The sequence below is a fragment of the Flavobacterium limi genome (assembly GCF_010645075.1).
Lineage (GTDB): Bacteria > Bacteroidota > Bacteroidia > Flavobacteriales > Flavobacteriaceae > Flavobacterium > Flavobacterium limi.
Genome location: NZ_JAADZV010000001.1, coordinates 922,743 through 1,038,085 on the forward strand (window position 1 = coordinate 922,743; position 115,343 = coordinate 1,038,085).

Consider the following 115,343-nt stretch of genomic DNA (forward strand, 5'->3'; position numbering starts at 1 on the left):
GTTTTGTACCGGAACGTAAAGATGATTTTGCATGGGAAAATGATAAAATAGCTTTTCGTACTTATGGTAAAGCCATAGAAAATACCAATGAAGATGCCTACGGATTTGATGTTTGGGTAAAAAGAACCAATAAAATGGTCGTTAACGAACGCTATAAGTTAGGAAATTACCATAAAGATAATGGCAACGGAATGGATTATTACCATGTCGGGCATACGTTAGGTGCCGGAAATATGGCACCATATATTAAAGATACAATACGATATTCTGCCAATTACCACCAGTGGAAAGTATTAGATAATGGTCCGCTACGTACAACTTTTCAGCTTGGATACGACGAATGGAATGCAGGTGGTGTAAAAGTTAAAGCTGTAAAAACCATTTCCCTCGATGCAGGATCGCAGCTAAATAGAGTAGAAAACGTATATACTTTTGAAGATAATAAACCTATGCCGGTTGTGGTAGGAATTATCAAAAGACCGGAACAAGGAGTTGTTTCATTAAACGAGCAAAATGGTATTTTAGGTTATTGGGAGCCAACATTCAAAGAAGACGGTACTACTGGTGTTGGTGCTATTTTGACAACTCCTGTCAAAAATATGCTGGTGAATAAAGAGCAGCTATTAGCAGTCATAGAAGTAAAAAATAATGAAGCAATTGTTTATTATACAGGAGCTTCATGGGATAAAGCAGGTAAAATTACAAATTCAGGACAATGGTTTGAGTATCTGGATCGATTTTCACAAGAGTTGAAAAATCCAATGTTGGTAAATGTGAAATAATTGGAGTTTATAAAATAATAAAAAAGCCTGAGAAATATAATTTTCTCAGGCTTCAAATATTTTTAGTAGCGGGAAGCAATCAAATATCTAACCTATTGTTAAATGATTTTTATGTCGTTCGCAGGTATTAATTAGGAATATGTGTTCTTTTTTTTGCAAAATAAGATGTTGTGATATAATGCAAATGAACAGACTTAATAGTTTATTTGTATTTTTTTCTCATAAAATTTATGTCTTTTTTATATTTTAATTGTAGCTTTCTTAACAAGTGCTAGAAAATAAAGGAATAGTTTTATAAATTTAACAACTAACACATTATGATAAGAAAACTACATTGGGGATTCTATTTTTCTAATTACAAAAAAGGTTTAAAAATATCTATTTTAAATCTTATTATTTCAATCCTATCTGTTATTAATGTCGTGGCGCAAAATAAATCCACAGAATTAGACAACTTAATGAAGCATTGCTATGCAAATGGTATTTTTAATGGAACAATTTTAGTTTCTGAAAACGGAAAAGTAATTTATAGAAAAGCTTTAGGCAATTTAAACAATGAAACGAAACAAAAATTAACTCCAGAATCTACATTCGGACTAGCTTCTATTTCTAAGCAATTTACAGCAATGGGAATTATGATTTTAAAAGAACGAAAAAAGCTTTCTTATGATGATAAGCTCATAAAATATTACCCTGATTTTTCTACTTATGCAAATACTATTACAATAAAAAGTTTATTAAACCACACATCAGGTTTGCCACAATATTATGGGTATACGGATAAAGATATTGTATCAAATGCTGAAGTACTGAAAATACTAACAGATCAGAAACAATTGGATTTTAAAACAGGAGAAAAATATAGCTATAACAACGGAGGTTACATAATGTTGGCATTAATTATAGAAAAAATTTCTGGTCAACCTTTGTCAACATTTTTGAAGGAGAATATTTTTGAGCCTTTAAAGATGAAAAACACTATGGTTTGTAGCGATTCGCCAATTATAATAAAAAATAGAGCAATTGGCTATTCAAGAATTGGTGGAATAAACGATTTAATGATTTCTCATACAGGTTCTACAGGTATGATATCAAATGTAGATGATCTGTTTTTATGGGAACAATCCTTGTACAGCCAAAAACTTGTGTCAAATAAAATAATGGATGAAGCTTTTACCAATACAATTTTGAATAATGGCTCTCTGTCAAATTATGGATTTGGCTGGAGAATAAATGATAATGAGCAACAAAAAAGAGTAGAACACTCAGGAAGTGATTTTGGATATAGGACTTTTATAAAAAGAAATTTAAGAAAAAAAAATTCGTATATTTTACTTACTAATAATGGTAACGCGGTTGCACTTAATGAGATAAATGAATCTGTCGACAATATTTTAGATGGCAATCCTTACAAGCTTCCTAAACGTCCTGTTTTTTCTAAATTGAAAGAATCTTTAAAAAATAATTCTACAGATGTCGCTATAAGAATTACAAGAGAAGCAATAAAAGAATCACCTGATCAATTTGTTTTTGATGACGACGCTATCAATGAATTGGGATATAGTTTTTTAACTGAAAAGAAAATAAATGATGCATTGTCTTTATTCAAATTCAATGCTGAATTAAATCCAAAATCTTCAAATGTTTATGATAGTTTGGGCGAAGTTTATCTAGTTCTTAACGATACTGTAAATGCTACCGAAAATTATAAAAAATCAGTAAAACTTGATCCAAATAACGCCAATGGAATTAAAGTTCTTTCTAAATTAGGAATTTCTTCTGCCGACGTTGTAGGAGAAGTAACAGTTACATCAGAAATCCTTAAATCATATGAGGGCAAGTATCAGTTGAATAAAAATTATTTTTTCACAGTAACTTCAGAAAATAAGCAGTTGTTTATTCAGGGAACTGGTGAAGAAATAACAACAGTATTTCCGATATCACAAAATAGGTTTTACAGTAAAATAGTAACCGCTCAATTTACTTTCAATATCGGTGAAAACGGAAAAATTACAAGCCTTACTTTAAATATGGGAAGTGATGTGATTGCAAAGAAAGTTGAATAAAAAAAAGAATTTTGGAGTATAAAAAAGCCTGAGAAATCTATATTTCTCAGGCTTTACATTTTTTATAGTAGCGGGAACAGGACTCGAACCTGTGACCTTCGGGTTATGAGCCCGACGAGCTGCCTACTGCTCTATCCCGCGATGTTTCGGGTGCAAAGATACGCCCATTTTTTAGATTTCCAACGAAAACTTAAAAAAATGTTTTATTTTCTGTATTGAGTTGATATGACTACCTTTGCAGCTTAAAATAATACACAAATGTCACATAAAGCAGGATTCGTAAACATTATCGGAAATCCAAATGTTGGAAAATCAACCCTGATGAACGCCTTCGTTGGAGAACGATTATCGATCATTACCTCAAAAGCACAAACTACACGTCATAGAATTTTAGGAATCGTAAACGGAGAAGACTTTCAATTGGTTTTGTCTGACACGCCAGGAATCATCAAACCCGCTTACGAAATGCAGGAATCGATGATGAACTTCGTAAAATCGGCTTTTGAAGATGCTGACATTTTAGTTTATATGGTCGAAATAGGAGAGCAGGATTTAAAAGACGAAGACTTCTTTAAGAAAATTATCCACGCTAAAATTCCGGTTTTACTGCTTTTAAATAAAATTGACAATTCGAACCAGGAACAATTAGAACAACAAGTTGCTTTCTGGAAAGAAAAAGTGCCAAATGCAGAAATTTTCCCAATCTCGGCCTTACAGAATTTTAATGTACCGGAAGTTTTTGGAAGAATTATAGAATTATTGCCAGAATCTCCGGCTTATTATCCTAAAGACCAGTTAACAGACAAACCAGAACGTTTCTTCGTAAACGAAACGATTCGCGAGAAAATCTTGTTGAATTACAGCAAAGAGATTCCGTATGCGGTTGAAATCGTAACAGAAGAATTCCACGAAGACGAAAAAATTATCAGAATCCGTTCAGTAATTATGGTGGAGCGCGATACGCAAAAAGGAATCATCATTGGTCATAAAGGCGCAGCCTTGAAGAAAGTGGGCACTGATGCCCGTGCCGATTTAGAGAAATTCTTCGGAAAACAAATTCACATTGAGCTTTACGTAAAAGTGAATAAAAACTGGAGAAGCAATGCTAATATGCTGAAACGATTCGGGTATAATCAGTAAAATGATTTGGGCGTGTCCCTGCGGGTCGGGCTTTCAGCTATATCTTTTGTTACGTTTCACTTCACAAAAGGATACCGCCTCAATCCCTCACGCAAATAAAACTCAGAAGAACATTCGTTTTTAAAAGAAATAAATGAAAATTAAAAAGATTACGCTCCTGATCATTTCAGTTTTAGTTTTGGGTTACGCAGGAATTAGATTCGTTAAAAAAATAAATCTAAACAGGAATTATAAAATCGGACAGTCACTCGATAGTTTAAACGGAGTGAAGGTTTATTACAACGGCGGAGTTGATAACGTTGTCGAGAGAAACGTTACAAAAGATAACTATAATTTAGGTCTTAAATACCAATGTGTAGAATTCGTAAAACGATATTATTACGAACATTACAATCATAAAATGCCGGATGCATATGGGCATGCAAAAGATTTTTTCGATCCGAAAGTAAAGGATGGCGAATTGAATCTGAAACGAGATTTAATTCAATATACAAATCTTAGCAAAGCAAAACCTGAAATCGGAGATTTGGTGATTTTTTCAGGATCGGTTTTAAACAGGTTTGGACATGTAGCCATAATTTCTAAAATTTCTGAAACTGAAGTGGAGATTATTCAGCAGAATCCGGGACCATTTAGTAGTTCAAGAGAAGTTTTTGTTCTGAAAAAGCAGGAAGGCAAATATAAAATTGAAAATAGCAGATTGCTTGGCTGGTTAAGAAAAGAATAAAAAATTTAATGAAAAACATTCTATAAACCATAATGCCCTAGCCCTGATAGCAGTGGAAATCCTTTTGTGACGCTTCTTTAGCGGAACAAAAGATTGAAACGGATAGAAGGAAACAGCTCCTAAAATAATATAAAAAATCTTAGGTACTTAGAAACTTAGCATCTTAGCAACTTTTTTAACTACCTTTGCAAAAAATTTAAATAAAGCATTTTAGATTTATAATTTACTGTGATTTAGTCAAAAACAAAATCTGAAATTGTGAGTCTGGAATCTAAAATTCAAAAAAATGAATAACATTGTTGCGATAGTAGGAAGACCTAATGTAGGGAAATCAACCCTGTTTAATAGGCTGATACAAAGAAGAGAAGCTATTGTAGATTCAGTTTCCGGGGTTACCCGTGATAGAAACTATGGTAAAAGCGAGTGGAATGGAAAAGAGTTTTCTGTCATTGATACAGGTGGATACGTTCGGGGGTCTGATGACGTTTTTGAAGGTGAAATCCGTAAACAGGTAGAACTTGCTATCGACGAAGCTGATGTTATTATTTTTGTGGTAGATGTTGAAGAAGGTATTACGCCAATGGATGAGACCGTTGCAAAATTGTTACGTAAAGTAACGAAACCGGTTTTGTTGGCTGTAAACAAGGTTGATAATGCTATGCGTGAGAAAGATGCTGTAGAGTTTTATAACCTTGGATTAGGAGAATATTACACATTTGCCAGTATTTCAGGAAGTGGAACTGGGGATTTATTGGATGCTTTAATTGAGGCATTTCCTGAGAAACCAGTAGTTGAGGTTAAGGAAGATTTGCCTCGTTTTGCTGTTGTAGGACGCCCGAATGCCGGTAAATCCAGTTTTATCAACGCTTTGATTGGTCAGGATCGTTATATTGTAACGGATATTGCAGGTACAACCCGTGATGCAATTGATACCAAATTTGACCGTTTTGGTTTTGAATTCAATTTAGTTGATACTGCGGGAATCCGTCGTAAAGCAAAAGTGAAGGAAGATTTAGAATTTTATTCTGTAATGCGTTCTGTAAGAGCAATTGAGCATGCAGATATTTGTATATTGGTTATCGATGCAACACGTGGATTTGAAGGTCAGGACCAGAGTATTTTCTGGCTGGCTGAGAAAAACCGTAAGGGCGTTGTAATCCTGGTAAACAAATGGGATTTGGTAGAAAAAGATACGATGTCTTCCAGAGATTACGAAGCAAAAATCCGTAAAGAGTTAATGCCATTTACTGATGTGCCCATTTTATTCGTTTCAGCTTTAACCAAACAGCGTTTATTGAAAGCATTAGAAACTACAGTTCAGGTTTTCGAAAACAGAAAGCAAAGAATTTCTACTTCAAAATTTAATGAATATATGCTGAAGGTAATTGAATCATACCCGCCGCCGGCGATGAAAGGAAAATATGTAAAAATTAAGTATTGTATGCAATTGCCAACGCCAACGCCTCAATTCGTATTCTTTGCCAATCTTCCACAATATGTTAAAGAACCGTATAAACGTTATTTAGAAAACAAGATTAGAGAAAATTGGGATTTTGCAGGAGTGCCGATTGATATTTATATCAGAGAGAAATAAAAATTGAGAGTCCCATTTTTGGGACTTTTTTTATGGTCGTTTTCCAATTAAAATGAATTTAGTTTAGCGAAATGACATCATATTTGGTTAAATGTGGAATTTACAATTAAATCTATTCTATTAATTAAACCTTTTGATTCTTTCGGTGTCTTATCGTTCTAACTAACCATTTTTATGTCCAGATTATATTATTTTTTATTATTTTTTCTTTTTGCCTATTCTGTTAATGCTCAGAATGATATTGTTCTTAAAGGTACTGTAGTTGATATTAATTCCCAATTGCCAGTCGAGTTGGCGACAGTTTATTTTACAACCATTAAAGATTCTACGGTTATCGATTACACTACAACAGATAAAAATGGCTTTTTTAGGTTAAATACAAAAAAACTTGATCAGCCGGTTTTTCTTAAAATTAATTATTTAGGATATCAAACTTACACCGAAGAGCAAAAGGGACTTTTGGAAAGCAAGGATTTCGGTAAATTATATTTGCTTGAAAGTGTAAATACTTTAAATGAGGTTGTGGTTAAAAGCGAAGCCCCACCAATCCGTATGAAGCAGGACACCTTAGAGTACAACGCTGCTTCTTATAAAGTTCGTCCGGATGCTAATGTAGAAACGTTACTGAAACAGCTGCCAGGTTTTGATATAGATGAAGCCGGAAAAATGACTGTTAACGGAAGAGAAGTAAATCAGCTGCTGGTTAACGGAAAACCTTTTTTTGACAGGGATGGTGCTATAGCATTGAAAAATTTACCTGCCGAGATTATTCAAAAAGTTCAGGTTTCTGATTTTAAAACCAAAAAAGAAGAATTATCTAAACAAGAATCTACATCAGATTATTCGAGTATTAATCTGACTATTGATGAAAAAAAGAACAAAGGTTATTTTGGTAAAATTTTAGGGGGATATGGTTCTGATGACCGTTATGAAAGCAGTCTGATTATGAATTTCTTCAACAATAAACAAAAGATCAGTATCCTGGGTTCTTCTAATAATATCAATTCAACGGGTTTTGCACAGGATGAGGTATTTGATAATATGGGCGGGGGCAGAAACAGTCAGGGAGGAGGTAATAGTGGCGGAAAAGGAATTACACAGTCTAATTTACTGGGAATTAACTATTCTGATGACTGGAGTAAATATTTAAGTGCAACAGGCAGTTATAATTTTGATAATAAAATAAATAAAAACGAGAGTACAGTTAATGAAGTCAGCATTTTGCCAGACGGAAATAATTATACTAATTCAGAATCGAAAACGAGAAATGAAAGTACAGGAAATAAAGCCAATTTCGAATTAGAATATAAAATTGACCCAACAACCCGACTTGTTGTTACTCCAAATGTAAGTCAGACACGGTCTAATGCAAAATCAGATTCTTTCAGTGAGACTAGAAGAGAGGATGAAAATGGAGAGCTTTTAAATACAAGTGAATCACATCCATATAAAGAAAACACGTCAACTAATTTCTCCAATACAATCAATTTTAACAAAGCTTTCGAAAAAAAAGCCCGAAACGTCAGTTTAGTTTTTACTAATAACAATTCAGGTACAAATTCTGATGGGATAGTAGACTCAGAAACAGTTTTGTATAAGGATGAAGGTGAATTTTTAGATAAGAGAAAACAAAAAACAAAAGGTCGAAATATCTCAGACTCATATTCTCTGGATATTGAATATACAGAGCCTATTACAGATTCCTTGCGAATAAGATTCGGTACTGACTTTGACTGGCAAAATTCTTCAAACGATTTGAAAACTTATAATAATGATGACGAATCTGAATTTTATGAATCATTGGTTGATTCTGTAAGTAATTATTTAAGTTCAAAACGAAACACGATAAGTCCAAAAGTAGGCCTTACTTTGAAAAAAAATAAATTTACATTCAACCTGAATACTAGAACTGCAATTGTTGATTTTGATAATCATTCCTTATATAGAAACAATTCAACCGATTTAGAAAAAAGGTATGCCCTGCCTTTTGGAAATATGCAGCTGCGATATAAATTCAGCAGATCCAAGTTTTTTACTTTCAAATATGATTATTCAAATGCACTTCCGTCCACAACTCAATTAATGCCTGTAGTAGATTTGAATAACTCATTAAACACTGTTACCGGAAATCCGAATTTGGATCCGATTGAAAAAAATAGCTTAAACTTTGATTTTAAGAATTTTGATTTCCGTACGCGTTCCGGGTATAGTTTATATATTAGAGGTGACTATTTCAATAATGATGTTGTGTCGACTTCTATTTTTGATGATGAGACTGGAAAAAGATTTACAACTTTTATCAATATTTCCGGAACTTTCAGTGCAACGGCTGGTGGAAACTGGACTCAGTCTATAAAAAAAGATGCCCATACACTAAGATATGGTTTAGGTTTAAACGGGAAATATTCTTTTGATAAAGGATTTACAAATGCAATTTTATATAATGCTAAATCTACAGCGATTTCTCCAAAAGCATATTTTACATATGAGTATGGAGAATTTCTAACGATTTCTCCTTCTTATGGATTTTCGTATAATCAAACAAAATATGAAAATACATCAAGAGATGCGACTTCAAATGTGGTACATAGAGCCAATTTGCAAACAACAATGTACTGGCCGGAAAATTTAATTTTTGGAAATGATTTTGGATATACTTACAATTCTAATATTTCAGATGATTTCAAAAAAGATTTTTACTTGTGGAATACCAGTTTATCCTATGGTTTTTTAAACAAAACATTATATGCCAAAATAAAAGTTTACGATGTCCTCAATCAGAACCAGAGTGCTGTCAGAACTATTTCCGCGACCTCGGTACGTGATGAAGAAAGTACAGTTTTAAAACGTTATGTGATGTTCTCCGTAGCTTATAAAATTGGAAATTTTGCTGCTGAAAAAGGTTCGAAAAGAAGAGGGGGAGAACGTGGCGGTGGTGACAGAGGAGACCGTGGAGGGAGAGAGAGGGAAGATTAATAATTTTGAATTTTAATCTTAATCAAAATCTAAAACAAAAACATAAACTCCGGCTAAGCTGGAGTTTTTTATTACGTAGTCGTAAGTGAACTACAATATTGGAATTTAGTTTGTTTTATTTGCGGTTAATTCTGTGATAAACGGTAAAACGAATAATATTACGATCGTAGAAATCGACACCGCTGGACCGCCTCTGAAAGTTTTTTAAATACCCTAATTCCAAACCAATATTTGGGTTGAAATGATAGCGAAGGGCTGCATAAAAACGGTTTTGGTCAAACGTGTTTTTCTTATTGTCTTTTCCGTGATTGAATAAAATTTCATCAGAGATGGTTCCTTTTAAGTTTCGTTTTTCTTTCTCCCAAAGTGTAAAAGTCGATTGCAGACGATATCTGAAACGGAAAGAAAAAGAGAAATCGTTTAATAATTCGGTTTTAGTAGCTTTTTGTATAAATCGTTCTTCAAGCTGAAAACGATTATGAAAAGTAATTTTTGCAAGGTCATGAATAAGTGTAACATCCTGCTGAATACGATATTCGGGAATTGAAAATTCAGGATCAGAAAGAGGAGTTTGCGTATTTACGCTAAAATAAGCAAATCCACCGCCTATGTCAACGTGCTGACTGGCACGATATCTTCCCTGAGTTCTGAATACAAATACGTTTTCGTGTATGGGATCTATAAAGCTCCGGTTATCAATTTCAGAATGCAGTGACCATTTTTCAGATATTGGAAAAATATTGTAATATCGAATCCATGTCAAAGTTTGGTGTTCAATATTTTTTTTGCTTTGCGCTAAAGAAAATTGACACGATAAGATTAGAAATAAGAGGAACCTGAAAAATTTCATCTACGCTGTATAAATTCAAGCTGCGAATATATACAAATGAGTGATGATTTTAAGTAGAATAAAAATTGTTTTAACTTCTATTTTGTGAATTTAAAAGTAAAAAAAACGAGACGCACTTATAAAAATGCATCTCGTTTTAACCAAACTAACTGTACTTGATCTTTACTATAGTGAATATTTTAGAGTAATTCCATATGTTCTTTGATCTCCTAAGACTGCAGCATAGTGTCCGGCATTTCCACCTGCAGGAAGTAATTGCTCGTAATAATCTTTGTTCAAGATATTACGCCCCCAGAATTGAACAGATAATCCCTGAGATGCACGGAAACCTAAACGGGCATTAAAGATAGCATAACCCGGTACTACTAAATATTTTGAAGCCGATGGGCTTGAAGAAAATTCAGAACGAGCATAAGAATCTATTCCAAGGAAAATCTTCCCTGTGTTTCCAAAGAATCTGGCATTATCAGAAAGCTCGCCGCCTAAAGATCCTGCCCATTTTGATACGCCTGGCAAATCAGAACCAGAAACATCCTTGTAGGCTACCTGAACGCCGTTTTCAGTTTTTCCGGTTTCTTCTAATGGAAGAGGGGCATTAGTAAATTTTACATATTTTCCATCAGTATAGGTTGCAGCTGCATTTATAGTTAAGTGCTGGCTAAAAACAAAACTTGCATCCAGTTCTCCACCTCTTACACGTACTTTATCAGCATTGGCAAGGTATCCGCGATTTACACCTAATTCAGCAGCCTGAACGTTTGTCTGGAAGTCTTTAATGTCTGTATTAAAGAATGTCAGGTTGAATATCGAATTTCTGAAAGGTGAAGTTTTCACACCAAATTCGTAATGATTTACATCTTCCGGCTTAATTACTGCAAGATCACCTAACGTTTTGCCTGCCGGCGGGGTAGGAAGTCCTGCAACATTTACACCAACCGGTTTATAGCTTTTTGCATAAGTGGCGTAGGCATTTATTTTATCACTAAATTTATATGTCAGGGTTAAATTTCCTGAAAAATCGGTATCATCTGTGCTTGAATCAAAAGACTGATCAGAATAAACTAATTTTTTCAGGGCGATTAATGCCGGATCATTAGTTTGAAGACCTCCATATGTTGTACGGCTGTAATTTGCTTCTTTTTTATCGAAATTATATCTTACACCTGGCAATACATGTAAACGATCTGTAATTGCCCAGTCAATCTGCCCAAATACTGCGGCACTGGATGCTCTGATTCTGGCATCTGTATGTATTCCGTAGCCTTCAAAAAGCCCTGGTGTTTTCCATAAGTTGCTTGTAGTACTTTGAGAAAATCTCCATTGCGCGCTTCCTGATTCTTCTGTACCATCTGTTTGTGATGTCTGATCAATAAAGAATACACCCGCAACACCACTAATTTTAGACGTAAGCTGTCCTGCATAACGAACTTCCTGTGTTATTTGAGTTTGTCTCGTTGGGTTTTGTGATTTTGCCAAAACCTGTAATCCTGTAAAATCCCTGTCATTCGATGGGTCCCAGTTCCAGAAACGCCATGCAGTTGTTGATGTCAAAGTTCCGCCACCAATTTTAGTATCAATATTTAATGATATACCTCCCATATCTTGTCCTGATCTCCATGGAGTATCCTGATCAATTTTACGGTCAAATGCATTTCTGCTCGGTAATTGATAATTCAGGTCTGCAATAATAGCATCAAACTGTCGATAAGCTGCTCTGTTAGTTGGAGCAACACCTGCAATTACCTGAGCGTATCCGTCAGGGCGCTGTGTTGTGATATCGGCTGCCAGTATAATATTTGTATTTTCAGATGGGGTGTAAAGCAACTGTCCTCTGATTCCCTGATTGTTTAAAGTGTTTGTAGCTCTTCCTGTAGCAACATTATCAATCAGACCATCACGTTGTGTTCCTGAAAAAGATAAACGTCCTGCTACTTTTTTGCCTAATGCACCAGTAACTGATGCTTTGGCCTGAAGGAAAGCGTAATTTCCGTAGCTTATTTCAAAGTCGGCACCCGAAGTAAAACTTGGTTTGCGTGTTGTAATATTGAATGCTCCTGAAGTCGTATTTTTTCCAAACAATGATCCTTGTGGTCCACGTAATACTTCAATTTGCTCAACGTCAATAAAGTCTAATGTAGTTGCTGCCGGACGAGCGTAATAAACACCATCAACATAGAAACCAACTCCCGGATCGATACCATCATTGGTAAGACCATATGGAGAACCCAGACCGCGAATATTTATCCCTGTATTTCTTGGATTAGATGAATATAATTGTACAGACGGAACCAATTCTTTTATACGGTTTACATTAAAAGCTCCTGCTTGTTCAGCTTGTTTTCCTGTTACCACCGAAACTGCAATTGGAATATCCTGAACTTTTTCTATTCTTCGTCTGGAAGACACTACAACTTCAATAAGTTCGTTTTCTTCTTTTAAAGACACTTCTAAAACAGGTATTGGTAAAGTTGTAACTTCTATCTCAGTAGTTTTATAACCTACATATTGTACTAAGAGTGTAAAAGGAAGTTTTTTACTATTTGTGTCAAGGCTGAATTTACCACTTTCATCTGTAATAGTGTTTATTGTAGTTCCTTTGATAACTATGTTGGCTGCTCCTAAAGGATTTTTTTGGGAATCTGTGATTGTACCTTCGATATTTTGTGCAAATGATACTGAAAAGGCTAAAACTGATAGTATTGTAAATATATTTTTAATAGATGTTTTCATTTTTTATATTATATATATGTAATTAGTAGAATTTAAATTAAAATTTTTTTTACCAACACATACACATCATAGAAGAATTGTTTTTCACAGCTGTGAAATTTGTATTATTGCTTTTTTTCAAAAGATTTTTCAGGACGTAAGACTCACTAAATTTTACTTTCATCGGTCAAAAATTTGTAAATGATTTGTTAATTATTTTTGGCAAATATATATAAAATCTATCAATTTGGTAGGGTTTTAAAAATATTTTTTTATTTTTTTATAAGTGAAGCAATTGTGATGTTTTGCATAGCCTTTAAAGTTTCATCACGAATAATCATCAAACCGTGGCGCAGACTGCATTCTTCCTCAGTTTTACAATCTAAACAGCGCTCATAAAAATTTAAAGAAGCACAAGGCAAAAGAGCAATTGCACCGTCAAATAAACGATGAATTTCTGCCAAAGTGATGTCGTTTTTGGATTTTATCAGATAATAACCGCCAAATTTTCCCTGCTTGCTGCTCACAAAACGTCCTCGCTTTAGATCCAATAAAATTTGTTCTAAAAACTTTTTAGGAATATTAGCACCATCAGCAATTTCTATAGTTTTAGAAATGTGACCTTCCTCTTGTTCTGCTAAATAGAGTAAGGCTTTAAGGGCATATTTTGCTTTGTGTGATAACATCTATATGAGTTAAATTATAAATTGTTAATTATGAATGACAAATTTAAGCTAATTAAGCGTAAAAATAAACCTGAGATCAAAACTTGAAACCTGAAACAAAAAAACTTTAAAACAAAATTAATTTACCAGCCTCCGCTTGAACCTCCCCCAGAGAATCCGCCGCCGCCAAATCCTCCGCCGAAGCCTCCTCCTCCGCCAAAACCACCTCCTGATGATCCTCCGCCGAAACCTCCAAATCCTCCTCCGCTGCTTCTTCCAAGACTGCTCAAAAGAATGACGTCCATCAGGCTAGGGCCGCCACCGCTGTTATTGCCTGAGTTTCCTCCTCCGCCTCTTTTATTTCTTGAAAGTAAAATTAATACAATTACAACAATAATAATAAAGGGAAGTATCGGAAAATCTTTTCCTTTGCTCTGTTTGCGTTCACCTTTGAATTTTCCTTTAAAAACATCGATTATAGCGTCGGTACCTTTATCAAGGCCATTATAAAAACTGCCGGCTTTAAATTCAGGAATAATAATATTTCGAATTATGGTTCCGCCAATTCCGGCTGTCAGACGATCTTCAAGACCATATCCGGGATTAATAGCAATTTTCTTTTCGTTTTTGGCTAATAAAATGATAACACCATTGTCATCTTGCTTTGTTCCGCCAATTCCCCAGGTTTGTCCCCATTTAGTAGCTAACTGGCTTACGTCTTCGCCTTTTAAACTTTCGATAGTAATTACTACAATTTGTGTTGTGGTTGAATCTGAATAACGAATTAGTTTTTCTTCAAGTTGTGTTTTTTCAGATGCACTTAAAATATTAGCATAGTCATAAACAGAAGTTTGTTTTTCAGGTATTTTAGGTATTTCAAACTGTGCAAAAATACTATTGCAGATAAATAAAGCTATTAACAAGAAGGTAAACTGAAAAATTCCGTTGGAATTTGATATTTTATTTTTGGAAATTGTCATTATTTATCCTTTTGATATTTCGTTAGATAATTCATTTGAATCGCCTTCAGACCATGGGAAATATTTTTTTAATTGTTCACCGGCATTTAAAATACCGTCAACAATACCCTGTTTGAATTTACCGGCTTTGAATTGTTCTGTCATTTTGTCTTTGGTACAATCCCAGAAATCATCAGCCACCAAATCATTAATCCCTTTGTCACCGCAAATCACAAAGTTCTGATCTTCAACTGCAAAATAAAACAGGACACCATTCTGTAATGTAGTTTCATCCATTCGCAATTCATGAAAAACTTCTAAAGCCCTGTCAAAAGGAACTTTAGAAGTTGTTTTTTCTATATGAACTCTAATTTCGCCAGAAGTATTTTCTTCAGCCATACGAATAGCCTCAACTATTTCCTGCTCTTCTTCTTTGGTTAAAAAATCTTCTACTTTTGACATGGGAAAAATTTTAGAGTTACTTATTTGAGATTTAGAATTTCACTTCAACCGGTTTGTCCGCTCCTGTAGAGGCTTCAAAGTATGGTTTTTCTTTGTATTCGCTCAGGAACCAGCTGTTTGGAATTTTTAATATATAACCGTTGTAAACCTGTACAGCTTCATTAAAACGGGTTCTTGCAGTCAAAATCTGGTTTTCGGTACTTGCCAATTCATCCTGTAATTTTAGAAAGTTTTCGTTTGCCTTCAATGTTGGATATTGTTCAACTGATACCAATAATCTTGATAAAGATGAACTTACACCACTTTGTGCCTGATTAAATTGTGCCAATTGTTCAGGAGTTACATTACTTGGGTCAACAGTTACAGAAGTCGCTTTTGCTCTTGCTTCAATTACTGCTGTTAATGTTTCTTTTTCAAAATTAGCAGCACCTTTTACAGTGTTTACTAAATTCCCGATAAGATCATTACGTCTTTGGTAAGCCGTTTGTACATTTCCCCAGTCCTTATTTACAGCCTGACTGTGCTGTAAGGCCGTGTTTTTAATTCCAATTGACCAAAACGCGATAATTGCAATAAGCGCAACAATAATTCCTACGGGGATTAACCACTTTTTCATATTTTTTTAATTTAAGTTTATTTCAATTTTTAATTACAATTCGTTTTTTATATCTGTTAATTGTGTTTTTATGGTCTCTAATTTACGTATTATTTCGAATTTATCTAACGTTTTCTTCTGTCCTTCTTTCAAATGTGTCTTGGCGCCTTCAAGGGTAAAACCTCTTTCTTTGACCAAATGATAAATCAACTGCAGGTTCGTAATGTCTTCCGGAGTAAACATCCTGTTACCCTTGGCGTTCTTTTTTGGTTTAAGGATGTCAAATTCACTGTCCCAAAAACGTATCAATGATGCATTGACATTAAAAGCTTTGGCAACTTCGCCAATGCTGAAATATCTTTTATCTTTTGAAAGCTCAATATGCATGTTTTCTATCTAATTTATTTCAAAAATAATACTTTTTACAGTATTAATCTAATGACTGGTTTTCCTGATTTGCCATTTGCGAAATTGCCACATATTCTGCTGCCGAAATATTTCCGTAATAAAAATTAAGCGGATTTACCACTTTTCCATCTTTGTGAACTTCGTAATGGCAATGCGGGCCTTCTGATCTACCTGTACTTCCTACGTAACCAATAACGTCACCACGTTTTACTTTTTGTCCGGGTCTGCAATTGTATTTGCTTAAATGCGCATACAAACTTTCATATCCAAAACCATGCCTGATGACTACATGGTTTCCATAACCGGATGCAGAATTGTCTGCTCTTGCTACAATGCCATCGCCGGTAGCATAAATAGGTGCTCCTGTATTAGCGGTGAAATCCATTCCGTTATGCATTTTCCGCACTTTCGTGAAAGGATCAATTCTGTATCCAAAGCCCGATGCAACGCGTTTCAGGTTTTCATTTCTTACTGGCTGAATGGCAGGTATTGCTAATAATAAATTTCCTTTTCTGCTCGCCAGTTTCAATATTTCGTCTAATGATTTCGACTGGATAGCAAGTTCTTTCGAAAGTCTGTCGATACGCTTTGTAGTATTTAAAACTAATTCTGAATTGTTGTAACCTTCTAAATCTTTATACCGCTTTGGATCTCTGAATCCTGCTTTTCGAATTGAATCCGGAATTTCAGTTTTGTTAAAGTAAGTCCTGTAAATATTATTGTCTCTCTCTTCCAGGGCCTCCGTCACAGCATCAATCTGATCCATTTTTTTATTTAAAATAGCATATTGCAGTTTCAGGTTTTCGATTTCCCGTGCCTGTAAACGATCTTTTGGCGTTTCGAAATAGGGAGTGTTAATTAAAAGAACAAAAATTAAAAAGCCAAATAATGCCGAAGCCAGCAAAAACAGCATAGCATAGCCAAATTTTATTCTTTTTTTGGTTTTTATTTTCGTATACGCCAGATTTTCTGAGTCGTAATAATATTTTACTTTCGCCATATTTTAAAATACGCTATTTTTGCACCTTGTAAAATAAGTTAGACACACAAAACCAAAAAATGTTTCAGCTGTAGACTGCATTTTACAAAAACAAAATCAATTAGATAATTGGGGCAAATTAGATAATTAGATAATGCGCAAAATAAGGAATTTATTGTTCTAAACGATAAGTTTTTAAAATCGATTTTAAAATTAACGCATGATCAAATTCACTGTTTTCTAATTCTCTAATTATCAAATTGACACATTAAATTGACACATTTTCTAATTTAAATATGAAATCACAAGACGTACGTAAACAATTTCTGGACTTTTTTAAAAGCAATGGACACTTAATTGTCCCATCTGCCCCAATCGTGCTTAAAGACGATCCAACCCTAATGTTCAATAACTCGGGAATGGCCCAGTTTAAAGAATTTTTCTTAGGAAATGGAACTCCAAAAAGTCCAAGAATAGCCGATACACAAAAATGTCTTCGTGTTTCAGGAAAACATAACGATCTTGAAGATGTTGGTTTTGATACCTATCATCATACTATGTTTGAGATGCTAGGTAACTGGTCTTTTGGTGATTATTTCAAAAAAGAAGCAATTAACTGGGCATGGCAATTATTGACAGAAGTTTATAAAATCCCTAAAGAAAATCTTTACGTTTCTGTTTTTGAAGGAAGCAAAGAAGATAACGTTCCGTTTGATCAGGAAGCCTGGGATATTTGGAAGACATTAATTGATGAAGACCGAATTATTCTTGGAAACAAAAAAGATAATTTCTGGGAAATGGGAGATCAGGGACCATGCGGACCTTGTTCTGAAATTCACGTTGATTTACGTCCTGAGTCTGAAAAAGCTTTGGTTACAGGGAAAAGTTTGGTAAACAACGATCATCCGCAGGTAGTTGAAATCTGGAATAATGTATTCATGGAATTCAACCGTAAAGCAGACGGATCTCTTGAAAAACTTCCTGCACAGCACGTTGATACCGGAATGGGATTTGAGCGTTTGTGTATGGCATTGCAGGGAAAAACTTCTAATTATGATACAGACGTTTTTACTCCGCTTATTGAGAAGGTAGAGCAGATTACAGGTTTAAAATATACGTCTGATGAAGTTAAAGACATCAGCGAAGAGCAAAATAAAACCAATATTGCCATTCGTGTTGTAGTAGATCACGTTCGTGCCGTTGCTTTTGCAATTGCAGACGGACAGTTACCATCTAATACAGGAGCGGGTTATGTAATTCGTAGAATTTTGCGTCGTGCAATTCGTTATGGATTTACATTTTTAGGAACAAAAGAGCCTTTTATCAATAAATTGGTAGAAGTTCTGGCAAACCAAATGGGAGAATTTTTCCCGGAAATCAAATCGCAGCAGCAATTGGTTACCAATGTAATTCGTGAAGAAGAAGCTTCTTTCTTAAGAACTTTAGATCAGGGATTACAATTGCTGGATAATGTAATTGCAGAAACTAAAGGACAAGAAGTTTTGGGCGCTAAGGTTTTTGAATTATACGATACTTTTGGATTCCCAAAAGATTTGACAGCTTTGATTTTAAAAGAAAAAGGATTCTCTTATAATGAAGAAGAATTCGAAGTTGAATTACAAAAGCAAAAAGCGCGTTCCCGTGCTGCTTCTGAAGTTTCTACAGAAGACTGGAATGTTTTGATTCCTGGAAACGTTGAAACGTTTGTTGGTTACGATAAAACAGAAAACGAAGTAAAAATTACGCGTATCAGAAAAGTAGATTCTAAAAAAGATGGTGTTTTATACCAAATCGTTTTAGATAATACACCATTTTATCCAGAAGGAGGTGGGCAAGTAGGAGATAAAGGAACGCTTGTTTCTGCAAATGAAACAATCGAAATTATCGATACGAAAAAAGAAAACAACTTAATCCTGCATTTTGCAAAACAGCTTCCGGAAAATGTACAAGCAGGTTTTGTGGCGAAAGTAAATACAGATTTAAGAACATCAACTTCAAAAAATCACTCGGCTACGCATTTGATGCATTTGGCTTTGAGAAACATTTTGGGAACTCATGTTGAACAAAAAGGTTCATTGGTAAATCCAAATTACTTGCGTTTTGACTTCTCTCATTTCAGCAAAGTTTCTGACGAAGAAATTAAACAAGTTGAAGCTTCTGTAAACGCTCAGATTGAAGCGCAATTACAGTTAGTCGAACATAGAAATATTCCGATTAAAGAAGCATTAGATAAAGGCGCAATGGCTTTATTTGGGGAAAAATACGGTGATACTGTTCGTATGATCGAGTTTGGAGACAGTAAAGAATTATGCGGTGGTATTCACGTAAAAAACACAGCAGATATCTGGCATTTCAAAATTATTTCTGAGGGTGCTGTTGCAGCTGGGATTCGCCGTATTGAAGCGATTACTGGTGATGCAGTAAAGAATTTCTATGTAAATCAGGAAAATACTTTAGCAGAGATAAAAGAAACACTTAAAAATCCACAGGATATTTTAAAATCTGTTACTTCTCTTCAGGATGATAATGCAAAACTGAAAAAACAAGTTGAACAATTGCTTAAGGAAAAAGTTGGCGCATTAAAATCTGAATTAGAAAAATATTTTACAGAAGTAAACGGTGTAAATTTCCTTGCGAAACAAGTAGATTTAAGCATGGCTTCTACGAAAGATTTAGCTTCTGTTTTAGGAAGTTCTAAACCGGATTCGTTTGTGTTTCTGGTTTCTATAGAAGAGGGACAGCCAAATATTCACTGTTACATTTCTAAAGAATTAGTTGCGAGCAAAAGCTTAAATGCAAATGCTGTAATTAAAGAATTAGGAAAATATATTGAAGGAAATGGAGGAGGTCAGCCTTTCTTCGCTTCAGGAAAAGGTAAAAATACTTCTGGTATTGCTGAGGCTTTGGCACACGCAATTGATTTTGTGAAGTAATTTTAAGCTAGTAAGTTACTGAGATACCAAATTTCTAAGTTTTCTCTAGCTTATTATAAATAATTAAACGCGACAGGTTTTAAAACCTCTGTCGCGTTTTTTGTTTAACAGCCACAAATTAAAGGATTAAAATGATTTTCACCTCACATCTGTCATTTCGACGAAGGAGAAATCCCCGTAAGTAGCTCCGTTACAAAGGAATTAGTTTGTCGAGTTTCTCGCGAAGATTTCTCCTTTGGCGAAATGACAAATATTGCGTTTAATCTTTTTTAATAAAGAAAAAACTTAAATAAAAAAAAGCAGAGTCGCAAAGGATTAAAAAGCTTTGCGACTCTGCGTCTTTGAGAGGTTCTTTCTTTCAAAAAAACTTAGAAGCTTAGCTCCTGAGCATCTCAGGGCCTTAAAAATTACTTACGCTCACCAATTTGCTGGCGCCACATTGCGTAATAAAGCCCTCTTTCTACAATTAGATCCTCATGTTTTCCTTGCTCAATGATTTTCCCTTGTTCAAGCACAAAAATTCGATCAGCATGCATAACAGTAGACAAGCGGTGTGCGATTAAAACCGTGATTCTGTTTTGATCTGAAATATTTCTGATTGTAGCATTGATTTCTTCTTCAGTAATAGAATCCAGGGCAGATGTAGCTTCATCAAAAATCAATAAATTCGGATTTCTTAAGATGGCCCTTGCGATTGACAGACGCTGTTTTTCTCCACCAGAAACTTTAATTCCGCCTTCGCCAATTGTGGTGTTTAAACCGTCCTCGGCACGAATTAGTAATTTTTCACAACTGGCTCTTTTCAGGGCATCATACAAATCTTCATCGGTTGCATTTGGTTTTACGAATAACAGGTTTTCACGGATTGTTCCTGAGAATAATTGTGCATCCTGAGTTACAAATCCGAGTTGTTTCCTTAAATCGAGCAGGTCAATTTCTGTCGAATCAATATCATTATAAAAAACCTTGCCTTCTGCAGGAGTGTATAATCCGACTAATAATTTTACCAAAGTTGTTTTTCCGGAACCAGACGGGCCAACAAAGGCTACGGTCTGTCCTTGTTTAATCTCAAAATTAATATTTTCGACGGCTTTAAATTTGGCTGTTTTGTGCTGGAAACTTACATTCGAAAATAATAAAGACTGAATTGCTCCAACATGTTTTGGGGTTTTCGGGCGAAATTCTTTAGGAGCATTTAAAAGAATCCTGAAATTTTCCATAGAAACTTTAGTTTCGTTAAGCACGATTATAAAGTTCCCCAATTCCTGTAAAGGACCAAAAATAAAAAAGGTAAAAAATACCATGGTAAGTAAATCGCCTACAATAATTTTTCCTCCAAAAAGGAAATAATATAATGTAAAAACGACACAGGTTCTTAAAAAGTGGACGGTCGTTCCCTGAATAAAGCTTAAACTTCTGATAAAACGAACCTTTTCTAATTCAAGATGCAGGATTTTAAAGGTGTTTAAGTTCAGACGCTTTTCTTCCTGATAGGTTAAGCCAAGACTTTTTACCAATTCTATATTTCTCAAACTTTCTGTTGTAGAACCAGCCAATGCGTTAGTTTGATTTACAATTTTTTTGGAAACAATTTTTATTTTTTTGCCCAGATAAGAACTTACTAAAGCAATAATTGGAGCTGTAACTAAAAAGATAAGTGAAATACGATAATCAATTCGGGCAATGTAAATAATGACAAAAACAAATCCAATAATTGTTTGGAAAATAAGCGAAATGGAAAGCGTAATCAGTTTTTCGGAATCAGAACGCACTTTAGTTAATTTACTTAAGGTTTCCCCGCTTCGCTGATCTTCAAATTCGGCATAAGGTAAATCAAGTGATTTTTTAATTCCGTCAGTATACATCTGAGCACCTGTTCGCTGAATCACAATGTTGGTAAAGTAATCCTGAAAATTTTTGGTAATTCTCGAAATCATCGCAGCACCAAGAGAAAGCCCAAGCCAGAAAGATAATGATTTGATAAAACCCATTTCATTTCCATCGTATTTATGCAGGCCAACGCCACAATCCTGCATTAATTTACCTGTAATAATAGAGTCTGATAAACTGAAACAAATGTTAATAGTAGCCATAATCAAAGCAAAAAATAAAAGCATTTTATGTTTGATTATATAAGAATATAGTAATTTCATAGATATTTAAAAAAATGGAAGATGCAAAAGTAAGCAAATGTTTTAGTTTCTGAATTTGATTTTAGTTATTAAATATCTAAATTATTTGCTAATAGTAGTTTTCCGAAGGTTAATTTATGTTTTATAAATATAAAGGGGTTAAGGACAAATTGTCTACTTTTACCTTATAAACACTTAGAAAATACACTAAATAATTTTAAAAAAAAATGATAAAAAAGATTTTTTTGCTTATTGTTATATTATTTTCATCCTATTCATTTGGACAGAAAATAAAGAATGGAACATCATCAAATGAAGCAAAAGTTTTGTTAAAGAAAGCAGTGTGTACAGATAGCAGAGGAATTACAACTACTTTTTATAATTATATTGGAAATAAGATTGTTAGTATTACGAATGACAGAAAAGATAAAAATATGTTTTTTACGTATACGGGTGATTTAATTACTAAAATTGAAACTAAATTTCCCGATAGCGAAAAAACTAATTTTAATACTATTTTGGAGTATGATAATAAAAATAGATTAAAAAGTGCTAAAAGACTATTTTTACATAGGAATGAAGGAGAGCTTTCTGAATATACATATAAATTAGATGGTTCTATAATAGAAACTGAATATACTGGTGATTTGAAAATACAAAAAATTAAATCAGAAGATACAAATATATATTATTTGAAAAATAAAGAAATAGTTAAAAATGAAGTAGGACAATTTCGCAGTAATGTAAATTCTTATTCATTTGATGATAAGAACAGTCCTCATAAAAATATCTTAGGATTTGACAAAATTAAGATAATATTACCAACTTTTGAAGGTGTAGAACACAACTGTTTAAATTATGAGTCATCCTATGGAGGTGAAATAATTACACTTAAAAGTAAAATCACTTATAATTCAGATAATTACCCTTCTATAAGAGAGATAACAAAAAAAGTATCCTACAGAGGAGCTTCAGACAGTAAAATTCCTGAAAAATTTTTTAATTCTATAGAATTTTTTTATTGAAAATATTGATTGTGAAAGATGAAAATTTATCTTTTTAACTCACAAATTTATTTTTGTTGTATATGCAATTCAGAACCCAAATCCCAATTTTAAAAAGCAGCGCTCCCATCGATTATAATTCGAAGTTATTTTCTGTTGGTTCCTGTTTTGCAGAAAATATGTCGGCTAAATTTGATTATTATAAATTGCAAAATGAAACAAATCCGTTTGGGATTATTTTTAATCCGGTTTCAATTGAAAAAATATTCAGGAGGGTTTCTGAACAAAAATTATTTGAAGAAAAAGATATTTTCTTTCACAATGAGCGCTGGCATTGTTTTGATGTGCATTCAGATTTAAGTAACTCTGATAGGAAAGAATTACTCGAAACATTAAATAAAGCCATTACCGAAACTCATAAATGGTTAAAAGAAACAACTCACATTATCATTACCTACGGAACTTCCTGGGTTTACAGAAATACAGAAAGCGATCAAATTGTTGCCAATTGCCATAAAGTTCCTCAAAAACAATTTACAAAAGAATTATTAAGTGTTAATGTAATCCAAGAAAGCATCCAAAATACAATTGAACTAATCCGGAATTTAAATCCGAATATACATTTTATTTTTACCGTCTCGCCTGTGCGACACATCAAAGACGGTTTTGTAGAAAATCAGTTGAGCAAATCACATTTATTTTCCGCTCTTCATAAAACCATCAGCCATCAGCCATCAGCCATCAACTATTTCCCTTCTTACGAAATCATGATGGACGAACTTCGTGATTATCGCTTTTATGCCGAAGATATGCTGCATCCTAACCAGATTGCGATTGATTATATCTGGAAGCTTTTCAGTGAAAATTACATTTCAGAAACCAGTTTTTTTGAGATGAAAGAAGTTGATGAAATTCAAAAAAGTCTTCGTCACAGAAGTTTCAGTCCTGAATCAGAACAACACAAGAAATTCCTAACGAAACTTCAACAGAAAATAGATTCATTACGCGAAAAAAATCCTCAAATACACTTTTGATTAATTAACAAAACGCTGTTTTTTATGTTATTGCTAAAATAGAATTAACTATTTGACAGTGGAATTTTAGAATAAATGCATAGAATTATGTAAATTGTTAAAGTAAAATTTTACAATTTTTGTAATTGGGTAATTCTGCTATTATCTCAAGTACTATTTAATTTTTAGTGTGTTTATGAATAAGAAACCGAAACATTTTCTAAAAAAAACACTTCGTATACTTTTATGGTGCGTAGCTTCTGTTATTACACTATTATTATTACTTACCATTTTAATCCAGATTCCGTCAATACAGAATTTTGCTAAGGAAAAAGCAATTTCATACCTGCATAAAAAAATTAAAACTACAGTAAAACTGGATCGTATATTAATTAAATTTCCAAAAGATGTAGTGCTGGAAGGTTTTTATTTTGAAGACCAGAAAAAAGATACTTTATTAGCTGGGAAGTATCTGGAAGTTGACGTTGATCTTTTTAAACTGATCAGCAGTGAACTCGAAATCAATTCGGTTTCGCTTGAAAATGTAAAAGCGAATATTTCCAGAAATAAAGATGGCGTTTTTAACTTCGATTATATCATTAAAGCATTTGAATCAAAAGAACCAAAAGTAGAAGACCCGGATGCTAAACCCTTTAAAATATCGGTAGTAAAAGTCAATCTCGATAAGGTGAAATTCAACTTTAAAGATGATTATTCTAAAAATGATATTCGTGTAAACCTGAACCATTTTGATACCAAATTCAACAGATTCGATTTGGATAAAATGGATTTTGATATTCCGAATATTGATCTGCATGGATTGAAATTAGTATTGAATCAGGATGTTGTTGAGGAAATTGCAGAAGTTTCTGTTAAGACTGTTGATACCATTTCGAAACGAAAAGATTTTAAATTAAAACTGGACAAAATTACCTTGTCTAAAATTGATATAATGTATGATAATAAAGATTCAGGATTAGATTCCGGAATCCGATTAGGAACCTTAAATTTAACGGTTAATGAAATCGATCTTAATAAACAGCTTTTGGATTTTGATGCTTTTGAAGTTAAAAATCTTAAAGGAAATTTACGACTGGGTGCAAAAGATAAGCAGATTCAGGCACCAAGCCTCGACACAACCGCAATAAAGCAAGCTGGCTGGAAAGTTAAGCTGGCAGATGTTGACATTCAAAATATAGATTTCAAATTTGATGATATGCAGTCAAAACCAGTTCAAAAAGGAATTGATTACAGTCATTTGGATCTGGATAAATTCAATCTAAAAGCTGACAAATTATATTATGCAAACGATACGATTTCGGGAAATATAAAAGCCTTGGCGGTTACAGAAAAAAGCGGATTAAATATTCAGTCCTTAAAAACAGACTTTTTCTACGGTCCAAAAAATGCATCCCTGAATAATTTATATCTAAGAACTCCACAGACGCTTGTAAAAGACAAAATTAAAGTGGAGTACAAATCGATTGCCTCGCTGAAAAAAGATCTTGGAAATCTTTCAGTTGATGCAAATTTAAATCAGTCCAAAATTGGATTTAAGGATATTCTGCTTTTTGTTCCGGATCTTCAAAAGCAAAATCCGTTTAAAAGTAATCCAAATGCGATATTGTATCTGAATACGCGTGTAAACGGAAAAGTAAAAGACCTGAACATTCCGAAGTTCGAATTGAGCGGAATCGGAAGTACAAAAGTTTCCCTTTCCGGGAAAATAAAAGGCCTGCCTGATGCTCAGAAATCCTATTATGATTTAGATATTAGAAATCTTTCCAGTACATCAAAAGACATCAATTCGTTTGTACCTGCAGGAACAATTCCGAAGAATATTCAGTTGCCTTCACAAATCAATCTGAAGGGGAAATTTAAAGGTTCGGTTCAGAATTTCAAAACCAATCTGGCTCTAAACAGCAGTTTCGGAAATGCAAAAGTTGATGGTATGTTTGATCAGCGTGTAAAAAACCGTGAAAGATACGATGCTTCTGTAAATCTGACGGAATTTGATTTGGGAAAATTAATCAAAAATGATTCGATTGGAAAAATTTCGCTTAAAGCGAAAGTAAAAGGAACTGGTTTAGATCCAAAAACGGCAAATGCGGCAATTGATGGTTTGGTACAGAAAGCCGTTTTTAACAGATATACTTATAGGGATTTAGCTTTAAAAGGAAACATAGAAAATGGTTCGTTTGCAGTAAAATCAGGAATGAAAGACCCAAACCTGAATTTTGATTTAACCGCAAGCGGAGATACTAAAGATAAATACCCAACAGTAAAATTAAAGCTCAATCTCGATATTGCCGATCTTGAAAAACTGAATCTTCATGCCGGTCCAATGAAACTACGCGGAAATGTTGATGCAGACATCACCAACAGTAACCCCGATTATTTAAACGGAAAAGTGTTTCTTTCGAATATTCAGATTTTACAGAAAGAGGAACCAATTGTTCTGGATTCCATTAGAGTTTTGGCTTTCGCCGATAAAGACAGCATTTCGATAAAAATTTCATCACAGTTTTTAAAAGCTGAAGTTGTCGGGAAATATAAATTGACAACCTTGACTACAGCCATTAAAAAGTCAATTTCTAAGTATATTGATCTTAAAAATCCAAGAGTAAATGCGGAATCAGATGAACAGCGACTGGCTTTTACTCTAAAAGTAGACAATGATCCTGTGTTGTTTAAATTAATTCCGAAACTTACAGGTCTGGAGCCTTTAACTATTACTGGAAATTACAATAACCAAACAGATTCGCTACAGGTTAAAGGAATAATTCCGAGAATTGTTTATGCGGATAATACCATTTCTGACGGAAAAATCAATATTGAAGCCAAAGAAAATGCTTTAGAATATTCAATTTCTGTGGCTACTATTGAAAGCGGCTCGCTAAAAATTCCGTATACAAGTTTATCTGGTCAGGTAGAAAATAATATTTTGACTTACGCACTTGAAGTTCAGGATGTAAAAGAAAAACAACAATATTTTATTGCAGGAGAATTTAAGGCAGAAGATTCTAAAAACATCTTTAAAATCGATGCTGAAACCTTTGTTCTTAATTACGAAAAATGGAATATTGATCCTGAAAATGCTGTTGAATTAGGTGATAAAAGACTTTACATCAATAAATTTTATTTGTCTAATGCAGGGAATGAATTAAAAATTCAGTCACAGGGAACTCAGAACAATGCGCCTTTACAGGTTGATTTTGTGAATTTCAAAATTGAGACCATTCTGAATATGGTCAAAAAAGACAAATTGTTGATGCAGGGATTGATAAACGGTTCGGCAGTGGTAGAAAACGTCATGACTAATCCAACTTTCACATCCGATTTAAAAATTGATGACTTTACTTTTAAAGGAGATAAAGTGGGAGATCTTGAAGTAAAAGTAGACAACAAAACCAATAATACGCTTGCAGCAAATGTACAATTAACCGATGAAGGGAACGACTTAAAACTTGATGGAGATTACAAAATAGATACGGGAACTTTTGATTTGAATGTTGATATCAACAAATTAAACATCAAAAGCGTTCAGGGTTTCAGTATGGATAATATTTCAGAGGGAAGCGGTTATTTGTCAGGAAATTTTAAAGTTACCGGAACGACTAAAGCACCACAAATTAACGGTGAATTGAATTTTAATGATGCAGCTTTCAGGGTTACACAGCTTAATTCTTATTTTAAAATTGGAAAAGAAAAAATCACGTTTAATAATGAAACTATTTCGTTTGACAAATTTTCTCTTTTAGACGAAAACGACAATGAATTGTTTGTAGACGGAACAATCAGATCGGCAGATTTTACCAAATTTGATTTTGATCTTTTAGTTCAGGCAAACGATTTCAGAGCTATAAATTCTAAGGCAAAAGACAATGATCTGTTTTATGGTGATTTGTTTCTGGATACCAAATTAAACATTAAGGGAAATCTGGACAGCCCGGTTGTTGACGGCACAATCAAAATCAATAAAGAAACAGAATTTTCAGTGGTATTGCCACAATCAGATCCTTCAATTGCAGATAGAGAAGGAATTGTAGAGTTTGTGAACGAAGATAATATGTACCTCAAACAAACGATTGATTTACAAAATGAGCTTAATCAGTCGGAGTTGAAAGGGATGAATGTAAACGTTGCTATTACGATTGATAAGGAAGCTGAACTGAATTTGATTATCGACAAAGGAAATGGTGATTATTTGAAATTAAAGGGAGAAGCCGAACTCGTTGGAGGAATTGATCAGTCCGGAAAAACAACCTTAGTTGGAAAATATGAATTCTCAGATGGTGCGTATGAAATGAATTTCAACGGAATAAAAAGAAAATTTAATATTCAGAAAGGAAGTTATATTACCTGGAACGGCGAGCCGACCATGGCAAATGTTAATATTACAGCGGTATATAAAGTAAACACAGCACCAATTGATTTATTAGGAACTCAGCTTTCAGGCGAAAGTTCGACTATCAGAAACACTTACAAGCAAAAACTTCCGTTTCAGGCCTTGTTAAAAATGAAAGGCGAATTGATGAAGCCTGAAATTTCTTTTGGAATTGAGCTTCCTGAAGGAAATTACGATGTTTCTACTGATGTTGTAACGCTTACCCAAACGAAACTGAAACAATTGGAGCAGGATCCGGCCGAACTTAACAAGCAGGTTTTTGCCCTTATTTTATTAAACCGATTTGTAGGCGAAAATCCGTTTGCGAGCGAAAGCGGTGGGGCCAGTGCAGAATCAATTGCCAGACAAAGTGTTAGCAAGATTCTTTCGCAACAGTTGAATAATCTGGCGAGCGAATTGGTTACAGGTTTTGAAGTGAATTTTGATTTAGAATCCACAGAAGATTATACTTCCGGAACCATGGAAAACAGAACCGATCTGAATGTAGAAGTTTCTAAAAAATTACTCGACGACCGATTGAAAGTAACCGTTGGAAGCAGTTTTGGAGTCGAAGGTCAGGAACGCGCCAATGAAGAAAGTACTAATATCGCCGGAGATGTCGCCCTGGATTACCAACTTACCAAAGACGGGCGTTATATGGTTCGTGCGTATCGAAAAAACCAGTATCAGGTTGCTGTAGAAGGTCAGGTTGTAGAAACCGGAGTGGCTTTTATTATTACGATGAGTTATAATAAATTCAGAGAGCTTTTTCATCGTACGGAGAAAGAAAAGGAGCTGATAAGAGAAGAAAAACTTCGTAAGGAAAAAGAGAAGCAAAAAAAGAAAGAAAAGAAGGAAAAAGAGGAAATACAACCCGAAAATCAAATTGAAGGAAATGAGCAAAAAACGTAATCATATAGAGAAACAATATGTAAAGTATTTTGTGCTGCTGTCTTTATTTTTTGCTTTGGGATGCAGCAATACCAAATACTTACCTGAAGGAGAATTATTATACACAGGAGGTTCTGTAACCGTAAAAGATTCTGTAATAAAAAGAAAAGACAGAAAAGCACTGGAAACAGAAATGAAGGGTTTACTGCGTCCTAAACCCAACAAACAAATTTTAGGATTACGCCCTAAATTATGGATTTATAATATTGCCGGAGAGCCTAAAAAAGAAAAAGGACTTCGGTACTGGCTTCGAAATAAAGTAGGTGAGCCGCCGGTTCTCTTCAGTCAGGTTGATTTAGATTATAACAGTTCAATACTGCGAAATTTCTCTGAAAACAGAGGATATTTTAAAACACGTGTAAGTGCAGATTCTACCGTTTCCAACAAAAGAGTTACTGCAGAATATACCGTTTTACCTAAAAAACAATACATCATCAAAAGTGTCACGTTTCCGGATGATTCTTTAAAGATGTCAAAAATAATTGCAAGATCAAGCCGAAGAAGCCTTTTAAAAGTCGGAAAACCGTATGATTTAGATATTATCAAAGCCGAAAGAGAGCGAATCGATGCAAGACTAAAAGAAAGAGGATATTACTATTTTAATCCGGATTATATTCTCGCCAAAGTGGACAGTAGTAAAGGCGATCATGAAGTAAACATTAGGTTAGTAATAAAAGACGATGCTCCGGTAAAAGCGTTAACAGCTTATAAAATTGACAAAATTTTTGTTTATCCAAATTATTCATTAACAAATGATAGTGTGGTTTACAGAAAAAAAGACATTAAGCAATACAAAGATTTTACCATAATAGATACGGCAGATACTTTTGAACCCCGAATTTTTGACAGGACGATTTATTTTAAAAAAGGAGATTTATACAACAGAAAAGATCATAACCTGACTTTAAACCGATTTGTTAATCTGGGGACTTTCAGCTTTGTAAAAAATGAATTTAAAGTTTCGGACAGTATCCCAAAAACATTGGATTCCTATTATTATCTGACCTTGTTGCCTAAAAAGTTTATTCGTGTTGAGATTTTGGGGAAAACCAATTCGGCAAGTTACACTGGTTCAGAAATCAATGTGAACTGGAATAACAGGAATTTTTTCCGTGGGGCAGAATTATTTACTTTTTCAATATTTGGAGGAGCCGATTTTCAGCTTGGCGGACCGAATAAAGGAAGGAATATTTATAAACTCGGAGCCGAGACCAGTTTGACATGGCCAAGATTTATATCGCCTTTTAGTATTCAGGGCAACAGTGAATTTGTTCCGAGAACCAAAGCAACTTTACGTTATGAATATCAAAAACGAACCCAGTTATATGCCTTAAACTCGTTTAATGGTTCATTTGGTTATCTGTGGAAGGAAAACATTCGCAAAGAACATCAGTTAAATGTGATAGATATTACCTACGTAAGTCCTAACCATGTTACAGCTGAATATTTGGAAGATATTAAGAAAGATGAAGCGTTAGGAAGGGTAATTGAAAAGCAGTTGATTTTTGGCCCAACCTACAATTACACATACACGAACACTATGCAGAAGCGTAGAAAAAATACAATTTATTTTAATGGAGAACTGGATTTGGCCGGAAATATAACAGAGTTAGTTACCGGTGCAAATGTTAAGGAAGATAATCAAAAAACAATATTTGATGTTCCTTTTAGTCAATACGTAAAGGTAAAAACAGATTTTAGACATTATCTAAAACTCGGAAAAGATAGTGAACTTGCCAGCAGAGTGATTTTGGGTGCCGGGTTTGCATACGGAAACTCTACTATAATGCCAACATCAAAACAATTCGTAATAGGCGGGACTAATAGTATCAGGGCATTCAGAGCAAGGACTTTAGGGCCGGGAAGTTATGTAGTTCCTGAAACCACAGCCAATTATGTTCCGGATCAGACAGCCGATTTGAAATTGGAATTCAACACAGAATACAGGGCAAAGCTTTTTAGTATAGTAAAAGGAGCAGTCTTTTTCGATGCAGGAAATATTTGGCTTTTAAATGCAGATCCTAATAAACCCGGAGCCGAAATTTCAAAAGATTTCATGAAACAAATTGCTGTTGGAGCAGGAGTAGGGTTACGTTTTGATGTGTCTTTTTTTGTTTTAAGAACCGATCTGGCAATTCCGCTTAGAAACCCTTCATTACCGGACGGACAAAGATGGGTAATTGACGATATCAATTTTGGAAGCGGTTCATGGAGAAAAGATAATTTAATTTTGAATATAGCAATCGGATATCCATTCTAAGTTATTTCTCTAATAAACTTTTGTTCTATTTTAATTTACTAAAGTTTTAAATTTGTACAATTCAAAAATTGCTTTAATAACTTAGCAATTTCAAATTTTAAAATTTTATCAAATTGACTTTTACTGCTATAGATTTTGAAACTGCGACAGCTTACCACCCATGTTCTGTTGGAATTGTTACCGTAGAAAACGGGATTATTACAGACGAGTTTGTTACTTTAATCAAACCTCCCAATAATGAATACAATCCATTTACCATTCAGGTTCACGGAATTTATCCTCGTGATACTATAAATGCAAAATCTTTTTTACAGATATACCCTGAAATCGAGAAACGTTTGAAAAATAGGGTAGTTGTAGCTCATAACGAAAGTTTTGATCGAAATGTTTTAATCAAATCAATGGCCTTACATGGATTGCATTACGAAGATTTGAATATTGCAAGCCGTTGGGAATGTACAGTGAAAATCTATAAAGCAAAAGGATTAAAACCAACTAGACTTAGCGATTGCTGTCGTGAAATGAAAATTCAGCTGAATCATCATGAGGCATTATCTGATGCAAGGGCATGTGCAAAATTATATTTAATGAAATAATTTCATTTAATGAGCCTTGAAATTGTAATATTAATACTATTTTTCGTATTTTAGAGTATTATAAAACAATATTAAAGTTTAAAAAATGAAAGAAGATTTTCTTCATTATCTCTGGAGGTTTAAAAAATTTGATACCCTGAATTTAAAAACAGTAAACGAGGAAGAAGTTACAATTATCAATACAGGAAATTATTTAGAACTTGCAGGACCAGATTTTTTTAATGCACAAATTAAAATAGGAGATCAAAAATGGGCTGGAAATGTTGAAATACATTTAAAAGCTTCTGACTGGTATTTGCATCTTCATGAAAAAGACACAGCTTATGAAAATGTGATATTACATGTTGTATGGGAATATGATGCTGATATTTACAGAAGAAATAATGCTGAAATTCCCGTATTGGTTTTAAAGGATTATGTATCTCCTGAAACCATTTTAAATTACAACACACTAAAATCACCAAAGTCATGGATTTATTGTGAGAAACAAATTGCCAATATTCCGGGATTTGTATTTAAAAATTGGCAGGAACGCTTATTTTTTGAACGTTTAGAAAGAAAATCGCAAGCTATTTATGATCTGCTTAAGGAAACCAATCAGGATTGGGAAGCGGTTTTATTTTGCTTATTGTCTAAGAATTTTGGCTTGAATACAAATGGGAATGCATTTCTGCAATTAGCTAAAGCAATTCCGTTTTCCATTATTCGTAAAGAAAGTTTTGAGCTGGAAAATCTTGAAGCTTTATTTTTTGGAACTACTGGTTTATTAGATGGGGATAAGGAAGATGTTTATTTTAAGGATTTAAAATTTAGATATTTCTATCTTTTGCATAAATACCAAATAGAAAAAGTATATATAGAGCCAGTTCAGTTTTTTAAACACAGACCGGATAATTTCCCTACAATTCGTCTTTCGCAGTTAGCCGCTTTATATCATAAGCATCAAAACCTGTTCTCTAAAATAATTGACTTGAAATCCATTAATGGTATTTATAAAGTATTTGATGTTTCAACAGGTTTGTATTGGAAAAATCATTATCAATTTGATAAAGAGAGCCCAAAGAAAACTAAATCATTATCTAATTCATTTATAGATTTATTGGTCATAAATACGATTGTTCCCTTGCAGTTTGCCTATGCTAAAATGGTAAATGAATCAATTGCAGAGGATTTAATTTCTATTTTAGATGGTATATCTCCGGAGAAGAATTCTATTATTGAAAAATTTAATTCATTTGGGATCTCTTCTCAAAATGCGTTTGAAACACAATCTTTATTACAGCTTAAAAGTCAATATTGCGATAGTAACGGTTGTATGAAATGTGCTGTTGGTATGGAGTTGTTAAAAAGCAATTAGCTAAAAAAATAGGTCAATTGAAAATTTTGTATTTTTGCGCTAAACTTATAACTTCAAAACATGTCGCTGATTTTAAAACTGAAATTCTTTTTCGAAAAATACGGTTTCCATGTATCTTCCAGATTAGCTGATAAACTCGGAATGCGTGTTACTAATGTCCGGCTGTTTTTTATTTATATTTCGTTTGTTACGGCAGGATTATGGTTTGGAGTATATCTTACTTTAGCTTTCTGGATTAAACTAAAAGATTTAATTAGGGCTAAAAGAACTTCTGTTTTTGATTTGTAAAATTATCTCAGGTATAAAAAAAGGATTATAAAATTAACTTTATAATCCTTTTTTTATTTTCTATAACTGAATCCTTATCCAGGATTGTTCAATTTACTGTTTTTCTTGCCATATACAAAGTAGATAAGGACTCCTAATGCCATCCAGATTACAAGTCTCGCCCAGCTTTCGTTTGGTAAAGAATACATTAAAGCAAAACAGATAATAATACCCGCGATAGGCACAAATGGAACCCATGGAGTTCTGAATGCTCTTGGTGCTTCCGGCATTTTCTTACGCATAACCATAACGCCTATACAAACCAATACGAATGCTAATAAAGTTCCGATACTTACCATATGCCCTAAATCACTAACAGGAACAAGTCCGGCAAATAAACTAACAAATATTAAAAAGAAAAGATTTGTTTTCCATGGAGTACGAAATTTTGCATGGATTTCGCTAAAGAAAGGAGGTAGTAAACCATCTTTGCTCATAGTGTAAAACACACGGCTTTGGCCCATTAACATCACTAACATTACTGAAGTGTAACCTGCTAAAATAGCTACAATTAGACCAGTTTGTAAAAAGTCATATCCTGTTACAGCAAAAGCAGTTGCAGCAGGTTTTGCATCTCCAGCAAATTTATAGTAAGGTACAAGTCCAGTCATAACATGAGAGAACAATACATATAATAAGGTACATATTATCAAAGAACCTAAAATACCAACAGGCATTCCCTTTTGGGGATCTTTAGCTTCTTGTGCTGCAGTCGAAACTGCATCAAAGCCAATAAAAGCAAAAAAGACAGTGCCTGCACCTGCTGCAATTCCTGACCATCCAAATTTTCCGAATACGCCAGTGTTTTCTGGAATGTATGGAGTGTAATTAGTTGTATCAATAAATTTCCATCCTAAAACTATAAAAATGATAACTACTGCAACTTTTACAACAACAAGAATATTGTTTATTGTAGCAGATTCTTTAGTTCCTTTAATCAACAATAAAGAAAGTAACGAAACAATAAAAATTGCCGGTAAATTAACAATACCGCCTTCTATTACTGTGCCATTACTCAAAGTTAATTTTTCCCAGGGAGAACAAATTAAATCAGGAGGAAGATGAATGTTAAATTTGGCCAATAGTTCAAGAAGATATCGTGACCAGCTTACACCTACAGTTGCTGCTCCCAGAGCATATTCTAAAACTAAATCCCAACCGATTATCCAGGCCATAAATTCTCCCATCGTTGCGTAAGAATAAGTATAGGCACTACCTGCAACCGGAATCATCGAAGCAAATTCTGCATAACATAAGCCAGCAAATGCACATCCTATAGCAGCTAAAACGAATGATAATGTTACCGCTGGTCCTGCATGATCTGCAGCTGCAATTCCTGTTAGGGAAAATAGCCCTGCTCCAATAATTGCTCCAACTCCAAGTGCAACAAGCGAACGTGAAGATAAGGTTCTTTTTAATCCTTTTTCAGATTCGGATGCTTCACCAAGCAATACCGAAAGAGGTTTAGTTTTCCAAATTGACATATTATAAATATTGGTTTATTGTTATTAAGCTTCAAATGTATTGTTTTTTATAAAAAATAAAAACAATTATAAACTTTTAAGTTATAAAATATATAATTTTTGTTTAGAAATGATTAAAAAAGTTTTATTTAATCTTAATTGCTTTACGTTGTTAACAAATTTATTTTTTGATGTTTATTTATTTTTAAAATAAAAAATAATGGTAATTTTCTTATAAATTTACAAAATATATTTACTATTAAACTAAAAAATGAATTTTAAAGATATTGCACAGCATTTAAGATACACAAGCAAGCAGCGTAAAGGGATTTTTTTTCTTTTAATTTTGATTATTGCTTTGCAGTTGTTTTATTTTTTCTCTGATTTCAGTCAGCCAGAAATGATAAATGGTGAAGAACAGGATTGGCTGGCTTTACAATCTGAAGTTGATTCTTTAAAAGCACTCAACCAGGGTTATGAACGTAAAATTTATCCTTTCAATCCCAATTTTATTTCAGATTATAAAGGATATAAGCTGGGAATGTCAATGGAAGAAATTGACAGGCTTCTTGCTTTTAGAAAAGAAAATAAATATGTTGGTTCTGCTGCAGAATTTCAGAAAGTCACCAAAATTTCGGATTCTTTATTAGATGCTATTTCGCCTTATTTTAAATTTCCTGCGTGGGTTCAGAATAAAAAAAACTTCAAAAATTATAGTAAAGAATATACATTACAATCATTTTCTAAAAAAGAAAAAATAGTTGTTTCAGATATCAATCAGGCAAGTAAGGAAGATTTGATGAAAGTTAAAGGGGTTGGAGAAGCATTATCAGTGCGGATTTTAAGCCAAAAGGAAAGTTTAGAGGCTTTTGTTTCAATGGAACAAATAAATGATGTCTGGGGATTATCTACGGAAGTTATAGTTGAATTGAAAAAACATTTTAAGGTTTCGTCTTTCCCAAAAATTAAAAAAATCCCCGTAAACGATGCCTCTTTAAAAGAATTAGCTCAGTTTCCGTATTTTAGATATGCATTGGCAAAACAAATTGTAACCTATAGAAGTATGAACGGCAATATTAAAAATATTGACGATTTATCAAATATTAAAGGTTTTCCTGTTGAAAAAGCAAATATAATTGGCTTATATTTGGAGTTCTAAAAACAGATTATAATGAATTTTGATTACAATGAAACGCAATCTATGATTGCCCAATCGATAAAAGACTTTTCTGAAAAAAATATAAGACCTTATGTAATGGAGTGGGATGAAGCGCAAATTTTTCCAATTCCATTATTTAAGAAATTAGGAGAAATGGGATTTATGGGTGTTTTGGTTCCTGAAGAATACGGAGGGTCTGGCTTAGGGTATCATGAATATGTAACAGTAGTCGAAGAAATTTCAAAAGTTGATCCTTCCATTGGACTGTCGGTTGCTGCTCATAATTCATTATGTACAAATCATATTTTGACTTTTGGAAATGAAGAACAAAAGAAAAAATGGCTGCCCAAACTTGCAACAGCAGAACATATTGGGGCTTGGGGCTTGACCGAACACAATACGGGTTCTGATGCAGGTGGAATGAATACAACAGCTGTTAAAGATGGTGATTTTTGGATTGTAAACGGAGCTAAGAATTTCATTACTCATGCCATTTCAGGAGATATTGCTGTTGTAGTTGTTCGTACCGGAGAAAAAGGCGATTCAAAAGGAATGACAGCTTTTGTGTTTGAAAAAGGAATGCCGGGATTTACATCAGGAAAAAAAGAAAATAAATTAGGTATGCGTGCAAGTGAAACTGCTGAACTGGTTTTTGATAATTGCCGCGTACATGATACAAATAGATTAGGAGAGGTTGGCCAAGGGTTTGTTCAGGCGATGAAAATACTTGACGGAGGAAGAATTTCTATTGGTGCTTTATCACTTGGAATTGCAAAAGGTGCTTATGAGGCAGCTTTAAAATATTCCAAAGAAAGACATCAGTTTGGGCAGCCAATTAGCAATTTTCAGGGGATTTCCTTTAAATTGGCTGATATGGCAACTGAAATTGAAGCTTCGGAGTTATTATTGCATAAAGCTGCATTCTTAAAACAACAACATAAACCTGTTACTACTTTGGGGGCAATGGCAAAAATGTACGCTTCCGAAGCTTGTGTTAAAATTGCTAATGAAGCTATTCAGATTCATGGTGGTTATGGTTATACAAAAGACTTTCCGGTTGAGAAATTCTACAGAGATGCTAAACTATGTACAATTGGAGAAGGAACAACCGAAATTCAAAAATTAGTTATTTCGAGAAATTTGTTAAAAGGATAAATTTTGTGAATTGTTAAATATATTGGTCAGATGTAAACTGATTATCGCCTTCTATTATTTTACACTAAAAATAATTCGCAATTTATAACTCATAATTCATAATTAATATTTACTTTTGCAGCCTTAACGAAAGGAGGTGTCTATATTATGTTAATTATACCAATTAAAGACGGAGAAAATATCGATAGAGCATTAAAGCGCTATAAAAGAAAATTTGATAAAACAGGAACTGTTCGTCAACTAAGAGCGCGTACTGCTTTTATTAAGCCTTCTGTTATCAAAAGAGCTCAAATTCAAAAAGCGGCTTACATTCAAGGCTTGAAAGATAGTTTAGAGAGTTAATATCAGCTTTTTTAAAATAATTACCGTTAGTCATCAAAATAAATTAACTTTGATGCTAACGGTTTTTTCATGCTTAATTTTTAAGCAGTGATAATGTAAAAAAAAAGATATTCTGTTTGTTATGAAGTCAAATAAAGATGCATTTCGTGATTATCTTGAGCTGGAGAAAAAATATTCGGTACATACTGTTAATGCTTATTTGAATGATGTTTTATTTTTTGAGGCGTTTAATAAAACTCATTTTGATCAGGATGGTATTGAAGGCGTGAATTACAGCCAGATTAGGAGCTGGATTGTTTTGTTGGTAGATGAAGGTGTTTCCAATGTGTCTGTTAATAGAAAAATGGCCTCTTTAAAGTCTTTTTATAAGTTTCTCTTAAAAACAAAACAAATAGAGGTTAGTCCAATGCTAAAGCATAAAGCGCTAAAGACTCCTAAAATTGTTCAGGTTCCATTTTCTGAAAAAGAATTAACTGATTTAATTAAGGAAGTTGGAATTCCGGTTGGTTTTGAAGAGGTAAGAGATAAGTTAATCATAGATCTTTTCTATACAACAGGAATGCGAAGGGCTGAATTGATACATTTAATGATGGTTAATGTGGATTTGTCTTCAAATGTGGTTAAGGTTTTAGGTAAAAGAAATAAAGAGCGTATTATTCCTGTTTTGCCAATCGTTGCCGAGCAGTTTGAAGTGTATTTGAATGAGCGTTCGGCTATTGAGGGAATAGTGGATAAGGATTATTTTTTTATTTCTAAAAAAGGGTTAAAATTAAGCGAATCTTTTGTGTATCGTTTAATAAATTCATACTTTAGTAGGGTCTCTGAAAAGGTAAAAAAGAGTCCTCATGTGCTTCGGCATACATTTGCGACTCATTTATTAAATAACGGAGCAGATTTAAATTCAGTTAAAGAATTATTAGGACATTCTAGTTTGGCGTCTACGCAGGTTTATACTCATAATAGTTTAGCGGAACTTAAAAAGGTATATGCTGGTGCACATCCGAGAAGTAAATAATGGTTCTGAAATGTTTAACCCTAAAATTAGTATTATGAAGGTAGATGTTCATGCCGTTAACTTTACTGTTGACAGAAAGTTGGTTGATTTTATTCAGGAAAGAATGGATAAATTAGAAAAATATTACGATCGGGTTGTCTCGGCAGACGTTTTTTTAAAAGTTGAAAGAACAAGTGATAAAGAGAATAAAGTTGTCGAGATTAAGATCAACGTTCCTGGAGATGAATTTTTAGTAAAAAAACAATGTAAGACTTTTGAAGAAGCAGTTGAACTTTCGGCGGAATCATTAGAGCGTTTACTGGTAAAAAGGAAAGAAAAGATAAGAGCTCATATATAAATGAAATTTTTTTAAAAAAATGTTTTGATACAAAGATAAAATAGCTACATTTGCAGTCCGTTAGAAATAGCGGACTTTTTTATTGCATTCGCCGATGTAGCTCAGCTGGCTAGAGCAGCTGATTTGTAATCAGCAGGTCGTGGGTTCGAGTCCCTCTATCGGCTCAATAAATTTCAAATGCGATTTGAAATTAGTTCTTTAAAATGATGAGATTTTAAAAATCAGGGGAGATACTCAAGCGGCCAACGAGGGCAGACTGTAAATCTGCTGTGTGAACTTCGCAGGTTCGAATCCTGCTCTCCCCACAAATGAATTTTAGATGGTTTTTCAGGTTTTGGTTTAATGAAAGCAAAACGCTGATTGAAACTTTTAAATCAAGGATACTGCCGGTGTAGCTCAGGGGTAGAGTGCTTCCTTGGTAAGGAAGAGGTCTCGGGTTCAAATCCCGACATTGGCTCAAGTAAGTAGGAAATTGAAAATTAATATATAACTAAGATTAAAAATTAAGTAAAATGGCAAAGGAGAATTTTAATCGTTCCAAACCGCACTTAAACATAGGTACAATTGGACACGTGGATCACGGAAAAACTACATTAACTGCTGCAATTACAAAAGTATTGTCAGATGCTGGTTACTGTCAAGCAAAATCGTTTGATCAAATCGATAACGCTCCAGAGGAGAAAGAAAGAGGTATTACTATTAATACATCACACGTAGAGTACGAAACAGCTAACCGTCACTACGCTCACGTTGACTGTCCTGGTCACGCGGATTACGTAAAGAACATGGTTACTGGTGCTGCTCAGATGGATGGTGCTATCTTAGTAGTTGCTGCTACAGATGGTCCAATGCCACAAACTCGTGAGCACATCCTTTTAGGACGTCAGGTAGGTATTCCAAGAATCGTTGTTTTCATGAACAAAGTGGATATGGTTGATGATGCTGAGTTATTAGAGCTTGTTGAAATGGAAATCAGAGATTTATTATCTTTCTACGAATATGATGGAGATAATGGTCCTGTAGTTCAGGGTTCTGCTTTAGGTGGATTGAATAATGATCCAAACTGGGTTCCTAAAATTATCGAATTAATGGAAGCTGTTGATGCTTGGATTGAAGAGCCAGTACGTGACGTTGCTAAACCATTCTTGATGCCAGTTGAGGACGTATTTACAATTACAGGTCGTGGAACTGTTGCTACAGGTCGTATCGAAACTGGAGTTGCTAACACTGGAGATCCTGTTGAAATCATTGGTATGGGAGCTGAAAAATTAACTTCTACTATTACAGGAGTTGAGATGTTCCGTAAAATCCTTGATAGAGGAGAAGCTGGAGATAACGTAGGTTTATTGTTAAGAGGTATTGATAAAGCTGATATCAAAAGAGGTATGGTTATTATTAAGCCAGGTTCAGTAAAACCACACGCTAAATTCAAAGCTGAGGTTTATATCTTGAAAAAAGAAGAGGGTGGTCGTCACACGCCATTCCACAATAACTACCGTCCACAGTTCTACGTACGTACAACTGACGTAACAGGAGTTATTTCTTTACCAGCAGGTGTAGAGATGGTAATGCCAGGTGACAACTTGACAATTGAGGTTGCTTTATTAAGCCCAATCGCAATGAACGTAGGTTTGCGTTTTGCTATCCGTGAAGGTGGTAGAACAGTAGGTGCTGGTCAGGTTACTGAAATTGTAGAATAATTTCTATAAATATTAAAAACAAAGCCAGTTGGTTTTCTTAATTGAAAAAAACAACTGGCTTTAATTACGGGCGTAGTTCAAGGGTAGAATAGCGGTCTCCAAAACCGTTGATGGGGGTTCGAATCCCTCCGCCCGTGCAATAAAAAAATATATCAAATGACAAAAGTTACGAATTATTTATCAGAGGCTTTCGAAGAGTTAAAGTCAAATGTTACTTGGCCTGCTTGGGCTGAGGTTCAAAAATTGACAATTGTTGTGGCTGTATTTTCGATTCTGTTCGCTTTGGCAACTTGGGGAGTAGACGAATTTTTTGCAAAAGCTTTGGCTGGATTTTTTAACTGGTTAAAAGGATAATTTTTTTGTGATGGCAGATAATAATGTGAAAAAATGGTATGTGGTGAGAGCTGTAAGTGGCCAGGAAAATAAGGTAAAAGCTTACATTGAAACTGAGATTGCCAGATTAGGGATGGAAGATTATGTTTCCCAGGTTTTAGTGCCTACAGAAAAAGTGGTTACTGTGAAAGAGGGGAAAAAGATGTCTAAGGATAAGGTATATTTTCCTGGATATGTTATGATTGAAGCTAACTTAGTTGGTGAAATACCTCATATTATTAAGTCTATTACTAGTGTTATTGGTTTCTTAGGAGAGATTAAAGGAGGGGAACCTGTTCCTTTGAGATTGTCTGAAGTAAATCGTATGTTAGGTAAAGTGGATGAACTTGCTGTAAATACAGATACAAGATCAATTCCATATACCCTTGGAGAAACTGTGAAAGTGATCGATGGTCCATTTAATGGTTTTAACGGTACGGTAGAAAAAATCAATGAAGAGAAGCGTAAACTTGAAGTTATGGTTAAGATTTTCGGAAGAAAAACACCACTAGAACTAAGTTTTATGCAAGTTGAAAAAGTATAATTTTTTGTTACATCTATAATATCCACTGTAATCGCTTCCAAATGATTATGGTGTTAAATTTTTTAAAAAATGGCTAAAGAAATTAGTAAGGTAGTTAAACTACAAGTTAAGGGAGGTGCTGCGAACCCGTCGCCACCGGTTGGACCTGCTTTAGGAGCTGCTGGGGTTAATATCATGGAGTTTTGTAAGCAATTTAATGCTAGAACTCAGGATAAACCTGGCAAAATTTGTCCAGTGCAAATCACTGTGTACAAAGACAAATCATTTGATTTTGTTGTTAAGACTCCTCCAGCTGCAGTACAGTTAATGGAAGCGGCAAAGCTAAAGTCTGGATCAGGTGAACCAAATCGTAAAAAAGTAGCTAGTGTTACTTGGGATGTTATCAAAGCAATTGCTGAAGATAAAATGGTAGATTTAAATGCATTCACAATCGAATCAGCAATGAGTATGATTGCGGGAACTGCTAGATCTATGGGTATAACTGTATCAGGAGAAGCTCCTTTTTAATTAAGAGAAAGAAATGGCAAAATTGACAAAAAAGCAAAAAGAGGCTGCTTCAAAAATTGAAAAGAACAAATTATACTCTTTAAAAGATGCTGCGGCATTAATTAAAGTTGTTGCTTCTGCAAAATTTGATGAGTCTGTTGATATCGCAGTTCGTTTGGGTGTAGATCCAAGAAAAGCGAATCAAATGGTAAGAGGTGTAGTTACTTTACCTCACGGAACAGGAAAGGACGTTAAAGTATTAGCATTGGTTACTCCGGATAAAGAGGCAGAAGCTAGAGAAGCTGGGGCAGATCATGTTGGTCTTGATGATTACTTACAAAAAATTAAAGACGGTTGGACAGATGTTGATGTTATTATCACTATGCCAGCTGTTATGGGTAAATTAGGTCCATTAGGTCGTATTTTAGGACCTAGAGGTTTAATGCCAAACCCTAAAACAGGTACTGTAACTATGGATGTTGCAAAAGCTGTTCAAGAGGTAAAAGCTGGTAAAATTGACTTTAAAGTTGATAAAACTGGTATCGTTCACGCAGGAATTGGTAAAGTTTCTTTTGGAGCTGAACAAATTGTTGACAACGCACACGAAATTATTCAAACATTAATAAAACTTAAACCAACTGCTGCTAAAGGTACATACATTAAAGGTATTCACCTTACAAGCACTATGAGTCCTGCAATTGCATTAGACCCAAAAGCAGTATAATTGGTAGTTAAAAATTTTTAGTATGACTAGAGAAGAAAAATCAATCGCGATTGAAAATTTAACTGCGCAGTTAGCTGGTACAAATATCATTTATGTATCTGATATTTCTGGTTTAAACGCAGAAACAACTTCAAACTTACGTAGAGCTTGTTTTAAAGCAGGTATCAAATTAGAAGTTGTTAAGAACACTTTGCTTGCAAAAGCAATGGAAGCTTCTGCTAATGATTATGGTGATTTACCTACAGTTTTAACTGGTAACAGTGCTATATTCATTTCTGATGTTGCAAATGCGCCTGGAAAAATTATCAAAGATTTCCGCAAGAAATCTGATAAGCCACTTTTAAAAGGAGCTTACATTAATTCTGAAGTGTATATTGGAGATAACCAATTAGATGCGTTAGCTACAATTAAATCTAAAGAAGAGTTACTTGGAGAACTTATTGGATTATTACAATCTCCAGCTCAAAGAATTATTTCTGCTTTACAAAACAAATTCGCTGGTAGCGAAGAAGAAACTGAAGCATAATAAATCAAAACAGGGAATTAGTCCTTGTTGCTTAATTAGCGCACAATAAACAAAATATAATTTTACAAATCATTTTAAACGATAGAAAAAATGGCAGATTTGAAACAATTCGCAGAACAATTAGTTAACCTAACAGTTAAAGAAGTTAACGAATTAGCAACAATATTAAAAGATGAGTATGGTATCGAGCCTGCTGCTGCAGCTGTAGTAGTTGCTGCTGGTGGTGGAGAAGGTGCCGCTGAAGAAGCACAAACTGAATTTACAGTTGTATTAAAAGAAGCTGGTGCTTCTAAATTAGCTGTAGTAAAATTAGTTAAAGAGCTTACAGGTTTAGGTCTTAAAGAAGCTAAAGATGTAGTTGATGGTGCTCCAAGTACTGTTAAAGAAGGTGTTTCTAAAGAAGAGGCTGAAGGTCTTAAAAAATCATTAGAAGAAGCTGGAGCTGTAGTTGAATTAAAATAATTCAACTCGGTTTTAAGAACTAGGTTTAGGTCCTGAGTTAACACTCAAAGACCTAAACCATTTTTCGTATAATAAAATACATTAAATTTTATTATCAAATAGTTTAATATACGAAAGAGTTTTTGATCAATACGAAGAAAAAAAATGAAACTGTTTTTTAGTTTATTTTTAAAGATGTATTGGTTTTAAAAAGAAAGTATAAACTAAGCAGTGTGTTTTACACAAAAAAAATTACTTTTTTTTAATCAAAATTTTGTCCATTGATGATAACAAATCAGACTGAAAGATTGAATTTTGCCTCTACTAAAAACATTCCTCAATATCCGGATTTTCTAGATGTTCAGGTAAAATCGTTTAAAGATTTCTTCCAATTGGAAACCAAATCTGACGAAAGAGGCGACGAAGGGTTATACAATACCTTCATGGAAAATTTCCCAATTACAGATACTAGAAATAACTTTGTATTGGAGTTTCTTGATTATTTTGTAGATCCGCCGCGTTATACCATTCAAGAATGTATAGAGAGAGGTCTTACTTATAGTGTGCCTTTAAAAGCCAGGTTAAAACTATATTGTACAGATCCTGAACACGAAGATTTTGAAACAATTGTACAAGATGTTTATCTTGGAACAATTCCTTACATGACTCCAAGTGGTACTTTTGTAATCAATGGTGCCGAACGTGTTGTAGTATCTCAATTACACCGTTCTCCAGGGGTTTTCTTTGGACAGTCATTCCATGCAAACGGAACTAAACTTTATTCTGCAAGAGTAATTCCTTTTAAAGGTTCTTGGATAGAATTTTCTACAGATATCAATAGCGTTATGTACGCGTATATCGATAGAAAGAAAAAATTACCTGTAACAACTTTATTCCGTGCTATCGGTTTCGAAAGAGATAAAGATATCTTAGAGATTTTCGACTTAGCGGAAGAAATTAAAGTTTCTAAAACAGGAATTAAAAAATATATTGGAAGAAGACTTGCTGCACGTGTATTGAACACTTGGCACGAGGATTTCGTTGATGAGGACACTGGTGAGGTAGTTTCTATCGAGCGTAACGAAATCATCCTTGATCGTGACACTATTATCGACAAAGATAATGTTGAAGAAATCATCGATTCTAACGTTAAATCTATTTTGTTGCACAAAGAGGATAATAACCAGGCAGATTATGCTATTATCCACAACACGTTACAAAAAGATCCAACAAACTCTGAAAAAGAAGCTGTAGAGCACATTTACCGTCAGTTGCGTAACGCTGAACCGCCTGATGAGGAAACTGCTCGTGGTATTATAGATAAATTGTTCTTCTCTGACCAACGTTACAACTTAGGTGAAGTAGGTCGTTACAGAATGAACAAAAAATTAGATTTAGATATTCCTATGGATAAGCAAGTGCTTACTAAAGAGGATATTATTACAATCGTTAAATATTTGATCGAGTTGATCAACTCTAAAGCAGAGATTGATGATATCGACCACTTATCAAACCGTCGTGTTAGAACAGTTGGTGAACAATTGTCTCAACAATTCGGTGTTGGTTTAGCACGTATGGCCAGAACTATTCGTGAGAGAATGAACGTTAGAGATAACGAGGTGTTTACACCAATCGATTTGATCAATGCTAAAACATTATCTTCGGTTATCAACTCTTTCTTTGGTACTAACCAGTTATCTCAATTTATGGATCAAACGAATCCACTTGCTGAGATTACACACAAAAGAAGATTATCTGCACTTGGACCAGGTGGACTTTCGAGAGAAAGAGCTGGTTTCGAGGTTCGTGACGTTCACTACACTCACTACGGACGTTTATGTCCAATTGAAACGCCTGAGGGACCAAACATTGGTTTGATTTCTTCTCTAGGTGTTTACGCGAAAGTAAACGGAATGGGATTCATCGAAACTCCATACCGTAAAGTTACTAACGGTGTAGTTGATTTAGAAAGTACTCCAGTTTATTTAAGTGCTGAAGAAGAAGAAGGAAAAATGATTGCTCAGGCAAACATTGAAATGGACGAAACTGGTAAAATTACAGCTAGCAATGTTATTGCTCGTGAGGAAGGTGACTTCCCGGTTGTTGAGCCAACAGTAGTTCATTATACTGACGTTGCACCTAATCAGATCGCTTCGATTTCGGCTTCATTGATTCCATTCTTAGAGCATGATGATGCGAACCGTGCGTTGATGGGATCGAACATGATGCGTCAGGCGGTTCCTTTGATTCGTCCTGAAGCTCCGATTGTTGGTACAGGTTTAGAGCGTCAAGTTGCTTCTGACTCAAGAGTATTGATTAATGCTGAGGGTCATGGTACTGTAGAATACGTTGATGCTAATATCATTACGATTAAATACGACCGTACTGAAGATGAAAGAATGGTTAGTTTTGATGCTGATGAGAAAACATACAACTTAATTAAATTTAGAAAAACCAATCAGGGTACTAGTATTAACTTGAAACCTATCGTAAGAAAAGGTGACAGAGTTATTCCTGGTCAGGTATTATCAGAAGGATATGCTACTCAAAATGGTGAATTAGCTTTAGGTAGAAACCTAAAAGTTGCGTTCATGCCATGGAAAGGGTACAACTTCGAGGATGCGATTGTAATTTCTGAAAAAGTAGTTCGTGATGATATTTTTACTTCTATCCACGTTGATGATTATTCATTAGAGGTTAGAGATACTAAGTTAGGAAATGAAGAGTTAACAAACGACATTCCTAACGTTTCTGAAGAAGCTACTAAAGATTTAGATGAAAACGGTATGATTAGAATTGGAGCAGAGGTTAAACCTGGCGACATTTTGATCGGAAAAATTACACCAAAAGGAGAATCAGATCCAACTCCTGAGGAGAAATTGCTACGTGCAATCTTCGGGGATAAGGCTGGTGATGTAAAAGATGCTTCATTAAAAGCGTCTCCATCTTTACATGGTGTAGTTCTTGACAAAAAATTATTTGCAAGAGCCGTAAAAGATAAACGTAAACGTACTCAGGATAAAGATGCTTTAGGAGCTCTTGAAATGGAATTCGAAACTAAATTTGTTGAGTTAAAAGACAGATTGGTTGAAAAATTATTCCTGATCGTTAACGGAAAAACATCTCAAGGTGTAATGAATGATTTGGGTGAAGAAGTTTTGCCAAAAGGTAAAAAATATACTCAAAAAATGCTTTACGCAGTTGAAGATTTCGCTCACTTAAGCAAAGGTCAATGGGTTGCTGATGACGCTACTAATAAAATGGTTAATGATTTGATTCATAACTATAAAATTAAGCTAAACGACTTACAAGGATCTTTAAGAAGAGAGAAATTCACTATTACAGTTGGGGATGAATTACCATCTGGAATCTTGAAATTGGCTAAGATTTATATTGCTAAGAAACGTAAGTTGAAAGTAGGGGATAAAATGGCGGGTCGTCACGGTAACAAAGGTATTGTTGCTAGAATCGTTCGTCATGAAGATATGCCTTTCTTGGAAGACGGAACGCCAGTTGATATCGTGTTGAACCCACTTGGGGTACCTTCACGTATGAACATTGGTCAGATTTATGAGACTGTTCTTGGATGGGCTGGTATGAATCTGGGTAGAAAATTTGCTACTCCAATTTTTGACGGTGCTTCTCTAGACGAGATCAACGCTTTGACTGATGAGGCTAACGTACCACGTTTCGGACATACTTACCTATTTGATGGTGGAACTGGAGAGCGTTTTGCACAAAAAGCAACTGTGGGTGTAATTTATATGCTTAAATTAGGACACATGGTTGATGATAAGATGCACGCACGTTCTATCGGACCATACTCATTGATTACGCAGCAGCCATTAGGAGGTAAAGCTCAATTTGGAGGTCAGCGTTTTGGAGAGATGGAGGTTTGGGCACTTGAGGCTTATGGAGCTTCTAGTACACTACGTGAAATCTTAACTGTTAAGTCTGATGACGTTATTGGTAGAGCTAAAACTTACGAGGCTATCGTTAAGGGTGAAACTATGCCAGAACCAGGTTTACCAGAATCATTCAATGTATTAATGCACGAATTGAAAGGTCTAGGATTAGATCTTCGTTTGGAAGAATAAATAAAAGTTTTGTAATCGGTCCCGTTTTTTAATGGGACTGATTACTCATTTATAATAAGTTTTTAAAGATTTATACCCGTAACCCGTTCCGATTTTTTATAACAATGCAAGGCATTTTATAACTAGCGCTTTAAACAAGAGTTTGAAGTTTAGAGAAGTAACCCGAGGTAGTAGCTGAATGATTAACTCTTTAATTTTTAAAGAGTAGATTATAAATCTAAAATCAATTTTTTAATTGCAAATAAATCAATAGTAAAAACTATGATGAATAACAGAAACAATAAAGATAAAAATCCAGTAAAAAGATTTAACAAAATCTCTATTGGATTGGCTTCGCCAGAATCTATCCTTAAAGAATCAAGAGGAGAGGTTTTAAAGCCGGAAACAATTAACTATAGAACTCACAAACCAGAGCGTGACGGACTTTTCTGCGAAAGAATCTTCGGACCAGTAAAAGATTTCGAATGTGCTTGTGGTAAGTATAAAAGAATTCGTTACAAAGGTATCATCTGTGACCGTTGTGGTGTTGAAGTTACTGAGAAAAAAGTACGTCGTGACAGAGTAGGACACATCAACCTTGTTGTGCCAATCGCTCACATCTGGTATTTCCGTTCTCTTCCAAACAAAATTGGTTATATCCTTGGTCTTCCATCTAAGAAATTAGATATGATTATTTACTACGAAAGATACGTAGTAATCCAGGCTGGTATCGCTAAAAATGCAGATGGAGAATCATTACAGAGATTAGATTTCTTAACTGAAGAAGAATACTTAAACATTTTAGATACTCTTCCACAGGAAAATCAATATTTAGATGATCTAGATCCAAATAAATTCGTTGCCAAAATGGGAGCAGAGTGTATTATGGATTTATTAGCTCGTATTGATCTAGATGCTTTATCTTATGAATTAAGACACAGCGCTAACAACGAGACTTCTAAACAAAGAAAAACTGAGGCTTTAAAAAGATTACAAGTTGTGGAATCTTTCCGTGAGTCTAACGAAAACCGCGAAAACCGTCCAGAATGGATGATTATGAAAGTGGTTCCAGTTATCCCACCAGAATTACGTCCGCTTGTACCACTTGATGGAGGTCGTTTTGCAACTTCAGATTTGAACGATTTATATCGTCGTGTAATTATCCGTAACAACCGTTTGAAAAGATTAATGGAGATTAAAGCTCCAGAAGTTATCTTAAGAAATGAGAAACGTATGTTACAAGAATCTGTAGATTCATTATTTGATAATACTCGTAAAGCTTCTGCTGTTAAAACAGAATCAAACAGACCATTAAAATCATTATCTGACTCGTTAAAAGGTAAGCAAGGACGTTTCCGTCAAAACCTTTTAGGAAAACGTGTGGATTATTCTGCTCGTTCGGTAATTGTCGTTGGTCCAGAGTTGAAATTATATGAGTGCGGATTGCCAAAAGATATGGCATCTGAGTTATACAAACCGTTCGTTATCCGTAAGTTGATCGAAAGAGGTATTGTTAAAACAGTAAAATCTGCTAAGAAAATCATTGACAAAAAAGAGCCTGTAGTTTGGGATATCCTTGAAAACGTAATTAAAGGACACCCAGTATTACTTAACCGTGCTCCTACTTTGCACAGACTTGGTATTCAGGCATTCCAACCTAAATTAATTGAAGGAAAAGCGATCCAGTTACACCCATTAGTATGTACGGCATTCAACGCCGATTTCGATGGTGACCAGATGGCGGTTCACTTACCATTAGGACCAGAGGCTATTTTAGAGGCACAATTATTAATGTTGGCTTCTCACAACATCCTGAATCCTGCAAATGGTGCTCCAATTACTGTACCTTCTCAGGACATGGTCTTGGGTCTATATTATATGACCAAAGAGCGCATTTCTACAGAAGATCACAAAATTATTGGTCAGGATTTGACTTTCTACTCTGCTGAAGAAGTAAATATTGCATTAAACGAAGGAAGATTAGAATTGAATGCTCGTGTGAAAATTAGAGCAAAAGATTTTAATGAGAACGGAGAATTAGTGTACAAAATCATCCAGACAACTGCAGGACGTGTATTATTTAACGAAGTAGTACCAGAAGCAGCTGGATATATCAATGACGTATTGACTAAGAAAAACCTTAGAGATATTATCGGACACATCTTAAGTGTGACTGATGTACCTACAACGGCAGCTTTCTTGGATAATATGAAAGATATGGGTTATAAATTCGCATTTAGAGGAGGTTTGTCATTCTCTTTAGGTGATATTAGAATTCCAGAACAAAAAACTAAATTGATTGCAGATGCCAGAGAACAAGTTGAAGGTATCTCAACCAACTATAACATGGGTCTTATCACTAATAACGAGCGTTACAACCAAGTTATTGACGTATGGACTTCTGCGAATGCTCAGTTAACAGAATTAGCAATGAAAAATATTAGAGAAGACCAACAAGGTTTCAACTCTGTATATATGATGCTTGACTCTGGGGCAAGGGGTTCTAAGGAGCAGATTCGTCAGTTGACAGGTATGCGTGGTTTGATGGCTAAGCCTAAAAAATCTACTGCCGGTGGTGGTGAGATTATTGAAAACCCGATTCTTTCTAACTTTAAGGAAGGTCTTTCGATCCTTGAGTATTTCATTTCTACTCACGGTGCTCGTAAAGGTCTTGCGGATACAGCTCTTAAAACAGCTGATGCTGGTTACTTGACAAGAAGGCTTCATGACGTTTCTCAGGACGTTATTGTAAACATCGAAGATTGTGGAACTCTTAGAGGTGTTGAAGTTTCTGCCTTGAAGAAAAATGAGGAAATCGTTGAATCTTTAGGAGAAAGAATTTTAGGACGTGTTGCATTGCAAGATGTTATAAATCCACTTACTAACGAAGTAATGGTTGAATCTGGACAACAGATTACCGAATCAATTATGAGAACCATCGAAGCTTCTCCAGTTGAAAAAGTAGAGGTTAGATCTCCATTAACTTGTGAAGCTACAAAAGGTATTTGTGCGAAATGTTATGGTAGAAATTTAGCTACCGGTAAGATGACACAAAGAGGTGAAGCTGTCGGAGTTATTGCAGCGCAGTCTATTGGTGAACCAGGTACACAGTTAACACTTCGTACATTCCACGTTGGAGGGGTTGCAGGAGGTATTTCTGAAGAATCTAGTATTGTTACAAGATTTAATGGTAGATTAGAAATTGAAGATTTAAAAACAGTAAAAGGAGAAGACAGTGAAGGGAATTCTGTTGATATCGTGGTTTCACGTTCAACTGAATTGAAATTAGTTGACGAGAAAACTGGAATTGTTTTAAATACACACAACATTCCTTACGGTTCCAGTATTTTTGTTAATGACGGAGAAACTGTTGCTAAAGGAACTGTTATCTGTAAATGGGATCCATATAATGGTGTAATTGTTTCTGAATTTACCGGTAAGATTGCTTACGAAGATTTAGAGCAAGGACAAACATTCATGGTTGAAATTGATGAGCAGACAGGTTTCCAGGAAAAAGTAATTTCTGAAGCCAGAAATAAAAAATTAATTCCAACATTATTGGTTTACGGTAAAGAAGGTGAATTGATTCGTTCATACAACTTGCCAGTAGGGGCACACCTTATGGTTGAGAATGGTGAGAAAATTAAAGCAGGTAAAGTATTAGTGAAAATCCCACGTCGTTCTTCTAAATCTGGGGATATTACAGGAGGTTTACCAAGAATTACGGAGTTGTTAGAAGCTCGTAATCCTTCTAATCCAGCAGTAGTTTCTGAAATTGACGGCGTTGTTTCTTTCGGTAAAATCAAAAGAGGTAACCGTGAAATCGTTATTGAATCTAAATTTGGCGACGTTAGAAAATACTTGGTGAAATTATCAAGTCAGATTTTAGTTCAGGAAAATGACTTCGTAAGAGCGGGTGTTCCATTGTCTGATGGTGCTATTACTCCAGATGATATCTTAAGAATTCAGGGACCAGCAGCTGTTCAACAGTACTTGGTGAATGAAATTCAGGAAGTTTACCGTCTACAAGGGGTGAAAATTAATGACAAGCACTTTGAAGTAGTTATTCGTCAAATGATGCGCAAAGTTAGAGTTCAGGATCCCGGAGATACTTTGTTCTTAGAAGATCAATTAATTCACACTAAAGATTTCATTGTTCAAAACGATAAATTATATGGTATGAAAGTAGTTGAAGATGCTGGAGATTCTTCTGTATTAAAACCAGGTCAGATTATTACACCTCGTGAATTACGTGATGAAAATTCATTATTGAAACGAAATGATAAAAATCTTGTTGTAGCAAGAGATATAATTACTGCAACTGCAACGCCAGTTCTTCAGGGTATTACAAGAGCTTCGTTACAAACTAAATCATTCATTTCTGCGGCTTCATTCCAGGAGACAACGAAAGTACTTAATGAAGCTGCTGTAGCTGGTAAAGTAGATGATTTAGAAGGATTAAAAGAAAATGTAATTGTTGGACACAGAATTCCTGCAGGAACTGGTATGAGAGAATATGATAATACTATCGTAGGATCTAAAGATGATTACAATGAAATGATGGCAAATAAAGAAGAGTATATTTATTAATTCTTATCAATTCCCTCTTTTTCGAAAGAGGGAAATTGAAAAAATATTCAAATTATGAGTAATCCGAAACAGCAAGAACAAATTAATATTGAGTTAGACGAAACTATTGCAGAAGGAATTTATTCCAACCTTGCAATCATCAATCACTCATCATCTGAATTTGTTTTAGATTTTGTAAATATTATGCCGGGTACTCCAAAAGCCAAGGTAAAGTCAAGGATTGTCCTGACTCCACAACATGCTAAAAGATTATTGAGAGCAATTGGAGAAAATATTCATCGTTTTGAGGCTGCCCATGGTGAAATCAAAGAAACTGAACAATCACCAATTCCTCTTAATTTTGGTCCGGCAGGACAAGCATAAAATTTTTGAAAGCTCCAGAAATGGAGCTTTTTTTATAAAATAAGTTCACAAAAAGTGTATTTTGTCTGATTTAATTTACTTTCAACGAGTATGTTTTAATAGTTTACTGTTTAATCATATTTTTGACTTAACATAAAATAAAGAAAATTAATTTTTCCACAAAAAGGTTAATTTAATTCTTAAAAAAAGCGCCAACTTTCAGAGTTGGCGCTTTTTGATTTGATTTATTGCGTAATGTATATTTATTCGAATTCTGATGTGAAAAATAATTTTACATTTGGATATTTGCTTTGTGTCATCTGAATTGTAAAATCAGAATCTGCCAAAAATACTAATTGTCCATATTTATCATGAGCCAGAAATTTTTGCTTGATTCTTTTAAATTCTTTGAATTCTTCACTTTTAGGGTCATTAGGCTTTACCCAGCATGCTTTGTGAACCGGGAAGTTTTCGTAAGTACACTTTGCCCCGTATTCGTGCTCAAGACGATATTGAATTACTTCGTATTGCAGTGCTCCAACTGTTCCGATAATTTTACGGTTATTCATTTCTAATGTGAATAACTGCGCCACACCTTCATCCATTAACTGATCAATTCCTTTATCCAATTGTTTTGCTTTCATTGGATCAGCATTGTTGATGTATCTAAAGTGTTCAGGCGAGAAGCTTGGGATTCCTTTAAAACTCATTAATTCACCTTCAGTTAATGTGTCTCCAATTTTGAAATTTCCAGTGTCATGAAGACCAACGATATCTCCTGGATAAGAAATGTCAACAATTTCTTTTTTCTCTGCGAAAAAGGCATTTGGACTGGAAAATTTTAGGTTTTTCTTTTGTCTAACATGGTAATAAGGTTTGTTTCTTTCGAAAGTTCCCGAAACAATTTTAATAAACGCCAAACGGTCACGGTGTTTCGGATCCATATTAGCGTGGATTTTGAAAACAAAACCAGACATTTTTTCTTCGGCAGGATCGACCAAACGGGTTTCTGAATCCTTTGGTCTTGGTGATGGCGCAATCGTAACGAAACAGTCTAATAGCTCACGAACACCAAAATTGTTTAAGGCTGAACCAAAAAACACAGGCTGAATTTTTCCGTCTAAATATTCCTGACGATCAAATTTGGGATATACTTCATCAATTAATTCCAACTCTTCACGAAGTTTGTCAGCTGCTTTTTGTCCTACTATTTTATCTAATTCCGGATTGTTCTGAACATCAGAAAAAGCAATAGTTTCTTCAATGTTTTTACGGCTGTCTCCGCTAAAAAGATTAATGTTTTCTTCCCATAAATTATAAATTCCCTGAAAGTCATACCCCATTCCGATTGGAAAACTTAAAGGCGTAACTTTTAAACCTAATTTTTGTTCTACTTCATCCATTAGATCGAAAGCGTCTTTACCTTCACGATCTAATTTATTGATAAAAACAATCATAGGAATATTACGCATTCTACAAACGGCAACCAGTTTTTCAGTTTGTTCCTCGACTCCTTTCGCAACGTCAATAACAACAATTACACTATCAACTGCGGTTAAAGTTCGAAAAGTATCTTCAGCAAAATCCTTGTGCCCCGGAGTATCCAGAATGTTGATTTTTTTGTCTTTATAATTAAAAGCAAGTACGGATGTAGAAACCGAAATACCTCTCTGACGCTCTATTTCCATGAAATCACTCGTTGCTCCTTTTTTTATTTTATTATTTTTTACGGCGCCTGCTTCCTGAATTGCACCTCCAAAAAGCAGCAATTTTTCTGTTAATGTTGTTTTACCGGCATCGGGATGCGAGATAATCCCGAAAGTCCTCCTGCGTTGAATTTCTTTTAAAAAGCTCATATTTTTGTATAAATAGATTGCAAAAGTACTATTAATTAATACGATTTGAAAATAAATGCAATCCTGTTTTGATTTAGATGATTTTGTTTTTCTGTGATTTATGCTAATGAAAATGATTAATTTGTTCTTCTACATAGCTAACTTTCTGCATTGTGTATAATTTTTTGTTAATAGTATAGCTGATAGTTGGATTATGTAATTGAATTGTTATTTTTGCTCGTTATAAGTTGTAAAAAAGCAAATCTATTTTTTTGTGTTTTCTCAAGTTTGAAAATATTGATTAATTGATTTCAGTTTAAATAATGACTAAAACAGGACCTTACATTCAAATTAAATTTAAAATAATGTTATTAAAAAAAATACAGCTAAAAACTATTGATTACAGGCTAATACTGACAATATGTTTTTTACTTTTTTTCAGCTCGATTATTTCTGCTCAGGAAGTTATTAAGGATGTTGTAGCTGAGAAACCGGCTGATAAAGCTTCAATCAACAAACAAAAGGTGGATGGTATTATTGCCACGGTTGGGGATTATATTGTTTTAGACTCAGATATTGATAAAGGGTATCTTGAAATCACTTCTCAGGGAGGATCAGTAAAGGATATTTCAAGATGTCAGATGTTGGGGAAGCTTTTAGAAGATAAATTATATGCTCATCAGGCCATTCAGGATAGTATTATTGTAAGTGATGCTGAAGTTAAAAGCATGATGGATGAAAGGCTTGCTTACATGATGAGACAGACTGGCGGAGATATTAATAAAATTGTAGAATTTTATAAAAAGAGTTCAGTTGAGGAATTTAAAACATATTTTGCAGATATCTTAAAAGAGCAGAAATTATCTTCTGAAATGCAGAAAAAGATTGTTGATGCCGTTGAAATAACTCCGGAAGAGGTTCGTAATTTCTTTAAAAAGATACCAAAAGACGAATTGCCAACTTTTGGTGCAGAGATGGAAGTGGCTCAAATTGTTGTGGAACCTAAAGTTTCGGATGCTGATAAACAGAAAGTTAAAGATAGACTGAATTCTATTAAAAAAGATGTTTTAGAAGGCTCAAGTTTTGCTACAAAAGCAGTTTTGTATTCTCAGGATCCTGGTTCTTCTCCTGCTGGCGGATATTATAAAATGACCAGAAAAACTCCTTTTGTGAAAGAGTTTAAGGATGTTGCTTTTAGTTTGGCAGAAGGAGAAATTTCAGACCCTTTTGAAACACAATACGGATACCATATTATAATGGTTGATAAAATAAAAGGACAAGAGGTAGAATTACGTCATATTTTAATTTCGCCAACAGTTTCTGAAACTGCTTTGAAAGATGCGAAAGAAAGAATTACAAATATTAGAAATAAAATTGTAAACAAAGAAATTTCTTTTGCAGACGCAGCCAGAAATGAGTCTGATCAAAAAGAAACAAGAGCTAATGGCGGTACTTTGGTTAATCCAAATACGCAGGATACGCGTTTTGAACTGACTAAAATGGATGCCGCTTTATACAGTCAGGTTTCGAATTTGAAAGATGATGAAGTTTCTCAGCCAATTTTGGATACGGATGATAAAGGTAAAAAAACCTATAAATTGATTACTGTAACAAACAGAATTGATGAACACGTAGCTGATTATGCTAAAGATTATACTAAAATTAAAGAATTAGCATTAAAAGAAAAACAAATCAATGCAATTGCAAAATGGTTTGATTCTAAAATTAAAGATACTTACATTAAAATTATTGGAGAATACAGAGATTGTACTTTTACTAATAACTGGTTGAAAAAATAATTTTTATTAAATAAAGAAAAGAGTTAGTTTTATGAATTCATAGAGCTAACTCTTTTTAATTTAAAATATATTCATAAATGTCTGACGTAGCAGCAATTCATAATCTAGTTCAAAAAAGAAACGAATTAAAAACTGAGATAGCAAAAATCATTGTAGGGCAGGACGCCGTCGTAGATCAAATTTTACTTTGTATATTTTCAGGAGGCCATGCCCTTTTAATTGGTGTTCCGGGTTTGGCAAAAACTTTAATGATTAATACTTTGTCTCAGGCTTTGGGACTGGATTTTAAAAGAATTCAGTTTACCCCTGACTTAATGCCTTCGGATATTTTAGGAAGTGAAATTCTGGATGAAAACCGACAGTTTAAATTTATCAAAGGACCGATATTTTCAAATATCATTTTAGCAGATGAGATTAACAGAACTCCTCCCAAAACCCAGGCAGCCTTACTTGAAGCAATGCAAGAACGATCTGTAACAATTGCAGGGCAAAATTATAAACTGGATTTACCTTATTTTGTATTAGCAACTCAAAACCCAATTGAGCAGGAAGGAACTTATCCTTTACCGGAAGCACAATTAGATCGTTTTATGTTTGCTATTAAATTAGAATATCCAACTTTTGAAGAAGAAGTACAAGTCGTAAAACGTACAACTTCTGATTCGAAAACAGCGATTAATCCCTTATTTACAGCTCAGGAAATCATTGATTTTCAACATTTGATTCGTAGAATCCCAGTTGCAGATAATGTTATTGAATATGCGGTAACTTTGGTAAGTAAAACAAGACCTGATAATTCTTTGACTAATGATTTTGTGAAAAATTATCTGGATTGGGGAGCGGGACCAAGAGCTTCTCAGAATTTAATTTTGGCGGCTAAGGCTCATGCTGCATTTAAGGGCAAATTTTCTCCTGATATTGAAGATGTAAAAGCTGTAGCAGTTGGAATTTTGAGACACAGAATTATTAAAAATTACAAAGCCGATGCTGAAGGAATCACAGAAGAAATTATTATTCAAAAGCTGATGTAAAAAATATACGCTTTATTAAAAAGTCTGAGAGATTTTAAGATTTCTCAGGCTTTTTGTTTTTAAGTAGTTTTACGTATAAAAGAGATAAAGAGGTGAAACTATAACGATATAAATACTTATTTAGAAAAGTTCTTCATGAAAAACGAGGTAAAATCCGATTTCCTTTGTAACATAAAATTTCGACTTTGTTAAAGAAAAGATTTTAAATTATTGATAATTTATTATTTGAGTGCAAAATTGAGTTTTTGACAACAAAGAGTGTTGAAATTCATTATTTTGCAATAATAATTTTTGAAAAAGGTGCATCCGTTATATTTTTTTTAATTCTCAGCTTTAATTCCTAAATTTGCGAACAAAAAATAAAAATACCTAATTTACTATGGCTTTCGATAATAATATTTACAAAGATTACCTTAAAGAAATTGAAGAGCGTAAAGAACAAGGACTTAACCCGAAACCAATTGATGGTGCCGATTTGTTAAGTGTAATTATTGCTCAAATTAAAGATGTAAATAATGAATACAGAGAAGATTCTCTTAAATTTTTTATTTACAACGCTTTGCCTGGAACCACTAGTGCTGCTGGTGAGAAAGCTAAGTTTTTAAAAGAAATCATTCTTGGTGAATCTGAAGTAAAAGAAATTACACCTGCTTTTGCTTTCGAATTATTGTCACATATGAAAGGGGGACCTTCTATTGAAGTACTCCTTGATTTAGCTTTGGGTAATGATGCTGCAATTGCTAAACAAGCGGCTGAAGTTTTAAAAACTCAGGTTTATTTATATGATGCTGATACAGCACGCTTAGCAGAAGCTTACAGCGCTGGTAACACAGTTGCAAAAGAAATTTTAGAAAGCTACGCAAAAGCTGAATTTTTTACAAAATTACCAGAAGTTGCTGAAGAAATTAAAGTGGTTACTTACATCGCTGCAGAAGGTGATATCTCTACTGATTTATTATCTCCGGGTAACCAGGCACACTCTCGCTCTGACCGTGAATTACATGGAAAATGTATGATCACTCCTGAAGCTCAGGCAGAAATTAAAGCATTGCAGGCACAGCATCCAGATGCTTCTGTTATGTTAATCGCTGAAAAAGGAACAATGGGAGTTGGATCTTCTCGTATGTCAGGTGTAAACAATGTAGCTTTATGGACAGGTAAGCAAGCGTCTCCATACATTCCGTTCGTGAACATTGCTCCAATTGTAGCAGGTACTAACGGAATCTCTCCTATTTTCTTAACTACTGTAGACGTCACAGGTGGTATCGGTATCGACTTACAAAACTGGGTTAAGAAAACAGATGCAGAAGGAAACGTAGTTCGTAACGAAGCAGGTGATCCTGTTTTAGAAGAAGTTTATTCTGTAGCTACAGGAACTGTATTAACAATCAATACAAAAACTAAAAAATTATACAACGGTGAGAAAGAATTAAAAGATATTTCTAAATCTTTCACTCCTCAAAAATTAGAGTTTATCAAAGCGGGTGGATCTTATGCTATCGTTTTCGGTAAAAAAATCCAAACATTTGCTGCGCAAGCTTTAGGAGTTACTGCTCCAACAGTATTTGCACCAGCTAAAGAAGTTTGTATAGAAGGTCAGGGATTAACTGCTGTTGAAAAAATCTTCAACAAAAATGCAGTTGGTGTAACTCCAGGTAAAACATTATATGCAGGATCTGACGTACGTGTGAAAGTTAACATCGTAGGTTCTCAGGATACTACAGGTTTGATGACTGCTCAGGAATTAGAGTCGATGGCTGCTACAGTTATTTCTCCAATTGTTGATGGTGCTTACCAGTCAGGATGTCACACAGCTTCAGTTTGGGACAAAAAAGCGCAGGCTAATATTCCTAAATTAATGAAGTTCATGAATGATTTCGGTGTTATTACAGCGAGAGACCCTAAAGGTGAATATCATTCAATGACGGACGTTATTCACAAAGTGTTAAATGATATTACAATTGATGAGTGGGCAATTATCATCGGTGGAGATTCACATACACGTATGTCTAAAGGGGTTGCTTTCGGTGCCGATTCAGGAACTGTAGCTTTAGCTTTAGCAACAGGTGAAGCTTCTATGCCAATTCCGGAATCTGTAAAAGTTACTTTTAAAGGTGAAATGAAACAACATATGGATTTCCGTGATGTAGTTCATGCGACGCAATCTCAAATGTTGAAGAAATTTGATGGTGAGAACGTTTTCCAAGGTCGTATTATTGAGGTTCATATCGGAACTTTATTAGCTGACCAGGCATTTACATTTACAGACTGGACTGCAGAAATGAAAGCTAAAGCTTCTATCTGTATTTCTCAGGACGAAACATTAATTCAATCGTTAGAAATTGCTAAGTCTCGTATCCAAATCATGATTGATAAAGGTATGGACAACAAAAACCAGGTTTTAAAAGGTTTAATTGATAAAGCAAACAAACGTATCGAGGAAATTAAAACAGGTGCTAAACCAGCTTTAACTCCGGACGATAATGCAAAATACTATGCTGAAGTTGTTATCGATTTAAGTTTAATCGAGGAACCAATGATTGCTGACCCAGACGTTAACAATGTTGATGTTTCTAAACGTTATACACATGATACTATTCGTGAATTATCTTTCTATGGAACAGATAAAAAAGTAGATTTAGGTTTCGTAGGTTCTTGTATGGTTCATAAAGACGATTTAAAAATTGTTTCTCAAATGTTACGTAATGTTGAAAAACAAAATGGGGAAGTTAAATTCAACGCACCTTTAGTAGTTGCAGCTCCTACATATAACATCATCGACGAATTAAAAGCTGAAGGTGATTGGGAAATGCTACAAAAATATTCAGGTTTCGAATTCTCAGATGCCTTACCTAAATCAACAGCACGTACAGAATACGAAAATATTATGTATTTAGAGCGTCCTGGTTGTAACTTATGTATGGGTAACCAGGAAAAAGCTGAAAAAGGAGATACTGTATTAGCTACTTCAACTCGTTTGTTCCAAGGACGTGTAGTAGAGGATAGAGAGGGTAAAAAAGGAGAATCTTTATTAGCATCAACGCCAGTAGTTGTACTTTCTGCAATTTTAGGAAGAATGCCATCTATAGAAGAGTATAAAGCTTCGGTTGAAGGTATCAACTTAACAAAATTCAAACCAATCTCTACTAAATTATAATATTAGGAATTTCATAATTTCTAAACGAGGCAATCTAGTAATAGGTTGCCTCTTTTTATTTATATTTTGGGTTGGTAAGCATTGTGCTATTCGAGTATAGTATTCATTCGTTCCTCGTTGTGGGTTAAAGCTTCTATCTTTGTTGGATTACCGTTGTATGATTTGTTAAATCAAATTTTTAAGGTATAAGGTGCAATTGCAATAGGTTATTGTAAAGGTTAGATAATTATACTAGGTTGATTTTCAATTTACTGCCGTGCAAGAAAAGTAGAATAGTTTTAAATAATAGTATTAACAATTATTTTAGCATAAACCATAATAAAATCCTTAAATTTAAGCTGATTTACACTAATATAATTAATATATAACTATGGCTTTTGATATAGAAATGATTAAAAAAGTGTATGACAACATGCCCGCACGTGTTGATGCAGCACGTAACATTGTTGGTCGTCCACTTACTTTAACAGAGAAAATTTTGTACAATCATCTTTGGGATGGAAATCCAACCAAAGCGTTTGGAAGAGGAGTCGATTATGTTGATTTCGCACCTGATCGTGTAGCATGTCAGGATGCAACGGCGCAAATGGCATTATTGCAATTTATGCATGCCGGCAAATCTAAAGTAGCAGTTCCTACAACGGTTCATTGTGACCACCTGATTCAGGCAAAAGTAGATGCTGCTACCGATTTAGCGAGAGCAAAAACACAAAGTAATGAAGTTTTCGACTTCTTGTCGTCAGTTTCTAATAAATACGGAATTGGTTTCTGGAAACCGGGAGCCGGAATTATTCATCAGGTAGTACTGGAGAATTATGCTTTCCCGGGCGGAATGATGATTGGTACGGATTCTCATACTGTAAATGCAGGAGGTTTAGGAATGGTAGCTATTGGTGTTGGAGGAGCTGATGCTGTAGACGTTATGTCCGGAATGGCGTGGGAATTGAAATTTCCTAAATTAATCGGAGTTAAATTAACCGGCAAATTATCAGGCTGGACAGCTCCTAAAGATGTGATTCTTAAAGTTGCCGGTATTCTGACTGTAAAAGGAGGAACTGGTGCCATTGTAGAATATTTTGGGGAAGGCGCAACTGCAATGTCTTGTACGGGTAAAGGTACTATTTGTAATATGGGGGCCGAAATTGGAGCTACAACTTCAACTTTTGGTTATGATGATTCTATGAGCCGTTATCTGCGCTCTACAAACAGAGCTGATGTAGCAGATGCTGCGGATAAAATAGCTTCTTACTTAACTGGAGATCCGGAAGTTTATGCCGATCCTGAAAAATATTTTGATCAGGTAATCGAAATCAATTTGTCAGAATTAGAGCCGCACTTAAACGGCCCTTTTACTCCGGATTTAGCTACTCCAATTTCTAAAATGAAAGAAGAGGCTATCAAAAATAACTGGCCGTTGCAAATACAGGTTGGTTTAATTGGTTCGTGTACCAACTCGTCCTACGAAGATATTTCCCGTGCAGCTTCTTTAGCAAAACAGGTTTCAGAGAAAAACTTAAAAACAAAAGCAGAGTTTACAATCACCCCTGGGTCTGAAGTCGTTCGTTCTACAATCGAAAGAGACGGATTTATTGATACTTTTCATAAAATAGGAGCAACAGTTTTTGCTAACGCCTGTGGACCATGTATTGGTATGTGGGACAGAGAAGGAGCGGAAAAAGAAGAAAGAAATACAATCGTTCACTCTTTCAACCGTAATTTCTCAAAACGTGCAGACGGTAACCCAAACACGTTGGCTTTTGTAGGCTCTCCGGAATTAGTAACAGCTTTGGCCATTGCGGGTGATTTAGGATTCAATCCTTTGACAGATAAATTAATCAACGAAGAAGGCGAAGAAGTAATGCTTGATGAACCAACAGGAGATGAATTGCCGGAAAAAGGGTTCTATGCTGAAGATCCCGGATTTCAGGCTCCGGCAGAAGACGGTTCAGGAGTTCAGGTTGTGGTAAATCCGGCTTCAGAACGTTTACAGCTTTTAGCCCCGTTTGATGCCTGGGATGGTAAAAACATTACCGGTGCAAAATTGCTGATCAAAGCATTCGGAAAATGTACAACAGACCACATTTCTATGGCTGGACCATGGTTGCGTTTCCGCGGACATTTAGATAATATTTCTAACAACATGCTTATTGGTGCTGTAAATGCATTCAACCAGAAAACAAACTCGGTTAAGAATCAATTGACTGGAGCTTATGATGCTGTCCCAGCTGTGGCTCGTGCCTATAAAGCTGCAGGAGTTCCTTCCATCGTAGTTGGAGATCATAATTATGGAGAAGGTTCTTCTCGTGAACACGCTGCAATGGAGCCTCGTTTCTTAGGTGTAAAAGCGGTATTGGTAAAATCTTTCGCTCGTATCCACGAAACTAACCTTAAAAAACAAGGTCTGTTAGGATTAACTTTTGCCAATGAAGCTGATTACGATAAAATTCAGGAAAACGATACTATCAATTTTACTGATTTAACTGAGTTTGCTCCGGGAAAACCCTTAACGTTAGAATTCGTTCACGAAAATGGAACAAAAGATATTATCCTGGCAAATCATACTTACAATGAAGGTCAGATTGGCTGGTTTGTTGCAGGTTCTGCATTAAACCTAATTGCTGCTGGTAAAGCTTAATTTAAGATTCAATTATAATTATGAACGCTCTGTGAAAACAGGGCGTTTTTTATTAGAAGCAATTCCGGCTGTTCGCTGTATCTTTTGTCCCGTTAGTTATCGGGATAAAAGGATGCCGCTTCCATCCGGGCTAAGGCTCCAGTTTTCAGCACATCTTTTATTTCAACTTTTATGATTTTCGAATAAATTTTATAACTCACAGAGAAACTTTAAGTTAGATATGCAAACCTTTTTAGGGAAGCAATTTGACATAAATTTGTTGTTAAAAAACGTGTATTTTTTACTTTAAAAAGTTAAATTCGCTTTTTTGGTAATAAAACTTCTTTTTTTGAGTTTAAAATTAAGAAGGAATAGTAGTGTAGAAAATTAAAATTCCCCAAATAATGATTTTCAGATTCAGATTTGTTTTTATATTTTTTCTTTTTTCCGTAAGTACATTTTCTCAGGAAAATTATCTCAAACATACTATTTCAAAAGGTGATAACCTTTATAATATCGCTAAAAAATACGGTCTTAAGCCAAAAGATATCGAAAATGCGAATCCTGATGCACCGAAAATCTTAAAGTTAAATTCGATTTTATTGATTCCTAATTCTAATCCACCTCAGGAAATAAAATCTAATCAGTCTGCTACTCAGACAAATCCAGGTTTACATGAGGTCTTAGCAAAGGAAACTCTTTGGGGTATATCAAAAAAATATAAAGTTTCTGTTGAAGATTTGAAAAAAGTAAATCCTTCACTGGAAACCGAAGGTCTAAAAATAGGGCAGCAGATTGTTATTCCCTCTGAGGGGAATTTAGTTGTACAGCGACCGGCTGAAAATACTCAATCAGAATTGGTGGAAGTTTCAAGGGAAGTTAAGCAAAAGGAAACTAAATATGCTATTGCAAAAGAATTCGGAATCACTGTAGCTGAATTAGAAAAACAAAACCCAGATATCAGGAATAAGCTGCCTATTGGATATACTCTGAAGATTCTTACTTCAAAAGAAAAAGCAGCCAGTCTTCAGTCTTTAAAGGCTGAACAGGAAACAAATACTGTTAATCCGTCAGTTCAGGTTGCTGATGATACAGCGATTAAAAAAGATTCCTCTTCGGTAATAAGAGTTAGTAATTATTCAGAGTTAGTTGATCAGTTGGTAATAAATGCAACTGAAAATATAGGTACACGTTATCGTTCAGGAGGAACAACAAAAGCAGGTTTTGACTGTTCTGGATTAATGTATTCCACTTTTGGTAATTTTGATATTAAACTGCCAAGAAGTTCTATAGAACAATCCAGAATCGGTACAAAAGTTAATCCCGAAGAAGCCCAAAAAGGAGATTTAATTTTTTTTAAAACCAATGGAAGAAGCAGAATCAATCATGTAGGAATGGTTGTGGAGGTTGTTGATGAAGAAATTAAATTTGTCCATTCCTCAACTCATGGTGGCGTTATTATTTCGTCAACAAAAGAGCCTTATTACGAAAGAACTTTTTCGCAGGTAAATCGTGTTTTAGAATAGTGTCAAAATAGGTTTTTGAGTTCTTTAACCGGGAACGGCTGCATAAGTCAATTACATCTTAACTTTTTATCTAAGTAATTTTTGTTGAGTCAAAGAGGATATAAGAATTTTGATCCTTTTTGACTTCTGCGTTTAAACTTGTGAAACTTTTGTTATTCAAATTTAAAACAGAAAAGAAAAATCTTTATGGTACTTTTCACTTGTTTTTTGGCTAATTTATCGAATAAATTAATTTTAAATTCGTTACTTAACTAATAAACAGATAATTATCATGAAAAAAACATTGAAATTACAAACGCAAAAAGTTTCTAAGCTTACACAAAATGGTAATGGAGAGCAAAATAAAAAGATAACTCCTATGATCACTCCTTTACATGACCTCATCACAACAATTTTTAAGTAATCGTTAAAATTACAAATTATGATAGCCTGATAACGGGCTATTTTTTTTGCTATGGATAAAAATATTGATTATACATATTTTGAGGATTTTATTTTAAGGACGCCTATATATCATTTTGGAGAAAAAGAATTGCAAACGATAAATCTTGAACAAGTTTTTAATTTTTTTCAGACTAATGATTTTTTCAGAGATGCAATTTTTATAGCCTCGCAAGTGCTTTATAATGAAATAAATAAGTCGTTGAATAAGGGGAGTGTAGAAGAAAGACTGACTAATTCTTTGACAAAATATTATGTAAGATCCAGGACAAGATGTACTCCTTTTGGCTTGTTTGCAGGATGTGCAACGGGTAAAGTTGGAAATGAAACTAATATTGTCTTAAAAAATAGAAATGATTATACGGTACATACCCGATTAGACATGGAGCTAGTGTCTAAACTTACCAAATATTTTTCTTCTTTGCCGGTAATAAAAAAACAAATAAAATTTTTCCCGAACGACACTCTTTATCTTATAAATGATTTTTACAGCTATATAGAATCAGAAATAATAGATAACAAAAAAACGTATTTTAAATCGACGACAGAAAACAATGAATACTTGTCAGCTGTTTTGGACTTTTGCAATTGCGGATGTTTTTTTGATGAGTTGGTTGAGTTTTTAGTAAGCTTAGATTTTGACAAGAAAGAATCTATTACTTATGTTGAAGATCTTATTGAGCATCAGATTCTAACAAATGATTTAGAGATTTCGACTATTGACTCAAATCCATTAAAAACTTTAATTTTAAAATTAGATTCTTTTAGATGGGAAAAAAATGATACCATTGATCTTTTTACTAATTTAAGTAAAGATCTGATAAATCACTTTTCAAATGCAAGTGTTGAAAAAAAAACAATCCAATGGATTCAGCAAAATGCTTCCATTTTTACATTCATTGGGCATGATGTACGAAGTGTTTTTCAGACTGATCTACAACTTGGTGCTTTTCAAAATACACTTTCCAAAGGCACAGTAGGAAAGATTCAAAAATCAATAAAGGTTCTAAAGAAATTTACATCCGGTATCGAGAATGGCATGTTGGAAGATTTTAAAAAACGATTTTGCAAAAAATATGAAGAAGAAGAAATCTCTTTGCTTAGGGTGCTTGATGATGATTTTGGGATTGGATATCCCTATTTAGAAGAAAAATTAATGCTGCCACTTTTAGATAATGTACAATTTAAAAATACAGTTACTACAAAAAGTGTTCAATGGAGCAAAAAAGATATACTCTTAACTCGCAAACTAAGTGAATTTTTCTTAAAAGATAAAACTTCCAAAGAAGAAGGGATAGAAATTACAGATCAGGATTTGGATTTTATAGATGATGGGAATAATCAAAAATTTCCTGAAACTTTAGGGGGAATAGTTGAAATCTACCGTGACAAAGATAATAATGAATTTACATATGTTTCTGGATTTTCAGCATCAGCTGGTAAGCTTCTTGGAAGATTTTCATATTTTGATGAAGGTGTAGAAAATGTAACAAAAGCGATTATAAAAAAAGAGGCGGAATATTTAGACAAGGATACTATTTTTGCTGAAATTACACATTTGCCGGAAGCCAGAGAAGGAAATGTGATATTGCGTCCTAAACTGACGGATTATGAAATTCCTATTTTATCTAATTCCCTAGTGGATGCTGACAGACAAATACAACTTAAAGATCTATTCTTATCAGTTAAAAACGACAGGTTTGTGTTGAGATCACATAAGTTGAATAAAAAAATTATTCCACGTCTTTCTTCTGCCCATTTTTCAGGCCACCCTAAAAATTTGTCATTTTATAAATTTTTAGCAGACTTACAATATCAGAATATCCAAAAAAGCATATACTTTGACTGGGGTGCTACAGGAGAAGATTTTAAATATCTGCCAAGGGTAATTTATAATGGTTTAGTATTGTCGAAAGCTTATTGGAATATCAGTGAAAAAGAAATTAAAGAGCTTGTGAATATGAGTAAAAAGCCAGATTATACAAATAAAATAGAATCTTGGAGAATTCAAAATATGATTCCGTCACGAGTTGTTATAAAGGACACAGACAATAAGCTCTATATAGATTTTAATAATGAACTGTTTGTGAAAATTTTTTTTAATACGATAAAAAACAGTCAAAAAATAATTCTTGAAGAAGTCCTTTTTACAGACAAAAATGTCTTTGTGAAAAATGAAAAGGGTGAGTGTTTTACAAATGAATTTATAATAAATTTTTATAAAACAGCATAAAGCAATGAGTGATGTTATTAAAAGAAATTTTAAGATAGGAGAGGAATGGCTTTACCTTAAAATATATATGAGAAGTTTTTTTGCGGATAAAATTATTATAAAAATAAATGATTTTATTTCAGACAAAATAATGGAAAATAAAATACAAAAATGGTTCTTTATTCGTTATAACGATCCGGATTTTCATATTAGGGTAAGATTGTTTATACCGGATCAAAGTGAAGCTCTGAGTATTATAGGTGAAATTAATGATTTATTGGCAGCAGAAATTAATGAAAAGATAGTTGCAATTATGCTGGACCATTATATTAGAGAAATTGAACGTTATGATCAGCACTGTATAGAAAAAATAGAAGAGTTGTTTTTTTATGATACAATAACCGTTTTACCAGTTATGAAAAACATTATGACAGGAGAATTGTCAGAAACAGACAGATGGCTATATGGAATGATTGCTATAGATAAAACCCTAACCGATTTTCAGTTAAGCGATGAAGAAAAAAATATTTTTGTTTTGAATATGAATGACCTTTTTAGCAATGAATTTGAAAAAGATAAATCCTTAAATAAACAATTGGATAAAAAGTTTAGAGAGAATGAAAAGCTTATTAATGACAATCTAAATAAAAGCAACATTTTTTCCAAACTCATAAATCAAAGATCAGAAAAGAGCCAATCTAATATTAAAGAAATAATAGCCCTGCATAAAGAAAGGAAGCTGGCTCAAAATATAAATACAATAATTTCAAGTTATATTCATATGAATTGTAATCGTTTATTTCGAATCAAACCCAGAGAACAAGAATATATTTTATATGATTTTTTAACTCGTTTTTATACAAAAAAAATATATAGACGATAGAATTTATTTCAAAGATTAGTAATTTAAAAACAGACTATGTTTAACTTTAATTAAATTTTACTTCTAAAATATTCTACTGATAAAGGCTTGTTTAAAAAATCAATAACATAGTGGGTTTCTTTTATTTTTTTAATTTCATCAGGATCAAGAGTTGATGATAATACATAAATTTGCGATTTTAACTTTATTTCCTCTTGTAATTTTTCGTATTCTTCCAAAAATTCGAAACCATTCATAACAGGCATTTGAATGTCCAATAAAATAATTACCGGCTGATTGTTTTTATAGGTATTGAGCCATTCAATTCCTTCTTGTCCATTATTAGCAATAATGATTTCCTCAACATGAAATACTTTTTTAAGTAATTGCTGAGTCACAATCTGATCAATCAAATTGTCTTCGATTAATAAAAATAAAGGTTTAAATTCCATAATTATTCGGGATTGCTACTGTAAAGGTACTTCCGATGTTACTTTCTGAAATCAGGGAAATGTTTCCTTTGATGTTTTCAGCAGCTTCTTTTACAATATAAAGGCCTAAACCTGATCCTTTATTTTTGTTTGTTCCAAAATACATTTCAAAAATATGGTCTTTGAATTCATTTTTGATTCCAATTCCGTTATCAGCAATTTCAATTTTGGTAAAGTCATCCTGAGTATAGGTCTTTATTGAGATAAACATTTCCTCTTTACTTGAATCTGCATATTTTATGGCATTAGAAAGCAAATTGCTGATAATAATTTTTAAGCGTAAGCGGTCACTCTGAATCTCATCTGCGGATATGTTCTGTTTAAAAATTATTCGGTTGGCATTTTCTATGTGCATCAGCTGTGAAATTTCTTCCTCAAATATTTCTTTCAGGCTAACAGGCTCTATAATGATTTGTTTTCGCTTGTTTTTTGAGTAATCAATAATATCGCTAATAAACTGATCCTGTCTCACAAGACTTTGATACATTAAACCTAAATATTCTTTAATCTGATCGATGTCGTCTTCCAGCTGTGTAATTTCTATTAAACCTTTTAAGGAGGTTATAGGAGATCGTAAATCGTGTGAAGCACTATACACAAAACGGTCCAGTTCATGATTGACTAATATCAGATTCTCATTTTTATTTTCTGTTTCTTTTTTTGAAGCCAGTAATCTTTTCACCATTATCGAATAATAAAAACTAACACTGCATACTATGATTAATGTAAAAATGATATTTGTAATAATGAGTAAATTTTTAATTTTACGGGTTCCATCGCTGATAATATTTGTAAAGTTACGCTCGTTAATAGTTAGTTTGTCGCTTATAGAACCAATTTCCCTAAGGAATTTTATCTGATCAGTCCGACTTAAAACGGTATTATTTATTTTGGTATTAATTTCTTTGCCAATTTCAGACAGTTTAACGATTAGGTCATCCCCTTGTTCCCACTCATTAATTGCTTTTGATAAAAAAGAGACCTGCTTAAAGTTTTCAAATAGCCAAATTATGTCATCCAGATCTTCAGGATGGTTTCTGCCATTAATTAAAGCTTTTCGGGCTATATCATTGTCGCCAAACTTCATTAGTGTTTCTCTGGCAATACGGGCACTTTGCGGAACTTTCAATTCTTCCTGAAACAAATTCCATTTATGTTTGTCCTTAGAAAAAAGATAATGTATAAGATGGCGGGATGCGTCCTTTTGTCCTTTTGAATAATGTGATTCACCGTTGATATAAGCTCTATTGGCAGATAATATTTTGATTGTAAAAAGATTGATACAAATTAGTAAAACACAAGAAACAAATACAATTAATATTAAGATGTAACCATTAGTAAAACGTAAATTTTTTAAAAAAGCACCCTGAAACATAACTTTGGAATTGGTAGTTAATAATAAATTCTGTCTGCGTATTACGTAACTGGCTTTACTGTTGTTTTATATTTTTAGGAGGCTGAATAAAATTTATTATCAATGATTCCTACATAAATTTAATAAAAAAAGAATTCCGTTTAACGAGTGGTCTATTTTTTCCTGTTAATTTTAAAAATCTTACCGACATTCTATCATTGAATTTGAAATGTTTATAATTAAATTATAATCTGATGCTGTTATCAAACCGGATTTGCGTAAGGGATAGTAACGGCATCCTTTTATGGTGGGGTTCACCATAAAAGATAAAGTGGATAGCCCGACCCACAGGGATACGCCCAAATTCAACAATCTTAAATCTGTATTCTGAAAACATGAAGTTTCAGAAAAAATTATATCTTTAACCAACCAAAAAACCAAAAAAATGCAGGAAAACAACCAGGAAAATTTTAAGAGAGAGCTTGGATTACTAGATGGGACCATGCTTGTGGTGGGATCTATGATTGGCTCGGGAATATTTATTGTGAGTGCCGATATCGCCAGACAAGTAGGCTCAGCAGGATGGTTAACATTAATCTGGCTGATTTCAGGATTAATTACCATTATTGCCGCTGTGAGTTATGGTGAATTGAGTTCGATGTTTCCAAAAGCCGGAGGACAATATGTATATTTGAAAGAAGCATACAATAAATTGATCGCTTTTTTGTATGGCTGGAGCTTTTTCGCTGTTATCCAAACGGGGACAATTGCTGCGGTTGGTGTCGCTTTCTCAAAATTTGCAGCTTATCTTTATGAACCTCTCAGTGACGAGAATATATTATTTGAATTAGGGGATTTTAAGCTAAATGCAGCTCAGATTGTATCGATTGTTACCATTGTGTTATTAACTTTTATTAATAGCCGTGGCGTAAAAAACGGAAAGATTCTTCAGACCGTTCTAACTATTATAAAAATATTATCGTTGCTTGGTTTAATCGTTTTTGGATTAACAATTGCTGCAAAAGCTTCTGTTTGGGATACGAATTGGACAGATGCATGGACTCCTCATTCATATGATACAGAGAACGGTTCATGGCTTCCCATTAGCGGAAAAGCTTTAATAACCGGGATTTCTGCTGCAATGGTAGGTTCACTATTTTCCAGTGATGCCTGGGTTGGTGTAACGTTTATTGCGGGCGAAATTAAAAATCCAAAACGAAATGTAGGTTTAAGTCTGTTTTTAGGGACTTTTATTGTTACGATTATTTATGTATTGACAAATTTGATGTATCTGGCAGTAATTCCTATGGAGGAGATAGCAACTGCAAAGTCAGACAGGGTAGCGGTAGTGGCTGCTCAATATATCTTTGGGGATATTGGAACTTTGGTTATTGCGATAATGATTATGATTTCGACTTTTGCCTGTAATAACGGATTGATTATGGCGGGTGCTCGGGTTTATTACACCATGGCGAATGATGGTTTGTTCTTTAAAGAGGCTTCTATTCTTAACGAATACAGCGTGCCCGCCTGGGCTTTGTGGTCACAATGTATATGGGCATCTGCTCTTTGTCTAACCGGAAAATATGGTGCTTTACTGGACTTTGTAATTATTATCGTGTTGATCTTTTATATTCTTACAATTTATGGAATTTTTATATTGCGTAAAAAAATGCCTGATGCTGAAAGACCTTACAAGGCTTTTGGGTATCCATTTTTACCGCTTTTGTATATTATCTTAGCATCTGCAATCAGTATTTCTTTGTTGGTTACAAAATTCTCAACCTGTGGCTGGGGGATTTTAATTATGCTAATTGGTATTCCAATTTATTATTTGACAAAACCAAAAGAATGAAACTTCAGAATGAATTGAATATGAAATGCCTTGTTTTTTAACAGGGCATTTTTTTTGTTTCAGAGAATTTTATTAAAAAATAATCCTAAATTTTTAATGTAAACCAAAAAGTACTTCCCAATCCCAAATTACTTTCTACACCAACACTTCCATTCTGTGCTTCAATAAATTCTTTGCTAATGGCTAAACCTAATCCCGTTCCGGATTTTTGGCTTCCCGGAATCTGGAAATATTTATCAAAAATCTTGTCTTTGTATCTGGGTTCAATTCCTTTTCCGGTGTCAATAACCTGAAAAACCATCTGATTGTTTTCTTCTTTTAATTTAATGAGAATTGTACTTTTCTCAGATGAATACCGAATCGCATTCGATAAATAATTAACCAAAACCCAGCCTGTTTTTTCAGCATCGGCTTTTACATTTTTGAGGTTTTCATTGGCATCAACAATCAGTTGAATCTGTTTTTGATCGGCTTGAACTTTTACGGCTTCTACAGCATATTGTACAATTTCATGCGGATTGCTTTTGCCAATATTCAACTGAATATTTCCTGTTTCCAATTGTGATAAATTCAGTAATTCGCCCGTAATTTTCAACAAACGCTGACTGTCGTCTTTAATGCTTTCTACCAATTGTTTCTGGTCGTCATTCATATCGCCTGTTTTAGCATTTTCAAGCAATTGAAGACTCAATTTTATAGAAGCTATTGGGGTTTTTAATTCGTGAGAAACGGTGGCAATAAAATTAGTTTTAGCAAAATCCAGTTCTTTAAAAAGCGTAATATTTCGCAGAATAATTACGTCACCAATATTGATTTCCTTTTCTTCACCCGTTGGTGTTATCGTAATGTTGTGGATTTCCTTTTCGAAATAACTTTCTTTTCCGTGAGCAAAAATTTTGAGAGGTTGTTTCTTCGGAGTTTTATCTTCTTTCAGAATTAAAGAACGAATTAAATCATTGGAAACCGCCAATTCAGATGCATTTTTTCCGATTATTTCTTCCGATTTCATGCCGATAATTTTCAGCGCTTCATCATTCACAAACAAAACAATTCCTTCATGATCCAAACCAATAATTGGATCGTTCATATTGTTGATAAGTGTTTCCAGTCGTTTTTTCTCAAAAAGAAGTTTATAAACATTGCTGTCATGATATTCTTCGAGTTTTTGCGCCATCGTATTAAACGATTTGGCAAGATCCCCAAATTCGCTGTGACTGGTAAAATGTGCACGTTCAGAGTAGTTTTTATTCGCAATTTCTTTAATACTCAGCGTTAATTCCCTAATTGGGTTTGCAATATTATTTGGCAGATTGACCAATAAATTAAACGCAATCAAAAAGCACAAAGTCCCTACAATAGCAATGGAAAAATTGGATGTTTCAGCCGTTTTTTTAGCGATGTCGCTTTTCTGTTTGATGGCATCCAGATTCAGTTTCATAATCGCAAAAATATCCTGACGAATCTGTGCTTTTACAGTTTCATCAGTATTATTTTTAGCTAAAAGAATAAAGCTTTCTTTCAGTTTTTCGGTTGCTTGTTTTTCGCCTGGTTCTGTAATATTGCGGGTTTGCTTTTCGAGATTTTCCTCAAAATTCAAAATCGTTTTTTTTGAGTCCGATTTCATTCCATCCAAAGCAAAAATCATATTTCGCGAATATTCCAGCGTATTGTAATTCGATTTCAGAATATTCTCAGTGTCCTGCTTGATCAAAAAAACAGAATAAGCACTCACTAACGAGAGAATGATGATCATTAAAAATAACAATCCAACACCCAGATTCAATTTGGTTTTAATTCTCATATTTTTTTATGTAAAATGTTGTTTGTAAAATGTGAAATGAAACATCTGACCTTTCACTTTTTACATTTTACCAATTTAAGACAGTATAACAAGATCGACGTTTGATAATGACAGTTTATTTAATAGACGTCTGAAAATTGTTGTAGACAAAATTACTTTAAATAAATTCAAATGCGGTTTCCCGATACAGACAGTTGTAATTTGTTTTTCTTCTACAGTCGTCAAAATTGCATTGACAATATTCGAATTTTCTACCTTAATAACTTCAGCTCCCAATTGCACAGCGAGTTTAAAATTATTAATTAAATGTCTTTGTTTGTCAAGCGCAATTCTAGTAGGGGTTTCTGGCGGTGTTTCGACATACAAAACATACCAGCTTCCGTTGTAATAACTTGCTAATCGCGCTGCTTTCCGAATCACAATTTTAGCCGTTTTATCATTACTGCTGATACAAGCCAGTAATTTTTCATGACGTAAAGCGTGCACATTCGGAACCTCGCTTTCTACTTTTCGAACAACCTGACTTGCGACTTCCTTCAAAGCCAATTCACGCAACTGCAGAATTTGTTCAGATTTGAAAAAGTTCTGCAAAGCCATCTGAATTTTATCTGCCGTATAGATTTTTCCTTCCTTCAAACGCGCAATCAAATCTTCCGAAGTCAAATCGATATTTACCACTTCGTCAGCCAGACGCAAAACATTATCCGGAATTCTTTCCTGAACATCGATGTTTGTGATGCGTTTTACAGCTGAATTTAAACTCTCAATATGCTGAATATTGACAGCCGAAATCACATTAATTCCGGCTTCCAGGATTTCCAGAACATCCTGCCAGCGTTTTTCGTTTTTGCTTCCTTCCACGTTTGTATGTGCCAATTCATCAACGATAACCACTTCAGGTCTAAGGTTTAGGATCGCCTGAACATCGAGTTCTTCGAGTTCTTTTCCTTTATAAAAAATAGTCCGTCGCGGAATAATCGTCAGACCAGACAATAACTCATGCGTTTCCTTTCGCATATGCGTTTCGATGTAGCCAATTTTTACATCGATTCCGTTTCGCAATAACGAATGCGCTTCCTGAAGCATGCGGAAAGTCTTGCCCACACCGGCGCTCATTCCAATGTAGATTTTGAATTTTCCTTTTCGTGATTTCTGAATCAAATCCAGAAAATGCTGTGCGTCATTTTCGTTTTCCATGTTTTAAGGGTAAGAAGATTTCTGTAAAATGTAAAATGATCGAATACATTTCACATTTTACAGAAAACATTTCACATAATTAGAAACTAATCGCCAAAGCAGATGTCACAAAAGTATTCGTATCTGTTGGCAGATTGTTTTTGGTGAAAATTTCATCTTTACTTGACAGATTTCTTGCTTCAATTCTAAACATAACATTATCAGTGATTAAGTAATCAAAGTTAGCTGAAAATCCGTAAGTTTTGAATCCGTTTGGCGTTGAAGTTGCGATGATTACACCTTTTTCGTCGCTGTAATATTCACCTCTTGCTGCCAGCTGAATTTTATCTGATGGTTTATATTGCAGAATCAAAACAGGCGAAAACCAAGTATCGTACTTATTACTGTTTTTAGCCGATTGCTGCGAACCAATATCAAAAGCAGCCGTTAGATTTGTCTTTTCAGTTACTTTAAATTGTCCGTAGAAATTATTAAAATAACGCCATTTTTTATCAATGTCAGGTTGTTCGTTTCCTGTGTATGTACTCCAATTCAAAATCACTCTGTCCGTAGGTTTAAACGTAACCTGTGTTCCAAAAGCCGGAGTTTGATTCCAATCTATTTTCTGAATTCTCTGCCAGCCGTTTAAATACATCGCGGCCAAATACCATTTTCCGGATTCAGAAGTATAACCAATTTTTACGCCCGCTTCATAATAAGGTGAATTCTCAGCCAGAATGCTTCGGGTTAAATTCGCGCAGTCTTTTCCAATCGCACTTTCAAAACCAATATGCGAAGGCATAATTCCCGCATCAATCCACAAATCATGTTTTTGCGAAATCTTCACGCCAACATTCGCCTCATAAATATTTTTCAATAAATCTTGTTCAGCCGACATGTTATATTGTGCATAAGTCCCCGCCATCAGCGCAAAATTTCCTCGTACATTTCCCTTCGAATAATTTACTTTCGCCAAGCCCAAATTCAGGTTCACTTCATTGCTTCGGTTATAATTATAAAAAAAGTTTGGCCGTGTATGATTTTCCGGTTTACCGAAATCATAACTATAATAAACGTCTACATATCCCGAAAACGTAAACGGAGTTTTAGATGCTGACTGTGCATGTAAATTGCTAAAACCAAAAGCGATTAAAGCGGTAAGTATTATTTTTTTCATTGTTAATTGTGGTATTCAACCCAAAAGGGTAATTAATATTTAGTAGATTTTTTAGGAGCTATTTCCCGCTATCCGCTACAATCTTTTTCTGGCTAAAGAAGCCAGAAAAAGGATTTTCACTACTATCGGGGCTAGGGCATTTGGGGTAAAAAGGCGTGTCATTTTCCTGCAAGGTTTTTAAAACCTTGTAGGTATTTAATTTTAAAGTATGATTTTCGATTTGAATTTGCATTCAGCTTGTCATTTCGACGAAGGAGAAATCTCCGCAAGAAACTCCACACAGAGAATCAACAATACTTTACCGAGCTACTTGCGGAGATCCCTCGTTCCTCGGGATGACAAACAGTGTGGTTACTGTGTTCTAAAGGGAAGTCATACCTAACAGGTTTTCAAAACCTGTTAGGAGAAAAAACTTATAATGTTAGCAACTTAGTACCTTAGCATCTTTTAGCGAAGCTTATCAAGCGCAACATTCAACTCCAAAACATTCACAGTTTCAGGACCAATAACAGCCGAATTAATTTTAGATTCTACCAAAGCTTTTACTTTCACTTCAGCTAAATTTCGTTCTTTGGCAACACGTTTCACCTGAACCAAAGCGCCTTGCGGAGAAATATTCGGATCTAAACCACTTCCTGAAGCGGTAACCATATCAGCTGGAATTTCAGCTTTTTTCAAGTACGGATGAACAACCAGGAATGTATCAATTCTCTTTTGAACCAAAGCTAAATATTCAGCATTGCTCGGCCCTTTATTGCTTCCGGCACTTCCTGCAGCATTGTAATCAACAGCAGATGGTCTTCCCCAGAAATAATTCGATTTATCGAACTTCTGTCCTATTTTTTGATAACCAACCACTTTTCCATTAACCGAAAGCGTTTCTCCTTTTCCTTGATTCGGAGACAATTGTGCTATTCCATAAATCGCAAGAGGATAAATAACTGCGAATAAGATTAAAGTAACCGCAGTAAGTTTTATGATTGAAAATATTGTTTTCATGTTTTTAGTGTAAAATGTTAGATGTAAAAAGTGATTTGTAAATTGTTGTGTTTTTTGATTTCGTCATTTTACATTTTACAAATCACATTTCACTAAATAAAAAGTGTTACGATTAAATCAATTAACTTAATCCCGATGAAAGGAACAATCAAACCGCCTAAGCCATAAATCAAAAGATTACGTTTTAAGATCGCGCTTGCTCCAATCGGACGATATTCAACACCTCTCAACGCCAGCGGAATCAAAATCGGAATGATAATCGCATTGAAAATTACAGCAGATAAAATCGCACTTTCTGGACTGTGCAAATGCATAATATTTAAACCTTGCAATGCTGGAATCGCAGTAATGAAAAGAGCAGGAACAATCGCGAAATATTTGGCAACGTCATTGGCAATGGAGAAAGTTGTTAAAGTTCCGCGGGTCATTAAAAGCTGTTTTCCAATTTCGACAATCTCGATTAGTTTCGTTGGATCATTGTCAAGATCGACCATATTTCCAGCTTCTTTCGCTGCCTGCGTTCCGCTGTTCATGGCAACACCTACATTGGCTTGCGCAAGGGCAGGAGCGTCATTTGTTCCGTCTCCCATCATGGCAACCAGACGACCTTCGGCTTGTTCTTTTCGGATATAATTCATTTTATCTTCAGGCTTCGCTTCAGCAATAAAATCATCTACTCCTGCTTTCTCAGCAATAAACTTAGCCGTAAGTGGATTATCACCTGTAACCATAACAGTTTTGATACCCATTCTGCGTAAGCGCTCAAAACGTTCTTTCATTCCGGTTTTAATGATATCCTGCAATTCGATAACGCCTTGAATTTCGTTGTTTTTGATGACCACTAAAGGTGTTCCTCCATTAGAAGAAATTGTGATCACTTGTTGTAAAGTATCTTCAGGAAAAGCATTTCTGGCTTGTTCTGCGATTTTTTTAGCAGCATCTTGTGCGCCTTTTCGAATGTCGGTTCCATCTTTTAAAACAACACCCGAAGTTCTGGTTTCAGCAGTAAATTTTATGGTGTGTGAAATGTTATCTGTGAGAAGTGAAATGTCTGACTGCATTTTACTGTTTTCATCTAACATTTTACCAAGCTCCAAAATACTTTTTCCTTCAGGAGTATCATCAGCAAGCGAACTCAATACAGCTGATTTTACAAAATCTTCAAAAGTAATTCCTTTTGTTGGGTAAAAATTGGTTGCTTTTCGGTTTCCAATTGTAATTGTTCCCGTTTTATCCAAAAGTAAAACATCAATATCTCCAGCAGTTTCAACCGCTTTTCCTGATTTGGTAATGACGTTGGCACGCAAAGCTCTGTCCATTCCCGCAATTCCGATTGCAGAAAGCAAGCCTCCAATCGTAGTTGGAATCAAACAAACGAACAATGCAATAAAAGCAGCAATAGTAATAGGAGCGTTCGCATAATCAGCAAAAGGTTTTAGGGTAACGCAGACAATCACGAAGATTAAGGTAAAAGCAGCTAATAAAATAGTCAGTGCAATTTCGTTTGGCGTTTTCTGACGGCTTGCACCTTCAACCAAAGCAATCATTTTATCCAAAAAGCTTTCGCCAGGTTCTGATGTTACTTTTACTTTGATTTTATCAGATAACACTTTTGTTCCTCCTGTAACAGACGATTTGTCTCCGCCCGCTTCTCGAATTACAGGAGCACTTTCTCCCGTAATAGCACTTTCGTCGATTGTTGCCAGACCTTCAATAATTTCTCCGTCAGCAGCAATTAAATCGCCCGCTTCACAAATGAAAATATCGTTCTTTTTTAATTGTGAGGATGAAATATGTAAAATGTGAAATGTATCTGGCTGACCTGCCACATTTGACTTTTCCCTTTTTACCAATTTTGCAGGCGTTTCTTCGCGGGTTTTTCTTAAACTGTCGGCTTGTGCTTTTCCGCGCGCTTCTGCAATAGCTTCTGCGAAATTGGCAAACAAAAGCGTAACGAATAAAATTAGAAAAACAATTAGATTGTAAATAAAACTGCCCTGATCGGTTGCGCCCATTAAGATCGAAACGCAAACGGCAAACATAATGGCAGTTCCAATTTCTACGGTAAACATTACCGGATTTTTAATCATCATTTTTGGATTCAGCTTAACGAAAGACTGCCATAAAGCTTCTTTTACCTGTTTGCTTTCAAACAATGATGTGGATTTATTAGTTGTCATTTTTTCTTTATGTAAAATGTTAGATGTAAAATGTTGGATGTGAAATGTTAGATGTGAAATGTAAAACAGAAATTTTAAATACGAAAAATCTTATATTTGTAAAAAAAATATATGAAACCGCATAAAAATTTGAATTCTTGGATTAAAAGTTTTGAGTTCGTTAAAGAAATTTATTTAGTCACAAGACAATTCCCAGCTGAAGAAAAATTCGGAATTACTTCACAAATCCGGAGAGCTTCAGTTTCTGTACCTCTTAATATTGCAGAAGGAGCTGCAAGGAAAGGAATAAAAGAATTTATCCATTTTTTACATATTTCACTAGGTTCTGTATCAGAACTCGACACTTTAATTTTATTGAGTAAAGAGTTGGATTTTTTCAATGAAGAAGAATGCAAACAATTAATTGAAAAATTAGATGTCATAGGAAAACTTATTTACGGATTGATTAAAAGTCTTGAAAATCGTTTGTAGCTTTAATGTGATTTGTGAGATGTAAGATGTAAAATACTAGATATTGTTTACATGAAGTGACCGTATTTCACATCTCACATTTTACATTTAACTTTTCACATAGTAAAATATTCTCCTAAAGGACCAAGTGCCAACGCAGGAAAGAAAGATAAAGCCGCAACAATAGCGATTACAGCAAAAATCATAATTCCGAAAATTGTGGTATCGGTTTTTAAAGTTCCTGCACTTTCCGGAATGTATTTTTTGTTGGCTAATAAACCTGCAATTGCTAAAGGCCCGATAATTGGAATGAAACGGCTTAATAGTAAAACAATTCCTGTAGTGATATTCCAAAACGGATTATTATCGCCTAAACCTTCAAAACCAGAACCGTTATTAGCGGCGCTTGAAGTATATTCGTACAACATTTCAGAGAATCCGTGATTTCCAGGATTGTTCAGCCAGCCCGTTGCATTTCCGCTAAACCAATACCCCATTGCAGTATCATTCGCAGCAAAATAAGAAGCTAAAGCTGTTCCGGCTAAAATCAATAAAGGGTGAAGAATAGCGATAAAAGCAGCAATTTTGACTTCTCGGGCTTCGATTTTCTTTCCAAAAAACTCAGGAGTTCGACCAACCATTAATCCTGAAATAAATACAGCCAGAATAATGAAAATGTAAAAGTTGAGGTAACCAACACCGCATCCGCCATAAAACACATTGACCATCATGGCCAATAATTGCATAGCTCCCGAAACCGGCATCGAGCTATCGTGCATACTGTTTACAGAACCTGTAGAAATAACCGTTGTTGCAATACTCCAGAAACCTGAAATAGCTGGACCAAAACGGACTTCTTTTCCTTCCATCGCTCCATTTAATTGAGAAATCCCCATTTTTTCGATTGCAGGATTTCCAATGATTTCGCTTGATATTGTCGGAATTACTAAGAGTAAGAAGCCAATCGTCATCACACCAAAAACGATATAAGAGAATCTTCGTTTATTAAGGAAAAAGCCAAGTGCAAAAATCATCGCAAATGGAACAATCATTTGTGCCCAAAGTTCAACCGCATTCGTAAAATAAGTCGGATTTTCTAAAGGATGAGCCGAGTTAGCTCCGAAGAATCCGCCACCGTTTGTACCAATATGTTTGATAGCGATAAAAGCAGCAGCTGGTCCGCGGGAAACTTCAACCTGATCGCCTTGCAAAGTGGTGATTGCATCTTTCCCTTCAAAAGTCATTGGAGTTCCACTGAAAACCAAAGCGATTGCCACGATTGCAGAAAGTGGCAATAAAATACGAGTACAGCTTTTTACGAAATAGTTGTAGAAATTCCCCAGTTTGTCTGTTGTTCTTTCGCGCATAGCGGTAAAAACCATTGCGGCAGCAGCAATCCCGACACCAGCCGAAACAAATTGTAAGAACATCAAGACCAATTGCGACAGGTACGAAACTCCGCTTTCACCAGAATAATGCTGTAAGTTACAGTTTACAACAAATGAAATAGCGGTGTTAAAAGCTAAATCAGGTGACATCGATGGATTGTTATCTGGATTTAGTGGTAACGAACCTTGAAAAAGCAGGACAAAAAAGCAGAGAAAGAACCAAAGCATATTGATGCTTAAAAGTGCTTTTAGATGCTGTTTCCAGTTCATTTCTTCAGCTTGATTGATACCGCTGATTTTAAAAATAAATTTTTCAAGCGGATTGAAAATCGGGTCAAGAAGTGTTTTGTTTCCTGAAAATACTTTAGCAATATATTTTCCGAAGGGAATCGCTAAAACAATAGTTAGGAGAAAAATACCTATGACACCTAGTAATTCTGTATTCATAATGTGTGAGTTGTTGATTGTAAAAAGTGAAATGTGAAGTTGTGAAATGTGAGATGTGATTTGTAAAATGAAAGACATCTAACATTTCACTTTTGACATTTCACACTTATTAGAATTTTTCAGGTTTAATTAATACATAAACCAAATACACGAAAACGGCGATGGAAACTATAAACAGTGCTGTCATGACTTAGATATTTTCAAAAAGTTCAATTGATTTAAAACAAAGAGCAAAGAGCAAAACTGCAAATGCTAGTAAAAGAATTGTAATTAACATAGGGATGATTTTTAGATTTGTGAAATGTGAGAAGTAAGATGTTATTTGTGAAAAGCGATAGACACATCTTACATTTCACAAACAACATTTTACACTAAACTCCCGAAGTATTAACTTGTTTGATATATTCTGCTTTAAGCGTTTGCGGAAAAAGATGCGAGATATTGCAGTGACGCACTTCCATAAAAGACGAGACTGAAAAAATATACACGTTTGAAATCGCGTTTTTGGTTTCGATACTTCCGGTAATAAATAAACGTTCAGCAAGTGCCAAACATTTTTTAGCCCGAACGATATTGCCGCAGATAATATTTTTTTTAGTTATCTCAGCAAAGCGTTCCGCTTGTTTGTAAATAGAATTAACTTGATTTTTCATGAGAAGGAATTTTTATGTTCTTCCTCCTTATGCCAAAATATATTCCGAAAATGCACAGTAGTGTGTAAGGTGTTGTAAAATAAGAAGTTGTTGTTTTGTGCCAAAATCAGGCATAAAAAAAGCCTATCAAAATGATAAGCTTTTATTAAAATGATAAGATGATTTTAATTATTAATGGTAAAATGTGATCAGTTATTTGGTTTTAATTTTAAAATTGGAGTTTGGAATTTAAATTTTGGAATTTTCTATCCCATATTCTTCAATCTTTCTATACAAAGTAGCAATTCCAATTTCCAACAATCTGGCCGTTTCAGCTTTATTGCTTTTAGTATAATTCAAAACTTTTTGAATATGCAGTTTTTCAATACTCTGCATCGAGAAAGCCGACATTGATTTTGTACTTTTTTCTGTTTGATGCTGCATTTCATAAGGCAGAACATCAGGAGTCAAAGTATCTCCATTACTCAAAATAACCGATCGTTCAATAACATTTTTGAGTTCACGTATATTTCCCGGCCACGAATAATTTTCTAATTTCTCCAGGAAATCGGCTGAAGTTTGTAAAGTCTTTTTATTCGTTTTTTCTGAAAACTGTTTCACATAAAAATTAGTGAGTAATGGAATATCTTTAGCTCTTTCACGAAGCGAAGGCAATTTGATTTCGAAAATGTTCAAGCGGAAATACAAATCAGAACGGAAACGATGTGCCTCACTTTCTTCTTTTAAATCACGATTTGTTGCAGCAATTAATCTGAAATTTGATTTTTTAGAAGTTGTGTCTCCAACGGGAATATATTCGCTGGTTTCTAAAACACGCAATAATTTCGCCTGAAGATCAATTGGCATTTCACCAATTTCATCTAAAAACAAAGTACCACCGTTAGCCTCTTCGATAAAACCTTTTTTATCTTTCAAAGCTCCAGTAAAAGCGCCTTGTTTATGTCCGAAAAGTTCGCTTTCTAAAATTGCTGCGCTAAACGTACTGCAATTTAAAGCCACAAAAGATTTTCCTGCCCGATTACTATTTTCATGAATTGCCTGTGCAAAAACCTCTTTTCCGGTTCCGGTTTCTCCAGTCAATAAAACAGTTGAGTCGGTTTTGGCTACTTTTTGAGCCAGATCGATAACCTGTTCAATTCCTTTTGATTTTCCGATTATCGTATTGAAAGAATATTTGTCACCAATACGTTTTTCAAGCTGTTTTACTTTTTTCTGTAAATGCACTTTTTCAACGGCTTTATAAAGAAGCGGAATAATCTTGTCGTTATCATCGCCTTTTACAATATAATCGAAAGCGCCGTTTTTCATCGCCTGAACACCGTCGGAAATATTTCCGAAAGCAGTTAGCAGAATAACTTCCGCTAAAGGAAAACTGCTTTTTATGTTTTGAACAAAATCGACGCCGTTTCCGTCAGGCAATTTTACATCACACAAAACAACATCTATATCGGTTTGTTCCAGTTTTTTAAAACCAGATTTTAAATCTTTCGCCTCAAAAACTTCAAATCCTTCCGATTTAATAATGCGAACCAGCAGACTTCTCAGTTTTTCTTCGTCGTCTATAATTAATATTCTGTGTGTCATTTGCAGAGAGGCTAAATCAAATTTTGGTGTTTGATGTACAAATTTAGGGTTAAAATCATTTGGGTTTTAAGTTTAATTTGAAAAGTTAGAGAACATTTTAAATATTATAATTCTATTAACATAGCATAATTTAGCTTTCATTTAAAATGAATTAATTTTGTAAAAAGACATTTTATTACATGAAAAATCCAATTTCACTCTCCATATTAGAACTCGCTATTATTAACAACAACAGCAATGCAACTGAAACATTAAATAAAACAAAAGAAATCGCCAAATTAACAGATCGTTTAGGTTATAAACGGTTTTGGCTAGCCGAACATCACAATATGGCGCATGTAGCCAGTACCGCAACTGTGGTTTTAATTGGATATGTCGCCAGTCAGACACAAAATATCCGCGTGGGTTCCGGTGGGATTATGCTGCCAAATCATTCGCCTTTAATCGTGGCAGAACAATTTGGGACTTTAGAGACATTGTATCCTGGCCGAATTGATTTAGGTTTGGGAAGAGCTCCCGGAACTGATCAGCCCACTGCAGAAGCTATTCGGAAAGATTTCTTTGAACAGGCACAGCGATTTCCGCAAAACATATCCAAATTACAGGAGTATTTTTCTGAAGAAAATGCTGGGGCAAAAGTTCGCGCCTTTCCAGCAGAAGGAACAAAAGTACCCATCTGGATTTTAGGCTCGAGTATGGAAAGTGCTTCTTTGGCAGCTTCATACGGTTTTCCGTATGCTTTTGCAGGGCATTTTGCGCCACGTCAAATGTTACAGGCTTTTGAATTTTATCGTAATAATTTTCAGGCTTCAGAAGTTTTAGATAAGCCGAAAACAATGGCTTGTGTAAATATTATTGCTGCTGATACCGATGAAGAAGCCGAAAAACTGTCGACAAGTTTGTACCAAATGTTTCTGAATTTAATTCGAAATGACCGCAAAGGCCTTCAGCCGCCTGTGGATTCGCTGGACGATATTATGAGCGAGGAAGAACGTTTTCACGTCAATCAAATGACGGCTTGTTCATTTGTGGGAAGTAAAAAACAACTCGCAGCAGATTTGAAAAAGTTTATTGATTATGCCCGAATTGATGAGTTAATGATCACCAGTCCAATTTTTGATCATCAGGCTAAATTGAAAAGTCTGCAATTGACTAAAGAAGTAATTGATGAACTGAATGCAAAATAAATCGTTATAAATGAAAAAGAGAGGCTCGACAGCCTCTCTCTTTATAATTTTAATTTTCCTTCGACACCAATATCTGCAGTATTGCCAAATAATGCTGATCCTGCCATTTTGAGCAGCGAAATGACTTTTCCATCTTTTGTGTCCCAGTAATAAGCATCCGAAGGGGTTACTTTTATAACCGTAACGTTAGGGTCATTTTTACCTTCTTCAAACCAGGCTTTGGCTACAGGTGTCCATAACTCGTCAATTATCGATTGATCCTTATATATAGATGCTGCACCGTAAATAGAAATGTATTGAGAGCTTGAATTGTTAGCAAAAAACAACTGAACCTGATTATCTTTTAAAATTTCAAAATTTTTATTGCTGTTAGCAGAACTAATAAACCACAAATTTCCCTGATCATCAATATCCTGTATACTCATCGGTCGTGATTGAAGAGGTGTTTTTGTTAATTCAGTTACAAAAATACCTGTTTTAATTTCTTTTACTAATGAAATTATTTTTTCTACTGCTTCTTTATTATCTAAATCTTTATGCATGATATATCATTTTTAATAGTTTAGTCCAGATCAATTTTTTCTGATGTCCAGTCTACGGCCAGCATATAATCTTCTTTTTTAAATCCTTTGAATTCTCCCGGCATAATTGTATTGAAAACTTTAGTAAAATTGATCATTCTCTGACAGTCTGTTACAATAGCAGCTCTTGTCCACTTTGTAATGTTTTTGATGCTTAGCAAGGATTCATGAAGCCAGGCACCTAAAGCAAAATCAGTTGGAGAATTATCGAAAAATAATAAATAATTAAGTTTCGGTGTCTCATCAATTAAAAGACGTACTTCTGATTTCACAAAATCAACATCGCCTTTAACTACGTGACCAGCTGTTTTAAAACCAATCATGTTTTCTGGTAATTCTTTAATTTTTTCAATCATAACAATTAAATTTTGCAGGTTAAATTCATTTTTTACAAAAATACAGAGCAAGTACGTTTTTAAGTTTATGTAAAAAGCTGATTATCTTACATAATTCCAATGTAATTGAAAATTTCGATGATAATGGTTTTAAGAAATACTAAGGAATTCTACTCAAAAAAGTATTAAATTAGCTATGATTATAAATGTAAATCCAAATTATGCTTAAGAGAATTTTAGTTGGTGCCGGAATTGTAATTGCCCTTATTTTGGCTTTCAAATATTGTGAATTGAAAAAAGAGGATGATGGTGCAATTGAGTATAACACGAATCTGATTCAGCAGCAAATTTTGAATGTTGGAAAGCTGGTTGTAACCGAAGGGCATTTTTCAGAAGTCATCACGTATAAAAACCAACAAAAGTATTTAATGAATATGATCTCTTTTGAGAAGAAAGCGCTTATTGTGGTAAATGCAAATGTTACAGTTGCTTACGATTTACATAAAATGAAATATGATATTGATGAGAAAAATAAAACGATTACGATTCTCAATATTCCGAAAGAAGAAATTACAATCAATCCGGATATTCAGTTTTATGATGTGGAACAAAGCAAACTGAATCCTTTTACCGGAGACGATTACAATAAAATCAATAAATCGGTAAAAGCCAATCTGTCTAAAAAAATCGATAAATCTACACTTAAAACAAACGCACAAAATAGGTTGATAAGTGAATTGTCTAAAATTTTAATTATGACCAATTCTATGGGATGGAAATTACAGTATAATGGAAAAACTATTGAATCGGAGAGTGAGTTTAATGAGGATTTGAAGTTGTAATTTTTAAGTTTTAAATAGGTAGAATTGCACAGGGGCAAAGGTTTTCGCAATCTTGTCATTTCGAGGAACGAGAAATCACACTAGAAACTCGACAACAGTGCGTTGCTCTCCCTCAGTGATTTCTCCTTACGTCGAAATGACAAAAAAACTAAAAAACGAACGCACAATATTAAAAACTATGTTTAATCCTCAGGAAGGTTTTCATTCTTATTATGTTTACATCTTAACCAATAAATATCGTTCAACTTTCTATATTGGAGTTACCAATAATTTGAAAATAAGATTGGAACAGCATAAAGATAATTTAGAAACTGGGAATAAAACTTTTGCCTCAAAATACGGTTTAGAATTTCTGGTTTATTATGAAAAATTTGTTTGGGTTCAAGAAGCAATTTCCAGAGAAAAGGAATTAAAAAAGTGGAGAAGAGAAAAGAAGATTGAATTAATAAAAGATTTTAATCCAAAATTAGAATTTTTAAATTATCATTTTGATTCAATTTAACTATTGTGTTTTGTCATTTCGACGTAAGGAGAAATCACATCCAGAGAGCAACGAACTGTAAATACTTTATGTGACTTCTCCTCCGTCGAAGTGACAAAGAAAATTAAAACCTGCATGCCATAATTTAAACTGTTTCTTTATCAAAAATCAATTCTAGTCCACCAGAAATTAAATGTGCCACTTCAGGACGTTGTATTTTCAATTGCCCTAAATGATTTAATACTTCCTGTAAAAGTTCTTTTTGATCAGAATCTTTTAAAAGTTCCGCAATTTCAACAGCAAGCAGCCAGTCGTAAGGGTGATTGTTTTTTAATTTTTCAAAAACCGACTGGAGTTCAGATTTAGAATCTTTGTTATTTCTGATATTTCGAACTGTCGAATATAAAATTTCTAAATCATCGCGTTCATCTGTATGCTTTGCTTTGATCGTTTTAATCGTTGGCACAATATTAATCAGATCAAAACTATTCACATCGGCCGGACCTGAAAATGCAGAAACTACTTTTTTGCCAATAGCCATATCATAATTGCCCCATTCCGGCTGGAACAGAATCGTATTGCCATGCGTAACAGTACAATTTCTAAAACTAATCAGGATAATTTCTCCATGAAGATTTCTTGAACCGGTAATAATTTCTCCTTCAACTATGATATTGCCTTCAAATTCCAGTTTTACAGTTTCGTTTTCAACAATGCTGTACGCCTGTAAATCCTTTGGACTCATATCTTCAATTGCCAGGTTAAAACCTTTTAGTTTTCCAATCGGACTTCCAAATCCGTGTGAGTGTGTCAAAGTTCCGTGACCAACCAATTCTTTTTCACGGTACGATAAAGCGGTCTTTCCGGTTGTCTGAATGTAAACCGGTTTTCCTTCTTCTTCAATAACATTAGTGAAAACTCCTGAAATTTGCAGACCGGTACTCAGCTCAATTGTTCCCAAAGCGTTGGATTGAATTAGTTTTTCAATTCCGGACAAGCCTCCGGTTCGTAAAGCCATTTTATTGGCAAATTCCTCCAGAATCAGACTGAGATGTGAAAAATTTGGTGTTACATACAACTGAGGCTGTAGCTGCGTAATATCAAAATTCTGATTTGCAGCCGAGATATCATAAGGGATTTTCTTCACATTATCGGTCATGCAGTGAGCACTTTCACCAATTGAGGAAAGCAGTCCTGCACCATAAATTTTAGGATTTTCTATAGTTCCAATCAAACCATATTCAACTGTCCACCAGTGTAAATTTCGAATTTGGGCCATTTCAGATAATTCGCCCATATTGTTTTGTAAATCAGCTACTGCTTTTTCGGCTTCGGCGATTTTTTCCTGAGGCGTATCTTCGGCTTCTTTTAAAATCGAAAGCAGTCGGATCGCTTCATACATCTGATAATCTTTGTGGGATGAAATTGCTTTACAGCCAATTTCTCCAAAACGACGCAAATATTCAGCATATTCAGGATTTGCAATGATAGGAGCGTGACCGGCACCTTCGTGAATGATATCCGGAGCGGGTGTATATTCAATATGTTCTAACTGTCTGATATCGGAAGCAATGACCAAAACATTATACGCCTGAAATTCCATAAAAGCGTTTGGCGGAATAAACCCGTCAACTGCAACGGCTGCCCAGCCAATTTCGGTCAGGATCCGGTTCATGCCATACATGCTCGGAATAGAGTCAATCTCGATTCCGGTTTTTTTCAAACCATCCAAATACGAATGATGAGCCACTTTCGATAAATAATCTACGTTTTTACGCATCACATAACGCCACACCGCCTGATTGATTGGTGTATAATCACCATAATCCTGAGGTTTGATGAATTGCTTTAAATGTTTAGGCAATTTTTCTAATAGTGGATTTGTTTCAATCGTTGAATGCATTTTGAAATAGCTGAAGGTTGAAATGTAAAATTACAAATTTGAGGTATTGAAAACGACTTTTATGTTGTTTAATTTTAATAATAATACTGTTTTGTTAGTGAATTATCAGTTTTTTGCTTTTTACGGTTTTTAATATAAGTCTTTAAAATGCGGATTATGAGCTGAAGATAAATTCAACCTAATAAATAACAATAAAATACTTAGTTTTACAGAAAGTATAATTAGGTATTACAAATATGAAAGTTCTTTTAATCATTTTAGCAATAGCAGTGCTTGCCTTTTTAGGAATACGATATTTTTTATTTCGCATAGGAGATCCGGTAAATAGTAAGATTTCCGATTCGTATTTTTATCATTACAGAAAAAATCTGATTGTGCATTCACCAATGGGAAATTGGTTTGAATTAGGATATTTTGAATCTGATGCCGATGTGGAATCTTTTCAGCCCATAAACAGGGATTTTGGAAAAGATAAAAAGAACGTTTTCTGGAAAGGAAGAATACAAGCTGTTGATTATGCTACGTTTCAGGTTGATGCTTCAGGAATTATTAAGGACAAAAACCATGTGTATACAACTAACGGGGAAGAATATAATTTTTTAGGAATCATTAAGGATGCTGATCCTAAAACCTATCAATTATTAGATCCTTCATTACCAGATCACAAACGCCAAAGCTGGAATAAGGATGCTAATGCTGTTTTTTACAGAAGCAAAAAGATACAAGGGGATCCGGCTACTTTCAAGCCTTTAAATGATGGAATAGCTATAGACGCAAATTACATTTATTCGATTATTCATGAAAGAGGTGAGGGTATGTACCTGCTGGATGTTGATGAGGTCATCCGAAAACATAAAATGATGGATGGCCCAATACATGTTATTAATGACACATACGTTCAAATAGGAAATACTGTTGTTTCTGCTTTTACGAAAAATGAATTTACACTTCATGCTTTTGAAACAATCAAAAATACCAAAGCAATCGATTATTTTACAATAGTCGTTAATGATACTTTAATTTACAAAGGGATAGAATGCCCGGAAATTGATGTAGCATCTTTTGAGTCATTAAGTTATGGCTATTCAAGAGACAAGAATAATGCATATTATAATGGCAAAAAAATAATCGGAGTAAATCTTGCGGATTTTGAAATCATTTCTCCGGATTATTCCAAAGATAATCAGCATGTATATTATAAGAATGAAGTGATTAAGGGAGCCATTCCAAAAAGCTTCAAAAGAGCTTCTGAAAATGATGTTTGGGAAGATGGAAAAAACAAATACAAGAACGGAAAAATTATAAACTAATTTATAGAATGACTGGAACAGTCAGGATCCGGAACGTGTTTCAAAAGCTTACACTGTTCACAGTGAATGGCGCAACCGCGATCAGTTTATAAATGGCAGAGAAGAGATTGTCTCTTTTTTGACTCAAAAATGGAAAAAAGAACTGCAATATAAATTGAAGAAAGAATACTGGGCTCACACTGAAAATCGTATTGCGGTACGTTTTGAGTACGAATCAAACCGCTAAGGGCAATTGGTTCAGGGCATACGGCAACGAAAACTGGGAAATTTGATGCCAACGGACTCATGCAAAAAAGATTTGCAAGCATTAACGATATTCAGATTAAAGAATCTGAAAGGAAGTTGAAATAAATTTACAGCTATGAAAATAACGACTGTTTCTAACAATCGTTATTTTCATAATTTACTTTCTCCATTTTATCTTCGTAACTTCCTGCTTCCTTTTTGGTCATACGGACTTCCTTCAAGATTATTTTTAATTGCTTTTTACTGTCAGGACTTATCCATATTCCGTTAAAATTTACGCCCTCCTTTTTCAGAATCATAACTCCTGAAAATCCATGTTCGACTAATACAAATTGGTTTTCATTCTTTTTATTTTGGGTGATATCTAATTGTATCCAGCTGCCGGATTTGTCGTAACGGTACATTGAAGTGTACATTATATCAGCCGTACAAGGGTTTTCTTCTTCTTTTATGTAAACGGTTACGGCTATTTTTCCGTCAATAGTGCCTTTGTAAAGAATGCTTTTGGCAGATTGTGCTTTTGTAGTGGTGGCAAAGAACATACAAAGCAGGTTACATAGAAGAATTAGTTTTTTCATATTGGGTAATAGTTTATTATTGAGCTTATTTTTAAAAATATTGCATTTTTATTGATTTCCCGGATTTCTGAAATATTCAATTTTATAATTGAACATATAGGCCATATTGGCAGCACGTAGTTTAGCTTCTTCGGCTAATTTTCCAACAAATAAAGAATCAACGGTTTCGGTAAAAATTTCCATCCAGCGGTCAAAATGAGTCTGGTTGACGGGTAAATGTTTGTGGGGTGGAAACGGACTTCCTGAATAGGTATGTTCTTCTAAAAGTAAAGTCTGCCAGAAACGGTACATTTTCTCGAGATGTTCCGGCCATCTTCCGATCATTTTTTCATTAAATATCGGGCCAATTAAATTATCGTTTTGTACTTTTTCATAAAATGTATTGACTAAAAGTTTTATGTCTTCTATATTTGTGATATCAAGAGTAGCCATGTTTTTAAGTTAAATTTTCAGTTACAAAAATACGATATAACCCTATCTTTATTTGCTGATATTTATCATAACAATATATTTTATCTAACCAATTAACTGTGTAAACAAATCCTGGTTGTCGTTCAGATAGTGAAACTCAAAGCCGTTTTGGATCATATTGATTTTAATGGCCTTAATATCTTTTTTGTTTTTCAATTCTAATCCAACTACTACAGAACCCACTTCTCGGTTGTTCTTTTTATGAAACTGAAAATACGTGATATCATCATCGGGACCCAAAATATTGTTGACGAATTCTTTTAAAGCACCTGGACGCTGTGGAAACTGGATCATGAAATAGTGCATCAATCCTTCGTAAAGTAAGGAACGCTCTTTTATTTCGGCTGTTCTTTCGATATCGTTATTGCTTCCACTAACCACACAAACTACTCTTTTGCCTTTTATTTTATCCTTATAAAAATCCAAAGCTGCGATGGTCAAAGCACCTGCTGGTTCAACGACCATGGCTTCTTCATTATACAATCGCAAAATGGTGGTACAGACTTTTCCTTCCGGAACCAGAATAATATCCTCCAGGTTTTGTTTACAGATTTCAAATGTTTTATCGCCGACTTGTTTGACAGCAGCACCGTCAATAAATTTATCTATTGTTTTTAAAGCTGTATTCTTGTTTGCTTCGATGGAAGTTTTCATTGAAGGAGCTCCTTGTGGTTCAACACCAATGATTTTAGTATTCGGACTTAAATGTTTGAAAACCTCAGATAAGCCGGAAGCCAGTCCGCCACCGCCAATCGGAACAAAAACATAATCAATAGGTTCTTTATAGGTTTCAAGAATTTCTAAGCCTACCGTACCTTGTCCGGCAATTACTTTTTCATCATCGAACGGATGAATAAAAATTTTATGATTTTTAATGGCGTCTGCTGTGGCTGAACCATAAGCATCATCAAAAGTATCTCCTGTAAGTACAATTTCAACAAAAGATTTTCCGAACAATTGCACTTGTTTTACTTTTTGCTTCGGGGTAGTTTTTGGCATATAAATTTTGCCTTTTATCTGCAGTAAATTGCAGGAATAAGCTACACCCTGAGCATGATTTCCGGCACTGGCACAAACTACTCCAGTTTGTTTTTCAGCATTGGATAACGAAGAAATTTTGTTGTAAGCCCCTCTGATTTTATAGGATCGGACAATCTGTAAATCTTCTCTTTTTAATAGAATAGTCGATTTAAATTCGTCTGAAAGATTTAGGTTTTGGGTAAGCGGAGTGGCTGCGACCACATGTTCAAGTTGCTTTTTGGCATTGAGTACTTCGTTGAATAAATTCATATCGTGTAATTTTAAAAACAAAAAACCTCCCGGTTTGGGAGGTCTCATAAATTGTATATTCCTTTTTTATATAACACCTCGCCATCATTGCTGAATTGCAATAATGCTGATAATAGCGATAATAATGTTATTAGATTTTATCATTTTTTGTTGCCTGAAGTACAAATGTATCAATTATTTTTTGACCTGAGGAGGATACTGAGCTAAAATTTTGCTTACAAATTCAGCAATTCTTTCATCTTTTTTATCAATGTTTCGGGTTAAAACACCAATTCCTTCGCCCTGCCAGATCATTTCTTTCTTTTTAGCATCAATCAAATCGATGTATAAAGTTCCTTCGGTAGAAGTTGATACGGTAGTTTGGTTTCCTCCATACATCATCCATGGATTCCATCCCCATCCCCAACCGTAGCCCCATCCGGCACTAAATTGGTTTACATCAACCTGTTCTCTGGATTTTGTAAAAATATTAACTAATAAATCAGGTTTTTCACTTTTTGTGAAACCTTTAGACTGCATCTCCTTTTCTATCGCATGCAGAATACGTCTTTTATCCAGATCAGAAATCTCGACTTTATCAATTCCGGGCTTGAAAAACGCATAGGTTTTATAAGGCGCAAAATCGACATTTTTGTCGTAATCAGAATATACAGTAACACTGCTGCATGAAGAAAGTATCAATAGCAGAAAAATCGGGATTAATTTTAGCGTTTTCATAAATATAAGATTTTTGTTTTTAGTATTTTATTGTTTAACAACCTTTAAGATAGTAAATTTTCATCCACAATATTAGGTATGGTTACTTTTAATAAAGGCTGGACTTCCATTGCTCTTTTTATAGTAAAAACAGCACCTTCGTTCCGTGCCCAGTTTCGTCTTGAAATTCCGTTATTAACATCCCAGAAAAGCATTGAAGCTAAACGCTTTGAAGCCTCTGTAGAGCCATCAAGAACCATACCAAATCCGCCATTTATAACCTCACCCCAGCCAACTCCTCCGCCATTATGAATAGAAACCCAGGTTGCTCCCCTGAAGCTGTCTCCAATTACGTTATGAATCGCCATATCAGCAGTAAAACGGGAACCATCATAAATGTTAGAAGTTTCCCTGTAAGGCGAATCGGTCCCGGAAACATCATGGTGATCACGTCCTAAAACAACAGCTCCAATTTCACCTTTTGCAATAGCCTGATTAAAAGCTTCGGCAATTTTGATTCTTCCTTCGGCATCGGCATAAAGAATTCTGGCCTGCGATCCCACAACCAGTTTGTTTTCCTGAGCGCCTTTAATCCATTTTATGTTATCCTGCATTTGCTGCTGAATTTCATCTGGAGCCGTTTTTGCCATTTCTTCTAAAACCTGCGAAGCGATTGCATCGGTTTTTAATAAATGTTCAGGTTTTCCGGAAGTACAAACCCAACGGAAAGGCCCAAATCCGTAATCAAAACACATGGGCCCCATAATATCCTGAACATAACTCGGATATTTAAAATCGATATTGTTTTCTGCCATAACATCCGCTCCGGCACGTGAAGCTTCGAGTAAAAAAGCATTTCCGTAATCGAAAAAGTAGGTTCCTTTTGCAGTGTGTTTATTGATGGCATCAGCATGTCGGCGTAACGTTTCCTGAACTTTTTCTTTGAATAAATCCGGATTTTCAGCCATCATTTTATTCGCTTCTTCAAAAGAAATTCCAACAGGATAATAACCTCCAGCCCACGGATTGTGAAGCGAAGTCTGATCTGAACCCAAATCAATTTTGATGTTTTCTTTATCGAAAGATTCCCAAACATCAACCACATTTCCTAAATAAGCAATCGAAACGGTTTCTTTTTTGGCTTTCGCCGAATTGACTCTTGCGACCAATTCTTCGGTAGAAGTTACAATTTCATTAATCCAGCCCTGTTCATGACGAATTTTAGTAATCTTCGGATTCACTTCGGCGCAGACCGTAATGCAGCCTGCTATATTTCCCGCTTTCGGCTGTGCACCGGACATACCACCCAGGCCAGAAGTTACAAACAAGCTGCCTTCAGGATTTTGTTTTATTTTTCTGAAGCCATTCAAGACCGTGATCGTGGTTCCATGTACAATTCCCTGTGGGCCAATGTACATATAACTTCCTGCTGTCATTTGTCCGTATTGTGAAACACCCAGAGCATTCATTTTTTCCCAGTCATCAGGTTTGGAATAATTTGGAATAACCATACCATTGGTAACCACAACCCTTGGTGCTTCTTTATGCGATGGAAATAATCCCATCGGATGGCCAGAATACATGGTTAAAGTCTGCTCGTCTGTCATTTCAGATAAATACTGCATGGTCAATAAATATTGAGCCCAGTTTTGAAAAACAGCTCCGTTTCCGCCATACGTAATCAGTTCATGCGGATGCTGTGCCACGGCATAATCCAGGTTGTTCTGAATCATGTGCATAATGGCTTTTGCCTGCAATGATTTTCCCGGATATTCGTCAATTGGTCTAGCGTACATTTTATAATCGGGACGAAGGCGGTACATATAAATACGGCCATACGTTTCTAATTCTTCTGAAAATTCAGGGATTAATTCGGCGTGATGTTTTGGTTCAAAATAGCGCAAAGCATTTTTCAGTGCCAGTTTTTTTTCTTCTGCTGAAAGGATTTCTTTCCGTTTAGGAGCATGATTAATAGCCGGATCATATTCTTTTTTTGGAGGTAATATGGGAGGAATTCCTTGTTGTATTTGTTCTTTGAAAGTCATTTTTTTTGTTGATTTTTAGATGTTAGACTTCTTAGATTCTGAGATTAGTATAATCTTATTTTTTTTGTATAGAATTATCTAATTTTCAAATTGAGACATTATCTAATTAGCCTTCTTTCTGATTTCCCCGGTCCGTTTATCAAACCCGTACGGACAATGACGGCAACCGCTTTTACAGCAATAACCTCGTTTTAAGTGATATTTTTCTGTAAAACATTTATAACCTTCAGGGGTAAAATAAAAATCGTCCCCTTCCGTTAATTTATTTTCATTACTTTGCTCTTTCATAAATCTATTTTGAATCAAATTGAGTTTCACTAAAAGTCTAGAATAGTACGTGATTATGATTTTAATGAAATTGGACAACTATGTAATTACAAATTTATAAATTTTACAACCAATGCTTCTGATAGTTGCTAAATATTTAATTCCGAAAGGATATCGCGGAATGGCTTTATTTCCATTTATTTTGGTTAAATATTATAAAGATCAGGTAAATGTTGTTTTTTTAAATCACGAAAAAATACATTTAAGACAACAGTTAGAAATGCTGATTCTGCCATTTTTTATCTGGTATTTTTTAGAGTTTTTTATTCGTTTTATCCAATATAAAAACAAAGATTTAGCCTATAGAAATATTAGTTTTGAAAGAGAAGCGTACACAAATGAGACCGACTTAAATTATCTGAAAAAACGGTCTTTTTTTCAGTTTTTGAAATACATAAAATTAAAATGAATCCAGTTCTTAATCAGCCCATAAATATTCGGTTTCCAAATGATATTTCTTTGACGATAAAACGTGAGGATTTGATTCATCCTTTTGTATCGGGAAATAAATTCAGGAAACTGAAATACAATTTACTTCAGGCGAAAGCCGAAAAAAAACGCACATTATTGACTTTTGGGGGAGCATTTTCCAATCATATTGCTGCTGTTGCTTTTGCAGGAAAAGAGCATGATTTTAAAACAATTGGAATAATTCGCGGAGATGAACTTTCAGATAAAATTGAAGAAAATCCAACATTGAAATTCGCTCAGCAAAACGGAATGCAGTTTGAGTTTGTTTCAAGGGAAGACTATCGTTTTAAAAGTGAAACCTCTTATATTGAAAATTTAAAACAGAAATTTGGAGATTTTTATTTAGTGCCCGAAGGCGGAACAAACGAATTGGCAATAAAAGGCTGCGAAGAGATTTTGACCAGTGAAGATGCCGCTTTTGATTACGTTTGCTGTGCTGTTGGAACCGGCGGAACCATTTCCGGATTAATTAACAGTGCCCTGCCACATCAGAAAATTTTAGGATTTCCGGCGTTAAAAGGTGACTTTTTACAAGATGAAATTCGTATTTTTGCAAAAAAAGATAACTGGAATTTAATTTCTGACTATCATTTTGGAGGTTATGGCAAGGTAAATTTGGAATTAATTGAATTTATCAATGCTTTTTTTGAAGAAAATAAAGTGCCCTTAGATCCAATATATACAGGAAAGATGGTTTTTGGCGTTATAGATTTAATCCATAAAAATTATTTTCCTCTACATTCAAAAATTTTACTCATTCACACCGGCGGATTACAGGGAATTAGTGGAATGAATTTAAGATTGAAGCAGAAAAAATTACCAATACTCAAAATTGATGTTTAAAAAAATAATTACACTCTTCGTAATCGCAGTATTGGCAGGCTGTTCTTCCAGCAAACCCACTATCGCAACAACTAAGAAACAGGCTGCGGTTCAGAAACCCAGAACAGCTTCGGCTAAAAAAGGAGTTACTTCCAGACCAACTGCAAAATACCCTTCTACAAATAATAATACAACCGAAGTCATTCAATCTACTTCAAAAACGGTTGTTACCAGCGATCTTATCAATAATTATGTGTTGCAGTACAAAGATATTGCTATGGGAAATATGAAAACATACGGTATTCCTGCGAGTATTATTCTGGCGCAGGGAATTTTAGAATCGGGAGCAGGAAGAGGCGATTTAGCATTAACAGCAAATAATCATTTTGGAATAAAATGCCATAAAGACTGGCTTGGGGAAAGCGTTCGTCATGACGATGATTCTTCTCAGGAATGTTTTAGAAAATATAAAGAGTCAGCAGAATCATATCGCGATCACGCTTTATTTTTAGTGGGTAAAAACCGATACGCCGTTTTGTTTACCTATGGAAAAGACGATTATAAAGCCTGGTCTAAAGGATTAAGAGCCTGTGGTTATGCCACTGATCCTAATTATCCGGATAAACTGATTAGTTATATTGAACGCTACAATCTGCACCAGTACGATTGTCAGGTAACAGGGAAAAGTTATACGGCAATTAATAAATCTGCACCGGTAAGAAGTTCTTCTTCATCTTCAGTTTCAAACTCAAATGATCCAAATTTATACGAAGTTCAAAAAGGGGATACCTTGTATTCGATATCCAAAAAATTCAACATATTGGTTGATGATCTGAAACAAAAAAATAATCTGACTGATAATGCGCTTTCGATAGGGCAGAAGTTGAAGGTTAAATGATAATTATGAGTTGTTAACTGTAAAAATTATTAATGAATAGAAAAATTTCAATTTCCACTTTTATTTTAGCAGTAGCTTTAAACATTAGACTATTCTGTGGAGTTTATATTCATGATGAATTTGCAGAAACCCATTTTTTCATCAAACACAAACCGACCTGGAAATGGAAATTTTATTCTCCTCAAGGAATGTCAGATTTAAAATTTGAAGATCTTTCAAAAGAAAAACAAACCGAACAAAAATATTTTAATGAATATATAAAAGACAGAGGTCTTAGTTTGTAATATTAAAATCTAATCTAAGAAGTCTAAAGATCTAATAATCTAAAAAAAAATGATTTATAAAAGAAGTAGTCAGCTTTTTGCTGAAGCAGAAAAAGTAATTCCTGGAGGTGTAAATTCGCCGGTAAGAGCATTTAAAGCCGTTGGCGGAACTCCGGTTTTTGTAAAAAGTGCCAAAGGTGCTTATTTGTATGATGAGGACGGAAACAAATTAATCGATTATATCAACTCATGGGGACCAATGGTTTTGGGGCATGCGTATCAGCCGGTTGTTGATGCTGTAATCGAAAAAGCAAAACTGGGAACTTCTTTTGGAATGCCGACAGAACTGGAAACAGAAATTGCCGCTTTGGCCGTTTCTATGGTTCCGAATATTGATAAAATCCGTTTTGTAAATTCTGGTACAGAAGCTTGTATGAGTGCGATTCGTCTCGCTCGTGGATTTACAAAAAGAGATAAAATCATCAAATTCGCAGGCTGTTACCACGGACATTCAGATTCATTTTTGATTCAGGCCGGAAGCGGAGCCGTAACTTTTGGATCACCAAACAGTCCAGGAGTTACTGAGGGAACTGCAAAAGATACTTTATTAGCAAAATACAATGATTTAGATAATGTAAAAACGCTAATCGAAGCGAATAAAGGAGAAATCGCAGCGATAATTATTGAAGCCGTTGCAGGAAATATGGGATGTATTCCACCGCAAAAAGGCTTCCTGGAAGGCTTAAGAGAATTGTGTACAGCAAACGGAATTCTACTGATTTTTGATGAGGTTATGACAGGTTTCCGTTTGGCAAAAGGCGGAGTTCAGGAATTGTATAACATTAACGCTGATATCGTAACTTTTGGAAAAGTAATTGGTGGAGGATTACCGGTGGGGGCTTTTGCTGCCCGTGAAGAAATCATGAATCATTTAGCACCGCTTGGACCGGTTTATCAGGCAGGAACATTATCAGGAAATCCTTTGGCGATGGCTGCGGGATTAGCGATGTTAAAAGCTTTAAATAATGATGCTGAAATATTTACCCGTTTAGAAGAAAAAACGGCTTATTTAGAAGCTGGAATCGACAGGGTTTTAAAAGCTAATAATGTTGTTTTTACGATTAACAGAGTGGGTTCTATGATTTCGGTACACTTTGATGCCAATCCGGTTACCGATTTTCAGACGGCTGCAAAAGGAGATAACGAAACTTTCAAAAAATTCTTCCACGGATTATTGCAGGAAGGCGTTTACATTGCACCATCAGCCTATGAAACGTGGTTTATCACAGATGCTTTGACGTATGAAGATTTGGATTTTACGATTAATGCGATTGACAAGGTTTCAAAAACTTTCTAATAACAAAAAAGAGGCTTTCGGGCCTCTTTTTTTATAGATGAATTAGTTATTGTCTCTTCTGTATTCCCTCATTTTATCTCTTGCCTTATCTTTATTTTCCTCCTGACTTTTTTTCCATTTGGTATATTGATCTGCAGTTAAAATTCCTTTCATTTTGGCATCATTTACATCTGCTTCAGCTGTCATTTCTTTTTTAAAAGCTTCTCTTTGCTCAGCAGTTAGTTTTGTGCCTTTTTCTCTTTGTTCTTTTCTGGCTTCTCGCAGTTTTTCAGATTTAGCACTTCTTTCAGCAATCAATTGTTTTACCTGTTCCTGCTGTTTTGCGTCTAAAGTCAGATCCGTAGTTAATTTTTTTAATTGTCTTTCATTTCGCTGTTCAGCAGTCATTCTTTCTCTTTGTTCACGCACTGGTCTTTGATCCATATCACCGCCATCTCCATCTTGTGCGAAACTTGTTATTCCAACGAATAATAAAGCTACAATAAATAATTTTTTCATGATTTGTTTTTTTAATTGGTTTACAGCTATAAGACAATGGATTAAATGAAAGGTTTAATTATTTAACATAATTTTGTTTTTTTATTTATTCTAAGGTGATTCAGATTGCTTTTTTGATTGGGATGTTAGTTAATTGTGAATAATATATCAATTGTCTTTTTTAAACAAAAGAAGGCATTTTAAGTTTGACAAAACCGCCCCGATTTTCCTGCCGTTCAAGAGATTGTGATACAATTAAACTTCCAATGGTAATCATATTTAATAATTCATAATACGACACAAAAACCTGTTGCGTTCTTTCAATCTGCTCCATTTCATTTTTCCATTTTAAAAGCTGTTCTTTCGCATTTTGTAAATCTATGTCAGACCTGACGATTCCTGCATTTTGTCGCATCAAATACTGAAGTTTGGTTTTCAATTCAGCGAGATATTCGGAATCAATTTCAGGTTTATTTACTTTTTCTTTTTCTGAAATTTTAGAGTCAGCTGTTTTTATTTCTAAATCAGGATTGGCTAAATATTCATAAATTCTGCCCGAATAAACCAGAGCTTCCAATAATGAATTGGATGCTAATCGATTTGCGCCATGAAGACCAGTCTGCGAACATTCGCCACAGGCAAATAAATTGGTGACAGATGTTCTTCCATTGGTATCAACCACAATTCCACCGCAGAGATAATGCTGTGCAGGTACTACCGGAATCCAGTCTTTGGCGATGTCAATTCCGGCTGTTAAACAATGCCTGTAAATCATTGGGAAATGCTTTTTAAAAGCTTCAGGATCAAGATGTGTACAATCTAAATAAACATAATCGTCACCGGATTTTTTTAGTTCCAAATCAATACTTTGCGATACAATATCCCGGGAAGCTAATTCTTGTCGTGAATCGTAATCCTTCATGAAACGATGTCCTTGTTTGGTGCGCAGATAAGCACCGAAACCACGAACAGCTTCAGAAATCAAAAACTTAGAACCTGTGGAGGCTTCATAAAAAGCAGTAGGATGAAATTGTATAAACTCCATTTCCTTAATAGTTGCTCCGGCACGACAGGCCATTGCAATTCCGTCACCCGTTGCGATTACAGGGTTAGTTGTATGTCCGTAAAGATGTCCGATTCCGCCGGTAGCCAATATCGTAAAGTCTGATTTGTAAGTTTGAAGCTGTTTCGTTTTTTCATCTAAAATAGTAATTCCCAGACAGCAGTTTTCTTCAGTAATTAAATCGACGGCAAAATGATGATCGAGAACAATAATATTCTCTTTTTGAAGAGTCTGCATCAAAATAGCCCGTTCGATTTCGTAACCCGTCTGGTCTTTATGGTGTACGACGCGATTTTCAGAATGACCGCCTTCTTTACCTAAATTAAGATTGCCGTCCGGATTCTTGTCAAATTTGGCGCCCCATTCGATCAGTTCTTTTAATCGTTTTGGGCCTTCGGTAATGACCATTTTTACTACGGCTTCATCACACAATCCGTCACCACAGATAAGCGTATCGCTGATATGTTTTTGATACGAATCTTCGTTTTTATCAATCACGATGGCAATACCGCCCTGAGCGTATTTCGTATTCGATTCATCAGCATTGGATTTGGTAACAATGGTGATATTTTTGCCCGGAAACTGCGTCGCCAAACGAAGGGCAAGTGTCAGTCCCGCAACACCGGAGCCAATAATTAAGTAATTGGTATTTTTCATTATTTGGATAATTCAAACATCCTTTCAATCGGAATTAATGCTTTTTGGATTATATCTTCAGGTACGGTAATTTCAGGACTTTCGTTTACGAGACAGTCGTATACTTTTTGCAGCGTATTCATTTTCATATAACCACATTCGCTGCAGGCACAGGTGTTGTCTTCTTTCGCAGGAGCGGGAATCAATATTTTTTCGGGAACTTCTTCCTGCATTTTATGTAAAATTCCAAATTCGGTAGCAACAATAAATTTGTTACCAGAGTCTGTTTTTACATAATCTATCATTCCGGAAGTGGAACCAATATAGCTGGCGGCAGCCAAAATATGAGTTTCAGATTCGGGATGCGCAATGATTTTGGCATCCGGATGTTCTTTATACAATTCGAGTAATTTATCTAAAGAAAAAGCTTCATGAACAACACAGGAACCATTCCACAATACCATATCCCTTCCGGTTTTGCTCATTACATATTTTCCGAGATTTTTATCAGGGGCAAAAATAATAGGTGTTTTTTTGGGAATTGATTCTACAATTTTTACGGCATTGGCAGAAGTCACTACAATATCTGTCAGGGCTTTTACTTCTGCAGAACAATTCACATACGTAATGACAAGATGATCGGGATGCTGATCTGTAAAATTTTTGAATAAATCAGGAGGACATGACTCTGCCAGTGAACATCCGGCATTTGCATCCGGGAGAATTACTTTTTTGGATGGATTTAAAATCTTTGCGGTTTCTGCCATAAAATGAACGCCGGCAAAAAGAATAATATCAGCATCTGTTTTGGCCGCTTCCTGAGATAATCCTAAACTATCCCCGACATAATCGGCAATTTCCTGAATTTCGGTCCGCTGGTAATAATGTGCTAAAAGAACAGCATTTTTTTCTTTTTTGAGTTTTATAATCTGTTCTTTTAAATTTTGTATTTCGATTGTATCCATTTTTTAGAGATTGTTTGTAATTAGAAGCCTCCAAACCGAATGAACGACCCAAAAATCAGCATTAAAATACCGATGGTCGTAACCGATACGATATGAAAAGTCATTTCGGGTAATTTACGCGGATTGGTTTTCAGTTTAGGCAAAACCCGAAATTGGGCACTTAAGGCAAAAGCTGCAGTGGTGAACAATAAAATTAATTTTGATGAAACGACACTCTCAATTGGAGTAGCGAACTGAAACCAATAGTTTATAGTTACGCCATATTTATAAGCCATCAAAATACCTGTTACTACCAGTAAAAACAAGGAAGTCATACCTACGGGTTCGTATTTTTTTTCGTAATTCAGAATAATTTTTGTGTCTTTTTCTTTTAAAGCTTTCGGCAGATAGGCCACACAAAGCAGTATATGACCGCCGACCCAAATGGCAGCGCTCAAAAGATGAATGATTAATAGAAGATGGTGGTTCATAGTTTTTTACAAATTATCCTCTTAAACAAACTTTTATTCTGGCAGAGGAAAGTTTTTGACTGTCTAATTTTTGATACGAATGACCTAATGGCTTTAAAGTTGAAACACCGTTTACAAAATGCTGGAGGTAATAATTGCCGCTGTAATTTTTGCTTTCTAAATAGGCAACCATTTTGAGAATGTCTTTTTCAGGAATCAGTTCTGAATGTACGGTGGTACGGACTTCAAACGGAAGCTGGCTTTCGAGTAATAAATGCAAAGAGGCTTCAAACTTGTCGAAAAGTTCTGACTGGGTTATGTGTTTAAAATTTTCCTGCAAGGCTTTAAAATCCAACGCTACGTAATCAATCAGGCGATTTTCAATCAGTGTTTTTATGACATTTGGTTTAGAGCCGTTGGTATCAATTTTAATTTGGAATCCCATTTTTTTTATTTCCATAATGAGTTCCATAATGTTTTTGTGAAGCAAGCATTCGCCTCCGCTGAAAACAACTGCATCAAGTAAATTTTTTCGGCTATGAAGAAAAGAAATTACTTTAGAAAATGAGATGGTTCCTTTGCCCAGTACAATCTCCGGATTGTAGCAATACAAGCAGCGCATATTGCAGCCTGCAAACCAAAGAATACAGGCTGATTTATGCGCATAATCCAGCAAAGTAAACGGAGTTATGCTGTAAATAGGATTACTGGCATTTTCCTTCATTGAAATGGGTGCGTTGTTTGTGTTCTCCTTTTTTACCGATGTTAAAACTCTCTACCGGGCGATGATAGCCCATTACTCTGGTGTACACAAGGCATTTGGTTCTTAAATGCTGTTTTTCTTCTAAAATTGTTGTGACTGTTTTCATAATTAATTATAGTTTAAGGTTATTGATGCTGAACTAATTTTGTTTCTTCGGCAATAATATTCTCGTCACACTTAGGGCAAAATTCATGTTCACCGGTAAGATATCCGTGAACAGGACACACGCTAAAGACAGGCGTTACGGTGATGTAAGGCAGCTTGAAATTTGATAAAACCTTTTTTACAAATTGTTTGCAGGCTTCGGGAGAACTGATTTTTTCGCTCATGTATAAATGCAGGACGGTTCCTCCGGTGTATTTGCATTGCAGTTCATCCTGTAAAAACAAGGCTTCAAAAGGGTCTTCGGTGTGGTCAACCGGAATTTGTGAACTGTTTGTGTAGTAAATGTTTTCGTCCTGTCCTGCCTGATAAATATCCGGAAATCGTTTTTTATCTTCTTTCGCAAAACGATAGGTTGTTCCTTCAGCAGGTGTAGCTTCCAGATTGTATAGGTTTCCGGTTTCTTCCTGAAATTCCCTCATTCTGTTTCGGATATGATCTAAAATTTCAGAAGCCAAAGCAATTCCCGAGGCAGAAGTTATCGTATCCTGACTTTCTGTAAAATTTACAATCAATTCGTTCATTCCGTTAACGCCAATCGTAGAAAAATGATTTCTAAAATGCTGTAAATAACGTTTTGTGTACGGATACAAACCGCGATCGTACATTTCCTGCACAAAAACTCTTTTTTTCTCCAGAGTCGATTTAGAAATGTATAATAACTGATCTAATTCCTTAAATAATTGGGTTTTATCTCCTTTAAACAAATAGCCCAAGCGCGCCATGTTTATGGTAACAACACCAATGCTTCCGGTCATTTCGGCACTTCCAAAAAGTCCATTACCGCGTTTTAGCAATTCACGTAAATCCAGCTGCAGACGACAGCACATACTGCGAACCGCATTGGGTTTATAAGCGTTTGGGTTTTCAAATTTATTTCCTTCTTCATCCAAAATATACTGGCTTCCTATAAAATTCTGAAAATAGGAAGAACCTATTTTGGCCGTATTTTCGAAAAGCAAGTTGACATTTTCTCCGTTCCAGTCAAATTCTTCGGTGATGTTCACTGTCGGAATAGGAAAAGTAAAAGGCTGTCCATTGGCATCACCTTCTGTCATCACCGTATAATAAGCTTTGTTGATGAGGTTCATTTCAGTTTGAAAATGCTCGTAACGCAAATCAGTTAGCTTCGAAACACCTCTTTCCTGAGCCCGAACCAAAAGATCATGATTAAAGTTTCCTTCAAAAAAGTGTAAATCATTTTTGGTCGGAATCTGAGTTTTTAAATCTTCGGGAATGACCCAGTCTAGTGTAATATTGGTAAAAGGCGACTGTCCCCAGCGAGCCGGAACATTGAGGTTGTAAACAAAACTTCTTACGGCTTTCAAAACTTCATCAAAACTCAAATGATCTTTAAAAACATACGGGGCGAGATAAGTATCAAAGGAGCTAAAAGCCTGAGCACCGGCCCATTCGCTTTGAAGAATTCCGAGAAAATTAGCCATTTGTCCGAGAGCTTCCCTAAAATGTGATGGCGCTTTGCTCTCAACACGTCCGCGAACGCCATTGAATCCTTCGTTTAATAACGCACGCAAACTCCAGCCGGCGCAATATCCTGTCAGGCAATCCAGATCATGAATATGAATGTCGCCATTGCGGTGTGCATAACCTTCTTCTTTGCTGTACACTTTATCCAGCCAGTAATTAGCGATTATTTTCCCCGCTACATTATTTACAAGACCGGCGTTGGAGTAGGAGGTATTGGCATTGGCATTGATGCGCCAGTCGGTTTGTTTGATATATTCTTCGATGGTTTGGGTACTGTCTACATAAGTAGTGTCCTGATTTAAACCATGAGCATGCTCGCGCTGCATTTTGCGGGTGTGACGAAATAGCATAAACGAACGCATGACATCAAAATACCTTTTTTCGAAAAGATTCTTCTCGATTAAATCCTGAATTTCTTCAACTGCCCAGGTTTCTTTGGTTTGTAAATCGCTGATTATTTTTGTGAAAACAGATTGATCAGTGGGAATGGAAACACTCAGAAAGCTTTTTTCGATAGCATCTTTAATTTTAAAAGATTCAAAAGGCTTGTAGTGGCCGTTTCTTTTGATGACATATTTTCCCATGATATTTCGATTTATTTTGGTTCGTTTTTATAATTAAATGCAATTGTATTTTTATTAAAAGATAGTTTTGTCTTTAATTTTTTTGTAATTTTTATATATGATTAATTGTTTGTTTTTGTGATGTTTATGGGATTGTAAAAAACTTTTTTTGGGAATGTAATTTTATAATTTAAAAAAGGAAGAAGAAATGATTTTTATCATGTTTTGCTTTTTTAAAAAGGTATTATTTTGTTGTAATCAAATAAAAGACTTTTTTATCTTTTATTAAAGAATTACGATAGATTTAACACCAGACAATTATGAAACCTAAACTAGAATTAAAAAAACAAAGCATTAGAATTGCTGCTGCTCTTGCACTGATTTTTGGTATGCTTTCCTGTGCCAAAAATGAAAACAAAGATGCTCAGTATTATCAGAGTATTGAAGCAGCAGGCCAAAAAGAAGCCGAACTTACTTCTCCGCCATTCGTTCCTAAACCTGTTGGGGACCGTGAGGCAACAAATCTTATCGTCAATATGGAAATTAAAGAAGAAGAAGGCGAAATGGTAGACGGGGTAAAATATACCTACTGGACTTTCGGAGGTTCTGTTCCGGGAAGTTTTATCAGGACCAGAGTGGGGGATGAAGTAGAGTTTCATTTAAAAAATCATCCGGATAATAAAATGCCGCATAATATTGATTTGCATGCCGTAACAGGACCGGGAGGAGGGGCAACATCTTCGTTAGTAGCACCGGGACATGAAAAAGTATTCAAATTCAAAACTATAAATCCGGGTTTATATGTCTATCACTGTGCTACTGCGCCGGTGGGAATGCACATTGCAAACGGAATGTACGGTTTGATTTTGGTTGAACCCGAAGGAGGCTTATCGCCTGTGGATAAAGAATACTACATCATGCAGGGTGATTTTTATACAAAAGGAAGCTATGGTGAGCCCGGAAATCAACCTTTTGATATGAATAAAGCCATCAAAGAAGAACCAGATTACGTGGTTTTTAACGGAAAAGTAGGCGCTGTAACAGGCGACAAATCAATCACGGCAAAAGTGGGTGAAACGGTACGCATTTTTATGGGGAACGGCGGCCCTAATCTGGTTTCTTCTTTCCATGTCATTGGTGAAATTTTCGATAAGGTACACATTGAAGGAGGAGATATGATTAGCAAAAATATCCAAACCACGCTGATTCCCGCAGGAGGATCTGCAATAGTCGAATTTAAAGTTGAGGTTCCAGGAACTTTTATTTTGGTAGATCACTCCATTTTCAGGGCATTTAACAAAGGGGCTCTTGGAATGCTGAAAGTAGAAGGAGAAGAGAATAAAAAAGTACATTCGGGAACAACACAGGAGGGAATTTATCTGCCTGAAGGCGGAACAATCCAGAACATGCCAAAAGAAAAAGGTGCAGTGAAAACTGTAGTGGCTAAAACGGTTCCGGAGCAGATTAAATCAGGAAAGGAACTCTATGGAAGAACCTGTTTTGCCTGCCATCAGCCAAGCGGAGAAGGAATTCCAAATGCTTTCCCTCCATTAACGAAATCAGATTTCCTAAATGCAAATCCGGACAGGGCAATTAGTGCGGTATTACACGGATTAAGCGGAGAAATTACCGTAAATGGTAAAAAGTTCAATAACGTTATGACTAGCCAGCATTTGAGTGATGAAGAAATTGCTGATGTACTGACTTATGTCTACAATAGTTGGGGAAATAATAAAACAGTGATTACTCCGGCAAAAGTAAAAGCAATCAGGTCCAAGCCAGCGCCAAAAATTACAGCAGAGCATTAATGAATTAAATTTAAAAAAAATAAAAATGAAAAAGTATGTTTTTACCATAGTAATGTTGGGATTAAGTTTCTATGGATTCAGCCAGAATGCAACTCAGGGAAAAGCAGTATACAACAAGGTTTGTATTACTTGTCATCAGTCTACAGGACTGGGAATACCGGGAGCTTTTCCTCCTTTGGCGAAATCAGATTATCTAAATCAGGATGTGAACCGTGCAATAAAAGTAGTGGTAAAGGGCTTAAATGGGCCTATTGTAGTAAATGGTAAAAAGTTCAATGGAGCCATGCCGCCTCAGGCTTTGACAGATCAACAGCTAGCAGATGTTATGACTTATGTTTATTCTAATTGGGGCAATAGTAAAAAAGTAGTAACAGCAGCAATGGTGAAAGCCCAAAGAAAATAATGAATGAATGTAAAACAGTCATAATGTTTACGCCAAAAATATTAATAATTCTCTTTTTATTATTTCTGAGTGCTATGAGCGCTCAGGAGGTTAAGATGGCAGCTATAAGTGGGGGAACTTTTGTTCCCCTCTATGGCGCTGTTGATAAAAAGCCTGTTAAAGTGGTACCATTTCAATTAGATGTCTATCCTGTTACAAATGCTCAATATTTAGCTTTTTTGAAAAAATATCCAGAATACAGCCGTTCTAAAATCAAAGGTCTTTTTGCTGATAAGAGTTATTTATCCCAATGGGAAAGCGATTTTAATTACGGAAAAAATAACCTGAATAGCGCTCCCGTAACCAATGTTTCCTGGTTTGCAGCCAAAAAATACTGTGAGTGTCAGGACAAACGTCTTCCAACGATGGATGAATGGGAATTTGCAGCTATGGCTGATGAAAAACGTGTTGATGCCCGTACCAAAGAAGAATTCAATAAATATATCATGTCATGGTATGAAAAACCGAATACTTATGCGAACCCAATAGGTAAAACTTTCAGAAATTACTGGGGAGTATATGACATGCATGGGTTGGTCTGGGAATGGACATCCGATTTCAACAGTATTTTCCTTTCGGGAGAATCCAGAAAAGATAAAGATACTGATAGGAGTCTCTTTTGCGGAAGCGGATCTGTAAACGCAACCGACCTGATGAATTATGCAGCTTTTATGCGCTATGCTTTTCGGGGCAGTCTGAAGGCAAAATATACAACAAGAAACCTGGGATTTCGCTGTGCACAGAATGAAAAAACGCTGGAAACTTCCACTAAAAAACAAAACAATGAGACCAAAAACAGAATGCCAAAAAATAAAAAATAGAAGTTTCAGCTTGCTTTTTGCAGCAATGTTGGTGCTTGTACTAGCATTGAAATCCTGCAATCAGAAAGAAACACAAACGGTAAAGGATAAACAGGTTTCTGATTTATCGATCTACAATCTTCCTTCAAAATGGACAACACAAAACAGTAAGGATATAGAATTGAAAGATTTGAAAGGAAATGTACTGGTTATGGTAATGATTTATACTTCATGCAAAGCCGCCTGCCCGCGTCTGGTGGCAGACATGAGAAATATTGAATCCCGTTTGCCGGAAGATATTAAGAAGAATGTCAAACTGGTTCTTGTAAGTATTGATCCCGAAACAGATACGCCAAAACGCTTAAAAGATTTTTCCATCGAAAATAAAATGGAAGGTGATCAATGGCTTTTTTTACGTTCGACAGAAGAAAATACGAGAGAGTTTGCGGCAGTTTTGGCTGTCAATTATAAAAAAATATCGCCAATTGATTTCTCTCATTCGAATATCATAAGTGTTTTTAATGCCGCTGGAGAACTAGCTTATCAGCAGGAAGGTTTGGGAGTAAATTCAGATCCTACGATTGCTAAAATAACTGAGGAAGCTCAAAAATTAAATTAAGATGAAAGCTTTAAAAAAAGTTGGCTTAACATTCATTGCAATGTTAAGTCTGGGAACTTATGCTCAGGAACTGGATGCCAATTTGCAGTTTAGACCACGTTATGAATACAGAAACGGATACAAAAGCCTGATGTCAAATGGAGAAAATGCTGCTTCCTTTATCTCACAGCGTTCCCGATTGAATTTTAATTTCAAACAGGAAAAATTAAAATTAAAATTGACGTTGCAGAATATCCGTACCTGGGGGGATGTGGCTACTACATCAACAGCTGATAAAAATGGTGTTGCCGTTTTCGAAGCCTGGGGGCAGTATGAATTCAGTGAGAACTGGACAGCACGGCTTGGGCGTCAGGTAATTTCGTATGATAATCAGCGTATTTTAGGAGAAATTGACTGGGCGCAACAGGCACAAAGCCATGATGCAGCCGTATTTTCTTTTCATTCTAAAAACCATCAGCTGGACTTAGGGGTTGCTTTAAATGCGAATACCGAAAATTTGCTGGAACCAAAAACGCCCTATACGATCAACTATAAATCCATGCAATATGTCTGGTATCATACGGCATTTGATAAAATAAACACCAGTTTTTTAGTATTGAATACGGGATATGAATTTGAAAAAACACCAGAAAACTTAGAAGTTGATTATAAACAGACTTTCGGAACTTACATCATTTTTAAAGATAAAAAATGGGATGCTGATTTAGGGCTGTACGGACAAACAGGCAAAAGTTCCGATAAAAAAGTCAGAGCCTGGTATGCAGGAGCAAATTTGGGTTATGCTTTTACTGATACTTTTAAAATTTCTTTGGGGTATGAATTTCTCTCAGGGAAAAATCAGGATGATGCTAGTCCCGTTGCCAAATCATTCAGCCCTGTTTTTGGAACCAATCATGCTTTCAACGGTCTGATGGATTATTTTTATGTAGGAAATCACCAAAATAGTGTGGGGCTGCAGGATGCTTTCCTCAAATTAAATTATTCGGTTAAAAAATGGCAGTTTAATTTAGTGCCACATGTTTTCAATGCGCCGAATACAATTTTAGATGCTTCCAATAAAAAAATGGATAGTTATCTGGGGACAGAAATTGATTTTACATTAGGTTACACGGTTCAAAAAGATATTGTCTTTTCGGCAGGATATTCACAGATGTTTGCTTCCAAAACTTTAGAAAGGCTAAAAGCTGTAGCTGATGCCTCAGATACAAACAATTGGGGCTGGGTAATGGTTTCGTTTAGCCCCCGAATATTTGCCTCAAAACAATAAAATTATTCAATATGTTAGATTTTTCTATCTAAAATGAATCTGAATTTTATAATGATAGGTAAAAAATGATATAAATCATATTCTGTTGAAAAAGAACTGTTTATCTTTATGATGAGAATGAATTTTTAAAATTTATGAGTAATTTATCACAATCACACCGAATCTTATTTTTAAACACACTTGCTTTTGCAGTTTGTTTTGCCTGTTGGACTTTAAACGGGGTATTGGTTACATTTTTGACAGACCAGAAAATATTCGACTGGAGTGTCGTTCAGATCGGATGGCTTTTAGGAATTCCAGTGCTTACAGGCTCTCTTATGAGGTTACCTATGGGCATTTTAACGGACAAATATGGAGGAAGAATAGTGTATTCTGCGTTGCTTATTTTGGCTTCGATTCCTTTATTTTTACTGCCATTTGCTGTTAATTTCTGGATGTTTGCCTTGTTGAGTTTCTTATTTGGAATGGTGGGTACCAGTTTTGCCGTCGGAGTAGCGTATACTTCGCTTTGGTATCCAAAAGAATGGCAGGGACGCGCTCTTGGAATTTTCGGAATGGGAACTGCTGGAGCTTCGATTACACCTTTTATAGCACCAAGTTTACTAAAACATTTTTCAGAATCAGATCCGGTGAACGGCTGGAAATACCTGCCTGTAATTTACGGATCTGCACTTTTGATTATGGGAATTGTTTTTATTCTTTTTTCGAAAACAAAAAAAATAGAAGCAAAACCAAAATCGGTATCAGAACTTTTACAACCGCTTAAGGAAGTACGTGTGTGGCGTTTTGGAACTTATTATTTTTTACTGTTTGGTTCTTTCGTATCATTTTCACAATGGCTGCTGCCTAATTTTATGAATGTGTATCATACGAGCTTAATTTTGGGAGGTTTGTTCACGACCTGTTTTAGTCTGCCGGCAGGAGTAATTCGTGCGTTTGGCGGATTTTTATCAGATAAATTTGGTGCCCGAAAAGTAATGTATTGGGTATTGAGTTCTTCTGTCGTGTTAAGTTTCTTGTTGTTGTTTCCTAAAATGGATATCACAACTACAGGGAGCGGCTTATTGGCGGGAAATGCAGGAACAGTAACAGAGGTATCTCCGTCAAAAGTAGTTATTGGTGAAAATGAATATCCGATAAATCAAAAAGACGTTAAAGCATCACACAGTAATTTTTTTCCATCTAAAACCAGCTGGCAGGAAATTGTAGTTGCCGAAAATCAAAAAGTGCAGAAAAAAGAACTGATTGCAGAAGGGATTACCCAAATTCATTTCGAAGCGAATATGTGGGTGTATTTGGCTTTGGTTATTTTAATAGGAGCGTGTTGGGGAATTGGTTCTGCAGCAGTTTACAAACATATTCCGGAATATTTCCCTGCTCAGGTAGGTGTAATTGGAGGAATGGTCGGAATGATAGGCGGTTTGGGAGGATTTATAGGTCCAATCGTTTTTGGATACCTGCTTTCGTTTACCGGTTTCTGGACAAGTTCATGGCTTTTCATTTTTGCATTATCAATCATTTGCCTGATTTGGATGCATAATGTTATTGTAAAAATGACTAGAGAGAAATTGCCTGAATTTGCTCAGGATATAGACCGAAAATAATAAACTAAGTATTTTTATAAGTAGAAAATAGCAGCAATTGCATTGTTTCTTGATTTGAAACATTCTAAATTAGTGACATTATAACATTTTTAAGTATTATTGTGTTTGAAAAATGTACTTAGGTATTTTTACTTAGTTTTTCTTTATTTACTTTTACTCCCGAAAAACTCTTTTAATTTAGAAAATGAAGGAGACAATATAAGTGTGTATTTAATATGATCAGGATGAAAAACAGGACTTTTAATACTAAAGCATTACTCATTGCTACATTACTTTCAGTATTTATGATTGTATTGGTTTTCTATGGGTCAAGGAAATTGCAAAATTTTGATGCAGCATTGATTACCTATTTATTCGGAACTGTGTTTGCTTTTTTTGGTATTGTATACCGCTATACCGTATGGCTGCAAAGACCTCCAACATGGATTTATTTTAAAAGAGGAATTACCTTTTTATTCACGGGAAAAGTATTCTCTCATTTTTGGTTTGCGTCTAAAGAAACTATAGAAAATATTGCTTTTCAGAAGTTTATTTATCCCAGAGGTAAATACCGCTGGATGGCGCATTTTATGATTGCAATAGGCTGTACATCTGCTTTTTTAATTACGATTCCGCTTACGTTTGGATGGATTCATTTTACGATGGCTCCTAATTCTATTTCAGTTTATGAAGCTCACTTTTTTGGTTTCAAAGTAATGGATTTTGAACTGGATTCGATTATGGCGTTCCTGACTTTTCATGCCTTGAACTGGTCTTCTTATTTAGTTATTTTTGGATCGGTATATTATTTAAGAAGACGATTAACGAATCCGGGATTAATTGCTACACAGACCTTTGAGGGAGATTTATTGCCGCTTATTCTATTGATTGCTATTTCAGTTACCGGATTGGGACTGACCTATTCCTATCAGTTTATGAAAGGTTTTGCTTTTGACTTTTTGGCAGTTTTGCACGCTGTAACGGTGATCATGTTTTTGATTTGGATTCCTTTCGGAAAGTTTTTTCACATTATTCAGCGTCCCGCACAAATTGGTGCACATATTTATAATAAGGAAGGAAGAAAAAAAGGAATGGCAGTTTGTCCTCATACGGGAGAAGAATTTGCTACAAAACTTCATATTGATGATCTTAAGATAGTAACCAAAGAATTAGGTTTTGATTTTTCGATGCAAGACGGAGGTTCACACCTTGATTTAAGTCCCGAAGGCAAAAGATCCCGACTGGCTCAGGCACATTTAAGAGCAAGACAGGCCGGAGGAAATTTATTTGGATAAATTATAAAGAAAATATAAAACATGGCAAAATTACCTGTTTCAGAAGAAAATATTGTTGCAATCTTTGGACCTCACAAAAATTACAGTCCAAAAGAAGGTTATGAAGGGAGGGACGAACCGGATGAACTGGTCAAGACCCATTGCTGTTTTTGCGGAATGCAATGCGGAATTCAATTATCCGTGAAAGAAAATAAAGTAGTAGGATTTGAACCGTGGATGGAATTTCCTTTCAACGAAGGCAGACTTTGTCCAAAAGGGGTTCAGCGTTATTTACAAAACAATCATCCCGACAGGCTTTTGAGTCCGTTAAAAAGAGTCGAAGGACAAGGATTTGTACCAACTTCCTGGGATGATGCCATGGAGAAAACGGTTTCAGAAATAAAACGTATTCAGGAAACCTATGGCAATGATGCTTTTTCGATGCTGTCTGGAGTTTCATTGACCAATGAAAAAAGTTATCTCGTTGGGAAATTCGCCAGAGTTGCTTTAAAAACAAAGAATCTGGATTACAACGGACGTTTGTGTATGGTTAGTGCAGGAGCCGGAAATAAAAAAGCATTTGGACTAGACAGAGGCTCCAATAACTATTCTGATTTGGAATATGCTGAGGTGATTATTGTGGCCGGCGCCAATATCAGCGAAACATTTCCAACCCTGACGCACTGGATCTGGAAAGCAAGGGAC

General features: G+C 34.8%; 95 protein-coding genes, 5 tRNA genes and 1 pseudogene (2 of these 101 cut by a window edge). 61 read left to right on the top strand and 40 right to left on the bottom strand.

Annotated elements, in window-relative coordinates; translation table 11 throughout:
- Together GXM16_RS03995 and GXM16_RS04000 are read left to right on the top strand one after the other, a co-directional pair.
- Positions 1 to 782: the 3' portion of a DUF4861 family protein gene (locus tag GXM16_RS03995; protein ID WP_229684141.1), read on the top strand. Its footprint begins 349 nt before the window's first position; 782 of the gene's 1,131 nt are visible here — the last part of the coding sequence; its start codon lies off the left edge, out of view; its stop codon occupies positions 780 to 782.
- Between the two features lie 317 nt (positions 783 to 1,099).
- The gene (locus GXM16_RS04000; protein ID WP_163392941.1) at positions 1,100 to 2,848 is read left to right on the top strand and encodes a serine hydrolase; all 1,749 of its coding nucleotides are present in this window, start codon (positions 1,100 to 1,102) and stop codon (positions 2,846 to 2,848) included.
- 68 nt (positions 2,849 to 2,916) lie between these two features.
- Here the strand turns inward: GXM16_RS04000 and GXM16_RS04005 are convergent.
- Positions 2,917 to 2,989: transfer RNA gene (locus GXM16_RS04005), tRNA-Met, on the bottom strand.
- 117 nt (positions 2,990 to 3,106) lie between these two features.
- Here GXM16_RS04005 and era point away from each other — a divergent pair.
- The 4 genes from era to GXM16_RS04025 all read left to right on the top strand — a co-directional run bounded on the left by era (position 3,107) and on the right by GXM16_RS04025 (position 9,285).
- Positions 3,107 to 3,988: a GTPase Era gene (era, locus tag GXM16_RS04010; RefSeq protein WP_163392943.1), complete on the top strand. Its 882-nt coding sequence runs from the start codon at positions 3,107 to 3,109 to the stop codon at positions 3,986 to 3,988.
- A 133-nt stretch (positions 3,989 to 4,121) separates the two neighbouring features.
- Positions 4,122 to 4,715 (top strand): CHAP domain-containing protein, encoded by a 594-nt coding sequence (locus tag GXM16_RS04015; RefSeq protein ID WP_163392945.1) that lies wholly within the window; start codon positions 4,122 to 4,124, stop codon positions 4,713 to 4,715.
- A gap of 286 nt (positions 4,716 to 5,001) precedes the next feature.
- Positions 5,002 to 6,309 (top strand): ribosome biogenesis GTPase Der, encoded by a 1,308-nt coding sequence (gene der / locus GXM16_RS04020; RefSeq protein WP_163392947.1) that lies wholly within the window; start codon positions 5,002 to 5,004, stop codon positions 6,307 to 6,309.
- Between the two features lie 174 nt (positions 6,310 to 6,483).
- Entirely contained in the window at positions 6,484 to 9,285 is a 2,802-nt protein-coding gene (locus GXM16_RS04025; RefSeq protein ID WP_163392949.1) for an outer membrane beta-barrel protein, read from the top strand.
- A gap of 115 nt (positions 9,286 to 9,400) precedes the next feature.
- On the opposite strand, the gene GXM16_RS04030 is transcribed toward GXM16_RS04025, so the two are convergent.
- From GXM16_RS04030 to GXM16_RS04065, 8 genes are all read right to left on the bottom strand, one after another.
- Positions 9,401 to 10,048 carry a DUF2490 domain-containing protein gene (locus GXM16_RS04030; protein WP_229684139.1) on the bottom strand — a complete coding sequence of 216 codons (648 nt, stop codon included), beginning with the start codon at positions 10,046 to 10,048 and terminating at the stop codon, positions 9,401 to 9,403.
- A 252-nt stretch (positions 10,049 to 10,300) separates the two neighbouring features.
- Positions 10,301 to 12,865: a TonB-dependent receptor gene (locus GXM16_RS04035; protein WP_163392953.1), complete on the bottom strand. Its 2,565-nt coding sequence runs from the start codon at positions 12,863 to 12,865 to the stop codon at positions 10,301 to 10,303.
- A 251-nt stretch (positions 12,866 to 13,116) separates the two neighbouring features.
- Entirely contained in the window at positions 13,117 to 13,530 is a 414-nt protein-coding gene (locus tag GXM16_RS04040) for an RrF2 family transcriptional regulator (protein WP_163392955.1), read from the bottom strand.
- 122 nt (positions 13,531 to 13,652) lie between these two features.
- Positions 13,653 to 14,489 carry a TPM domain-containing protein gene (locus tag GXM16_RS04045; RefSeq protein WP_163392957.1) on the bottom strand — a complete coding sequence of 279 codons (837 nt, stop codon included), beginning with the start codon at positions 14,487 to 14,489 and terminating at the stop codon, positions 13,653 to 13,655.
- A gap of 3 nt (positions 14,490 to 14,492) precedes the next feature.
- Positions 14,493 to 14,930 (bottom strand): TPM domain-containing protein, encoded by a 438-nt coding sequence (locus tag GXM16_RS04050; protein WP_163392959.1) that lies wholly within the window; start codon positions 14,928 to 14,930, stop codon positions 14,493 to 14,495.
- Between the two features lie 31 nt (positions 14,931 to 14,961).
- Entirely contained in the window at positions 14,962 to 15,546 is a 585-nt protein-coding gene (locus tag GXM16_RS04055) for a LemA family protein (RefSeq protein WP_163392961.1), read from the bottom strand.
- 33 nt (positions 15,547 to 15,579) lie between these two features.
- A complete protein-coding gene (locus GXM16_RS04060) occupies positions 15,580 to 15,912 on the bottom strand; it encodes a MerR family transcriptional regulator (protein ID WP_163392963.1) in 333 nt (110 codons plus the stop codon).
- 43 nt (positions 15,913 to 15,955) lie between these two features.
- Positions 15,956 to 16,933, bottom strand: coding sequence for a peptidoglycan DD-metalloendopeptidase family protein (locus GXM16_RS04065; RefSeq protein WP_163392965.1), 978 nt, complete (start codon positions 16,931 to 16,933; stop codon positions 15,956 to 15,958).
- 275 nt (positions 16,934 to 17,208) lie between these two features.
- Between GXM16_RS04065 and alaS the strand changes: the two genes are divergently transcribed.
- On the top strand, positions 17,209 to 19,845 hold the full coding sequence (gene alaS / locus GXM16_RS04070) for an alanine--tRNA ligase (protein ID WP_163392967.1): 2,637 nt from the start codon (positions 17,209 to 17,211) through the stop codon (positions 19,843 to 19,845).
- Between the two features lie 407 nt (positions 19,846 to 20,252).
- Here alaS and GXM16_RS04075 read toward each other — a convergent pair whose 3' ends face one another.
- Positions 20,253 to 21,998, bottom strand: a complete 1,746-nt coding sequence (locus tag GXM16_RS04075) for an ABC transporter ATP-binding protein (protein ID WP_163392969.1) — start codon at positions 21,996 to 21,998, stop codon at positions 20,253 to 20,255.
- Between the two features lie 206 nt (positions 21,999 to 22,204).
- On the opposite strand from GXM16_RS04075, the gene GXM16_RS04080 reads away from it, so the two are divergent.
- The 7 genes from GXM16_RS04080 (at position 22,205) to GXM16_RS04110 (ending at position 33,833) form a co-directional block, all read left to right on the top strand.
- Positions 22,205 to 23,002, top strand: coding sequence for a hypothetical protein (locus GXM16_RS04080; RefSeq protein ID WP_163392971.1), 798 nt, complete (start codon positions 22,205 to 22,207; stop codon positions 23,000 to 23,002).
- Positions 23,003 to 23,064: 62 nt separating this feature from the next.
- On the top strand, positions 23,065 to 24,015 hold the full coding sequence (locus tag GXM16_RS04085) for a GSCFA domain-containing protein (protein ID WP_163392973.1): 951 nt from the start codon (positions 23,065 to 23,067) through the stop codon (positions 24,013 to 24,015).
- 175 nt (positions 24,016 to 24,190) lie between these two features.
- Positions 24,191 to 29,293 carry a translocation/assembly module TamB domain-containing protein gene (locus tag GXM16_RS04090; protein WP_163392975.1) on the top strand — a complete coding sequence of 1,701 codons (5,103 nt, stop codon included), beginning with the start codon at positions 24,191 to 24,193 and terminating at the stop codon, positions 29,291 to 29,293.
- On the top strand, positions 29,277 to 31,592 hold the full coding sequence (gene tamL, locus GXM16_RS04095) for a translocation and assembly module lipoprotein TamL (protein WP_163392978.1): 2,316 nt from the start codon (positions 29,277 to 29,279) through the stop codon (positions 31,590 to 31,592). Before GXM16_RS04090 ends, tamL begins: the two co-directional genes overlap by 17 nt.
- A 113-nt stretch (positions 31,593 to 31,705) precedes the next feature.
- A complete protein-coding gene (locus GXM16_RS04100; RefSeq protein WP_163392980.1) occupies positions 31,706 to 32,188 on the top strand; it encodes a 3'-5' exonuclease in 483 nt (160 codons plus the stop codon).
- Between the two features lie 85 nt (positions 32,189 to 32,273).
- On the top strand, positions 32,274 to 33,545 hold the full coding sequence (locus tag GXM16_RS04105; protein ID WP_163392982.1) for a DUF2851 family protein: 1,272 nt from the start codon (positions 32,274 to 32,276) through the stop codon (positions 33,543 to 33,545).
- Positions 33,546 to 33,605: 60 nt separating this feature from the next.
- Complete coding sequence (locus GXM16_RS04110) at positions 33,606 to 33,833, top strand: PspC domain-containing protein (RefSeq protein ID WP_110348653.1); 228 nt, start codon at positions 33,606 to 33,608, stop codon at positions 33,831 to 33,833.
- Between the two features lie 74 nt (positions 33,834 to 33,907).
- Here the strand turns inward: GXM16_RS04110 and GXM16_RS04115 are convergent, their stop codons facing one another.
- Entirely contained in the window at positions 33,908 to 35,356 is a 1,449-nt protein-coding gene (locus tag GXM16_RS04115) for an amino acid permease (protein ID WP_163392984.1), read from the bottom strand.
- Positions 35,357 to 35,606: 250 nt separating this feature from the next.
- Here GXM16_RS04115 and GXM16_RS04120 point away from each other — a divergent pair, with 250 nt between their 5' ends.
- The 19 genes from GXM16_RS04120 (at position 35,607) to GXM16_RS04210 (ending at position 53,165) form a co-directional block, all read left to right on the top strand.
- Positions 35,607 to 36,494: a ComEA family DNA-binding protein gene (locus tag GXM16_RS04120; protein ID WP_163392986.1), complete on the top strand. Its 888-nt coding sequence runs from the start codon at positions 35,607 to 35,609 to the stop codon at positions 36,492 to 36,494.
- A 12-nt stretch (positions 36,495 to 36,506) separates the two neighbouring features.
- Positions 36,507 to 37,649, top strand: coding sequence for an acyl-CoA dehydrogenase family protein (locus GXM16_RS04125; RefSeq protein WP_163392988.1), 1,143 nt, complete (start codon positions 36,507 to 36,509; stop codon positions 37,647 to 37,649).
- A 147-nt stretch (positions 37,650 to 37,796) separates the two neighbouring features.
- On the top strand, positions 37,797 to 37,991 hold the full coding sequence (gene rpsU, locus GXM16_RS04130) for a 30S ribosomal protein S21 (protein WP_026730435.1): 195 nt from the start codon (positions 37,797 to 37,799) through the stop codon (positions 37,989 to 37,991).
- Positions 37,992 to 38,112: 121 nt separating this feature from the next.
- The gene (locus GXM16_RS04135) at positions 38,113 to 39,006 is read left to right on the top strand and encodes a tyrosine-type recombinase/integrase (protein ID WP_163392990.1); all 894 of its coding nucleotides are present in this window, start codon (positions 38,113 to 38,115) and stop codon (positions 39,004 to 39,006) included.
- A gap of 34 nt (positions 39,007 to 39,040) precedes the next feature.
- The gene (gene hpf, locus GXM16_RS04140; protein WP_025571150.1) at positions 39,041 to 39,343 is read left to right on the top strand and encodes a ribosome hibernation-promoting factor, HPF/YfiA family; all 303 of its coding nucleotides are present in this window, start codon (positions 39,041 to 39,043) and stop codon (positions 39,341 to 39,343) included.
- Positions 39,344 to 39,433: 90 nt separating this feature from the next.
- A tRNA-Thr gene (locus GXM16_RS04145) sits at positions 39,434 to 39,507 on the top strand.
- A 60-nt stretch (positions 39,508 to 39,567) separates the two neighbouring features.
- Positions 39,568 to 39,648 (top strand) — tRNA-Tyr (locus tag GXM16_RS04150).
- An 80-nt stretch (positions 39,649 to 39,728) separates the two neighbouring features.
- A tRNA-Thr gene (locus GXM16_RS04155) sits at positions 39,729 to 39,800 on the top strand.
- Positions 39,801 to 39,855: 55 nt separating this feature from the next.
- Complete coding sequence (gene tuf / locus GXM16_RS04160) at positions 39,856 to 41,043, top strand: elongation factor Tu (RefSeq protein WP_026730432.1); 1,188 nt, start codon at positions 39,856 to 39,858, stop codon at positions 41,041 to 41,043.
- Positions 41,044 to 41,109: 66 nt separating this feature from the next.
- Positions 41,110 to 41,180: transfer RNA gene (locus tag GXM16_RS04165), tRNA-Trp, on the top strand.
- A gap of 19 nt (positions 41,181 to 41,199) precedes the next feature.
- Entirely contained in the window at positions 41,200 to 41,397 is a 198-nt protein-coding gene (gene secE, locus GXM16_RS04170) for a preprotein translocase subunit SecE (protein WP_008466927.1), read from the top strand.
- A 10-nt stretch (positions 41,398 to 41,407) separates the two neighbouring features.
- On the top strand, positions 41,408 to 41,959 hold the full coding sequence (gene nusG, locus GXM16_RS04175; RefSeq protein WP_163392992.1) for a transcription termination/antitermination protein NusG: 552 nt from the start codon (positions 41,408 to 41,410) through the stop codon (positions 41,957 to 41,959).
- A gap of 69 nt (positions 41,960 to 42,028) precedes the next feature.
- Positions 42,029 to 42,466, top strand: coding sequence for a 50S ribosomal protein L11 (gene rplK / locus GXM16_RS04180; protein ID WP_025572417.1), 438 nt, complete (start codon positions 42,029 to 42,031; stop codon positions 42,464 to 42,466).
- Between the two features lie 13 nt (positions 42,467 to 42,479).
- The gene (gene rplA / locus GXM16_RS04185) at positions 42,480 to 43,169 is read left to right on the top strand and encodes a 50S ribosomal protein L1 (protein ID WP_025572415.1); all 690 of its coding nucleotides are present in this window, start codon (positions 42,480 to 42,482) and stop codon (positions 43,167 to 43,169) included.
- Between the two features lie 22 nt (positions 43,170 to 43,191).
- Positions 43,192 to 43,695 (top strand): 50S ribosomal protein L10, encoded by a 504-nt coding sequence (gene rplJ, locus GXM16_RS04190; protein ID WP_163392994.1) that lies wholly within the window; start codon positions 43,192 to 43,194, stop codon positions 43,693 to 43,695.
- 90 nt (positions 43,696 to 43,785) lie between these two features.
- Positions 43,786 to 44,157 carry a 50S ribosomal protein L7/L12 gene (gene rplL, locus GXM16_RS04195; protein ID WP_025572412.1) on the top strand — a complete coding sequence of 124 codons (372 nt, stop codon included), beginning with the start codon at positions 43,786 to 43,788 and terminating at the stop codon, positions 44,155 to 44,157.
- 263 nt (positions 44,158 to 44,420) lie between these two features.
- Positions 44,421 to 48,233, top strand: a complete 3,813-nt coding sequence (gene rpoB / locus GXM16_RS04200; protein ID WP_163392996.1) for a DNA-directed RNA polymerase subunit beta — start codon at positions 44,421 to 44,423, stop codon at positions 48,231 to 48,233.
- Positions 48,234 to 48,494: 261 nt separating this feature from the next.
- The gene (gene rpoC, locus GXM16_RS04205; protein ID WP_163392998.1) at positions 48,495 to 52,802 is read left to right on the top strand and encodes a DNA-directed RNA polymerase subunit beta'; all 4,308 of its coding nucleotides are present in this window, start codon (positions 48,495 to 48,497) and stop codon (positions 52,800 to 52,802) included.
- Between the two features lie 54 nt (positions 52,803 to 52,856).
- Positions 52,857 to 53,165 carry a DUF3467 domain-containing protein gene (locus GXM16_RS04210; protein WP_163393000.1) on the top strand — a complete coding sequence of 103 codons (309 nt, stop codon included), beginning with the start codon at positions 52,857 to 52,859 and terminating at the stop codon, positions 53,163 to 53,165.
- A 242-nt stretch (positions 53,166 to 53,407) separates the two neighbouring features.
- Here GXM16_RS04210 and GXM16_RS04215 read toward each other — a convergent pair whose 3' ends face one another.
- Complete coding sequence (locus tag GXM16_RS04215; RefSeq protein WP_163393002.1) at positions 53,408 to 55,000, bottom strand: peptide chain release factor 3; 1,593 nt, start codon at positions 54,998 to 55,000, stop codon at positions 53,408 to 53,410.
- Positions 55,001 to 55,344: 344 nt separating this feature from the next.
- Here GXM16_RS04215 and GXM16_RS04220 point away from each other — a divergent pair, with 344 nt between their 5' ends.
- The 7 genes from GXM16_RS04220 to GXM16_RS04250 all read left to right on the top strand — a co-directional run bounded on the left by GXM16_RS04220 (position 55,345) and on the right by GXM16_RS04250 (position 68,642).
- The gene (locus tag GXM16_RS04220; RefSeq protein WP_163393004.1) at positions 55,345 to 56,778 is read left to right on the top strand and encodes a peptidylprolyl isomerase; all 1,434 of its coding nucleotides are present in this window, start codon (positions 55,345 to 55,347) and stop codon (positions 56,776 to 56,778) included.
- A gap of 77 nt (positions 56,779 to 56,855) precedes the next feature.
- Entirely contained in the window at positions 56,856 to 57,809 is a 954-nt protein-coding gene (locus tag GXM16_RS04225; RefSeq protein WP_163393006.1) for an AAA family ATPase, read from the top strand.
- A 379-nt stretch (positions 57,810 to 58,188) separates the two neighbouring features.
- A complete protein-coding gene (locus GXM16_RS04230) occupies positions 58,189 to 60,966 on the top strand; it encodes a bifunctional aconitate hydratase 2/2-methylisocitrate dehydratase (RefSeq protein ID WP_163393008.1) in 2,778 nt (925 codons plus the stop codon).
- 370 nt (positions 60,967 to 61,336) lie between these two features.
- Entirely contained in the window at positions 61,337 to 63,601 is a 2,265-nt protein-coding gene (locus tag GXM16_RS04235; protein ID WP_163393010.1) for an aconitate hydratase, read from the top strand.
- A gap of 383 nt (positions 63,602 to 63,984) precedes the next feature.
- On the top strand, positions 63,985 to 65,106 hold the full coding sequence (locus tag GXM16_RS04240) for a peptidoglycan endopeptidase (RefSeq protein WP_163393012.1): 1,122 nt from the start codon (positions 63,985 to 63,987) through the stop codon (positions 65,104 to 65,106).
- 454 nt (positions 65,107 to 65,560) lie between these two features.
- Positions 65,561 to 67,780 (top strand): lantibiotic dehydratase family protein, encoded by a 2,220-nt coding sequence (locus GXM16_RS04245; protein ID WP_163393014.1) that lies wholly within the window; start codon positions 65,561 to 65,563, stop codon positions 67,778 to 67,780.
- Positions 67,781 to 67,784: 4 nt separating this feature from the next.
- Positions 67,785 to 68,642, top strand: a complete 858-nt coding sequence (locus tag GXM16_RS04250) for a thiopeptide-type bacteriocin biosynthesis protein (RefSeq protein ID WP_163393017.1) — start codon at positions 67,785 to 67,787, stop codon at positions 68,640 to 68,642.
- A 50-nt stretch (positions 68,643 to 68,692) separates the two neighbouring features.
- On the opposite strand, the gene GXM16_RS04255 is transcribed toward GXM16_RS04250, so the two are convergent.
- Positions 68,693 to 69,073: a response regulator gene (locus GXM16_RS04255; RefSeq protein ID WP_163393019.1), complete on the bottom strand. Its 381-nt coding sequence runs from the start codon at positions 69,071 to 69,073 to the stop codon at positions 68,693 to 68,695.
- On the bottom strand, positions 69,063 to 70,487 hold the full coding sequence (locus GXM16_RS04260) for a sensor histidine kinase (protein WP_163393021.1): 1,425 nt from the start codon (positions 70,485 to 70,487) through the stop codon (positions 69,063 to 69,065). The genes GXM16_RS04255 and GXM16_RS04260 overlap by 11 nt, the downstream gene beginning before the upstream one ends.
- A gap of 424 nt (positions 70,488 to 70,911) precedes the next feature.
- On the opposite strand from GXM16_RS04260, the gene GXM16_RS04265 reads away from it, so the two are divergent.
- On the top strand, positions 70,912 to 72,321 hold the full coding sequence (locus GXM16_RS04265; protein ID WP_163393023.1) for an APC family permease: 1,410 nt from the start codon (positions 70,912 to 70,914) through the stop codon (positions 72,319 to 72,321).
- Positions 72,322 to 72,406: 85 nt separating this feature from the next.
- Here the strand turns inward: GXM16_RS04265 and GXM16_RS04270 are convergent, their stop codons facing one another.
- From GXM16_RS04270 to kdpB, 6 genes are all read right to left on the bottom strand, one after another.
- Positions 72,407 to 74,122, bottom strand: a complete 1,716-nt coding sequence (locus GXM16_RS04270) for an ATP-binding protein (RefSeq protein ID WP_163393025.1) — start codon at positions 74,120 to 74,122, stop codon at positions 72,407 to 72,409.
- Positions 74,123 to 74,197: 75 nt separating this feature from the next.
- Positions 74,198 to 75,319 (bottom strand): sensor protein KdpD, encoded by a 1,122-nt coding sequence (locus tag GXM16_RS04275; protein ID WP_163393027.1) that lies wholly within the window; start codon positions 75,317 to 75,319, stop codon positions 74,198 to 74,200.
- 79 nt (positions 75,320 to 75,398) lie between these two features.
- Positions 75,399 to 76,475: a porin gene (locus GXM16_RS04280; protein ID WP_163393028.1), complete on the bottom strand. Its 1,077-nt coding sequence runs from the start codon at positions 76,473 to 76,475 to the stop codon at positions 75,399 to 75,401.
- 58 nt (positions 76,476 to 76,533) lie between these two features.
- A complete protein-coding gene (locus tag GXM16_RS04285; protein ID WP_163393030.1) occupies positions 76,534 to 76,707 on the bottom strand; it encodes a hypothetical protein in 174 nt (57 codons plus the stop codon).
- Positions 76,708 to 76,922: 215 nt separating this feature from the next.
- Positions 76,923 to 77,474 carry a K(+)-transporting ATPase subunit C gene (locus GXM16_RS04290; RefSeq protein WP_163393032.1) on the bottom strand — a complete coding sequence of 184 codons (552 nt, stop codon included), beginning with the start codon at positions 77,472 to 77,474 and terminating at the stop codon, positions 76,923 to 76,925.
- Between the two features lie 92 nt (positions 77,475 to 77,566).
- Positions 77,567 to 79,654: a potassium-transporting ATPase subunit KdpB gene (gene kdpB, locus GXM16_RS04295; RefSeq protein ID WP_163393034.1), complete on the bottom strand. Its 2,088-nt coding sequence runs from the start codon at positions 79,652 to 79,654 to the stop codon at positions 77,567 to 77,569.
- A gap of 111 nt (positions 79,655 to 79,765) precedes the next feature.
- On the opposite strand from kdpB, the gene GXM16_RS04300 reads away from it, so the two are divergent.
- Complete coding sequence (locus GXM16_RS04300) at positions 79,766 to 80,125, top strand: four helix bundle protein (protein ID WP_163393036.1); 360 nt, start codon at positions 79,766 to 79,768, stop codon at positions 80,123 to 80,125.
- Between the two features lie 95 nt (positions 80,126 to 80,220).
- Here GXM16_RS04300 and kdpA read toward each other — a convergent pair whose 3' ends face one another.
- The 4 genes from kdpA to GXM16_RS04320 form a co-directional block, all read right to left on the bottom strand.
- On the bottom strand, positions 80,221 to 81,939 hold the full coding sequence (gene kdpA / locus GXM16_RS04305) for a potassium-transporting ATPase subunit KdpA (protein WP_163393038.1): 1,719 nt from the start codon (positions 81,937 to 81,939) through the stop codon (positions 80,221 to 80,223).
- Between the two features lie 109 nt (positions 81,940 to 82,048).
- Complete coding sequence (kdpF, locus tag GXM16_RS04310; RefSeq protein WP_073489533.1) at positions 82,049 to 82,126, bottom strand: K(+)-transporting ATPase subunit F; 78 nt, start codon at positions 82,124 to 82,126, stop codon at positions 82,049 to 82,051.
- Positions 82,127 to 82,310: 184 nt separating this feature from the next.
- Positions 82,311 to 82,592, bottom strand: a complete 282-nt coding sequence (locus GXM16_RS04315) for a DUF7674 family protein (protein ID WP_163393040.1) — start codon at positions 82,590 to 82,592, stop codon at positions 82,311 to 82,313.
- A gap of 228 nt (positions 82,593 to 82,820) precedes the next feature.
- Complete coding sequence (locus tag GXM16_RS04320) at positions 82,821 to 84,176, bottom strand: sigma-54-dependent transcriptional regulator (RefSeq protein ID WP_163393042.1); 1,356 nt, start codon at positions 84,174 to 84,176, stop codon at positions 82,821 to 82,823.
- A gap of 179 nt (positions 84,177 to 84,355) precedes the next feature.
- Here GXM16_RS04320 and GXM16_RS04325 point away from each other — a divergent pair, with 179 nt between their 5' ends.
- Positions 84,356 to 85,363 (top strand): LLM class flavin-dependent oxidoreductase, encoded by a 1,008-nt coding sequence (locus GXM16_RS04325; RefSeq protein ID WP_163393044.1) that lies wholly within the window; start codon positions 84,356 to 84,358, stop codon positions 85,361 to 85,363.
- A 41-nt stretch (positions 85,364 to 85,404) separates the two neighbouring features.
- Here GXM16_RS04325 and GXM16_RS04330 read toward each other — a convergent pair whose 3' ends face one another.
- Both GXM16_RS04330 and GXM16_RS04335 read right to left on the bottom strand, forming a co-directional pair.
- Complete coding sequence (locus GXM16_RS04330) at positions 85,405 to 85,905, bottom strand: pyridoxamine 5'-phosphate oxidase family protein (RefSeq protein WP_163393046.1); 501 nt, start codon at positions 85,903 to 85,905, stop codon at positions 85,405 to 85,407.
- Positions 85,906 to 85,925: 20 nt separating this feature from the next.
- Positions 85,926 to 86,300 carry a SpoIIAA family protein gene (locus GXM16_RS04335; protein ID WP_163393048.1) on the bottom strand — a complete coding sequence of 125 codons (375 nt, stop codon included), beginning with the start codon at positions 86,298 to 86,300 and terminating at the stop codon, positions 85,926 to 85,928.
- 200 nt (positions 86,301 to 86,500) lie between these two features.
- On the opposite strand from GXM16_RS04335, the gene GXM16_RS04340 reads away from it, so the two are divergent.
- Together GXM16_RS04340 and GXM16_RS04345 are read left to right on the top strand one after the other, a co-directional pair.
- Positions 86,501 to 87,121: a DUF4230 domain-containing protein gene (locus tag GXM16_RS04340; protein ID WP_163393050.1), complete on the top strand. Its 621-nt coding sequence runs from the start codon at positions 86,501 to 86,503 to the stop codon at positions 87,119 to 87,121.
- Between the two features lie 178 nt (positions 87,122 to 87,299).
- Entirely contained in the window at positions 87,300 to 87,623 is a 324-nt protein-coding gene (locus GXM16_RS04345; RefSeq protein WP_163393259.1) for a GIY-YIG nuclease family protein, read from the top strand.
- A gap of 124 nt (positions 87,624 to 87,747) precedes the next feature.
- Here GXM16_RS04345 and GXM16_RS04350 read toward each other — a convergent pair whose 3' ends face one another.
- Positions 87,748 to 89,505: an aromatic amino acid hydroxylase gene (locus tag GXM16_RS04350; protein WP_163393052.1), complete on the bottom strand. Its 1,758-nt coding sequence runs from the start codon at positions 89,503 to 89,505 to the stop codon at positions 87,748 to 87,750.
- 236 nt (positions 89,506 to 89,741) lie between these two features.
- Here GXM16_RS04350 and GXM16_RS04355 point away from each other — a divergent pair, with 236 nt between their 5' ends.
- From GXM16_RS04355 to GXM16_RS23070, 3 genes and pseudogenes are all read left to right on the top strand, one after another.
- Positions 89,742 to 90,815 carry a DKNYY domain-containing protein gene (locus tag GXM16_RS04355; RefSeq protein WP_163393054.1) on the top strand — a complete coding sequence of 358 codons (1,074 nt, stop codon included), beginning with the start codon at positions 89,742 to 89,744 and terminating at the stop codon, positions 90,813 to 90,815.
- Positions 90,816 to 90,885: 70 nt separating this feature from the next.
- Positions 90,886 to 91,087 (top strand): annotated as a pseudogene (locus GXM16_RS23065) (DUF1348 family protein); the annotation flags it as partial.
- Between the two features lie 13 nt (positions 91,088 to 91,100).
- The gene (locus GXM16_RS23070; RefSeq protein WP_425279964.1) at positions 91,101 to 91,166 is read left to right on the top strand and encodes a hypothetical protein; all 66 of its coding nucleotides are present in this window, start codon (positions 91,101 to 91,103) and stop codon (positions 91,164 to 91,166) included.
- A gap of 29 nt (positions 91,167 to 91,195) precedes the next feature.
- Here the strand turns inward: GXM16_RS23070 and GXM16_RS04365 are convergent, their stop codons facing one another.
- From GXM16_RS04365 to GXM16_RS04390, 6 genes are all read right to left on the bottom strand, one after another.
- On the bottom strand, positions 91,196 to 91,639 hold the full coding sequence (locus GXM16_RS04365; RefSeq protein WP_163393056.1) for a hypothetical protein: 444 nt from the start codon (positions 91,637 to 91,639) through the stop codon (positions 91,196 to 91,198).
- A gap of 48 nt (positions 91,640 to 91,687) precedes the next feature.
- Positions 91,688 to 92,071, bottom strand: a complete 384-nt coding sequence (locus GXM16_RS04370; protein ID WP_163393058.1) for a group III truncated hemoglobin — start codon at positions 92,069 to 92,071, stop codon at positions 91,688 to 91,690.
- A gap of 84 nt (positions 92,072 to 92,155) precedes the next feature.
- Complete coding sequence (gene ilvA / locus GXM16_RS04375; protein WP_163393060.1) at positions 92,156 to 93,400, bottom strand: threonine ammonia-lyase IlvA; 1,245 nt, start codon at positions 93,398 to 93,400, stop codon at positions 92,156 to 92,158.
- A 174-nt stretch (positions 93,401 to 93,574) separates the two neighbouring features.
- Positions 93,575 to 94,117, bottom strand: a complete 543-nt coding sequence (locus tag GXM16_RS04380; RefSeq protein ID WP_163393062.1) for a DUF4136 domain-containing protein — start codon at positions 94,115 to 94,117, stop codon at positions 93,575 to 93,577.
- Between the two features lie 44 nt (positions 94,118 to 94,161).
- Positions 94,162 to 96,141: a urocanate hydratase gene (locus tag GXM16_RS04385; RefSeq protein ID WP_163393064.1), complete on the bottom strand. Its 1,980-nt coding sequence runs from the start codon at positions 96,139 to 96,141 to the stop codon at positions 94,162 to 94,164.
- Between the two features lie 102 nt (positions 96,142 to 96,243).
- Positions 96,244 to 96,429 carry a C1orf53 family protein gene (locus GXM16_RS04390; protein ID WP_163393066.1) on the bottom strand — a complete coding sequence of 62 codons (186 nt, stop codon included), beginning with the start codon at positions 96,427 to 96,429 and terminating at the stop codon, positions 96,244 to 96,246.
- 112 nt (positions 96,430 to 96,541) lie between these two features.
- On the opposite strand from GXM16_RS04390, the gene GXM16_RS04395 reads away from it, so the two are divergent.
- From GXM16_RS04395 to hemL, 5 genes are read left to right on the top strand one after another with little or no spacing between them, the layout of a single operon-like run.
- A complete protein-coding gene (locus tag GXM16_RS04395) occupies positions 96,542 to 96,877 on the top strand; it encodes a hypothetical protein (RefSeq protein WP_163393068.1) in 336 nt (111 codons plus the stop codon).
- On the top strand, positions 96,874 to 97,782 hold the full coding sequence (locus GXM16_RS04400) for a 1-aminocyclopropane-1-carboxylate deaminase/D-cysteine desulfhydrase (RefSeq protein WP_163393070.1): 909 nt from the start codon (positions 96,874 to 96,876) through the stop codon (positions 97,780 to 97,782). The genes GXM16_RS04395 and GXM16_RS04400 overlap by 4 nt, the downstream gene beginning before the upstream one ends.
- Positions 97,775 to 98,659, top strand: a complete 885-nt coding sequence (locus GXM16_RS04405; RefSeq protein ID WP_163393072.1) for a glucosaminidase domain-containing protein — start codon at positions 97,775 to 97,777, stop codon at positions 98,657 to 98,659. The genes GXM16_RS04400 and GXM16_RS04405 overlap by 8 nt, the downstream gene beginning before the upstream one ends.
- Positions 98,660 to 98,691: 32 nt before the next feature.
- Positions 98,692 to 98,943 (top strand): hypothetical protein, encoded by a 252-nt coding sequence (locus GXM16_RS04410; protein WP_163393074.1) that lies wholly within the window; start codon positions 98,692 to 98,694, stop codon positions 98,941 to 98,943.
- 49 nt (positions 98,944 to 98,992) lie between these two features.
- Positions 98,993 to 100,279 (top strand): glutamate-1-semialdehyde 2,1-aminomutase, encoded by a 1,287-nt coding sequence (gene hemL, locus GXM16_RS04415; RefSeq protein WP_163393076.1) that lies wholly within the window; start codon positions 98,993 to 98,995, stop codon positions 100,277 to 100,279.
- A gap of 42 nt (positions 100,280 to 100,321) precedes the next feature.
- Here hemL and GXM16_RS04420 read toward each other — a convergent pair whose 3' ends face one another.
- The 7 genes from GXM16_RS04420 to GXM16_RS04450 form a co-directional block, all read right to left on the bottom strand.
- On the bottom strand, positions 100,322 to 100,777 hold the full coding sequence (locus tag GXM16_RS04420) for a hypothetical protein (protein ID WP_163393078.1): 456 nt from the start codon (positions 100,775 to 100,777) through the stop codon (positions 100,322 to 100,324).
- Positions 100,778 to 100,937: 160 nt separating this feature from the next.
- Positions 100,938 to 102,476, bottom strand: coding sequence for an L-aspartate oxidase (nadB, locus tag GXM16_RS04425; RefSeq protein WP_163393080.1), 1,539 nt, complete (start codon positions 102,474 to 102,476; stop codon positions 100,938 to 100,940).
- Entirely contained in the window at positions 102,476 to 103,420 is a 945-nt protein-coding gene (gene nadA / locus GXM16_RS04430; protein WP_163393082.1) for a quinolinate synthase NadA, read from the bottom strand. Before nadA ends, nadB begins: the two co-directional genes overlap by 1 nt.
- Before the next feature lie 20 nt (positions 103,421 to 103,440).
- Positions 103,441 to 103,890, bottom strand: a complete 450-nt coding sequence (locus tag GXM16_RS04435) for a CopD family protein (RefSeq protein ID WP_163393084.1) — start codon at positions 103,888 to 103,890, stop codon at positions 103,441 to 103,443.
- Between the two features lie 13 nt (positions 103,891 to 103,903).
- Positions 103,904 to 104,593, bottom strand: coding sequence for an anaerobic ribonucleoside-triphosphate reductase activating protein (locus GXM16_RS04440; protein WP_163393086.1), 690 nt, complete (start codon positions 104,591 to 104,593; stop codon positions 103,904 to 103,906).
- Complete coding sequence (gene nrdD, locus GXM16_RS22990) at positions 104,574 to 104,738, bottom strand: anaerobic ribonucleoside-triphosphate reductase (protein WP_163393088.1); 165 nt, start codon at positions 104,736 to 104,738, stop codon at positions 104,574 to 104,576. The genes GXM16_RS04440 and nrdD overlap by 20 nt, the downstream gene beginning before the upstream one ends.
- A 19-nt stretch (positions 104,739 to 104,757) precedes the next feature.
- Positions 104,758 to 106,866, bottom strand: a complete 2,109-nt coding sequence (locus GXM16_RS04450) for a ribonucleoside triphosphate reductase (RefSeq protein WP_163393090.1) — start codon at positions 106,864 to 106,866, stop codon at positions 104,758 to 104,760.
- 299 nt (positions 106,867 to 107,165) lie between these two features.
- Here GXM16_RS04450 and nirK point away from each other — a divergent pair, with 299 nt between their 5' ends.
- The 8 genes from nirK to GXM16_RS04490 all read left to right on the top strand — a co-directional run.
- Complete coding sequence (nirK, locus tag GXM16_RS04455; protein ID WP_163393091.1) at positions 107,166 to 108,653, top strand: copper-containing nitrite reductase; 1,488 nt, start codon at positions 107,166 to 107,168, stop codon at positions 108,651 to 108,653.
- 25 nt (positions 108,654 to 108,678) lie between these two features.
- Positions 108,679 to 109,056 (top strand): c-type cytochrome, encoded by a 378-nt coding sequence (locus tag GXM16_RS04460; RefSeq protein ID WP_163393093.1) that lies wholly within the window; start codon positions 108,679 to 108,681, stop codon positions 109,054 to 109,056.
- A gap of 74 nt (positions 109,057 to 109,130) precedes the next feature.
- Entirely contained in the window at positions 109,131 to 109,916 is a 786-nt protein-coding gene (locus GXM16_RS04465) for a formylglycine-generating enzyme family protein (RefSeq protein WP_229684189.1), read from the top strand.
- Complete coding sequence (locus tag GXM16_RS04470; RefSeq protein ID WP_373285392.1) at positions 109,879 to 110,514, top strand: SCO family protein; 636 nt, start codon at positions 109,879 to 109,881, stop codon at positions 110,512 to 110,514. The genes GXM16_RS04465 and GXM16_RS04470 overlap by 38 nt, the downstream gene beginning before the upstream one ends.
- A gap of 1 nt (position 110,515) precedes the next feature.
- The gene (locus GXM16_RS04475; protein ID WP_163393096.1) at positions 110,516 to 111,781 is read left to right on the top strand and encodes an alginate export family protein; all 1,266 of its coding nucleotides are present in this window, start codon (positions 110,516 to 110,518) and stop codon (positions 111,779 to 111,781) included.
- A 134-nt stretch (positions 111,782 to 111,915) separates the two neighbouring features.
- Positions 111,916 to 113,385: an MFS transporter gene (locus GXM16_RS04480; protein WP_163393098.1), complete on the top strand. Its 1,470-nt coding sequence runs from the start codon at positions 111,916 to 111,918 to the stop codon at positions 113,383 to 113,385.
- A gap of 224 nt (positions 113,386 to 113,609) precedes the next feature.
- Positions 113,610 to 114,659, top strand: coding sequence for an MFS transporter (locus GXM16_RS04485; protein ID WP_188726520.1), 1,050 nt, complete (start codon positions 113,610 to 113,612; stop codon positions 114,657 to 114,659).
- Between the two features lie 21 nt (positions 114,660 to 114,680).
- On the top strand, positions 114,681 to 115,343 hold the beginning of the coding sequence (locus tag GXM16_RS04490; protein ID WP_163393102.1) for a molybdopterin oxidoreductase family protein. The gene runs 1,554 nt beyond the window's last position; the window shows 663 of its 2,217 coding nt (coding positions 1-663); it begins with the start codon at positions 114,681 to 114,683; its stop codon lies beyond the right edge, outside the window.

Bases quoted from the DNA above. Each gene is read 5' to 3' on its own strand.
- ilvA (WP_163393060.1), bottom strand. From the start codon at position 93,400: ATGAATTTATTCAACGAAGTACTCAATGCCAAAAAGCAACTTGAACAT.
- hpf (WP_025571150.1), top strand. From the start codon at position 39,041: ATGAAGGTAGATGTTCATGCCGTTAACTTTACTGTTGACAGAAAGTTG.
- GXM16_RS04485 (WP_188726520.1), top strand. From the start codon at position 113,610: ATGAAAAACAGGACTTTTAATACTAAAGCATTACTCATTGCTACATTA.
- GXM16_RS04115 (WP_163392984.1), bottom strand. From the start codon at position 35,356: ATGTCAATTTGGAAAACTAAACCTCTTTCGGTATTGCTTGGTGAAGCA.
- GXM16_RS04365 (WP_163393056.1), bottom strand. From the start codon at position 91,639: ATGAAAAAACTAATTCTTCTATGTAACCTGCTTTGTATGTTCTTTGCC.
- rpsU (WP_026730435.1), top strand. From the start codon at position 37,797: ATGTTAATTATACCAATTAAAGACGGAGAAAATATCGATAGAGCATTA.
- nirK (WP_163393091.1), top strand. From the start codon at position 107,166: ATGAAACCTAAACTAGAATTAAAAAAACAAAGCATTAGAATTGCTGCT.
- GXM16_RS04265 (WP_163393023.1), top strand. From the start codon at position 70,912: ATGCAGGAAAACAACCAGGAAAATTTTAAGAGAGAGCTTGGATTACTA.
- GXM16_RS04315 (WP_163393040.1), bottom strand. From the start codon at position 82,592: ATGAAAAATCAAGTTAATTCTATTTACAAACAAGCGGAACGCTTTGCT.
- alaS (WP_163392967.1), top strand. From the start codon at position 17,209: ATGAAATCACAAGACGTACGTAAACAATTTCTGGACTTTTTTAAAAGC.
- GXM16_RS04120 (WP_163392986.1), top strand. From the start codon at position 35,607: ATGAATTTTAAAGATATTGCACAGCATTTAAGATACACAAGCAAGCAG.
- GXM16_RS04290 (WP_163393032.1), bottom strand. From the start codon at position 77,474: ATGAAAACAATATTTTCAATCATAAAACTTACTGCGGTTACTTTAATC.
- rpoB (WP_163392996.1), top strand. From the start codon at position 44,421: ATGATAACAAATCAGACTGAAAGATTGAATTTTGCCTCTACTAAAAAC.
- rplL (WP_025572412.1), top strand. From the start codon at position 43,786: ATGGCAGATTTGAAACAATTCGCAGAACAATTAGTTAACCTAACAGTT.
- GXM16_RS04135 (WP_163392990.1), top strand. From the start codon at position 38,113: ATGAAGTCAAATAAAGATGCATTTCGTGATTATCTTGAGCTGGAGAAA.
- GXM16_RS04245 (WP_163393014.1), top strand. From the start codon at position 65,561: ATGGATAAAAATATTGATTATACATATTTTGAGGATTTTATTTTAAGG.
- nusG (WP_163392992.1), top strand. From the start codon at position 41,408: ATGGCAGATAATAATGTGAAAAAATGGTATGTGGTGAGAGCTGTAAGT.
- GXM16_RS04235 (WP_163393010.1), top strand. From the start codon at position 61,337: ATGGCTTTTGATATAGAAATGATTAAAAAAGTGTATGACAACATGCCC.
- GXM16_RS04385 (WP_163393064.1), bottom strand. From the start codon at position 96,141: ATGACTTTCAAAGAACAAATACAACAAGGAATTCCTCCCATATTACCT.
- GXM16_RS04220 (WP_163393004.1), top strand. From the start codon at position 55,345: ATGTTATTAAAAAAAATACAGCTAAAAACTATTGATTACAGGCTAATA.
- der (WP_163392947.1), top strand. From the start codon at position 5,002: ATGAATAACATTGTTGCGATAGTAGGAAGACCTAATGTAGGGAAATCA.
- GXM16_RS04075 (WP_163392969.1), bottom strand. From the start codon at position 21,998: ATGAAATTACTATATTCTTATATAATCAAACATAAAATGCTTTTATTT.
- GXM16_RS04300 (WP_163393036.1), top strand. From the start codon at position 79,766: ATGAAACCGCATAAAAATTTGAATTCTTGGATTAAAAGTTTTGAGTTC.
- GXM16_RS04350 (WP_163393052.1), bottom strand. From the start codon at position 89,505: ATGCATTCAACGATTGAAACAAATCCACTATTAGAAAAATTGCCTAAA.
- era (WP_163392943.1), top strand. From the start codon at position 3,107: ATGTCACATAAAGCAGGATTCGTAAACATTATCGGAAATCCAAATGTT.
- kdpF (WP_073489533.1), bottom strand. From the start codon at position 82,126: ATGACAGCACTGTTTATAGTTTCCATCGCCGTTTTCGTGTATTTGGTT.
- GXM16_RS04410 (WP_163393074.1), top strand. From the start codon at position 98,692: ATGAATAGAAAAATTTCAATTTCCACTTTTATTTTAGCAGTAGCTTTA.
- GXM16_RS04080 (WP_163392971.1), top strand. From the start codon at position 22,205: ATGATAAAAAAGATTTTTTTGCTTATTGTTATATTATTTTCATCCTAT.
- rplA (WP_025572415.1), top strand. From the start codon at position 42,480: ATGGCAAAATTGACAAAAAAGCAAAAAGAGGCTGCTTCAAAAATTGAA.
- GXM16_RS04465 (WP_229684189.1), top strand. From the start codon at position 109,131: ATGAGCGCTCAGGAGGTTAAGATGGCAGCTATAAGTGGGGGAACTTTT.
- GXM16_RS04475 (WP_163393096.1), top strand. From the start codon at position 110,516: ATGAAAGCTTTAAAAAAAGTTGGCTTAACATTCATTGCAATGTTAAGT.
- GXM16_RS04000 (WP_163392941.1), top strand. From the start codon at position 1,100: ATGATAAGAAAACTACATTGGGGATTCTATTTTTCTAATTACAAAAAA.
- GXM16_RS04335 (WP_163393048.1), bottom strand. From the start codon at position 86,300: ATGATTGAAAAAATTAAAGAATTACCAGAAAACATGATTGGTTTTAAA.
- kdpB (WP_163393034.1), bottom strand. From the start codon at position 79,654: ATGACAACTAATAAATCCACATCATTGTTTGAAAGCAAACAGGTAAAA.
- secE (WP_008466927.1), top strand. From the start codon at position 41,200: ATGACAAAAGTTACGAATTATTTATCAGAGGCTTTCGAAGAGTTAAAG.
- GXM16_RS04045 (WP_163392957.1), bottom strand. From the start codon at position 14,489: ATGACAATTTCCAAAAATAAAATATCAAATTCCAACGGAATTTTTCAG.
- GXM16_RS04270 (WP_163393025.1), bottom strand. From the start codon at position 74,122: ATGAGAATTAAAACCAAATTGAATCTGGGTGTTGGATTGTTATTTTTA.
- nadB (WP_163393080.1), bottom strand. From the start codon at position 102,476: ATGAAAAATACCAATTACTTAATTATTGGCTCCGGTGTTGCGGGACTG.
- tamL (WP_163392978.1), top strand. From the start codon at position 29,277: ATGAGCAAAAAACGTAATCATATAGAGAAACAATATGTAAAGTATTTT.
- GXM16_RS04435 (WP_163393084.1), bottom strand. From the start codon at position 103,890: ATGAACCACCATCTTCTATTAATCATTCATCTTTTGAGCGCTGCCATT.
- GXM16_RS04240 (WP_163393012.1), top strand. From the start codon at position 63,985: ATGATTTTCAGATTCAGATTTGTTTTTATATTTTTTCTTTTTTCCGTA.
- GXM16_RS04470 (WP_373285392.1), top strand. From the start codon at position 109,879: ATGAGACCAAAAACAGAATGCCAAAAAATAAAAAATAGAAGTTTCAGC.
- hemL (WP_163393076.1), top strand. From the start codon at position 98,993: ATGATTTATAAAAGAAGTAGTCAGCTTTTTGCTGAAGCAGAAAAAGTA.
- GXM16_RS04280 (WP_163393028.1), bottom strand. From the start codon at position 76,475: ATGAAAAAAATAATACTTACCGCTTTAATCGCTTTTGGTTTTAGCAAT.
- GXM16_RS04110 (WP_110348653.1), top strand. From the start codon at position 33,606: ATGTCGCTGATTTTAAAACTGAAATTCTTTTTCGAAAAATACGGTTTC.
- nrdD (WP_163393088.1), bottom strand. From the start codon at position 104,738: ATGAAAACAGTCACAACAATTTTAGAAGAAAAACAGCATTTAAGAACC.
- GXM16_RS04065 (WP_163392965.1), bottom strand. From the start codon at position 16,933: ATGGCGAAAGTAAAATATTATTACGACTCAGAAAATCTGGCGTATACG.
- GXM16_RS04390 (WP_163393066.1), bottom strand. From the start codon at position 96,429: ATGAAAGAGCAAAGTAATGAAAATAAATTAACGGAAGGGGACGATTTT.
- GXM16_RS04105 (WP_163392982.1), top strand. From the start codon at position 32,274: ATGAAAGAAGATTTTCTTCATTATCTCTGGAGGTTTAAAAAATTTGAT.
- GXM16_RS04025 (WP_163392949.1), top strand. From the start codon at position 6,484: ATGTCCAGATTATATTATTTTTTATTATTTTTTCTTTTTGCCTATTCT.
- GXM16_RS04420 (WP_163393078.1), bottom strand. From the start codon at position 100,777: ATGAAAAAATTATTTATTGTAGCTTTATTATTCGTTGGAATAACAAGT.
- GXM16_RS04090 (WP_163392975.1), top strand. From the start codon at position 24,191: ATGAATAAGAAACCGAAACATTTTCTAAAAAAAACACTTCGTATACTT.
- GXM16_RS04380 (WP_163393062.1), bottom strand. From the start codon at position 94,117: ATGAAAACGCTAAAATTAATCCCGATTTTTCTGCTATTGATACTTTCT.
- GXM16_RS04040 (WP_163392955.1), bottom strand. From the start codon at position 13,530: ATGTTATCACACAAAGCAAAATATGCCCTTAAAGCCTTACTCTATTTA.
- tuf (WP_026730432.1), top strand. From the start codon at position 39,856: ATGGCAAAGGAGAATTTTAATCGTTCCAAACCGCACTTAAACATAGGT.
- GXM16_RS04370 (WP_163393058.1), bottom strand. From the start codon at position 92,071: ATGGCTACTCTTGATATCACAAATATAGAAGACATAAAACTTTTAGTC.
- GXM16_RS04460 (WP_163393093.1), top strand. From the start codon at position 108,679: ATGAAAAAGTATGTTTTTACCATAGTAATGTTGGGATTAAGTTTCTAT.
- GXM16_RS04230 (WP_163393008.1), top strand. From the start codon at position 58,189: ATGGCTTTCGATAATAATATTTACAAAGATTACCTTAAAGAAATTGAA.
- GXM16_RS04055 (WP_163392961.1), bottom strand. From the start codon at position 15,546: ATGAAAAAGTGGTTAATCCCCGTAGGAATTATTGTTGCGCTTATTGCA.
- GXM16_RS04405 (WP_163393072.1), top strand. From the start codon at position 97,775: ATGTTTAAAAAAATAATTACACTCTTCGTAATCGCAGTATTGGCAGGC.
- GXM16_RS04255 (WP_163393019.1), bottom strand. From the start codon at position 69,073: ATGGAATTTAAACCTTTATTTTTATTAATCGAAGACAATTTGATTGAT.
- GXM16_RS04275 (WP_163393027.1), bottom strand. From the start codon at position 75,319: ATGGAAAACGAAAATGACGCACAGCATTTTCTGGATTTGATTCAGAAA.
- GXM16_RS04215 (WP_163393002.1), bottom strand. From the start codon at position 55,000: ATGAGCTTTTTAAAAGAAATTCAACGCAGGAGGACTTTCGGGATTATC.
- GXM16_RS04330 (WP_163393046.1), bottom strand. From the start codon at position 85,905: ATGCATAAAGATTTAGATAATAAAGAAGCAGTAGAAAAAATAATTTCA.
- rplK (WP_025572417.1), top strand. From the start codon at position 42,029: ATGGCTAAAGAAATTAGTAAGGTAGTTAAACTACAAGTTAAGGGAGGT.
- GXM16_RS04355 (WP_163393054.1), top strand. From the start codon at position 89,742: ATGAAAGTTCTTTTAATCATTTTAGCAATAGCAGTGCTTGCCTTTTTA.
- GXM16_RS04210 (WP_163393000.1), top strand. From the start codon at position 52,857: ATGAGTAATCCGAAACAGCAAGAACAAATTAATATTGAGTTAGACGAA.
- rpoC (WP_163392998.1), top strand. From the start codon at position 48,495: ATGATGAATAACAGAAACAATAAAGATAAAAATCCAGTAAAAAGATTT.
- GXM16_RS04400 (WP_163393070.1), top strand. From the start codon at position 96,874: ATGAATCCAGTTCTTAATCAGCCCATAAATATTCGGTTTCCAAATGAT.
- GXM16_RS04450 (WP_163393090.1), bottom strand. From the start codon at position 106,866: ATGGGAAAATATGTCATCAAAAGAAACGGCCACTACAAGCCTTTTGAA.
- GXM16_RS04035 (WP_163392953.1), bottom strand. From the start codon at position 12,865: ATGAAAACATCTATTAAAAATATATTTACAATACTATCAGTTTTAGCC.
- GXM16_RS04050 (WP_163392959.1), bottom strand. From the start codon at position 14,930: ATGTCAAAAGTAGAAGATTTTTTAACCAAAGAAGAAGAGCAGGAAATA.
- GXM16_RS04480 (WP_163393098.1), top strand. From the start codon at position 111,916: ATGAGTAATTTATCACAATCACACCGAATCTTATTTTTAAACACACTT.
- GXM16_RS04250 (WP_163393017.1), top strand. From the start codon at position 67,785: ATGAGTGATGTTATTAAAAGAAATTTTAAGATAGGAGAGGAATGGCTT.
- kdpA (WP_163393038.1), bottom strand. From the start codon at position 81,939: ATGAATACAGAATTACTAGGTGTCATAGGTATTTTTCTCCTAACTATT.
- GXM16_RS04440 (WP_163393086.1), bottom strand. From the start codon at position 104,593: ATGAAGGAAAATGCCAGTAATCCTATTTACAGCATAACTCCGTTTACT.
- GXM16_RS04325 (WP_163393044.1), top strand. From the start codon at position 84,356: ATGAAAAATCCAATTTCACTCTCCATATTAGAACTCGCTATTATTAAC.
- GXM16_RS04395 (WP_163393068.1), top strand. From the start codon at position 96,542: ATGCTTCTGATAGTTGCTAAATATTTAATTCCGAAAGGATATCGCGGA.
- GXM16_RS04345 (WP_163393259.1), top strand. From the start codon at position 87,300: ATGTTTAATCCTCAGGAAGGTTTTCATTCTTATTATGTTTACATCTTA.
- GXM16_RS04085 (WP_163392973.1), top strand. From the start codon at position 23,065: ATGCAATTCAGAACCCAAATCCCAATTTTAAAAAGCAGCGCTCCCATC.
- GXM16_RS04125 (WP_163392988.1), top strand. From the start codon at position 36,507: ATGAATTTTGATTACAATGAAACGCAATCTATGATTGCCCAATCGATA.
- nadA (WP_163393082.1), bottom strand. From the start codon at position 103,420: ATGGATACAATCGAAATACAAAATTTAAAAGAACAGATTATAAAACTC.
- GXM16_RS04340 (WP_163393050.1), top strand. From the start codon at position 86,501: ATGCTTAAGAGAATTTTAGTTGGTGCCGGAATTGTAATTGCCCTTATT.
- GXM16_RS04260 (WP_163393021.1), bottom strand. From the start codon at position 70,487: ATGTTTCAGGGTGCTTTTTTAAAAAATTTACGTTTTACTAATGGTTAC.
- GXM16_RS04225 (WP_163393006.1), top strand. From the start codon at position 56,856: ATGTCTGACGTAGCAGCAATTCATAATCTAGTTCAAAAAAGAAACGAA.
- GXM16_RS04285 (WP_163393030.1), bottom strand. From the start codon at position 76,707: ATGCAAATTCAAATCGAAAATCATACTTTAAAATTAAATACCTACAAG.
- rplJ (WP_163392994.1), top strand. From the start codon at position 43,192: ATGACTAGAGAAGAAAAATCAATCGCGATTGAAAATTTAACTGCGCAG.
- GXM16_RS04060 (WP_163392963.1), bottom strand. From the start codon at position 15,912: ATGCATATTGAGCTTTCAAAAGATAAAAGATATTTCAGCATTGGCGAA.
- GXM16_RS04320 (WP_163393042.1), bottom strand. From the start codon at position 84,176: ATGACACACAGAATATTAATTATAGACGACGAAGAAAAACTGAGAAGT.
- GXM16_RS04015 (WP_163392945.1), top strand. From the start codon at position 4,122: ATGAAAATTAAAAAGATTACGCTCCTGATCATTTCAGTTTTAGTTTTG.